Annotated in this window: 77 protein-coding genes and 2 tRNA genes; 35 read left to right on the top strand and 44 right to left on the bottom strand. The window is 66.3% G+C overall.

The window, feature by feature from the left end; genetic code table 11:
* Positions 1–34: 34 nt before the first annotated feature.
* Together metF and ASE88_RS06845 are read right to left on the bottom strand one after the other, a co-directional pair.
* Positions 35–979 (bottom strand): methylenetetrahydrofolate reductase, encoded by a 945-nt coding sequence (gene metF, locus ASE88_RS06840; protein WP_055879202.1) that lies wholly within the window; start codon positions 977–979, stop codon positions 35–37.
* Positions 976–1929: an ArsR/SmtB family transcription factor gene (locus ASE88_RS06845; protein WP_055879198.1), complete on the bottom strand. Its 954-nt coding sequence runs from the start codon at positions 1927–1929 to the stop codon at positions 976–978. Before ASE88_RS06845 ends, metF begins: the two co-directional genes overlap by 4 nt.
* Positions 1930–2136: 207 nt before the next feature.
* Between ASE88_RS06845 and ASE88_RS06850 the strand changes: the two genes are divergently transcribed.
* Genes ASE88_RS06850 through ASE88_RS06860 form a run of 3 tightly spaced genes read left to right on the top strand, consistent with a single transcriptional unit; the run spans position 2137 to position 3780 of the window.
* Positions 2137–2508, top strand: coding sequence for a hypothetical protein (locus ASE88_RS06850; RefSeq protein ID WP_055879195.1), 372 nt, complete (start codon positions 2137–2139; stop codon positions 2506–2508).
* 7 nt (positions 2509–2515) lie between these two features.
* Complete coding sequence (locus ASE88_RS19435) at positions 2516–2836, top strand: hypothetical protein (protein WP_235527859.1); 321 nt, start codon at positions 2516–2518, stop codon at positions 2834–2836.
* Positions 2833–3780 carry an aldo/keto reductase gene (locus tag ASE88_RS06860; protein WP_056476923.1) on the top strand — a complete coding sequence of 316 codons (948 nt, stop codon included), beginning with the start codon at positions 2833–2835 and terminating at the stop codon, positions 3778–3780. Before ASE88_RS19435 ends, ASE88_RS06860 begins: the two co-directional genes overlap by 4 nt.
* 145 nt (positions 3781–3925) lie before the next feature.
* Here the strand turns inward: ASE88_RS06860 and ASE88_RS06865 are convergent, their stop codons facing one another.
* From ASE88_RS06865 to ASE88_RS06880, 4 genes are read right to left on the bottom strand one after another with little or no spacing between them, the layout of a single operon-like run.
* Complete coding sequence (locus ASE88_RS06865) at positions 3926–4240, bottom strand: hypothetical protein (RefSeq protein ID WP_156356968.1); 315 nt, start codon at positions 4238–4240, stop codon at positions 3926–3928.
* 46 nt (positions 4241–4286) lie between these two features.
* Positions 4287–6395 (bottom strand): S9 family peptidase, encoded by a 2109-nt coding sequence (locus tag ASE88_RS06870; RefSeq protein ID WP_235527860.1) that lies wholly within the window; start codon positions 6393–6395, stop codon positions 4287–4289.
* Positions 6392–8455 carry an alpha/beta hydrolase family protein gene (locus ASE88_RS06875; protein ID WP_056476932.1) on the bottom strand — a complete coding sequence of 688 codons (2064 nt, stop codon included), beginning with the start codon at positions 8453–8455 and terminating at the stop codon, positions 6392–6394. Before ASE88_RS06875 ends, ASE88_RS06870 begins: the two co-directional genes overlap by 4 nt.
* Positions 8456–8497: 42 nt before the next feature.
* Positions 8498–9868: a cytochrome P450 gene (locus ASE88_RS06880; RefSeq protein WP_055879183.1), complete on the bottom strand. Its 1371-nt coding sequence runs from the start codon at positions 9866–9868 to the stop codon at positions 8498–8500.
* Between the two features lie 104 nt (positions 9869–9972).
* Here ASE88_RS06880 and ASE88_RS06885 point away from each other — a divergent pair, with 104 nt between their 5' ends.
* Positions 9973–10752, top strand: coding sequence for an SDR family NAD(P)-dependent oxidoreductase (locus ASE88_RS06885; protein WP_056476934.1), 780 nt, complete (start codon positions 9973–9975; stop codon positions 10750–10752).
* A gap of 289 nt (positions 10753–11041) precedes the next feature.
* Here the strand turns inward: ASE88_RS06885 and ASE88_RS06890 are convergent, their stop codons facing one another.
* Positions 11042–12661, bottom strand: a complete 1620-nt coding sequence (locus ASE88_RS06890) for a choline dehydrogenase (RefSeq protein WP_055879176.1) — start codon at positions 12659–12661, stop codon at positions 11042–11044.
* A gap of 57 nt (positions 12662–12718) precedes the next feature.
* Positions 12719–13291, bottom strand: coding sequence for a TetR/AcrR family transcriptional regulator (locus tag ASE88_RS06895; RefSeq protein WP_162233403.1), 573 nt, complete (start codon positions 13289–13291; stop codon positions 12719–12721).
* 101 nt (positions 13292–13392) lie between these two features.
* Here ASE88_RS06895 and ASE88_RS06900 point away from each other — a divergent pair, with 101 nt between their 5' ends.
* The 6 genes from ASE88_RS06900 to ASE88_RS06925 are packed head-to-tail and all read left to right on the top strand — an operon-like array spanning position 13393 to position 20887.
* A complete protein-coding gene (locus tag ASE88_RS06900; protein ID WP_055879170.1) occupies positions 13393–14646 on the top strand; it encodes an acetyl-CoA C-acetyltransferase in 1254 nt (417 codons plus the stop codon).
* Positions 14646–16184 (top strand): acyl-CoA synthetase, encoded by a 1539-nt coding sequence (locus ASE88_RS06905; RefSeq protein ID WP_056476942.1) that lies wholly within the window; start codon positions 14646–14648, stop codon positions 16182–16184. Before ASE88_RS06900 ends, ASE88_RS06905 begins: the two co-directional genes overlap by 1 nt.
* Positions 16181–17278 carry an acyl-CoA dehydrogenase family protein gene (locus ASE88_RS06910; RefSeq protein WP_056476948.1) on the top strand — a complete coding sequence of 366 codons (1098 nt, stop codon included), beginning with the start codon at positions 16181–16183 and terminating at the stop codon, positions 17276–17278. Before ASE88_RS06905 ends, ASE88_RS06910 begins: the two co-directional genes overlap by 4 nt.
* Before the next feature lie 12 nt (positions 17279–17290).
* Positions 17291–18496: an acyl-CoA dehydrogenase family protein gene (locus ASE88_RS06915; RefSeq protein WP_056476951.1), complete on the top strand. Its 1206-nt coding sequence runs from the start codon at positions 17291–17293 to the stop codon at positions 18494–18496.
* On the top strand, positions 18493–19461 hold the full coding sequence (locus ASE88_RS06920) for an NADPH:quinone oxidoreductase family protein (protein ID WP_056476953.1): 969 nt from the start codon (positions 18493–18495) through the stop codon (positions 19459–19461). Before ASE88_RS06915 ends, ASE88_RS06920 begins: the two co-directional genes overlap by 4 nt.
* Positions 19462–19480: 19 nt before the next feature.
* On the top strand, positions 19481–20887 hold the full coding sequence (locus ASE88_RS06925) for a coniferyl aldehyde dehydrogenase (RefSeq protein WP_414893511.1): 1407 nt from the start codon (positions 19481–19483) through the stop codon (positions 20885–20887).
* Positions 20888–20890: 3 nt separating this feature from the next.
* On the opposite strand, the gene ASE88_RS06930 is transcribed toward ASE88_RS06925, so the two are convergent.
* From ASE88_RS06930 to ASE88_RS06940, 3 genes are all read right to left on the bottom strand, one after another.
* Entirely contained in the window at positions 20891–22870 is a 1980-nt protein-coding gene (locus ASE88_RS06930; protein ID WP_055879147.1) for a hybrid sensor histidine kinase/response regulator, read from the bottom strand.
* 1 nt (position 22871) lies between these two features.
* Complete coding sequence (locus ASE88_RS06935) at positions 22872–24383, bottom strand: ATPase domain-containing protein (RefSeq protein WP_056477189.1); 1512 nt, start codon at positions 24381–24383, stop codon at positions 22872–22874.
* A 114-nt stretch (positions 24384–24497) separates the two neighbouring features.
* The gene (locus tag ASE88_RS06940; protein ID WP_056476960.1) at positions 24498–25610 is read right to left on the bottom strand and encodes a lactonase family protein; all 1113 of its coding nucleotides are present in this window, start codon (positions 25608–25610) and stop codon (positions 24498–24500) included.
* Between the two features lie 439 nt (positions 25611–26049).
* Between ASE88_RS06940 and ASE88_RS06945 the strand changes: the two genes are divergently transcribed.
* Entirely contained in the window at positions 26050–27312 is a 1263-nt protein-coding gene (locus ASE88_RS06945) for an MFS transporter (RefSeq protein ID WP_268795099.1), read from the top strand.
* Positions 27313–27404: 92 nt separating this feature from the next.
* On the top strand, positions 27405–28316 hold the full coding sequence (locus ASE88_RS06950) for a helix-turn-helix domain-containing protein (protein WP_162233404.1): 912 nt from the start codon (positions 27405–27407) through the stop codon (positions 28314–28316).
* 15 nt (positions 28317–28331) lie between these two features.
* Here ASE88_RS06950 and ASE88_RS06955 read toward each other — a convergent pair whose 3' ends face one another.
* The 7 genes from ASE88_RS06955 to radA all read right to left on the bottom strand — a co-directional run bounded on the left by ASE88_RS06955 (position 28332) and on the right by radA (position 34009).
* Positions 28332–28658 carry a DUF423 domain-containing protein gene (locus ASE88_RS06955; RefSeq protein ID WP_055879133.1) on the bottom strand — a complete coding sequence of 109 codons (327 nt, stop codon included), beginning with the start codon at positions 28656–28658 and terminating at the stop codon, positions 28332–28334.
* Positions 28655–30415 (bottom strand): cation:proton antiporter, encoded by a 1761-nt coding sequence (locus ASE88_RS06960; protein ID WP_056476963.1) that lies wholly within the window; start codon positions 30413–30415, stop codon positions 28655–28657. The genes ASE88_RS06955 and ASE88_RS06960 overlap by 4 nt, the downstream gene beginning before the upstream one ends.
* On the bottom strand, positions 30415–30846 hold the full coding sequence (locus ASE88_RS06965) for an iron-sulfur cluster assembly scaffold protein (protein ID WP_055879126.1): 432 nt from the start codon (positions 30844–30846) through the stop codon (positions 30415–30417). Before ASE88_RS06965 ends, ASE88_RS06960 begins: the two co-directional genes overlap by 1 nt.
* Positions 30843–31409 carry a CvpA family protein gene (locus tag ASE88_RS06970; protein WP_056476966.1) on the bottom strand — a complete coding sequence of 189 codons (567 nt, stop codon included), beginning with the start codon at positions 31407–31409 and terminating at the stop codon, positions 30843–30845. The genes ASE88_RS06965 and ASE88_RS06970 overlap by 4 nt, the downstream gene beginning before the upstream one ends.
* 95 nt (positions 31410–31504) lie before the next feature.
* Entirely contained in the window at positions 31505–32035 is a 531-nt protein-coding gene (locus ASE88_RS06975; protein WP_056477192.1) for a YkgJ family cysteine cluster protein, read from the bottom strand.
* Positions 32036–32122: 87 nt separating this feature from the next.
* Positions 32123–32443 carry a hypothetical protein gene (locus tag ASE88_RS06980; RefSeq protein ID WP_056477195.1) on the bottom strand — a complete coding sequence of 107 codons (321 nt, stop codon included), beginning with the start codon at positions 32441–32443 and terminating at the stop codon, positions 32123–32125.
* A gap of 195 nt (positions 32444–32638) precedes the next feature.
* On the bottom strand, positions 32639–34009 hold the full coding sequence (gene radA, locus ASE88_RS06985) for a DNA repair protein RadA (RefSeq protein WP_055879116.1): 1371 nt from the start codon (positions 34007–34009) through the stop codon (positions 32639–32641).
* 103 nt (positions 34010–34112) lie between these two features.
* Here radA and ASE88_RS06990 point away from each other — a divergent pair, with 103 nt between their 5' ends.
* On the top strand, positions 34113–35264 hold the full coding sequence (locus ASE88_RS06990) for a glycosyltransferase family 4 protein (RefSeq protein WP_056477198.1): 1152 nt from the start codon (positions 34113–34115) through the stop codon (positions 35262–35264).
* Positions 35265–35380: 116 nt separating this feature from the next.
* Here the strand turns inward: ASE88_RS06990 and ASE88_RS06995 are convergent, their stop codons facing one another.
* Together ASE88_RS06995 and ASE88_RS07000 are read right to left on the bottom strand one after the other, a co-directional pair.
* Complete coding sequence (locus ASE88_RS06995) at positions 35381–35683, bottom strand: DUF2218 domain-containing protein (RefSeq protein WP_056476969.1); 303 nt, start codon at positions 35681–35683, stop codon at positions 35381–35383.
* Positions 35680–36276: a PadR family transcriptional regulator gene (locus ASE88_RS07000; RefSeq protein WP_056476972.1), complete on the bottom strand. Its 597-nt coding sequence runs from the start codon at positions 36274–36276 to the stop codon at positions 35680–35682. The genes ASE88_RS06995 and ASE88_RS07000 overlap by 4 nt, the downstream gene beginning before the upstream one ends.
* Positions 36277–36526: 250 nt before the next feature.
* Here ASE88_RS07000 and ASE88_RS07010 point away from each other — a divergent pair, with 250 nt between their 5' ends.
* From ASE88_RS07010 to ASE88_RS07030, 5 genes are all read left to right on the top strand, one after another.
* Entirely contained in the window at positions 36527–37846 is a 1320-nt protein-coding gene (locus ASE88_RS07010; RefSeq protein ID WP_056476980.1) for a replication-associated recombination protein A, read from the top strand.
* Positions 37843–38184, top strand: coding sequence for an MmcQ/YjbR family DNA-binding protein (locus ASE88_RS07015; RefSeq protein ID WP_056476982.1), 342 nt, complete (start codon positions 37843–37845; stop codon positions 38182–38184). The genes ASE88_RS07010 and ASE88_RS07015 overlap by 4 nt, the downstream gene beginning before the upstream one ends.
* On the top strand, positions 38168–39043 hold the full coding sequence (locus ASE88_RS07020; RefSeq protein ID WP_056476985.1) for a hypothetical protein: 876 nt from the start codon (positions 38168–38170) through the stop codon (positions 39041–39043). Before ASE88_RS07015 ends, ASE88_RS07020 begins: the two co-directional genes overlap by 17 nt.
* Positions 39044–39075: 32 nt before the next feature.
* Positions 39076–39151 (top strand) — tRNA-Thr (locus ASE88_RS07025).
* 138 nt (positions 39152–39289) lie between these two features.
* A complete protein-coding gene (locus ASE88_RS07030) occupies positions 39290–39910 on the top strand; it encodes a YceI family protein (protein WP_055879095.1) in 621 nt (206 codons plus the stop codon).
* Positions 39911–39922: 12 nt separating this feature from the next.
* Here the strand turns inward: ASE88_RS07030 and ASE88_RS07035 are convergent, their stop codons facing one another.
* The gene (locus tag ASE88_RS07035; RefSeq protein WP_055879092.1) at positions 39923–40255 is read right to left on the bottom strand and encodes a hypothetical protein; all 333 of its coding nucleotides are present in this window, start codon (positions 40253–40255) and stop codon (positions 39923–39925) included.
* Positions 40256–40517: 262 nt separating this feature from the next.
* On the opposite strand from ASE88_RS07035, the gene leuA reads away from it, so the two are divergent.
* A complete protein-coding gene (gene leuA / locus ASE88_RS07040; protein WP_056476988.1) occupies positions 40518–42176 on the top strand; it encodes a 2-isopropylmalate synthase in 1659 nt (552 codons plus the stop codon).
* Positions 42177–42218: 42 nt separating this feature from the next.
* Here leuA and ASE88_RS07045 read toward each other — a convergent pair whose 3' ends face one another.
* The 4 genes from ASE88_RS07045 to folE form a co-directional block, all read right to left on the bottom strand.
* Complete coding sequence (locus ASE88_RS07045) at positions 42219–42896, bottom strand: type 1 glutamine amidotransferase domain-containing protein (protein WP_056477201.1); 678 nt, start codon at positions 42894–42896, stop codon at positions 42219–42221.
* A gap of 104 nt (positions 42897–43000) precedes the next feature.
* Positions 43001–43357 (bottom strand): dihydroneopterin aldolase, encoded by a 357-nt coding sequence (locus ASE88_RS07050; protein WP_056476991.1) that lies wholly within the window; start codon positions 43355–43357, stop codon positions 43001–43003.
* Positions 43350–44111 (bottom strand): SDR family NAD(P)-dependent oxidoreductase, encoded by a 762-nt coding sequence (locus ASE88_RS07055; protein WP_056476994.1) that lies wholly within the window; start codon positions 44109–44111, stop codon positions 43350–43352. The genes ASE88_RS07050 and ASE88_RS07055 overlap by 8 nt, the downstream gene beginning before the upstream one ends.
* Positions 44108–44746: a GTP cyclohydrolase I FolE gene (gene folE, locus ASE88_RS07060; protein WP_055880423.1), complete on the bottom strand. Its 639-nt coding sequence runs from the start codon at positions 44744–44746 to the stop codon at positions 44108–44110. Before folE ends, ASE88_RS07055 begins: the two co-directional genes overlap by 4 nt.
* A 203-nt stretch (positions 44747–44949) precedes the next feature.
* On the opposite strand from folE, the gene ASE88_RS07065 reads away from it, so the two are divergent.
* A complete protein-coding gene (locus ASE88_RS07065) occupies positions 44950–47955 on the top strand; it encodes a TonB-dependent receptor (RefSeq protein ID WP_056476997.1) in 3006 nt (1001 codons plus the stop codon).
* 302 nt (positions 47956–48257) lie between these two features.
* Here ASE88_RS07065 and fghA read toward each other — a convergent pair whose 3' ends face one another.
* From fghA to ASE88_RS07080, 3 genes are read right to left on the bottom strand one after another with little or no spacing between them, the layout of a single operon-like run.
* Complete coding sequence (fghA, locus tag ASE88_RS07070) at positions 48258–49106, bottom strand: S-formylglutathione hydrolase (protein WP_056477000.1); 849 nt, start codon at positions 49104–49106, stop codon at positions 48258–48260.
* Positions 49106–49489, bottom strand: a complete 384-nt coding sequence (locus ASE88_RS07075; protein WP_056477003.1) for a VOC family protein — start codon at positions 49487–49489, stop codon at positions 49106–49108. The genes fghA and ASE88_RS07075 overlap by 1 nt, the downstream gene beginning before the upstream one ends.
* Before the next feature lie 9 nt (positions 49490–49498).
* The gene (locus ASE88_RS07080) at positions 49499–50605 is read right to left on the bottom strand and encodes an S-(hydroxymethyl)glutathione dehydrogenase/class III alcohol dehydrogenase (RefSeq protein ID WP_056477006.1); all 1107 of its coding nucleotides are present in this window, start codon (positions 50603–50605) and stop codon (positions 49499–49501) included.
* Positions 50606–50724: 119 nt separating this feature from the next.
* Here ASE88_RS07080 and ASE88_RS07085 point away from each other — a divergent pair, with 119 nt between their 5' ends.
* From ASE88_RS07085 to ASE88_RS07095, 3 genes are all read left to right on the top strand, one after another.
* A complete protein-coding gene (locus tag ASE88_RS07085) occupies positions 50725–50928 on the top strand; it encodes a DUF2945 domain-containing protein (protein WP_056411381.1) in 204 nt (67 codons plus the stop codon).
* Positions 50929–50975: 47 nt separating this feature from the next.
* Positions 50976–51236: an SWIB/MDM2 domain-containing protein gene (locus ASE88_RS07090; RefSeq protein ID WP_031394799.1), complete on the top strand. Its 261-nt coding sequence runs from the start codon at positions 50976–50978 to the stop codon at positions 51234–51236.
* A 164-nt stretch (positions 51237–51400) separates the two neighbouring features.
* Positions 51401–51477: transfer RNA gene (locus ASE88_RS07095), tRNA-Arg, on the top strand.
* Positions 51478–51523: 46 nt separating this feature from the next.
* On the opposite strand, the gene ASE88_RS07100 is transcribed toward ASE88_RS07095, so the two are convergent.
* From ASE88_RS07100 to ASE88_RS07115, 4 genes are read right to left on the bottom strand one after another with little or no spacing between them, the layout of a single operon-like run.
* Entirely contained in the window at positions 51524–51955 is a 432-nt protein-coding gene (locus tag ASE88_RS07100) for a DUF1178 family protein (RefSeq protein WP_056477009.1), read from the bottom strand.
* Positions 51952–52779, bottom strand: coding sequence for a carbon-nitrogen hydrolase family protein (locus tag ASE88_RS07105; protein WP_056477012.1), 828 nt, complete (start codon positions 52777–52779; stop codon positions 51952–51954). Before ASE88_RS07105 ends, ASE88_RS07100 begins: the two co-directional genes overlap by 4 nt.
* Entirely contained in the window at positions 52779–53033 is a 255-nt protein-coding gene (grxC, locus tag ASE88_RS07110) for a glutaredoxin 3 (protein WP_056477015.1), read from the bottom strand. The genes ASE88_RS07105 and grxC overlap by 1 nt, the downstream gene beginning before the upstream one ends.
* A gap of 32 nt (positions 53034–53065) precedes the next feature.
* Entirely contained in the window at positions 53066–53791 is a 726-nt protein-coding gene (locus ASE88_RS07115) for a ComF family protein (protein ID WP_056477204.1), read from the bottom strand.
* Between the two features lie 72 nt (positions 53792–53863).
* Between ASE88_RS07115 and ASE88_RS07120 the strand changes: the two genes are divergently transcribed.
* Positions 53864–54715, top strand: coding sequence for a class I SAM-dependent methyltransferase (locus ASE88_RS07120; RefSeq protein ID WP_056477018.1), 852 nt, complete (start codon positions 53864–53866; stop codon positions 54713–54715).
* Between the two features lie 26 nt (positions 54716–54741).
* Here the strand turns inward: ASE88_RS07120 and ASE88_RS07125 are convergent, their stop codons facing one another.
* The 4 genes from ASE88_RS07125 to ASE88_RS07140 all read right to left on the bottom strand — a co-directional run bounded on the left by ASE88_RS07125 (position 54742) and on the right by ASE88_RS07140 (position 60873).
* A complete protein-coding gene (locus ASE88_RS07125; RefSeq protein WP_055880418.1) occupies positions 54742–55134 on the bottom strand; it encodes a response regulator in 393 nt (130 codons plus the stop codon).
* A 64-nt stretch (positions 55135–55198) separates the two neighbouring features.
* A complete protein-coding gene (locus ASE88_RS07130) occupies positions 55199–57589 on the bottom strand; it encodes an ATP-binding protein (RefSeq protein WP_162233405.1) in 2391 nt (796 codons plus the stop codon).
* A gap of 89 nt (positions 57590–57678) precedes the next feature.
* Positions 57679–59037 carry an EAL domain-containing protein gene (locus ASE88_RS07135; protein ID WP_082466347.1) on the bottom strand — a complete coding sequence of 453 codons (1359 nt, stop codon included), beginning with the start codon at positions 59035–59037 and terminating at the stop codon, positions 57679–57681.
* A gap of 642 nt (positions 59038–59679) precedes the next feature.
* The gene (locus tag ASE88_RS07140) at positions 59680–60873 is read right to left on the bottom strand and encodes an acetyl-CoA C-acyltransferase (protein ID WP_268795209.1); all 1194 of its coding nucleotides are present in this window, start codon (positions 60871–60873) and stop codon (positions 59680–59682) included.
* Between the two features lie 87 nt (positions 60874–60960).
* Between ASE88_RS07140 and ASE88_RS07145 the strand changes: the two genes are divergently transcribed.
* The 6 genes from ASE88_RS07145 to ASE88_RS07170 all read left to right on the top strand — a co-directional run bounded on the left by ASE88_RS07145 (position 60961) and on the right by ASE88_RS07170 (position 70434).
* Positions 60961–61212 (top strand): hypothetical protein, encoded by a 252-nt coding sequence (locus ASE88_RS07145; protein ID WP_056477026.1) that lies wholly within the window; start codon positions 60961–60963, stop codon positions 61210–61212.
* Positions 61213–61240: 28 nt separating this feature from the next.
* Positions 61241–61960 carry a prepilin peptidase gene (locus ASE88_RS07150; protein ID WP_056477210.1) on the top strand — a complete coding sequence of 240 codons (720 nt, stop codon included), beginning with the start codon at positions 61241–61243 and terminating at the stop codon, positions 61958–61960.
* Positions 61957–62376, top strand: coding sequence for a hypothetical protein (locus ASE88_RS07155; RefSeq protein ID WP_055879038.1), 420 nt, complete (start codon positions 61957–61959; stop codon positions 62374–62376). The genes ASE88_RS07150 and ASE88_RS07155 overlap by 4 nt, the downstream gene beginning before the upstream one ends.
* A gap of 181 nt (positions 62377–62557) precedes the next feature.
* A complete protein-coding gene (locus ASE88_RS07160; RefSeq protein ID WP_235527863.1) occupies positions 62558–64657 on the top strand; it encodes an autotransporter assembly complex protein TamA in 2100 nt (699 codons plus the stop codon).
* Complete coding sequence (locus ASE88_RS07165; RefSeq protein ID WP_056477032.1) at positions 64657–68889, top strand: translocation/assembly module TamB domain-containing protein; 4233 nt, start codon at positions 64657–64659, stop codon at positions 68887–68889. Before ASE88_RS07160 ends, ASE88_RS07165 begins: the two co-directional genes overlap by 1 nt.
* Before the next feature lie 69 nt (positions 68890–68958).
* A complete protein-coding gene (locus ASE88_RS07170; RefSeq protein WP_056477035.1) occupies positions 68959–70434 on the top strand; it encodes a flavin-containing monooxygenase in 1476 nt (491 codons plus the stop codon).
* 87 nt (positions 70435–70521) lie between these two features.
* On the opposite strand, the gene ASE88_RS07175 is transcribed toward ASE88_RS07170, so the two are convergent.
* Complete coding sequence (locus ASE88_RS07175) at positions 70522–71016, bottom strand: SH3 domain-containing protein (RefSeq protein ID WP_056477213.1); 495 nt, start codon at positions 71014–71016, stop codon at positions 70522–70524.
* Positions 71017–71126: 110 nt separating this feature from the next.
* On the opposite strand from ASE88_RS07175, the gene ASE88_RS07180 reads away from it, so the two are divergent.
* The gene (locus tag ASE88_RS07180) at positions 71127–72125 is read left to right on the top strand and encodes a 2-hydroxyacid dehydrogenase (RefSeq protein ID WP_056477038.1); all 999 of its coding nucleotides are present in this window, start codon (positions 71127–71129) and stop codon (positions 72123–72125) included.
* A gap of 80 nt (positions 72126–72205) precedes the next feature.
* Positions 72206–72397, top strand: a complete 192-nt coding sequence (locus tag ASE88_RS07185; protein WP_055879018.1) for a hypothetical protein — start codon at positions 72206–72208, stop codon at positions 72395–72397.
* 80 nt (positions 72398–72477) lie between these two features.
* On the opposite strand, the gene ASE88_RS07190 is transcribed toward ASE88_RS07185, so the two are convergent.
* The 4 genes from ASE88_RS07190 to ASE88_RS07205 all read right to left on the bottom strand — a co-directional run bounded on the left by ASE88_RS07190 (position 72478) and on the right by ASE88_RS07205 (position 76216).
* The gene (locus ASE88_RS07190; protein WP_156356971.1) at positions 72478–72723 is read right to left on the bottom strand and encodes a hypothetical protein; all 246 of its coding nucleotides are present in this window, start codon (positions 72721–72723) and stop codon (positions 72478–72480) included.
* A 163-nt stretch (positions 72724–72886) separates the two neighbouring features.
* Positions 72887–73525 (bottom strand): LysE family translocator, encoded by a 639-nt coding sequence (locus ASE88_RS07195; RefSeq protein WP_056477041.1) that lies wholly within the window; start codon positions 73523–73525, stop codon positions 72887–72889.
* A gap of 82 nt (positions 73526–73607) precedes the next feature.
* Positions 73608–75011, bottom strand: coding sequence for an NAD(P)H-dependent flavin oxidoreductase (locus tag ASE88_RS07200; RefSeq protein ID WP_055879014.1), 1404 nt, complete (start codon positions 75009–75011; stop codon positions 73608–73610).
* A 68-nt stretch (positions 75012–75079) separates the two neighbouring features.
* On the bottom strand, positions 75080–76216 hold the full coding sequence (locus ASE88_RS07205) for a glycosyltransferase (protein WP_056477045.1): 1137 nt from the start codon (positions 76214–76216) through the stop codon (positions 75080–75082).
* 200 nt (positions 76217–76416) lie between these two features.
* On the opposite strand from ASE88_RS07205, the gene ASE88_RS07210 reads away from it, so the two are divergent.
* Positions 76417–77319: a hypothetical protein gene (locus tag ASE88_RS07210; protein ID WP_156356972.1), complete on the top strand. Its 903-nt coding sequence runs from the start codon at positions 76417–76419 to the stop codon at positions 77317–77319.
* Between the two features lie 30 nt (positions 77320–77349).
* On the opposite strand, the gene ASE88_RS07215 is transcribed toward ASE88_RS07210, so the two are convergent.
* The 3 genes from ASE88_RS07215 to ASE88_RS07225 form a co-directional block, all read right to left on the bottom strand.
* The gene (locus tag ASE88_RS07215) at positions 77350–78456 is read right to left on the bottom strand and encodes a glycosidase (RefSeq protein ID WP_055879005.1); all 1107 of its coding nucleotides are present in this window, start codon (positions 78454–78456) and stop codon (positions 77350–77352) included.
* A gap of 170 nt (positions 78457–78626) precedes the next feature.
* Positions 78627–79385, bottom strand: coding sequence for an SDR family oxidoreductase (locus tag ASE88_RS07220; RefSeq protein ID WP_056477051.1), 759 nt, complete (start codon positions 79383–79385; stop codon positions 78627–78629).
* A 44-nt stretch (positions 79386–79429) separates the two neighbouring features.
* Entirely contained in the window at positions 79430–80311 is an 882-nt protein-coding gene (locus ASE88_RS07225) for an alpha/beta fold hydrolase (RefSeq protein ID WP_056477215.1), read from the bottom strand.
* A 37-nt stretch (positions 80312–80348) separates the two neighbouring features.
* On the opposite strand from ASE88_RS07225, the gene ASE88_RS07230 reads away from it, so the two are divergent.
* Together ASE88_RS07230 and astD are read left to right on the top strand one after the other, a co-directional pair.
* Positions 80349–81725, top strand: coding sequence for a protein adenylyltransferase SelO family protein (locus ASE88_RS07230; RefSeq protein ID WP_056477054.1), 1377 nt, complete (start codon positions 80349–80351; stop codon positions 81723–81725).
* Positions 81726–81760: 35 nt separating this feature from the next.
* Complete coding sequence (gene astD / locus ASE88_RS07235) at positions 81761–83173, top strand: succinylglutamate-semialdehyde dehydrogenase (RefSeq protein ID WP_056477057.1); 1413 nt, start codon at positions 81761–81763, stop codon at positions 83171–83173.
* Positions 83174–83301: the final 128 nt, after the last annotated feature.

Below are 83301 nucleotides of genomic sequence, written 5' to 3' on the forward strand. Positions count from 1 at the left end.
CCTCCCCCAACCCCTCCCGCAAGCGGAAGGGGAGTTACGCCGCAGCCACCGTCACATCGCTCTTCGCGCGCACGCCGAGCATATGACAGATAGCATAGGCGAGTTCGGCGCGGTTGAGCGTGTAGAAGTGGAAATCCTTCACGCCGCCCGCATAAAGCCGCCGGCACATCTCGGCCGCGATCGTCGCCGCGACGAGCTGTCGCGCGGCGGGATGATCGTCGAGCCCTTCGAACAGCCGGTCCATCCAGGCCGGGATCTCCGCGCCGCAAAGCCCCGCGAACTTGCGCGTCTGCGCGACGTTCGACACCGGCAGGATGCCCGGCAGGATCTGCGCGGTGATCCCCGCCGCGGCAACCCGGTCGCGAAACCGGAAATAGGCTTCCGGCGAGAAGAAGAACTGCGTGATCGCACGGCTCGCGCCCGCATCGAGCTTGCGCTTCAGATTGTCGATATCCGCATTGGGATCACCCGATTCCGGATGGCATTCGGGATAGGCCGCGACCGAGATTTCGAACGGGTGCAGCTTGCGCAGACCCGCGACCAGCGCCGCCGCATTCTCATACCCGCCCGGATGCGCCTGATAGGGCTGGCCGAGCGTCGGCATGTCGCCGCGCAACGCGACGATATGGCGCACGCCCGCCGCCCAATATTCCTCGGCGACCTGGTCGATTTCGGCCTTGGTCGCTTCGACGCAAGTAAGATGCGCCGCCGCGTTCATCGACGTCTCGCGCTGGATCCGCGCGACGGTGGCGTGCGTCCGCTCGCGCGTCGATCCGCCCGCACCGTAGGTGACCGACACGAAATCGGGCGCGAGCGGCTCCAGCGTGCGGATCGCCTCCCAGAGCTGCGTGTCCATCTTCTCGGTCTTGGGCGGGAAGAATTCGAAGCTGATGCCGACGTCGCCCGCCAGATCCGCGAACAACGGTTCCTCGAGTGCGCGTCGCGCTTCCGCCAATTGGGGGATCGAAATGTTCGTCATGCCGCCTTCACCTCACGCAGGCTCGCGCCGATCTTGCGACCGAGCCATAATTTCACCGTCAACTCGCCGCCCTCGAGCGTCTCGACGCGCGCCGTCTGCAAGCCCGCCGCGTCAAACCACGCCGCCATCTGTTCGTCCGCGAACCCGAGCCGGGTATGCGCGTCGCGCAGTCGTAATTCCTCGCGGTCGTGGCTTGCAAAATCAGCGATCAGCAACCGCCCGCCGGGCGCAAGCACGCGCGCCGCCTCGCTGACCGCGGCGCCGGGCTGCTGTGCGAAATGCAGGACATGGTGCAAGATCGCGACATCGGCCGCGGCATCTTCGAGCGGCAACGCGTACAGGTCTGCCTGGCGAAGTTCGGCATGCGCCATGTCGTGCAGCTTGGCACGCGCGAGCCGCAGCATCTCCGAGCTCCGATCGATCCCGAGCGCGACCTTGGCACGCCCGCCGAACAGCTCGAGCATCCGACCAGTGCCGGTGCCGATATCGATCAGCGTCTCCATCGGCGCCGCGCCGAGCACCGCTGCCATCGCCGCCTCGATCTCGCTTTCGGCGACGTGGAGCGAGCGGATCGCATCCCATTCGTCGGCATGCCCCTCGAACCACGCCGCCGCACTCGCCGCGCGGTCCGCGCGCACCGCCGCCAGCCGCGCCGCATCCGCGACCGCCCAGTGATCGGGCTCTGCCTTGGCCCACGCATCGAGCGCCGCCGCGATCGGCTCGACCGCGCTTGGCGTGCCCAGCGCGACGAAGACCCAGCTGCCCTCCTTGCGCCGCTCGGCAAGCCCGGCGTCGCACAGGATCTTCACATGCCGCGAGACGCGCGGCTGGCTCTGCCCGAGCACCTGTGCGAGCTCGCCGACCGACAGCTCCATGCGCCGCAACAGCGCGAGAATCCGCAACCGCGTCGCGTCCGCCAATGCACGGAAGATTTCGAGCGCCATCGTCATGCCAGCTCATATAAAGATTTCTTTATATGAGGTCAACGCAGCCGTAAGCCTCTGCGACTTATCGCATCGCGTCCGATCGTGACGGATCGGAAACGCTTCATCCGCGTTCGATTGCGCTATGGACCCGGCATTTGCTGGTCCACATAGGGCCACGTCCCCGGGGATACCCGAGGGAGGGACGCCAGATCGTCAACGGGAGTAGTTTATATGAAGAAGTTTCTGATCCCCGCGCTGGCCCTGACGGCCGGTCTCGCAGCCTGCAGCAACAACGCGCAGGACCAGACGGCACAGGCCGCCAACGCAATCGCCGCCGATGCCAGCGCGACCACCGCCAACGCGGTCGACGACGTCAGCGCCGCCAGCGATCGTGCGCTGGGTTCGGCCGAGCGTTCGCTCGACAATGCCGGTGCGCGCCTGGACAACGCCACCGACAATCTCGACGTGAAGGCCGACCGCGCCGGGGACCGTATCGAAGCCGGTGCAGACCGCGCAGGCGCCTCGATCAGCAACGGTGCCGACCGCGCTGCCGATGCCACGGGCAACGCGCTGACCCGCGCCGGCAATGCGATCAAGGACTAATCCCTGAATGGATCGCCGCCTGCCTCCCCTCGTCATCCCGCCGAACGCCGGGATCTCTTGGTTCGGGTCTCGTCGACCCAAGCGGAAAGATACCAGCGTTCGCTGGTATGACGGATGGGGCGCGGCGGTCCTTCTACCCGTGGCGCTGGCAGCCTGCTCGCCCGCCAGCGAACCCGGGGCCGTTACCGCCGACGAGGCGCATCAGTTGAACGAGGCGGCCGCGATGCTCGATGCGAACAGCGTCGATCTCAACGCGGTCGTCGCCGCTCCTGACGAAACGGCGCCCGAGACAGACATACCCTCAAATCAAAGTGATCAGACGCGATGACGCTGCGCCGCCTCGGTTCGACCGATCTCAAGATCGCCCCCCTCGTCCTCGGCGGCAACGTCTTCGGGTGGACGGCTGACCGCGCCGCCAGCTTTGCGGTGCTCGACGCATTCGTCGCGGGCGGCGGCACGATGATCGATACCGCCGACATCTATTCAGCCTGGGTCGACGGCCACAAGGGCGGCGAATCCGAGAGCATGATCGGCGAATGGCTGAAGGCCAGCGGCAAGCGCGACGACGTGCTGATCGCGACCAAGGTCGGCATGCTGCCCGGCGAAGGCGGCGAGAAGCTCGCGCCGGCGCGCATCGCCGCAGCAGCCGAAGCCTCGCTCAAGCGCCTCGGCACCGATCGGATCGATCTCTATTACGCGCATCAGGACGATGAGGATGTCGCGCAGGAGGACGTCCTCGAAGCGTTCGGCAGGCTCGTCGATGCCGGCAAGGTCCGCGTCATCGGCGCGTCCAATTTCCACGCCGCTCGCCTGAAGTCCGCGGTCGACGCGGCCAAGACGGCGGACCTGCCGCGCTATCACGTGCTCCAGCCCGAATATAACCTCGTCAGCCGAACCAAGTTCGAGGGCGAGTTGCAGGATTACTGCGTCACCGAGAATATCGGCGTGCTGCCCTATTACGGCCTCGCCTCGGGCTTCCTGACCGGCAAATACCGCACCAAGGACGATCTCGGCCAGAGCGTCCGCGGTGGGCGGATGGGCGAATTGCTCGACGGCAAGGGCAAGGCCGTGCTCGACGCGATGGACTCGGTGGTCGAGGCGACCGGCGCCACGCATGCGCAGGTGGCGCTGGCATGGCTGATCGCGCAGCCCGGCGTCACTGCGCCGATCGCCAGCGCCACCAGCGTGAGGCAGATCGAAGACCTGCTGCCTGCGATGACGCTCGAACTGACCGAGGATCAGCTGGGACCCCTCACCGACGCCGGCGTCTGATCGCTTGATCCTCCCCCGTAAGCGGGAGGTGACGCGAGGCGACGGAGGGGGCGGCAAGACCCGCGCCCGTTCCGTGTCCTCTCCCTCCGTCATCTTCGATGACACCTCCCCCCGCGGGGGTGAATTGGTCGGCGTTCCGCTTCGTTTACGCCCCCCAGGGGCCAGTCGTTTTGGGGACCGATACGCCCGATGGCTTGGCAGATACGCCGTCAAGTCCGGCGAGCGGCAACGCGTCCGAGGCCTCTCCGCTCTGCACCGGCACCGATACGAGAATCGCAATATCCGCCGCCGTCTCCGGGTCGGTCAGCCGATGGACGATGTCGCGCACCGTCGCGACCTCCCAGCCATCCTCAGACGCAATCGCGAGCTTGTGGCCGACCGCCGGCAGCGCGTCGAATTCGTAATCCTCCTGCCGATCGGCGCCGACCCAATTCGCGCCCATGAAAATCCGAACCAGCATTCGCGAACCTCTTTATCGTTTCAGTCTTCGCCCACCGCGCGGTGCGCTACTTCGCCAGCCCTAGCTGTTGCAGCATGAAGGCCTGCCACTCGGCATTCTGGCGATACCGCTCGAACCGGCCCGACTTTCCGCCATGCCCCGCCTCCATGTTGACACGGAACAGCAGCGGGTTCGTATCGGTCTTCCTCTCGCGCAGCTTGGCGACCCATTTGGCCGGCTCGTAATATTGCACCTGGCTGTCCCATAGCCCCGTTCCGACATAGAGCGACGGATACGCCTTCGCCTCGACGTTGTCGTAGGGCGAATAGCTCAGTATATAATCGTAGGACGCCTTCTTCGCGGGGTTCCCCCACTCGTCGTACTCGAACGTCGTCAGCGGGATCGACGCGTCGAGCATCGTCGTGACGACATCGACGAACGGCACCTGCGCGATGATCAGCTTGTAGTCCGCCGGCGCCATGTTCGCGATGCCGCCCATCAGCAGCCCGCCCGCGCTGCCGCCCATCGCGGCCACCCGGTCCTTGGCGGCATATTTCTGCGCAACGAGATAGCGGGTGACGTCGATGAAGTCGGTGAAGCTGTTCTTCTTGTTGAGCAGATGCCCGTCGTCATACCAGCCGCGCCCCATCTCCTGCCCGCCGCGGATATGCGCGATCGCGTAGACGACGCCGCGGTCGAGCAGGCCGATCCGGCCCGGATCGACGGCCGGATCGCTCGAAATGCCGTAGCTGCCATAGGCATATTGGAAGAGCGGCGCGGTGCCGTCGCGCTTCACACCCTTGGCATAGACCAGCGAGACCGGCACGCGCGTACCGTCGCGCGCGGGTGCCCAGACGCGTTCGGTGACGTACTTCGCGGGATCATAGCCCGGCACCGGGGCGACCTTCAGCACGCGCCGCTCGCCGGTCTGCGCGTTGACCTCGTAGGTCGTCGTCGGGGTCACGAGCGAGCCATAGGTGTAGCGCACCCACGGCGTCGCGGTTTGGTCGTTGACGTCGAGCGACATGCGATAGGCGGGTTCGTCGGCGGTGACGGGCGTGGACTTGCCCGCGTCGCTCAGCACGCGGATCATGCGGTTGCCGCCTTCGCGCTGGTCGATCGCGACGAAGCCGTCGAACGGCTTGAAGCCTTCGATGAAGACGGTGTCGCTGGCCGGCGTCAGGTCACGCCACGCCGCCGTACCCTTGGCCAGGTCCGCGTCGGCGACGGTGACGAGCTTGTAGTTCTTCGCAGCGCGGTTGGTGCGGATGATCCAGCGATTGCCGATATGATCCGCGCCGTAGCGGAACTCGCGCGCGCGCGGCGCGACGATCGTGAAGCGGGTCGGCGCGGCGGCGGGGGCACAGCGTTGCTCGTCGCTGACCGTGCTGCCGACGCCGATGCAGACAAACCTGTCGTCGGCGGTGCGCGAGACCTCCATCGAATAGGTGTCGTCCTTCTCCTCGTACAGCAACCGATCGCTGGTGACGGGGGTGCCGAGGACATGTGCCTTCACGCGGTAGCCGCGCAGCGTCACCGGGTCCTTCTCGACGTACAGGATGGTCTTGTTGTCGTCCGCCCAGACGACGTTGGGCTCGATGTTCGAGACGGTATCGGCGAGGAGCGCGCCGGTCGCGAGATCCTTCACCTTGAGCACATATTGGCGGCGCCCCACCGTGTCCTCGGCCCAGGCGACGCGGCGGTTGTCGGGGCTGACCGCCCAGTCGCTCAGCGCGAAGAAGCTGTGGCCCTTGGCCATCGCCGGCTGGTCGAACAGCGTTTCGGCCGGCGCGGTGCGGCTGCCCTTGCGGCGTTCGAGGATCGGATAATCCGCGCCGGTCTGGAACCGGGAACCGTAATAATAGCCGTTCTTCGCATAGGGGACCGAGCTGTCGTCCTGCTTGATATGCGCGACGGTGTCTTCGTAGAGTTTGGCCTCGAGCGGTTTGAGCGACGCCAGCTGCGCATCGGCATAGGCGTTCTCCGCGGCGAGATAGGCGAGCATCTCGGGGTTCTTGCGCGTGTCGTCGCGCAGCCAGTAATAATCGTCTTCGCGCGCGCCGTTGGGCGAGGTCACCAGAAACGGTTTCTTGGCCACGCGCGGCGGCTGCACCTGCGCGACCGCCGCCGTCGAGACCAGCGCTACGCCTGCCAGCATCATGTATCGCATCGTCATTGTGCTGCTCCCGTCACTGCTGCCGGCTTCCGATATCGATCGAACCAGGCGATGATCGCCGACGCCTTGGCCGCGGATTGCGACGGGCGGGCCGCGAGGCCGCCATGGCTCGCGGCCGGCACCTTCACCAGCGCGGTCGGCACGCCGCGGATCTGCAGCGCGGCGTAATATTGCTCGGATTCGCTGACCGGCGTCCGGTAATCGTCGCCACCGACCACCACCAAAGTCGGCGTCTTGACGTTGCCGACGATGCTCAGCGGCGAGCGGTTCCAATAGCTCATCGGATCCTCCCACGGCAGCTTGGTGAACCAGTAGCGTGAGGTGAACAGCGTGTTGTCCATCGTCAGCGCCTCGCTGATCCAGTTGATCACCGGCTTCTGCGTCGCGGCGGCCTTGAACCGGTCGGTCTTGCCGACGATCCACGCGGTCAGCAGCCCGCCGCCCGATCCGCCAGTGACGAACAGATTGTCCGGATCGGCGGTGCCGTCGGCGATCGCCGCGTCGACCGAGGCGATCAGGTCGTCATAATCGGCGGCGGGATAGGTCTTGTCGATCAGGTTCGCGAACTCGGCGCCGTACGAGGTCGAGCCGCGCGGGTTGGTCCAGAGCACCGCATAGCCGGCGGCGGCGTAAAGCTGCATGTCGGTCGCGAAGCCGGGGCCATAGGCGGCGTTCGGCCCGCCATGGATCTCCAGGATCAACGGCACGCGCTGGCCAGCGACGCGGCCCGGCGGGGTGGCGAGCCAGGCGTCGATTGGCCGACCGTCGGGCGCGGTCACCGCGATCTTGCGCACTGGAGCAAGCGCCTTCGATCCGGTCAGCACCGCGTTGAGCGTCGTCAGGCGGCGCGGCTTGCCGCCCGCCAGCACCCAGACGTCTGCCGGGGCGCTCGCGTCGCCACCGGTATAGGCGATCGTGCCGCCCTTCGAGACGGAGAAGTCGCCGCCGGTATAGGGGCGATCGAGCCCGCCGCCCGCGACATTGTCGATCAGCGGCGTGACCCGGCCGTCGACGCCGATGCGTGCGACCTTGCGCTGGCCGTGATCGTCATAGCTCGCATACAGGCTGCGGCCGTCGGCGGCCCACACCGCGTCCTCGATTCCGCGGTCGAGCGTGGCGGTCAGCGAGCGCGGCGATGCCGCATCACGGTCGCCGACGTAGAGTTGCGTGTTCTCATAGCTGCGGCGCTTGTCGTCGAAGCCGAGCCACGCGATCTTCGCACCGTCGGGCGAGACGCGAGGCTGGGCGTCGGGGCCGTCGCGCGTCGTCAGCGTCCGCATCGTGCCGCTCGCCGCATCGACCGCGATCACGTCGGAATTCATCACCTGGCGATCCGCCGCGGGCCCACGGATCGCAGCGAAAACGATGCTGCGGCCATCGGGCGTCCACGACAGCGGGCCGCCATCGTCGAACTTGCCATAGGTCAGTTGCCGCGCCGCGCCCCCGTCCGCGCCGACCACGAACAGATGGTCGTAGCCCGGCTTCACATAGCCCGGCCCGTCGTTGCGATAGTTGACGCGGTCGATGATCGTCAGCGGTTCGGCCCATTTCGCACCCTCGGGCTTGGCCGGGGCGGCGCCGAGCTTGGTGCCCTCGCCCGCCACCGTCGCGATATAGGCGAGCCTTGTCCCTTCGGGCGACCAGGCGAGCGCCTGCGGATCGCCGGGGAAGCTCGTGATCCGCGCGCTCTGCGCCGCACCGATCCCGCGCACGAACAGCTGCGATCCCTCGCCATCGCGCGCGGCATAGGCGATGCGCGATCCATCGGGCGACCAGCGCGGGCTGCTGCCGTCGGTGGCGAACGGCGTCTGCCGGCCGCTCGCGACGTCGATCAGCCAGAGCGAGGACTGCATCTTGTCGGTCATCACGTCGCCGGTGCGGCGGACATAGACGATCGTCTTGCCGTCCGGGCTGATCTGCGGGTCCGCCGCGATCGTCAGACCAAACAGGTCGCTGCCGGTTAAGCTGCGCGTCGGACCTTCGGATAGCGGTGCGGTCGGCTGGTGTTGCGCGAACGCCGGCGTCGCCGCTAGCAGGAGAAAGGCAAGGGTCAAGCGCAACGGGCGGCTCCTTCGAATGAACCGCGCGAAGATGACATAATATTACGTGGTGGCAAGCGGTACGAACGTCACCGGCAGTCCGTCCTTCGGGCGCGGAATCGGGAAGACCTGCCACGCATCGCCGCTCCCCGCCGCCGCCTCAATCCGGTAGCGCGTCAGCAGATGCGCGATCAGCAGCCGCATCTGCATCGTCGCGAAGTGCAGCCCGATGCACATATGCGCGCCGCCGCCGAACGGCACCCACGCGAACCGGTGCCGCCCCTTCGACGCCTCGGGCGTAAAGCGCAGCGGATCGAACCGATCGGGATCGGGCCAGAATTCCGCCATGTGGTGCGTATAGGTGATGCCGACGCCGACGCTCGTCCCCGCCGGGATATCGAACCCGCCGAAGCGGAACGGCTTGAGCGCGCGGCGCGGGATCGACGGGACCGGCGGCATCATCCGCAGCGATTCCTTGAACGCATATTCGGTAAGGACGAGGCGATCGAGCTGCTCGGTCAGCGGCAGCGCCGTATCCAGCGCGGCGACCTCGGCGCGCAACCGCTCCTGCCACTCCGGGTTGCGCGCGAGCAGCATGACGAGGCTCGTCGCGGACGAGGTGATCGTGTCGTGCGCGGCCATCATCAGGAAGTTCATGTGATCGGCGATGGCGAGTGCGGTCAGCGGCGCGCCGTCGTCATCGGTCGCACGACAGAATTGCGAGAAGAAATCCTGCCCGTCGCCGCTGCGTCGCGCGGGGATCTCGCGCTCGAAAAAGTCGACGAGATAGGCGCGCGCCTTCACGCCCTTGCGCATCTGCGTGCCCGGCCAGGGTTTGCGGATCGGCGAGACGCTCGCCTGCACCTCGTCGACGAACGCCTGGTTGATCCGGTCCGCCTCCGCCCCCAGCGGCACGCCGAGGAAGCTGGTCGCGGCGAGATCGAGCGTGAGTTTCTTTACGACGTCGTAGAAGCGTACCGTGCGGCCGGCCCAGCCGCCGATCGCGGCCGCGATCCCGGTATCGAGTTCGGTAGCATAATGCCGCATCGGCTCGGGCTTGAACGCGACCGACAGCGTTTTCCGGTCGGTGCGGTGCTTCTCGAAATCCATCAGCATCAGACCGCGCGGGAACAGCAGGTTGAGGAGCGGGCCCCAGCCCTGCTCGGACGAAAATATCTTGTCGCGATCGAACAGGATCAGCTCGTTCGCGTCGGGCCCGAGCAGCATCAGCCCCGTCCCGCCGAGCGCGGTGTTGCGATAGACCGGCCCGAATCGCGCGACCATGCTGCGCGGAAATCCGATCGGATCGGCCAGCAATTTGAACGTGTTCCCGAACAGCGGGAGGCCGTCGTCACCCGGGATGTGATCGAGTGCGCCTTTACGCTGGCGCGGGAGCCAGTGCGGGCTGGCATTCTGCAACATGGCGTGGCTCATCGTCGGATCCTCAGCGACATGCCGGCTTGGCAAGCCTCGAATACGAGCATAACTATTGTTCTGCAACCGGGACGCGGATCTTGGGGCTTTGACAGGAGAGATGCATGGACCTCGCAAATTGTGCTGCCGTCGTGACCGGCGGCGCGTCGGGCCTGGGCGCCGCCACCGCGCGCGCGCTGGCCGCCAAGGGCGTGAAGGTGGCGATCTTCGATCTCCAGGTGGACAAGGGCGAGGCGCTGGCCGACGAGATTGGCGGCGTCTTCTGCAAGGTCGACGTGACGTCGGATGACAGCGTCGATGCGGGGTTCGCGGCAGCACGCGCGGCGCATGGGCAGGAGCGGATCCTCGTCAATTGCGCGGGCACTGGGAATGCCGCGAAGACCGCAGGGCGATCGAAGCAGGACGGCTCGATCAAGCATTTCCCACTCGATGCGTTCGACCGGATCATCCAGATCAACCTGGTCGGCACGTTCCGCTGCCTCGCCAAGTCGGCGGCGGGTATGCTGACGCTGGAGCCCGGCGACGACGGTGAGCGTGGGGCGATCGTGAATACCGCGAGCGCTGCGGCGGAAGACGGCCAGATGGGGCAGGCCGCCTATTCCGCGTCGAAGGCGGGCGTGGTCGGCATGACGCTGCCGATCGCGCGCGACCTGATGAGCGAGGGGATCCGGGTGAATACGATCCTGCCGGGAATCTTCGATACGCCGCTACTGGCCGCGGCACCGCAGCCGGTTCGCGATGCGCTGGCGGCGTCGGTGCCGTTTCCCAAGCGGTTGGGGCGGCCGGAGGAGTTCGCGGCGCTGGCGCTGACGATGATCGAATGCGGGTATTTCAACGGCGAGGACGTGCGGCTGGACGGCGCGATCCGGATGGCGCCGCGGTAAAGCGGGCCGAGCCGCCCATCCTCGTTCCACCGTCATCCTGACGAAAGTCAGGATCCAGTGCCACGAACGCCGTCGCTTGTGATCCTGGATCCTGACTTTCGTCAGGATGACGGGAAATAGGGGCTGGCGGAGGTCCCCATCGCGCGGCGCCCCCACCACTCCGGCGAAGGCCGGAGCCCAGTTGGAAAGGTCGGCGTAAACGAAGCGCGGTTCTTCGTTAACAACGTTCCCAAACTGGGCCCCGGCCTCCGCCGGGGAGGGGCATCTCGGTGGTTAAGCGGCCGCGCCCTCAGGCCGCCCTAGCCAGGTGCCGCCCGCGTATCATGTCCGCGGCCTTCTCGGCGATCATGATCGTCGGCGCGTTGGTGTTCGATCCGATCAGCGTCGGCATCACCGATGCATCCACGACCCGGAGTCCTCGCAGCCCGCGCACCGCTAACGTCGCATCGACCACTGCCAGCGCGTCGTCCGCCGTCCCCATCTTGCACGTCCCCACCGGGTGGTAGATCGTCTCCGCGGTCCGGCGCACCCAGGCGTCGATCTCGTCGTCGGTCCGCACGTCCTCGCCTGGGGACACTTCTGCGACACGGTACGGATCGAGCGCCGCCTGCCGTGCGACATCGCGACCGATGCCGATACAGGCGCGCATCACCCGGCGATCCTCCGCGGTCGCCAGATAGTTGGCGGCGATCACCGGATCGGCGAACGGATCCGCCGAGGCGACACCGATCCGCCCTCGGCTTTCAGGGCGCAACTGGCAGAGATGCAGCGTGAAGCCGTCTGCGGTCGCCTTGACCTTGCCGTGATCCTGCATGATCGCGAGCACCGCGTGAATCTGCACGTCGGGGCGCGACAGCCCCTCGCGCGACGACACGAACGCGCCCGCCTCGAGGAATTGCTGCCGCCCTGCCCCCTTGCCGCGGAGCATGTAGTTGAGCCCCACGCCGAGCATCGAGATACCCTTGGTGATCGCATAGCCGGTGCGCAGCCCGCGCGACGTCCAGTTCATCACGACGTCGAGATGATCCTGCAGATTCTCGCCCACACCGGGCAGCGCGTGGACCACACCGATCCCCGCCGCGGTCAGCCGGTCGGGATCGCCGATCCCCGACAGCTGGAGGATGTGCGGCGACTGCACCGCGCCCGCACACAATAGCACCTCGCGCGCAGCTGTAACGCTCTCCGTCCGCCCGCCCTTGTCGAGCACGTAGTCGACACCGACCGCGCGTCCCTTGTCGATCCGTATCCGAGTCGTCCGCGCGCCCGTCACGCAGGTTAGGTTGCGCCGCGACAACACCGGCCGCAGATACGCCGCGGCCGTGCTCCACCGCTTACCGTCCGCAACGGTTAGATCGTAGCGCCCGAACCCCTCCTGGCTCGCGCCATTGAAATCCTCGGTGACGGGATAGCCCGCCTGCCGCCCCGCTTCGACGAGCGCGTCGTAGAATGGGCTGTCGGACTCGCCGCTTGAGATCGTCAGCGGCCCGCCGCCACCGTGCAGGTCGCAATCCCCGCGATGATGCCCTTCGAGCCGCTTGAAATAGGGCAGCACGTCGTCGAACGACCAGCCCGGCAACCCCATCTGCCGCCACTCGTCATAATCCTGCGGATGACCCCGCGTGTAGATCATGCCGTTGATCGACGAGCTGCCGCCCAACCCCTTGCCGCGCGGCCACCACAGCCGGCGGTTGTCGAGATGCGGCTCGGGTTCGGTTGAAAAGCCCCAGTTGCTCGCATTCTTGCTCTTGATAAGTTCGCCGACCCCCGCGGGCATCCGCACCAGCACGCCATCGTTGCGCCCGCCCGCCTCGAGCAGCAGCACCGTCACATGGGGGTCTTCGGTCAATCGCGCGGCGAGCACGCAGCCGGCCGAACCGGCGCCGATAATCACATAGTCATACGTCTGCATGCCCGCATCCTCCTGTTCGCGCTCCACTTTTTTACGGAGTCGCGGTTTGGCATCAGGCTAGCGCTCGCATAGCAGCGTTAGCAACCCGCGGCGGAGCACGTCGCGGTCGATCGCCTCGTCCGGATGCACTTCGCTGAGACCGATCGCGAGCAGCGCATAGGCACGAACCCCGGCTTCGACCGAATCGAACCCGTGCGCGGTCAACTGCTCGACGAGAAACGCCATCACCTTGTCGTCATGCTCGCGGATCGCTGCCGCCGCGCGCGCGTCGCTTCTCGCCCAGGCGCGCATCGCGAGCGCGAGGTGCGCCATGTCGTGATCGCGGACATGATCGGCGAACGCGCGGATCCGTTCGACCGGCGGCAAGTCCGACGCGGTAAGCGTGGCCACCAGTGGATCGATATGCGCCTCGACGAAATACCCAGCGAGCGCCGCATGATAGCCGTCGAAATCCTTGAAATGATGGTAGAAGCTTCCGGTCGACGCACCCAGCGCCAGCGCCAGGCTGCGCAGTTTCAGCGCGCGCAGCCCGCCGGTCTTGAGCGACGACAGCCCAATCTCCAGCCAGTCGCGCGGCGCCAGATCGCCACGCGGCGGCGCCATCTCTTCCACCAATACCGTGCTTGACAAGCCAATCCCCATAACGAATGTTACGTCGTAACGAAGCCGGACGCAATCCGGCAACAGGCACTACGATCGGAGCAGACCGGCGGGTGCAACAGGAGAGCGATGTGGCCGAGGCACTGATCATCGACGCCGTCCGTACCCCGCGCGGGATCGGCAAGACCGGCAAGGGCGCGCTGGCCCATATGCACCCGCAGCATCTCGCGGCAACCGTCCTGAAGGCTATCGCCGAGCGCAACCATCTCGACACCGGCGACATCGACGACATCATCTGGTCGACCTCGACTCAGCGCGGCGAACAGAGCGGCGATCTGGGGCGGATGGCGGCGCTCGACGCGGGCTATGACGTCAAGGCGAGCGGGACGACGCTCGACCGGTTCTGCGGCGGCGGGATCACCGCGGTGAACTTCGCCGCGGCGCAGATCATGAGCGGGATGGAAGACCTCGTCATCGCCGGTGGCACCGAGATGATGTCGCTGACCACGACGATGATGCAGGATGACATGGCGGCGGGCAAACGGCCGCTCGGGATCGGCTCGGGCAACGCGCGGCTCGACGCGGCGCATCCGCAATCCAACCAGGGCATCTGCGCCGATGCGATCGCGAGCATCGAGGGGATCGACCGCGCAACGCTCGAAGCGCTCGGGCTGGAGAGCCAGCGTCGCGCCGCGGTGGCGATCGCCGAAGGGCGGTTCGATCGCAGCCTCGTCCCCGTCACCGACGCCACCGGCGCGCTGGTGCTGGAGAAGGACGAATATCCCCGCCCCGACACAACCGCCGAGGGCCTCGCCGCGCTGCGTCCGTCATTCGCGGGGATCGCCGACATACCGCTCGACGACAAGGGCACGACCTTCCGTAAACAGATCAACCGCCGCTATCCCGATCTCGAAATCGCGCACGTTCATCATGCCGGCAATTCCTCCGGTGTGGTCGACGGCGCGGCCGCCGTGCTGCTCGCCAGCGCCGACTATGCCGCCAAGCACGGCCTCAAACCGCGCGCGCGGATCGTCGCGATGGCGAACATGGGCGACGACCCGACGCTGATGCTCAACGCCCCCGTCCCCGCCGCGCGGAAAGTGCTGGCGAAGGCCGGGCTCACGGTCGACGACATCGACCTGTGGGAGATCAACGAGGCGTTTGCGGTGGTCGCCGAAAAGTTCATCCGCGACCTCAAGCTCGATCGCGACAAGGTGAACGTCAATGGCGGCTCGATCGCGCTCGGCCATCCGATCGGCGCGACCGGCGCGATCCTGATCGGGACGATCCTCGACGAGCTCGAACGCCGCGACCTGAAGCGCGGGCTCGTGACGATGTGCGCGGGCGGCGGGATGGCGCCGGCGATCATCATCGAGCGCGTCTGATGCATCCCGTCGCGCATGCGCTGACGACGCCCGACAAACCCGCCTACATCATGGCGGCGACGGGCGAGACGGTGACGTATCGCGACCTCGACGCACGCGCGAACCAGGGGGCGCATCTGCTCCGCTCGCTCGGGCTGAAACGCGGCGACGGCATCGCGGTGCTAATGGACAATTCGCCGCGCTATCTTGAGGTGATGTGGGCCGCCGAGCGCACCGGCGTCTATTGCACGTGCCTGTCGTCGAAGCTGACCGCGGGCGAGGCCGCGTACATCATCGACGACGGCGATTGCCGCGTGCTGATCGCGAGCAAGGGATGCGCCGGGGTCTCGGCGGGTCTCGTCCCCCTGCTCCCGGACGTCCGGCGCTACATGGTCGACGGTGCGATCGACGGCTATGACTCGTACGAGGCCGCGCGCGACGCGATGCCCGCGACGCCGATCGCCGATCCGTCGCCCGGCGGCATCCTGCTCTATTCGTCGGGAACCACGGGCAAGCCGAAGGGCGTCAAGCACGCGCTGTCGGACGAGCCGTTCGGGACCAATGTCTCGCCGCTCGTGATGCTCGGGAAGGGGCTGTACGGCTTCACGCCAGAGATGGTCTATCTCTCCCCCGCGCCACTCTATCACGCCGCGCCGCTGCGCTGGTCGATGGCGGTGCAGCAGGTCGGCGGCACCGTCGTCGTGATGGAGCATTTCGATCCCGAAGCCGCACTCCTCGCCATCGAACGCTACCGGGTCAGCCACGCGCAATGGGTGCCGACGCATTTCATCCGGCTGCTGAAGCTCCCGCCAGAGGTTCGCGCGCGCTACGACGTGTCGTCGCTGAAGGCCGTCTGGCACGCCGCCGCCCCCTGCCCGATCCCGGTCAAGCAGGCGATGATCGACTGGTGGGGCCCGATCATCGGCGAATATTATGCCGGCACCGAGGGCAACGGGTTCTGCGCGATCTCCAGCGCGGAATGGCTGGCGCACAAGGGCTCGGTCGGCCGCAACCTGACCGCGCAGACGATGATCTGCGACGAGGACGGCACCGCGCTGCCGCCGCGCACCGAAGGCGACGTGTATTTCGCGGGCGGCGGCGCGTTCGAATATCACAAGGATCCCGAAAGGACCGCGGAGGCCGCCAACGCGCAGGGCTGGACGACGCTTGGCGATGTCGGCTGGCTCGACGAGGAGGGCTATCTCTACCTCACCGACCGCAAGAGCTTCATGATCATCTCGGGCGGCGTGAACATCTATCCGACTGAGATCGAGAATCTGCTCGTCACGCATCCCAAGGTCGCCGACGTCGCAGTGATCGGCGCGCCCGACGACGAGATGGGCGAACAGGTGGTGGCGATCGTCTGTCCCGCCGATCCGTCCGAAGACCGCGAGCAGCTCGCCGCCGAACTCAGCGCGTTTGCGCGCGCGAACCTCAGCCACGTCAAGGCGCCGCGCCGCATCGACTTCCGCGACGCGTTGCCGCGGCACGAGACGGGCAAGCTCTACAAGCGCCTGCTCCGCGACGAATATTGGGCGCATGCGAAGGACCCTGCATGAACTTCGATTATTCCGACGACCAGAAATTCCTGAAGGACGAGGCGCGCAAGTTCCTCGCCGCGCAGTGCGGCAGCGACCGCGTCCGCGCGGTGCTCGACGATCCCGGCACCGCCTATGACTCGGCATTGTGGAAGGCGGTCGGCGCACAGGGCTGGCTCGGCGCGGCGATCCCCGAGGAATTTGGCGGGCTCGGGCTCGGCCATATCGAACTCTGCGCGATCGCCGAGGAGCTCGGTCGGGCCTGCGCGCCGATCCCGTTCGCCTCGACCGTGTATTTCGTCGCCGAGGCGCTGATGCTCTACGGCAGCGACACGCAGAAGGTGAAGTGGCTGCCCCGGATCGCGGCGGGCGACGTCATCGGCGCGTTCGCGACGTCCGAAGGCGCGGGCCCCGTCACCGCGCGGTCGATCCGCACGACCGTTTCCGGCGGCACGCTGACGGGCGAAAAGATTCCCGTCACCGACGGCGACGTCGCCGACCTGATCGTCGTCCTCGCGCGCGACGGGCTCTACCTCGTCGAGAAGGGTGCAGGCGTGGTCATCGAAATCCTCGAAACGCTCGACCCGACGCGCAGCGCCGCGCGCCTCACCTTCACCGACGCACGCTGCGAACGGCTCGGCACCGACGACGGCATCGCTGCGATGCAAGCGGTGTTCGACCGCGCGGCGGTACTGCTCGCGTTCGAACAGCTCGGTGGCGCGGATCGCTGTCTCGAGATGGCGAAGGGCTATGCGCTCGATCGCTACGCGTTCGGGCGACAGATCGGCGGGTACCAGGCGATCAAGCACAAGCTCGCCGACATGTATGTGAAGTCCGAACTCGCGCGATCGAACGCCTATTACGGCGCCTGGGCGCTGAACGCAGGCGCCGCCGAACTGCCGCTCGCCGCCGCGACCGCGCGCGTCGCCGCGTCCGACGCATACTGGTTCGCGTCGAAGGAGAATATCCAGACGCATGGCGGGATGGGCTTCACCTGGGAGTCCGACTGCCACCTTTATTACCGCCGCTCGCGCCAGCTCGCACTCGTCGCGGGCGCCCCAGCGGCCTGGCGCGAACGCCTCGTCGGCCAACTCGAAATGCGCAACGCGGCCTGATCGGAGCAGACCATGGACTTCAAGGACAGCGACGACGAAGCCACCTACCGCGCCGAAGCCCGCGCGTGGCTCGACGCGAACATTGCCGAGCACGACGCCGGCCACTATCCCGACGACATGGCCAAGGCGAAGGCCTGGCAGGCGCGGAAAGCGGCGGGCGGCTATGCCTGCATCACCTGGCCGAGCGAATGGGGCGGCGGCGGCGGCACGCCGATCGAGAGCGTCATCTTCGGGCAGGAAGAGGCGCGCCACGCGGTCGACGGCAGCTATTTCACGATCGGGCTTGGCATGTGCGTGCCGACCGTGATGGCCTATGCCGACGATGCGACCAAGACGCGGTTCGTCGGCCCCGCGGTCCGCGGCGACGAGATTTGGTCGCAGCTCTTCTCCGAACCCGCCGGCGGCTCCGACGTCGCTGCGATCCGCACGCGCGCGGTGCGTGACGGCGACGACTGGGTGGTCAACGGCCAGAAGGTGTGGACCTCGGGCGCGCATTACAGCGATTACGGGATCGTCCTGGTCCGCACCAACCCGGACGTACCCAAGCATCAGGGCCTGACGATGTTCTGGCTCGACCTGAAGGCACCCGGAATCGAGATCTGGCCGATCCACCAGATGTCGGGCGGCTCGAACTTCAACGAGGTCTGGTTCACCGGCGTCCGCATCCCCGACGCGCAGCGGCTGGGCCCGATCGACGGCGGCTGGAAGGTCGCGCTGTTCACGCTGATGAACGAGCGTCTGGCGATCGGAACGGGCGGCGGCGTCGGCCCCGAAGACATCCTCGCCTTTGCCGCCCAGGCGAGCGGCGCGGACGGCCCGCTGCTCAAGGACGCCGCGTTCCGCCAGCAGCTCGCCGACTGGTGGGTCCAGTCCGAGGGCCTGCGCAACACGCGGATGCGGACGATCACCGCTCTGTCGAAGGGCCAGGTGCCCGGCCCCGAAAGCTCGATCGGCAAGATCGTCGCGGCCAACCAGCTGCAGGCGATCGGCAACACCGCGGTCGAGGCGGGCGATCAATACGGCATCATCGCCGACCCCGCGCTGACCCCGCTGAAGGGCGCGTTCCACGCCGCGACGATGTGGGCGCCCGGCCTGCGCATCGCCGGCGGCACCGACGAGATCCTCAAGAACATCATCGCCGAACGCGTCCTCGGCCTCCCCGGCGAAATCCGCGTCGACAAGGATCAGGCGTTCCGGGATCTGCCGGTCGGCGCGTGAAAGCGGTTCGCGTCTCGGCGCTGTCGTCTGACCTGTCGGGGGTGGCGCTCGACGACATCGCCGAGCCGACGCGGTCGCCCGGACAGTTGCTGGTGCGGATGCGCGCGGCGTCGCTCAACTATCCCGATCTGCTGATGACGCGAGGCGAGTATCAGCTCAAACCGCCGCTGCCGTTCGTGCCCGGGATGGAGGCCGCGGGTGAGGTGATCGAGGCGGATCCGACAAGCGGCTTCGCCTCCGGCGACCGGGTCGTTTGCGGAACCCGCCTCGACGCGTTCGCGGAGATCCTAGCCTGCGATGCGAGCGCTGCACGTGCCATCCCCGCCCGTCTCGACTATGCGCAGGCCGCGTCGATCGGCGTCGCCTACCTCACCGCCTATGTCGGGCTCGTCCGGCTCGGCGCGCTGGCGACCGACGACTGGGTGCTGGTTCACGGCGCGACGGGCGGGGTCGGGCTCGCGGCGGTCGATCTGGCGCAGTCGCTCGGCGCGCGCGTGATCGCCACGTCGCGCTCGCCGGAGAAGTTGCAGATCGTCGCGGACGCCTATTCGCCCGCCGCGACCCTGCCGGCACCCGGCTTTCGCGCTGCGGTACGTGATCTCACCGGCGGGGGCGCGGACATCGTGGTCGATCCCGTCGGCGGCGACGTCTTCGACGAATCGACCCGCTGCACCGCGTTCGGGGGAAGACTGCTGGTCGTCGGCTTCGCGTCGGGCCGGATCGCGACGCTGCCGACCAACATCGCGCTGATCAAGGGCTTCTCCGTGATTGGCGTCCGTGCCGGGGAATATGCACGCCGCTTTCCCCGGCTGGGTGCGGAAAACCTCGATTCGGTATGGGCGATGGCGGGAGAAGGTCGCCTTCGGCCCCGCGTCCATGCCATATACCGCCTTGCCGAATGGCGGGACGCATTCGCCGCGATGGCCGCCGCCACGCATGTCGGCAAGATCGTGCTCGTGCCTTGAAGGACCTCCAATGACCGATATGCACACCATCCTCGCCGCCCAGCGTGACGCGTTCATGGCCGAGATGCCCGTCACCCGCGCCGTCCGCCTCGATCGGCTGAAGCGCGCGGCGGCGATGGTGAAGGACAATGCTGCGCGGTTCTGCGACGCGGTGTCGGAGGATTTCGGGCATCGCAGTCGCGAACAGACGATGATGACCGATATCGGCGCATCGCTCGCGCCGATCGCGCACGCCGCCAAGCATCTCGACCGCTGGATGCAGCGCGACCGCCGACCGGTGCAGTTCCCGCTCGGGCTGCTCGGCGCGAAGGCGTGGGTCGAATATCAGCCCAAGGGCGTGGTCGGCATCATCGCGCCGTGGAATTTCCCCGTGAACCTGCTGATGGCGCCGCTCGCAGGCGTGCTCGCCGCGGGCAATCGCGCGATGGCCAAGACGAGCGAATACACGCCCACCACCGCCGCGCTTTTCGAAGAGATCGTCGGCCGCTATTTCGCGCCGGAGGAAGTCGCGATCGTCTCGGGCGGGCCGGACGTCGGCAAGGCGTTCTCCGCGCTGCCGTTCGATCATCTCATCTTCACCGGCGCGACCGCGATCGGCCGCCACATCCTCCACGCCGCCGCCGACAATCTGACGCCCGTTACGCTCGAACTCGGCGGCAAGTCGCCCGTGATACTCGGCGCATCGGCGGATATCACGCGCGCGACCGAACGCGTAACGCTCGGCAAGATGATGAACGCCGGGCAGATCTGCCTCGCGCCCGACTACATGCTCGTCCCCGCGGCGGACGAGGCGAAGGTAGTCGACAGCATAAAGGCGGCGGCCAGCGCGATGTATCCGACGTTGCTTGCCAATGCCGACTACACCTCGGTCGTGAACGATCGCCACCACCAGCGCCTCACCGACTGGATCGCAGACGCGCGTGCGAAGGGCGCGACGGTCGAGGTGGTGAACCCGGCGAACGAGGATTTCGCCAGCGCGAACTCGCGGAAGATGCCGCTGCACATCGTCCTTGACGCGACCGACGACATGATCGTGATGCAGGAGGAGATCTTCGGCCCCGTCCTGCCGATCCGTCGCTATGATGGGATCGACGACGCGATCGCACAGGTGAACCGCCGCGACCGGCCGCTCGGCCTGTATTATTTCGGCAGCGACGAGGGCGAACGCCGCCGCGTGCTCGATCGGACGATCTCGGGCGGGGTGACGCTCGACGACGTGGTCTTCCACGTCTCGATGGAAGACCTTCCCTTCGGCGGCAGCGGCCCGTCGGGGATGGGCGCCTATCACGGCATCGACGGCTTCCGAACCTTCAGCCACGCACGCGCGGTCTTCAAGCAATCGCGGCTCGACGTCGCTAAGCTCGCCGGGCTCAAGCCGCCCTATGGCGCGGCCGCGGCGAAGACGATCGCGCGGATGATGCGCTGAGGCCTAGTCGACCGCGCGCAGTTTCGGCCGGCCCGCGGGCGATTGCCGCAGCAGTTCGTCGACGCGCGCGGCCAGATCGATCTGGCGGAACGGCTTGGCGAGGCGGGTGATGTCGTCGGGGACGTCCTCGCCCGCCGCCGCGTAGCCGGTGACGAGCAACGCCGGCATCCGGTTGCCAGACGATCGCAATTCGCTGATCAATTGCCCCCCGGTCATGCCGGGCATCAGATAGTCGCTGACCAGGATATCGGCATCGACGCCCGATCGGATCGCCGACAGCGCCTGGCTCGCCGATGCCATCTCGACCACGACATAACCGATGTCGCGCAGCATGTCGGCGGTCGCGGCGCGTACCAGATCCTCGTCGTCGACCAGCAACACTTTCGCGCCGCGCCGCGCCTGGACCGGTTCCGATGCGGTCTCGACCGTGTCGACAGGCGCTTCTGCGGTCGCGGGAAGCCAGAGCTCGACCGCGGTCCCCGCCCCCGGCTCACTCGTCAGGCGAAGCGTGCCGCCCGACTGCGCGGCCAGCCCGTGGACCATCGACAGGCCCAGCCCAGTGCCCTTGCCGACGCCCTTGGTCGAGAAGAACGGCTCGGTCGCGCGTGCGAGCGTCGCGCGGTCCATGCCGATCCCGGTATCGGCCGAGGTCAGCCGAACATAGCTGCCCGCCGCAAGCCCCACGGTGTTGCGGTCGTCGACCACGGTTTCGCTGACCGACAGCGTTAGCCGCCCGCCCCCCGGCATCGCATCGCGCGCGTTGATCGCGAGATTGAGCAGCGCAAGTTCGAGCTGGTTGGGATCGACGCGCGCTGACGACAGGTGCCGCGGCACTTCGAGCACGACGGTGATCGACGGCCCGAGCGAACGGCGGATCAGGTCGACCAGCCCGTCGATCAACGCACCGATATCGACCGCGCGCGGCTGAAGAGCCTGCCGCCGCGCGAACGCCAGCAGGCGCTGCGTCAGCGTCGCCGCGCGTTCGGCCGCCTGGAGCGCGCCGCCGATCATCCGCTGCGTCCGCTCGTCGTCCTTGTGCCGCCGCCGCATCAGATCGAGGCTGCCGACGATCGGGGTCAGCAGATTGTTGAAGTCATGCGCGACGCCACCGGTCAGCTGGCCGATCGCATCCATCTTCTGCGCCTGCGCGAGCTGCGCATCGGCTTCCTTGCGATCGGTGACGTCGGAAACCACGCCGGTCATCCGCACCGCATTACCGGCATCGTCGTAGCGCACGCGGCCCTTGGCGACGATCCAGCGCTGCACCCCGTCCGCCGCATCGATGCTGCATTCCAGATCGAGCGTTCCCGAGCGCAACGCATCGTCGAACGCCTGCTTCACCGCGGACCGCTGCTTGGGATCGACATGTTTGAGGAAGGTGTCGACGTTCCAATGGGCAAGGCCTGCCGGATAGCCGAAGATCTCGTCATGCCGCTGCGTCCGGCGCGCTTCTCCGGTCAGCAGGTCTATATCCCAGCTGCCCATCCCGGCCGCCTCGAGCGCGATCTCGAGACTTTCGCGCGCCGATCGCAGTTCGGCGGTACGATCCTCGACCGCGCGCTCGAGCGTCACCGCGACGTCGCGCAGTTCATATTGCCGGCCGCGCGCGGTCAGCGCGGAACGGATTGCGCCGAGCATCGCTTCGGCATGCAGCGGCCGTTCGAGCAGCACGACGTTGCCGAGCTCGCGCAGCCGCTCGGTCGCGCGCAACGTCCGCGGTGTCTTGGTCCCGTTGGCGAGTACGACGAACGGGATGTCCGCCCATTTCGGTTGCGCCGCGACCCACTCCGCCAGCCGCGCGGGATCGCCGGTCGTCAGCGCTTCCTCGGTCAGCAATACCACGCCCGCCGCATCGTCAAGCGCCGCAAGCAACGCCGCCTGATCATCGCAGATCGTCGCGACGATGCCGTCGCGAGCGAGCAGATCCGCTGCGATCACGGCGTCCCGTCCGCGCGGTGCCAGGATGAGGACGCGGTTTTCCATGCTAGCGCTGCGTGTCCGCGAGTCCGATCCGACTTCCCATAAGCGTCTCCCCTTCACCGGAATAGGTCGGGACGCCGGTCAATACGCCCTGGAAATGTCGCAGGGGTTCGCCGACGTGAAGCCCGCTGCTACCGATCTGAAACTCCCGGATCGTCCGTTCGTGCCGTGCGGTCCGGGTCTTGATCACGGAAATCGCCTGACGGACCTCCCCCTGCGCCTCGAAATACCGCAGCTGGACGATCGTATCGGACAGATAGCTTAGGTCGACATCCGAACGAATGTCGCCGGTGATGCCGTGCAATCCGAGGATCAGCAGGCTGACGATCCCCTTCTGGCCTAGATAGGTCAGCATTTCGTGCATCTGCAGAATAAGGAACTGCTCGTTCGGCATCGCCTGGAGATACGCGTTCAAGCTGTCGATCACGACCACCTTGGCACGATGAACCTCGACGGCCGCACGCACCGCCCCCGAAAATTCGCCAGGCGACATCTCGGCAGGATCGATCGCACGCAGTTCGAGCTGACCGCTGTCGACGAACGGCGCCAGATCCATGCCCAGCGCAGCGCTCCGCTTGAGCAAGGTCGGCAGGCGTTCGTCGAACAGGAAATACGCAGCGCGGTCGCCCCGTTTGAGCGCGGCGATCATGCTCTGGACCGAAGCCGTGGTCTTGCCGACGCCCGCGGGCCCGGTCAGTAACGTCGCGGTGCCGGGAATAAGTCCGCCACCCAGCAACGCATCGAGTTCGCTCGACCCGGTCGACATCGCCTCATCCGAATAGGGTTCGCCGTGTTCGGACGCGACCAGACGCGGGTAGACGCAAAGTCCCCCGCGCTCGATCTCGAAGTCGTGATAGCCACCGCGGTAGCGGACACCGCGCATCTTGACGACGTGCAGCCGACGGCGTTGCGCGCCGAACCCCGACAGCGTCTGTTCGAGCGAGATCACGCCGTGCGCAATGCTGTGGAGTTGCAGGTCGCCGCTGCTGCCGCTCTTGTCATCGAGGAACAGGACGGTGCACGCACGCGTCGAGAAGAAATGCTTGAGCGCGAGAATCTGGCGGCGATACCGCACCGGGCTCTGTGCGAGCAGGCGGAGTTCGGACAGACTGTCGATCACGACGCGCGCCGGGTGGATCTCGTCGACTTTCGCCATCACGTCGCGAATCGTCTCGCCGAGTTCGACTTCGCTCGGATGCAGCAACGTCTGCTCGTGATCCTCGCCCAGACCATCGGCGGGCACCATCTCGAACAACGTCAGCGGATCGAGCGACCAGCCGTGCGTTCGCGCGACGGCGCGCAATTCGACCTCGGTCTCGGCCAGGGTGATATACAAACCGACCTCGCCGACCGCGGCACCCGCGAGCAGGAACCCCAGCCCCAACGTAGTCTTGCCGGTGCCCGGCGTGCCCTCCACCAGATACATCCGGTCGGGGGTCAGCCCGCCGTTGAGAATGTCGTCGAGCCCTGCGATGCCCGTCCGGGCAAGCGCCGGTAACTGTTCGTCGTGTGGCAACGGGTATCCTTCCCCAAGGCCGGCATCTGCAGCGTCGCGTGCCAAGCTATGACGAATATAGGATATTACGACACAAACCGCAAAACAGGCGGCTCACGCGGGGAACGTGCCCGGTCAGCCGAACTGCCCCAGGAACACGATTCCAGGTACCCCGAGCACCTCGCCCGTCGCGGTCAGACGACCGTCGGTCGCGACGCGGAACACCGTCAGCGTCCCCGACCGCTCGTTGCCGACCACCAGCCGCTGATCAGCGTCGAGCAACAGGAACATGCGCGGCCAATGCCCGCCAGTCGCAACATGCTGGAGCAGGGTCGGCGCGCCGGCAGCGTCGAGCGCGAAGACCGCGATGCTGTCGTCGCCGCGATTGGATACGTAGAGCCGCCGCCCGGCGCGATCGATCGCGATATGCGCAGCCTGCGACGCGCCGGTGTGCCCGGCGGGCAAGGTCGAGACGGCGTGACGCGTGTCGAAACCGCCGTCTGCGCGCGCGTCGAGCGCCATCACCGCATTGGCGAGTTCGCAGACGACATAGGCGATCGGCAGCCGTGGATGCCGCACGATATGGCGCGGACCGGCACCTGCGGGGGCCTGCCAAGCGACTGTCGGGGACTGCAACGTTCGCGCGCGCGGATCGAAGCGATAGGCGAAGATCGCGTCGGCCCCGAGATCGACCGCATGGAGCCAGCGTCGATCGGGACTGAACCCGACCCAGTGCGCATGCGGCGCCTCCTGCCGGCTGTGGTCGGGACCGCTCCCGCTGTGACGGAACAGCGTCGGCGCGCCGGGCAGGCCGGTACGCGGATCGAGCCGGTAGAATGCGATGCTGCCACTCGAATAGTTTGCCGCGACCAGGCAGGCGGACGCCCGATCGAGCGCGAGATGGCAGGGATCGGCGCCCCCCGTCGACACCGCCCCACGCTGAGCCAAGCCGGGGGCATAGACAGAGACATCGCCCTGCGTCCGTTCGCGGACCAGATAGCATGTACCGCTGGGGCCACCGCCGATCCCGAACGACGCATCTTCGATGCCGGTGATCGGCGTCCCGACCCGCCAGCGCGATCCATCATAGGCGATCGGATACATGCCCTTGCCGCCTTCGCGCGCGTACGTACCCGCGACCAGACGCACGCCCGAACGGCTCGCAGCGCCCGCAGCAGGCAGGGCGAGCGTCGCGCCTACCGCCCCCATCGCGCCCAGCACTCCGCGTCGCGTCGTTCCGTCGTTCATGCTCGTTCCCTCACCTATCCGGCCCCCTCATGCGGCACGGCGCCGGTAGAGGAAAGGATCACGGCATTTTGCGACGAAACAGCTTTCGCAGGCCCCGGCGCACCACGCTGCCCCCCGGTCGAAGGAGGACGTGTCCAAGGCAGCGGCAGAACTACCCCCGCATTCGCCACCGCCACGCCTCAGATTGATCGAAACCCGACGTTATTCTCCGCAACAGATCGTTTGCGGATCAAGCCTCATCGATTTCTCTTATCCCACACCCTGCGGGATCCCCCGATCCGGCCGGCGTGATGCCAATTATAATTGCCGGACGATGCGAATTTCCCCGTCAACGCGACCACGTGTCTTCGTGCCACCGGTTGACCATCGCAACCTTCGAAGCCACATCGACTAGGATATTGGAACTTTCGTACGCCTGGAGGCGAGTGTCATCAGGCCTGTGATCGTCGTTCTTGCTGTCCTCCATTGTCTGGCATTCATCGACCGAACAATGATCGGTGGCGCATTGCCGTTGATGCGCCTGAACATCGCGATGAGCGATGCGCAGGCCGGATGGATCATCGGTACCGCCTTCGCGCTCCCGTACGGTGTGACTGCGCTTGCGCTGGCGGCGATACTGCGCGGGCGGCGGGCGTCGCTCTGGTGGCTGGTCGCCGGGCTCGTCCTGTGGACCGCGGCAAGCCTCGCGACCGGGACGGCGCACAGCATCGGTGCATTGACGCTGGCGCGCGCGGCGCTTGGCGTGGGCCAGGCGATGTTCGTTCCGGTCGCGATTTCCTGGCTCATCGACGATACGAGCCCAAAGGATCGCGCACGCGCGCTCTCGTTGTTCACCAGCGGATCGACAATCGGGCGGAGCGTTGCGTTATTGACGGTCGGTGCACTGCTATCCGTCCTTGCCATGGTCGCACGCGGCGGTGACGGTGCATCGGGCAACGGCAGCACGGATTGGCGATGGCTGTACGCGATCACCGCGTTGCCGAATTTGCTCACCCTGCCGTTTCTCGTGCGGGTCGGACTCCGCCCCCCCCGATCGGAAAGCGCGACCGGGACGATCTCCGACATGCCGCCTTGCTCGGAGGCGGTACAAATCGACTGGGTCACGCTCGCGCTCTTCTTTGCAGTTGCGATCATGCCTGTCCTGGTGATCCAGGCGATAGGCGGGTGGCTGCCGAGCCTCTTCGTCCGCGATCGCGGACTCACCCCCGCGCATGCGGCGATGCTGCTCGGCGCGGTCACGCTGGTTGCCGCACCGGCCGGGCAGATCACCGGTGGCTGGCTGATGACACGGTACACCGCGTGGCACGATCGCATCCCGGTGATCGTGTTGGCTGGGCTCGCCGCGACGTTGCTGCCGCTCGCCGCAGTAATCTGGGCACCGGGACTGGGAGGCGCGATCGCCGGCGTCGCGATTGCCAATATCTCGCTAGGGATCGCCTCGTTCGCTGGATTGTTTGGTGTTCAGATGCTCACTCCTCAATCTCATCGTGTCACCGTCAATGCCGTGTTCCTCGCACTCGTCACGCTCATCGGCGTCGGCGTTGGGCCCTTGCTGACCGGCGTGCTGGCGACATCACATGCCGGCGCGATCGAAGACACATCGCTCGGCGTCGCCCTGTTCCTCACCGCCGCGATCGCATGCGGGCTCTGCGCGATCGCGGTCGGCGGCGTGGATCGCCGCTATCGGCTTGCCCTGCGCTGATGTCAGGCACGGAATCACCAGAACGAGTCAGTTTCGACAGCGAGGCGATACCCCCGGACGCGCGCATCGAGCGCTACAGGGCGCTGTACGCGATGGGCGCCGACATCACGCAGATCGGACCATTCCCGCGCGCGACGTTCGAAGCCTGGCGACTGGATCGGGCATTGCTCTACGATCGGCACCTCAACGACATCGGTCACGGTCGCGGCGAACTGCGCGCTGGCCGTGACGGCTTTACGCACTGGACGGTGACGTTGCTGATCGACGGCTTGCTTCAGGTCGATCTCGGCGACGGCATACGCGACCTGAAGCCTGGCGAGATCATCCTGGTGGATGTCTCCCGCACGGGGCGCAACATGATGCGCGACGCCCACATCGCGACGCTGGCAATCGCGCAGGACCGGATCGAAGAGACCATCGGGCCGCTCTCGGGATTCCACGGCCTGGTGCTCGATGCCGACGATTGCCGGCTCTATGCCGATTTCGTCCGGTCGCTACTGACCAACCTGCCGACGATGAAGACGTCGTCATTGCCCGGGGCGACATCGGCGCTGTGCACGCTGCTCAAGGTCGCGCTGGAGTCGCATGGCCTGCGCGATCCGGTCGTCGACGCAAGCCGCGACGGCAGGCGGCTGGGCCAGTTCCGCATACTCGTCGACGGTCGGCTGGGGGACCCCGGTTTCGATGCCGAAACGGCGATCGCAGAAAGCGGCGTGTCGCGTGCGACGCTCTACCGTCTGTTGCGGCCGCACCAGGGGCTTGCCGCCTTCATCCAGACGCGACGGCTCGAACAGATCCGGCGGGCGCTGTCCAATCCGGCGGAACAGCGGCCATTCGCGGAAATCGCGATCGATGCCGGGTTTCTCACCGAAAGCCATGCGAGCCGCGCGTTCCTGGCGCGCTATGGCCTGCGTCCCGGCGGCTATCGTGCAGCGGTCGCGACCGCCGTCGCAGAGGTCGATCCGATCGAACAGATCCGGCTCTGGCAACAGGAACTGCGCTGAGCGGCTCGCGCGGGATTAGCTGCGCGCGCTCCATGCCAGCCACAACCAGCCGGCGATCAACAGCGCCCCGCCGATCGGCGTAATCGCGCCGAACCAGCGCGGCGCCCCCAACGCCATCGCGTACAGCGTCAGCGCAAAGATCGCAGCGCCGACCACGAACAGCCATGCGGGCCCCCGCGCCTCCATCCGGATCGCGACCAGCGCCGCGACCACGTGCACCAGCTGATACTGTGCGCCGGTCTTGAGCCATTCGGCCGCGGCGCCGCTTGCGCCGTGCGCGCCGAACGCCCCCGCCGCGACCGCGATCGCGCCGGAAAACGCCGCAAGAATGGCGATGATCATTGGCCGTCTGTCCCCCAGGGAAAACGTCTGGCGGTTTCGGCGCGCGCCGCGCGCATATCGCCCGAGTCGATCTGAAGCTGCAATCGCTCCTTATCGCGCGACCGGTATTTCTCCTCGGCACGGTCGATGTCGGCGGGCGCGATATCGAGCCCGCGCATCGCCAGCCGCGCCATCTTCACCGCGGATTCGAGCACTTCGCGGACGACCGCATTCGCCGAGCTGTTCTTCAGCTTGACCAGCGCGCGGCGATCATAGGCGCGGACATAGATCGCGGCGTCGGGGAACGCCTCGTGCACACCCTCGATCGTCGCAGGATCGAGCTGGTCGCCGTCGATGCAGAAGCAGATGATCTCCGCTTCCGCCGCGCCTGCCTGGCGCAGCAGGTCGAGCCGCGTGCCGTCGCCATAATAGACCTTCGCGCCGAATTCGCCGGCGATGTCGATCATCTCGATGTCGGTGTCGATCAGCGTCACCGGGATGTCCTGCGCAAGCAGCATCTGGCCGACCGTCTGGCCGAACCGCCCATAGCCGACGATGATCGCATTGGCGCCGTCGGTCTTTGGCCCATCGCGCTCCTGGTCCTTGGCAACGGGCTCGGTCCGGAAGCGCCGCGTGATCCCCATCAGGAACGGCGTGGTCGCCATCGACAGCGTGATGATCGCACCGAACAGGCTCGCCGCCTGCGGCTCGATCAGCAGCCCGGCCTGCGCCTGCGCGAACAGCACGAACCCGAACTCGCCGCCCTGGCTGAGCAGCAGGCCGAGCGCGAACGCCTGTCGCCACGTCATCTTGAACGCCATGCCGATCAGCATGATGACGCTGGTCTTGGTCGCGATCAGCGCCGCCGCCATCGCCAGCACGAACAGTGGTCGCTCGGCGATCGCATTCAAATCCAGCACCATGCCGACGGCGAGGAAGAACAGGCCGAGCAGGATCGAGCGGAACGGCTCGACATCGGCCTCAAGCTCATGCCGATACGGGCTGTCCGCGAGCATCACGCCGGCGATGAACGCGCCGAGCGCCGTCGACAGGCCGAGCCATTCCATGATCGCCGCGCTGGCGATGACCGTGAACAGGCCCGCGAACACGAACATCTCGCGCTCGCCGAGATTGCCGATCAGGCGGAAGAACGGGCGCAACAGGAACCGTCCGGCAATAACCAGTCCGACCACCGCCAGCACGGTATAGACCGCGAGCAGCCAGCCCGGCGGCGCGTTGGCATCGGCCGGGTTCCGGCTCATCGCCGCAACGATCGTGATGAGCGGCACGATCGAAAGGTCCTGGAACAGCAGGATCGAGAACGCGCGCTCACCGAACGGGGTGCGCATCCGGCCCGACGAGCGGAGCATCGGCAACACCTGCGCGGTCGACGACAGCGCGAGCGGGAGGCCGAGCGCGAGCGCCGCGGGCAGCGAGAACTTTGCACCGATCCAGACGATCGCCGTGATCGCAAGCCCACAGATCGCCACCTGCAACAGGCCGAGCCCGAAGATTTCCTCCTTCATCCGCCACAATCGTGTCGGATTGAGCTCGAGCCCGACGATGAACAGCAGCAACGTGATACCGAGTTCGGCGAACCCAAGCTTCGATTCCGCATCGCCGACCAGCCCGAGCACATGCGGTCCGACGACCGCGCCCGCAACCAGATAGCCCAGCGTCGCGCCGAGCCCAAGCCGCCGGAACAACAGCACGAACATCAGCCCGAACCCGAGCAGCACGACGCCGTCCCGCAGCAACGACGGCGAAGCCTCGGCCATCAGACCTTCGCCTTTACAGCGGTGTCGGCAGCCTCGGCCGCGGCTTCGAACGCGAGCCGGATCGAAGCGTGGCGCGCGGTATAGTCGAGCGCGGGGCTGAAGATATCCATACCCGGCCAACCGGGCGCATCGCCCTCGCGCGCAAGCCATGCCGTCACCGCGTCGCGCGCGGCGGCGAGTTCGGCCGGCGTGCGCCCGAGAATATTGGCGGCGAGCAGGGAGGACGACGCCTGCCCCAGTGCGCAGGCGCGAACCAACAGACCGACCGCGCTGACTTTGCCTTCGCCGTCGACCGTTACGTCGATCGTCACGCGACTACCACAGATCGGCGAGCGTTTTTCGACGGTCGCCATAGGCTCGGGAAGGCGTTCGTGATGCGGGATCGTCGCGGCAAGGCGAAGGATCTCGGCATTGTAGAGTGGCGCGCTCATGACTTGGGTTCGCTTGCGTTGTCGGAGTGAGAGGGCGGCGTCCGTGCGCCGAAGACCGGCTGACCGCGGCGGCGGCGGTCGACGAAATCGGCGATCCCCGCGCTGGTTGCGTTGAGCAGCGGATAGGTGCGCGACCGCGTCATCCATTCGGGCCGCCGCGAAGGGCCGCCGCTCATCGTATCGATGACGAGCGTCGCGAGCAGGAAGACAAGGCTGGCGAGAATCAGGCCTTTGAGCGCACCGAACCCGAAGCCGAGCGCGCGGTCGACGGGGCCGAGGATCGACGTCCGCGTTCGCGCGCCGATCGCCTTCGCGACAAGCCGCCCGCCGATATAAGTCACGCCGGTGATGATCGCGAACGCGAGCACCGCGGCGCCACCGACCGTGCCGATCATCGGCGACAGCGCGGCGGCGAGCGGGATGTGGAACAGCTTCAGCATCGCGACCATCGCCACCCACGCGAACATCGACAGCACTTCGGTGACGAACCCGCGGATCAACCCTAGCACCGCGGAGCCGGCGACGGCGAGCAGGACGACGATGTCTAGGGCGGTAAGGTTCATGGCCTCTGGAATAGGGACGCGCGGCGCGAACCGCTAGTGTGCGCTGCACGCTACCCGCGCAGACTCGGCGTTCCGCCGACCGCGCACACCAGACCCTATCGGCGCGAACCGAACGCGGCGTAGCGTTCGCGCCACGCCGCGACCTCGTCTTGCAAGGACGCGGGCGCCGTCTCTCCCGACAGAACGAAGCGGGCGACGTCGTTGTCGGGATGCATCAGCATTTTCTGCGCCCCGTCGCTGAACCAGACCGGGACCAGCTGGTCGCACACGCTGTCCAATACGGCCGCCGCCATGCCATTCGCGATCGCGTCGCTGCCGGCGAGCATGCGAACATGGATCGAGACGGCTTCGAGGCAATTCTGCGGTGCGCTGACGAAATTGAGCGACACGAGCAAGCCGGACCGATCGGGTCGGGCGTCGTCCGGAAGGCGCGCAATCCTTCGCCACGCGCAAAACCACGTCCGGCAGATGCGCGGGCGGACCGCGTGGATACCGCACCCCCGATCACAGAGGTGGATGCACGGCGTCCCCGCGGGCTTGGCGAACTCTGGTGTGTCCACCGTCAATTCGGTGCAGCACGCGGTGCAATCGCCACACGCGCGATCGGCCACGAGCGGCCCCAGCAGCGCCGTTTCAAGATCGGCGTCGGTCTGTCTCGGGAGACGCGGCGCCTCTGCCGGGGTCGGTGTCGCGGTCTCACGCCGATCCACGGCTCAATTGCCCTCGGCGTCCACCGTGAAGACCATCGGCTTGCCGCGCGACCTCGGCTCCCATCCCGCGAGCAATGCAGCTCGTACGCCGCGCGAGATCGTCGCATCGTCGATCTGCAGCCGCCCGCGCGGCAACCCTTTCAAGAGCCGCTTGGGCGCGGGGAACTCGAGTAGGGCTTCGCGTTTGGCATCGTCCTGCAACAGCGAGATCGTCATGCCCTTCCAACCATCGGCATCCGTACACTGCGGCTCGCGCTGCAGGTGCCAGTCGTATCTGGTACCGTCGACCTCGACGGTACCGGTATTGCTTCGCGTGTTCGCCATGCCGGCGCCATAGCATAGCTGGCGCGAGAGACCATGCATTGGGCGCGCGACGCTTGGCCGGGCGTGCATGCGACGATGCCGTTGTGCACGGTTCGATCGACGCGTGTTCGACCGGAGAACGTCACGGAGGTGTCCGTCTTCGGGTATGGGAACGACCATTTCGTGATGGCGCGGTACGTCGCCTTGGAACGGCGCCTATCCCCGCCCCATCATGTGATCGACGAACGCTGCGAGCGTCTTGAAGCCCGAGAGGTTCATCCCGCTTTTCTCGCCCGTCATCGAAGCCGGTACAAGCGCGCGCTCGAACCCGAGCTTGCTCGCCTCCTTCAGCCGCAACGGACCATGCGCGACCGGGCGGATCTCACCCGACAGCGCGACCTCGCCGAACGCCACCGCGTCGACCGGGACCGGGCGTTCCGACATCGCCGATATGAGCGCGGCCGCCACTGCGAGGTCTGCCGCCGGATCCTGCACGCGGTAGCCGCCGGCGATGTTGAGATAGACCTCGGCGTTGGAGAAACTCAGACCGCAGCGCGCTTCCAGCACCGCGAGGATCATCGCGAGACGGCCTGAATCCCAGCCGACGACTGCACGCCGCGGCGTCGCCCCCGATGCCAGCCGCACGGTAAGCGCCTGGATCTCGACGAGCACCGGCCTTGTCCCCTCGAGCGCCGGGAACACCGTCGCGCCGGTCATAGCGTCGTCGCGGTGCGTCAGGAACAGCGACGACGGATTGCCGACCTCCGCCAACCCCTCGGTCTGCATCGAAAAGACACCGATCTCGTCGGTCCCGCCGAAGCGGTTCTTGATCGCGCGCAGGATGCGGTATTGGTGGCTGCGCTCGCCTTCGAATGACAGCACCGTGTCGACCATGTGCTCCAACACGCGGGGCCCTGCGATTGAGCCGTCCTTCGTCACATGCCCGACCAGCACCACCGCCGTCCCACGCTCCTTGGCGAACCGGATCAGCTCCTGCGCAGACGCACGGACCTGACTGACGGTGCCCGGCGCCCCCTCGATCAGATCGGAGTGCATCGTCTGGATCGAATCGATCACGAGCATAGCGGGCGGCCGCGTCTGCAACGTCGTCAGGATGTCACGCGTCGACGTCGCCGCCGCCAGTTGCACCGGTGCATTGCCGAGCCCGAGCCGTCGCGCGCGCAGACGGACCTGGTCGGCCGCCTCTTCGCCCGACACATACGCGACCGACTGCCCGGCCAGGGCCATCTTGGCCGCCGCCTGCAACAGCAGCGTCGACTTGCCGATGCCGGGATCGCCGCCGATCAGCGTCGCCGATCCCTCGACGAAACCGCCGCCCAGCGCGCGGTCGAGTTCGGCGATACCGGTCGCCATCCGGTCGGGCAGCTTGATCTCGGCATCGAGCCCGACGAGCTGGATCGCGCGGCCGCCGGTCTGCAGATTGTGCTTGGAATGGAACGGCGTGGCAGCGGTGTTCGCCTCCTCGACCAGCGTGTTCCATTCGTTGCAATCGGCGCATTGCCCCGCCCAGCGGTGCGACACCGATCCGCAGGCCTGACACACGTAACGCTTCTGGGGTTTCGCCATGCAACCGATGTACGAGAACGATACGGGAACATCAATGGGCGGCGCGCGCGGCAAGTTGCGGATTTAGTGGCGCTTGACCGCGCACGGCGTTATCCGCGCGATGATGCACGCCACCGACCTGCGCATCGCCCTGTTCAGCGGCAACTATAATTACGTTCGCGACGGCGCGAACCAGGCGTTGAATTTGCTCGTCGGCCATCTGTTGTCGAAGGGCGTAACAGTGCGTGTCTATTCCCCGACCAACGCCAAGCCGGCGTTTCCGCCGACGGGTGATCTGGTCGCGGTGCCGTCGCTACCGCTTCCCGCAGGACGTGGCGAATACAAGATGGCGCGCGGGCTGCCCGCGGCGATCCGCCGTGATCTCGAGGCGTTCGCGCCGAACATCATCCACGTCTCGGCACCCGATTTCCTCGGCCATCGCGCGATCAGCTATGGTCGCCGCGGCGGCATCGCGACAGTCGCGTCGCTGCACACCCGGTTCGAGACGTATTTCCGCTATTACAAGATGGCGTTCTTCGAGCCCGTCATGGTGAAGATCCTGACGCGCTTCTACAACCGCGTCGACGAAGTGCTGGTGCCGGGGCGCGGCATGGCCGAGATCGTCCGCGATTGGGGCGTGACGACGCCGACCGCGATCTGGTCTCGCGGCGTGAACCACGATCGCTTCACGCCGACGCGTCGTGACCTGGCGTGGCGGCGCGCGCGCGGCATCGCCGACGGCGAGGTCGCGGTCGGGTTTCTCGGGCGGTTGGTAAAGGAAAAGGGGCTCGACGTCTTCGCCGACGTGATCCGGTCGCTGGAGCAGCGCGGCATGCCGCACAAGGTGCTGGTGATCGGCGAGGGTCCGGCGCGCGACTGGTTCGCCGAGCGCGTGCCGGAGGCGGTGTTCGCGGGGTTCCAGTCGGGTGACGATCTCGGCCGTGCGGTCGCGTCGATGGACGTGTTCTTCAACCCGAGCGTGACCGAGACGTTCGGCAATGTGACGCTCGAAGCGATGGCAGCGGGTGTTCCCGTCGTAGCTGCGCGCGCGTCGGGCGCGGTCGGGTTGATCGATGACGGCGTGACGGGGTTCCTGGTGCCGCCCACGGATATCTCGGGTTATGCGGATGCGATCGGGCGGATCGTATCGGAGCCAGGCCTGCGCGAGACGATGGGTTGGGCCGGACACGACAAGGCCGCCGGGTATCTTTGGGACACGATCAACCAGACGGTGCTGGACACATATCTCGAGGTGATGGCACGGCGGGGCAGCTAGTACGGGCTGCGCGTCGTCCTCCATGGCTCGGTCCAGCATGACGGCGCGACGGACGCCGGCACCCGTAACGCCGGGTCCCGGCTTTCGTCGGATGACGAAGTCGCGACGAGACGCTCTCAGACAGTCGACCAATCGAACGTCAGCGGCGCCTCGCGAAAGGCGAACCGGTCGAGGTGGCTTGACACGACCCCGCGCATCCGCTCGACGTCCTCGCCTTCCGGCACGGTCAGCGCGACGTCGAGCGTTTCGCTGTCCGCACGCATCTCCAGCAGCGCGCCGTTCGGAAAGGCGATGCGGCCCTCCTCCTCGGAAGAGCTGACCTCCATCTTGTGGCTCCAATGCTTGGCCAACTGCTGGAGGTACTTGCTGGCCGAATGGGTCGGTACCCGCGCGACCGAGACCTTTGGTGCGGCGCTCACTTCAAGCGCTCGATCTTCTGCGCCGCCTCGTCGAGCAATGCCGCGACCTCATGCAGCGTGTCCTCGTTGACGTCCTCGCGCATCAGCCTGTGCTGGAGCACCTGGCGCAGATTGCCCATCGCCCGCCGGATCGGCGCGCCATCGGTCCGCTCCGACTCCGCACCCACGGCTGCAAGCCGCGCGAACAGGCCATCCACGACGGCCATGTTTTCCGTCAGGATCGCCTGCCCCTCAGCGGTCACCGCAAAGCGCTTCTTCGCGCCTTCCGATTTCTGCTCCTCGATAAGACCCATGTCGTCGAGCGTGCTCAGCGTCGGGTATACGACCCCCGGACTAGGCGCATAGGCGCCGCCAGACCGTCCCTCGACTTCGCGGATCAGATCATAGCCATGACGCGGTGAGTCAGCGATCAGCTTGAGCAGGACAAGCTTCATCTCGCCGCCGTCGAACAGTCGCCGACCCCGACCGCGCGGACCACCGCCGCGCTTCCACGTCATATGCTCGTCGCCGTGATCGCGAGGGCCATGACCGTGGCCGTGGTCGCCGGCTCGTGGACCACCCGTCCATGCTCCATATCCCATACCAAACCGCATTTGACTGTTCTCCGATATATCTTTTCTCATGAGATAAGATATATCTTGGACTTTTCCTGGTTCAAGGGGAGGGTTGAGAAAGCTCTGCGTTTCTCGTCCGTCACTCCTGGGAGGCAGGACCCCAGCCCCTTGGACAGCGCGACCACGCAGGGCCACCAGCCGGTATCGATCCCCACCTCCGCGCGGACGGCGTGCGTCTGACAAGCGGTGCTGGATGGGCAAACCAGCCCCACGCCCCTATCTTCCGCTCATGGCCGACCTCTTTGCGGGCTTCGAACCCGCCGCTCCTACCGAACTGCATCCCGAGAACGCGCCGCTCGCCGATCGCCTGCGCCCGCGCACGCTCGCCCAAGTGGTCGGGCAGGATCACATCACCGGTGCCGAAGGCGCGATTGGCCGGATGGTGTCGGCGGGACGACTGTCGTCGATCATCCTGTGGGGCCCGCCCGGCACCGGCAAGACGACGATCGCGCGGTTGCTCGCGGACGCCGTCGACCTGCGGTTCGTCGCGATCTCGGCGGTGTTCTCCGGCGTCGCGGATCTCAAGAAATCCTTCGCCGAGGCGCGAGAGCATGCCAAGATCGGCAAACGTACCTTGTTGTTCGTGGACGAGATCCACCGCTTCAACCGCGCGCAGCAGGACGGCTTCCTGCCGTATGTGGAGGACGGCACGGTAACGCTGGTCGGCGCCACGACCGAGAACCCCTCGTTCGAACTCAATGCCGCGTTGCTCAGCCGGGCGCAGGTGCTAATCCTCGAACGGCTCGGCCGTGGCGCGCTCGAACAACTTCTCGAGCGCGCAGAAGCGGAGATGGAGCGCCCCCTTCCCCTGACCCCGCCCGCCATGGGCGCCCTGATCGCCAGCGCCGATGGCGATGGCCGCTTCCTGCTCAATCAGGCGGAGACGTTGTTCTCGGTAAACCTGCCTGAACCGCTCGATCCCGCCGGGCTGTCGAATTTCCTGCAACGCCGCGTCGCGGTGTACGACAAGGATCGCGAGGGGCATTACAACCTCATCTCCGCGCTCCACAAATCGATCCGTGGCTCAGACCCGCAGGCGGCCCTTTATTATCTGGCGCGGATGCTCACCGCCGGCGAGGAGCCGCTGTTCCTGCTCCGTCGCCTGACCCGTGCCGCGGTCGAGGATATCGGTCTCGCCGACCCGCAGGCGCTGGTCCAGTGCATCGCCGCCAAGGACACCTACGACTTGCTCGGCAGCCCCGAGGGCGAGCTCGCGATCGCGCAGGCCTGCGTCTACCTCGCTACCGCGCCCAAATCGAACGCAGTCTACAAGGCGCAGAAGGCGGCGTGGAAATCGGCGCGCGAGACCGGTTCGCTGATGCCCCCCGCCGCGATCCGCAACGCCCCGACCAAGCTCATGCGCGATATCGGTTACGGCAAGGGCTACGCGTACGACCATGATGCGGAGGATGCGTTCTCGGGCTCGGATTACTGGCCTGACGAGATGGGACCGCAGACATTCTATACGCCGACCGAACGCGGCTTCGAGAAGCGCCTGTCGGAACGCCTGGCGTATTGGGACAGCTTGCGCGCGACAAAACGATCATGAACGATTGGCAGGCCGTCGCCAGCTACGCGCTGTCGCTCCCTGATACCGAACCATCGACCTGCTACGGCCAGCCCGCGATCAAGACGCGCGGCAAAATGTTCGTCAGCGCCGGGCACGTCGACGGCAGCTTCCACGTCCGCAGCCCGCACGAGGAAAAGGCCGTCTTGATCGCGACCGATCCCGACATTTTCTGGCAGACACCGCATTACGAGACATGGCCCGGATTGCTGGTTCGGTATGGCGCGAGCGATACGACGCGGGTCGCCTGCGTGATCGCCCGTGCATGGTGGGATCAGGCATCGACTAGGCAGCGCAAGGCTTATGGCGATCGCCCCTGACCGCTTCGGCCATTTCGCCGCGATCGACTGGTCTGGCGCGGTGGGTCCTCGCCAGTCGGGGATTGCCGTCGCGATCTGCACGCAGGGATCCGCAGCGCCGACGCTGATCACGGTCGAGGGCGGGTGGTCGCGCGCCGCCGCGCGCGACTGGCTCGCGGACACGATGCCGCGGGATACGCTGGTCGGGCTCGATCTCGGGCCGTCGCTCCCCTTCGTCGATCGCGGTGAGTTCTTCCCCGGCTGGTCGGACAGCCCGGCGGATGCGCGATCGCTCTGGGCGCTCGTCGAGCGGATCTGTGCCGACGATCCGCACCTCGGCGCAAGCAGCTTCGTCGATCACGACGAGGTCGCACGGCATCTGCGGCGCCACGGTGGTCGCAAGGGCGAATTCTTTGACGGCCGCGGCCGGCTCCGCGTGACCGAGGAGGCACAGCGACGCCAAGGGTTGAGCCCGACCAGCAACCTGAACCTCGTCGGCGCGGCGCAGGTCGGCAAATCGAGTCTGACCGGAATGCGCGTGCTGCACCGCCTCGCCGATCGCATACCCGTCTGGCCGTTCGACCCGCTCCCGCCGCACGGCCCGACAATCGTCGAGATATACACCACGATCGCGGCGCGCGCCGCCGGTATGCGCAAGGGGCTCAGCAAGATCCGCGACGGCGCGTCGCTCGATACAGCGCTGGCGGCACTCGGCAGCGCGCCGCATGTTCCTCTTGCCCGCTACGACGATCACGCCACCGACGCGATCCTGACCGCCGCATGGCTACGCAGCAACGCCTATCGCCCCGAATTGTGGAGCCCGACCGCGATGACACCGCATATCGCGCAAACCGAGGGCTGGACCTTCGGCGTGTCTTGAAGCATGGGGCGATTACGCCTGACGCGCACCGGGCCGGTTTAGCTCAGTTGGTAGAGCGCCAGTTTTGTAAACTGGATGTCGCGGGTTCGATTCCTGCAACCGGCACCACCTCAGGCCCTTATGCGACAGGCGCGCGACTGCGGCTCACGCACCGACGGCGCCATTTCGAAACACAGCGTTGGCATAACGTCGTTTGACGCGGATCCTCCCCTCGGCCAGCATCGCGCGATCAACAGGAGACTTTCCATGCGCCTCGCCCTTGCCACCGTCCTTGCCCTCACCGCCGCGCCGCTCATCACGCAAAGCGTGCTCGCGCAGACCGCGGGCGTTCCCGGCGCCCCCGTCAAGGCACGAGTCGCCGCCGGCACTTACGCGGTCGATCCGAACCACACGCAGGTCACGTGGCAGGTGAACCATATGGGCTTCTCGATGCTCGAAGGGCAGTTCGGCGCATCGGGTGGCAGCATCACGATCGATCCCGCCAAACCCAACGCGACCAAGGTCGCGGTCGACTTCGCGATCGACCAGCTCTCGGTCACCGCGGCGCCGTTCGCGGGCCATCTGAAGTCGAAGGACTTCTTCGACGCCGCGACCTACCCGACCGCGAAGTTCGTCTCGACCAAGGTCGTCGCAACCGGCGACAAGGCGACGATCACTGGCGACCTCACGCTCAAGGGCGTCACCAAGCCGGTCGTGCTGCAGGCGACCTTCGTCGGCGCGGGCGCGAACCCGATGAACAAGAAGCTCAACTTCGGCTTCCGCGCGACGACCTCGATCAAGCGCAGCGACTTCAACCTCGGTGCCTATGCCCCCGTCGTGTCGGACAAGGTGGACCTGACGATCAACGCTGCGTTCGCGGCCAACTGATCGCGCCTGTCGCTAGGGCACGGTCACGGATACCGCCAGGGTGACCGTGACCGTGTTCGTAGCGGAATGGATCGCGACCGCGGTCACCCAGTCCTCCTGACGATCGGTATAGGTCGTCTTCACCGGTGTGAGGACTTGGATCACCATGCCGTCGGGCTCATCGGCGACGAAATCATATCCCTGCACACCATCTTCGGGGGGCGTGATATAGATATGTTTCGACAAGGTCGGGTTCGTCCACCCGCCGCTTTCGACGATGCCATCGGCGGTGATCGTCAGTGTTGGCGGGAGGCTCTTTCCGGTTTCGACGTGGACACATCCGATGCTGTAGATCGTCTTGGTCATGGCTTTTCTCCAAACCGGCCGATCACGTGGCCACTGACAGGCTATCAGCCATAGGATCCGGCGTACGCTCCAGGCTGATCCATTTTGACTGGACAATCGGCGCCGGTCGGCGATAGCGTGAGCGCAATGACGCCGGTCCTTCGCCTTTCGCTGCTTCGACTTACGCGCCCTTAGGCGCGCCGATCGTTTGCGTGGTGGCCAGCCCCCGCGCCTCGCGCCTAAGGGCTGACCCGAACGCTCCCGATCACGAGAGACACGAGCCATGCTGCGCGACCCATCGACCAAGTACCGACCCTTCCCGCAAATAGACCTGCCCGACCGCCAATGGCCGTCGAAGACGATCGTCAAGCCGCCGCGCTGGCTGTCGACCGATCTGCGCGACGGCAACCAGGCGCTGATCGACCCGATGGATGCCGAGAAGAAGACCCGCTTCTTCGACCTGCTCTGCAAGGTCGGGCTGAAGGAGATCGAGGTCGGCTTCCCGAGCGCCGGCGCCACCGAGTTCGACTTCATTTCCGGCCTGGTGAAGACCGGCCGCATTCCCGACGACGTCGCGATCCAGGTGCTGACCCAGTCGCGCCGCGACCTCATCGAGACGAGTTTCGCCAGCCTCGTCGGCGCGAAGACCGCGATCGTCCACCTCTACAACGCGGTCAGCCCGGCATGGCGCAAGATCGTGTTCGGGATGGACCGCGCACAGGTGAAGCAGATCGCGATCGACGGCGCCAAGGTGCTGCGCGACGAGGCCGCAAAACAGCCCAATGTTCGATGGCAGTTCGAATACAGCCCAGAGACCTTCTCAACCGCCGAGCTCGATTTCAGCCTTGAGGTCTGCGAGGCGGTGATGGACGTCTTGATGCCGACGCCCGACAATCCGATCATCTTCAACCTGCCCGCCACCGTCGAGTGCGCGACGCCGAACATCTATGCCGACCAGATCGAATGGTTCGGCCGCCACATCCGCAACCGTGACTCGGTGGCGATCTCGCTGCACACGCACAACGACCGCGGCACCGGCGTCGCCGCGGCCGAGCTCGGCATGATGGCGGGCGCGGACCGGGTCGAGGGCTGCCTGCTCGGCAATGGCGAGCGCACCGGCAATTGCGATCTCGTGACCGTCGCGCTCAACATGTACACGCAAGGCGTCGATCCGAAGCTCGACCTGTCGGACATTGACGGCGTCGTGAACACGGTCAATTACTGCACCAATATTCCCGTCCACCCGCGCACGCCCTACGCGGGCGACCTCGTCTTCACCGCGTTTTCGGGGTCGCATCAGGACGCGATCAAGAAGGGATTTGCCGCGCAGGAGGCAAAGAACGACACGCTGTGGGAAGTCCCCTATCTGCCGATCGACCCCGCCGATCTCGGCCGCAGCTACGAGGCAGTGATCCGCGTCAATTCGCAGTCGGGCAAGGGCGGCGTCGCCTGGGTGATCGAGCAGGACAAGGGGCTCAAGCTCCCCAAGCGTCTCCAGGCCGATTTCAGCCGCCACGTCCAGGCCTATGCCGACGAGACCAGCCGTGAATTGAACGCCGCAGATATCTGGAGCCTGTTTGAGCGGACCTACATGCCGCAGGCGGACGACCGCGTCGAACTGCGCGACTATGAGGAAAGCGGCACGGCGGGCCAACGCGTTTTCATCGGCCGCGTCGCGATCGATGGCGAGGAGCGGTCGATCTCAGGCCGCGGCAACGGGCTGATCTCGGGCGTGATCGCAGCGATTGCTGAGTCGACCGGCCCGACGCTCGACGTCGTCGACTATAACGAGCACGCTATCGGCCACGGCGCGGATGCGCAGGCCGCCGCCTATGTCGAATGCCGGACCGCGGCGGGCAAGACGGTGTTCGGCGTCGGCATGGACACCGACATCGCGACCGCCTCGGTCCGCGCCGTCCTCAGCGCCGCCAACCGCGCTTGACCTCTCTAAAGGCGGCCACCGGTCAAGCCGGTGGCCGTTCTCTCAGGCGAGCTTCGCCAGTAGCGTCTGTGCTGCCTTTTCCGACGAGGCCGGGTTCTGCCCAGTGATCAGCAAGCCGTCCTCGACGACATGCACACCCCAATCGGCGGTCTTCGAATAATCGCCACCCTGCTGGGTGAGCATATCCTCGACGAGGAACGGCACGATATCGCTGAGCCCGACCGCCGCCTCTTCGCCATTGGTGAAGCCGGTGACCGCCTTCCCCTTGACGAGCGGCGAGCCATCGGCGGCCTTCACGTCGCGCAGCACGCCAGGCGCGTGACAGACCAGCGCGACGGGCTTGCCCGCGGCGATGGTCGTCTCGATCAGCGCGGTCGATGTCGTGTCGTTGGCGAGATCCCAAAGCGGGCCGTGTCCACCCGGATAGAACACCGCGTCGAAATCGGCGATCTTCATCTCGGACAGTTTCCGCGTATCCGCGAGCGCCGCACTGGCCTCTGCATCCGCCTCGAACCGGCGGGTCGCGTCGGTCTGCGCGTCGGGCTTCGCGCTGCTCGGATCGAGCGGCGGCTGCCCCCCCGCCGGCGAGGCGAGCGTGATGGACGCGCCAGCATCCTTGAACACGTAATAGGGCGCGGCAAGTTCCTCGAGCCAGAAGCCGGTCTTGCGGCCGGTATCGCCGAGATCGGCATGCGAGGTGAGGACGACGAGAATGTTCACCATAAGTCTCCGGATTGGGGGTTATGGGGAGGGAACGAACCGGCTCCAGGATCGGCGCCGATCCCGGGAAGCAAACGCGCCCGGTCGTGAAACTATCGCCTCCACTAGATCGCGCGGTCCCGGACGATCCGGCACCCGATCGCGGCGTCGGGGTAGACGTCGGTCTTCATCGTCTCGACCTCGACCCGCCTCACCCGCTCGTCACTCAGACAAAGCGCGGCGATGGCCTCGCACAGCGTCTCTTGCAACGCGAACGGGCGCTCCGCCGCCATCGCCAGAATCTCCGCGCGGACGAAATCATAATCGAGCACCTCGCCGATCGCATCCTCGCCGAGCGGCCCGGGATACACGACCGTCATCTCGACCGAGACGACCACGCGTTGCGGCGCCACCTCGTGCGGATGGATCCCGAGCCGCATCATCACCTCGAGCCCATCGAGGATCGTCGTGAACTCAGCCATTGCGCCCCTCGAACATAACGTCGCCATCGCGCGCCAGAAAACGCTGCCCGCAATCGACGAACAGGTTCTGCCCCGTCACGCCCTGCGCAGTGAGCAACCACGCGACCGCGTCCGCGACCGCCTCCGCGCCGACCGGCCGATTGAGCAGATTGTCGCTCGCGACCGCCGCAAACTCTTCTTCGCTCTGGTCGCCGCTCGGCAGCGTCAAACCGGGCGACACCGCGTTCACCACGACCCGCGGGCCCAGCGCCTGCGCGAGCATCGTCGTCGCCCCCTCGAGCGCGATCTTTCCGCAGCTATAGGAGAAGAAGTCCGGGTTGAGATTGGCCACCTTCTGGTCGAGCACGTTGACGACGGCACCGTCCGTCACATCGTCCTGCGATGCCAGCGCGGAGGCCAGCAACACCGGCGCCCCGCAATTGATCGCGCCAAGCTCGGCGAACAGCACCGGATCGACGCCCGGCGGCCGGTCGAACTCGAACCGCGAGGCGCAGTTCACTAGCCCGTCGATCGGCCCGCCGATTGCGGCCCGCGCGGCCGAAAACAGTTTGCCAATCGCGCCGAGATCGCTCAGATCCCCCCCGACCGCCGCTGCCCGCCCGTCCGTCGCGGCGATCTCGTCGACCAGTGCCGCCGCCTCCGCGGGCGAGTGCCCCTGGTGGACGACCACCGCATGCCCGTCCGCCGCCAGCCGCCGGACGATCGCCGCGCCCAGCCGCTTCGCACCGCCCGTCACCAGGACGGTTCGGCTCATGCGCGCGCGCCCATCAACGACAGCACTTCCTTGCGGCTGCGCTCGTCGTCGCGGAACACCCCCATCATCCGGCTGGTGACCATCGTCACCCCCGGCGTCCGCACGCCGCGCGCGGTCATGCAGGCATGGCTCGCCTCGATCACCACCGCGACACCTTGCGGCTTGAGGTTGTCCCAGATGCAATCGGCCACCTCCGCGGTCAGCCGCTCCTGCACCTGCAACCGCCGCGCGAAGCCGTGCAGCACGCGCGCGAGCTTCGAAATGCCGACGACATGGTTGCGCGGCAGGTACGCGATATGCGCCTTGCCGATGATCGGCGCCATGTGATGCTCGCAGTGCGACTGGAACGGGATGTCCTTGAGCAGCACGATCTCGTCATAACCGCCCACTTCCTCGAACACGCGTTCGAGGTGCTTGGCCGGATCATCGCCATAGCCCGCGCAATATTCCTTCCACGCACGTGCAACACGACGCGGCGTATCGAGCAGCCCCTCGCGCGTCGGATCGTCGCCAGCCCAGCGGATCAGGGTGCGGATCGCCGACGCTACGTCATCGGGCACAATCACCTTGCCATCCGGACCCAGCACATCCTCCGCAACCGACCGCCCCTTGGGCTCGCCCAGTTCATCCCGCATCGCAACACCCTTTGTCAGCATACCCAAACATCGGAATATGGGTCCTTTTTTGCAACTGTTTCATTTCGGCCACGCGCAGTAAATCCCGGTTTTCCGGGGAAGAAAAAGCGTTGACGGCTGATTTTTTTGGTCGTTACTTCGCCATACCTGAAAAACGAAATCGTGAATCGGCATAGACCGGCACGATCGGGGAGAGGACTGCAATGGCAAAGTTCGAATTGCTCGCCGCATCGGCGATGATACTCCTGTCGATTGCGCCGGCAATGGCGCAGACCGCGACCACAACGTCCGCTGAAAATACCGCACCCACCAACGGTCCGGGGCAGGAAGCCCCGTCAACGCCAACGACGTCAACGCCAACGACGTCGACGCAAACGACGTCGACGCAGACCGCTCCGGCAGACACGTCATCGAGCGCCTACGCATCGCAGGATATCGTGATTACCGCGCAACGCCAATCGCAGCGTTTGCAGGACGTTCCGATTGCTGTGAGTGCCTTTACCGCGGACAACATCGCCAAGCAGCAGATCGTCAACCCGAGCGCGCTCCAGCAAACGCTGCCCAACGTCACCTTCACCAAGACCAACTTCACCACGTCGAGCTTCACGATCCGCGGGATCGGCGATCTGTGCACCGGCGCGACTTGCGACACGGCGACCGCGATCCACGTCAACGACATGCCGCTGGTCACGACCCGCCTGTTCGAGAGCGAGTTCTTCGATCTCGAGCGGATCGAGGTCCTGCGCGGACCGCAGGGTACTTTGTTCGGCCGTAATGCGACCTCGGGCGTGGTCAACTTCATCTCCGCCAAGCCCGATCTGTCCGCGATCCATTCCGCCGCCGAGTTCGAATACGGCAACTACGACTCGAAGCGCGTGAAGGCGATGTTCAACCTGCCCTTCACCGACACGCTCGGCATTCGCGTGGCCGGAACCTATCTCAACCGCGACGGCTATACCAAGAACCTCTATGACGGTCGCAAGATCGACGGGCGCGATCTCTATTCGGTTCGCGGCACGCTGTCGTGGGAGCCGACCAGTGCCACGCGGATCGACCTGATCGGCTATTATTTCCGCGAGAAGGACGATCGCTCGCGACTGCAGAAACAGCTGTGCCACCGTGACCCGACGGGCGTGCTCGGGTGCCTGCCCGACCGGCTCGCCAACGAAACCGCGAACGGCAATTCGACGCTTGCCGCGGTACTCAGCTCGAACGAGTTCTTCGCGGTCAACAACCCCGCGCTGGCGCGGTTCGGTCTGCAGAGCCTGTACGGGCAGGACAGCTATGCCGGCGTCGTCAATCCGCGTGATGTCCGCACCGTATCGCTCGACTATAGCCCGACCTATTTCGCCAAGGAGGAACAATATACCGCGAAGATCTTCCATGATTTTGGCCCCGTCAGCCTGAACTTCACCGGCGGCTATACGCGCAACGTCGTCGACAGCGGCACCGACTACAACCTCGCGGTCGAAAACTCGCTGACCAACAACGCCGGGCTCGCCACGCTTAACGCGCTGGCGCGCACCGGATCGCCGTTCGCCTTCCTCAACGGCGTGCGGCAGACGCTGATCCCCAACGGCCCGGCCGGGGGTGCATGCCAGTCGGCAGCCGATCCGAACAATGTCGGCATCTATGGCGGCAATTCGATCGGCTGTTATCCGCAGAGCCTCGACTTCGACCGCTCGCGCCAGAAGAATCGCCAATATTCGGCCGAGGCGCATCTCGACAGCAATTTCGACGGAATGTTCAACTTCCTGCTCGGCGGCATCTATGTCGACAGCAAATCCACCAACACCGATTATTTCGTCAACGCGTTCGGGCTCGATTACGCCTCGGGCATCCTCGGCTCGGCGAACGCGGCGGGGCTCGGGCTGCCCGCGGGCAACGGCTATTTCCTGGCGACGCCCTTCTATCGCAACAGCGACACCGAGTTCCGCCTAAAATCCTACGGCATCTTCGGCGAGACCTATTTCAAGTTCACCGACGCGCTCAAGCTGACTGTCGGCCTGCGCTACAATCGCGACAAGAAGACCGACCAGGCGCGCAACCTCGCGCTCAATGTGCTGACTCCGATCGGCGCGACGGGCATCGAGCAGGGGCTGAACTATGGCACGGTCGATTTCGACCCCAATCTACCCGGCCGGCAGGAATTCGCCAATGCGCAGGTCAGCTTCTCGCGGCTTACCGGGCGCGCGGTGCTCGACTACCGGATCACCGAGAACAACCTGCTCTACGCTTCCTATTCGCGCGGGTATAAGTCGGGCGGGATCAACCCGCCGCTGCTGCCGCTGTTCAACGTCAGCAGCACGTTCGAGCCGGAACAGGTCAACGCATACGAGATCGGCTCGAAAAACACCTTTGGCGGCGGCCAGTTCAGGCTGAACCTCACCGGCTTCTATTACCAGTACAAGAACCTGCAGCTGAGCCGGATCGTCGCGCGCACCTCGGTCAACGACAACGTCAACGCCGATATCTATGGCGTGGAGGCCGAGGCGATCATGAGCCCGATCCCAGCGTTCGTCGTCAACATGAATGCGAGCTATTTGCATTCGAAGGTGTCGAGCGACAAGTTCCTGGTCAATCCGCGCGACGTGTCGGGCGGGCGGGCCGACGCGGTGATCATCAAGGACATCACCAACGCATCGAACTGCGTCGTCGTACCCAACGCGGCGGGGAATGCCGCGCTGTCGAACGGCTATGTCACGGTGGTCAATCGCGCGGTCGGCCTGCGAGGCCCCACCGCAATCCCGACGGTCGCGGCGACCGGCGCATTCGGTATCTGCTCGGCACTGGGCGCGAATGCGGCGGCGAGCGGCGTATCGGTGCTCGACGGCGTGACGACCAACATCCGCGGCAACCGCCTGCCGCAGGCGCCGACGTACAAATGGTCGGTCGGTGCGCAGTACACGATCGACTTCGCCAACGGCATGAACCTCGTGCCGCGTGCGGATCTCAACTATACAGGCGGGTTCGCGGCCAGCATCTTCAACACCATCGTCGACCGCATCCCGGGCTATGCGGTGGTCAACATGCAGGTCCAGCTCAACGCGCGCGAAGACCGGTTCTACGTCCGCGGCTTCGTGCAGAACCTGGCGAACAACAACGCGATCACCGGGCAATATGTCACCGATCAGTCGGCCGGGCTGTTCACCAACATCTTCACGATCGAACCGCGACGGTATGGCGTAGCGGCGGGGTTCAAGTTCTGAGGTTGCGCAAAGTCTGCATGCTGCCCCGCTAACGATCCTCCCCCGCCAGGGGGAAGTGGCGCGAAGCGACGGAGGGGGAGGACACGCAACGCAGGTTTCCCTGCCCTCCCCCTCCGTTCGGCAAGCGCCAGCCGCCTCCCCCTGGCGGGGGAGGATTTACGCGGCAGCCGCCCCCTTCGTCATCCTGACGAAAGTCAGGACCCGGAGCCAAGCAGCGTCACGTCTGTAACCCCGGGTCCTGACGTTCGTCAGGATGACGGAGGGGGGTAACCGTAAACAGGCCAACGGCTACCCCAAGCTCCTTACCCGACCCGACGGTACGCCAGCCGCTCGGCATGCCAGGCGACATGCTCGCCCATGAACGTCGAGATGAAGTTGTAGCTGTGATCATACCCCGGCTGCATTCGAAGCGTCAGCCCGATCCCCGCCGCCGCGCACGCCTCCGCGAGCAATTCCGGCTTCAGCTGCTCGGCAAGGAACCCATCCGCATCGCCCTGATCGACGAGGATCTCCGCCACCCGCGCCCCATCCGCGATCAGCGCACACGCGTCGTACGATCGCCACGCCATCCGATCGGGCCCGAGATACCCGCCAAGCGCCTTCTCGCCCCAGGCACACTGCAACGGCGCCACGATCGGCGCGAACGCCGAGACGCTCCTGAACCGATCCGGATTGCGTAGCGCGATCGTCAGCGCGCCGTGCCCGCCCATCGAATGCCCCATGATTCCCTGCCGGCCCATATCCGCCATCGGAAACCGCGCCGCGATCAGTGCCGGCAGTTCGTCCTCGACATAGGAGCGCATCCGGAAATTGGCCGCCCAGGGCTCCTGCGTCGCATCGACGTAGAAGCCAGCCCCCTTGCCGAAATCATACGCGTCGTCGTCGGGCACGTCGTCGCCGCGCGGCGAGGTATCGGGCGCGACCAGGATCACGCCGAGCTCGGCGCAGGCGCGGCGATACTCGCCCTTGTCCATGACGTTGGCATGCGTGCAAGTCAGTCCAGACAGGAACCACAGCACCGGCAACCGCGCGCCATCATCATGCGGCGGGACGTAGACGGCGAAGCTCATGTCGGTGCCGGTCGCGGTCGAGGCGTGGCGGTACACGCCCTGGGTACCGCCATAGGCCTTGCTGGTGGAGATGGTCTCCATCACGCGACCCGGTGCAGCGCGCAGATCTTGTTACCCGACGGATCGCGCAGATACGCCAGATACAGTTTCCGCCCCCCGGTCGCCTCGCGCACGCCGGGGGGATCCTCGCAGGCGGTACCGCCATGCGCGAGGCCGGCCGCGTGCCACGCATCCGCCGCATCGGTCGAGGCCGCGGCGAACCCCATCGTGCTGCCATTGCCGTGGCTGGCCGGCTGGCCATCGATCGGCTTGGTCAGCAGGAAGCGGCCACCGGCATGCGCGTAGACCACCCGGCCCCAGTCATCGACGACGCCCTCGGGCACGCCCAGCGCGCCCAGCGCCGCGTCGTAGAACGCCTTCGATGCCGCGATATCGTCGGCACCCAGCATGATGTGCGTGAACATGGCCGCTCCTCAGTAGATCACGACGGAGCGGATGCTCTCGCCGGCGTGCATCAGGTCGAAGCCCTTGTTGATCTCGTCGAGCGTCAGGCGGTGCGTGATCATCGGGTCGATCTGGATCATGCCGTTCATGTACCAGTCGACGATCTTCGGCGTATCGGTCCGCCCGCGCGCGCCGCCGAACGCGGTCCCGCGCCAGTTGCGCCCGGTGACGAGCTGGAACGGCCGCGTCGAGATTTCCTTGCCCGCCTCGGCCACGCCGATCACGATCGACGTGCCCCAGCCGCGATGGCACGCCTCGAGCGCCTGGCGCATGACGGTGGTGTTGCCGGTCGCATCGAAGGTGAAGTCCGCGCCGCCGTCGGTGAGCGCGACGATATGCGGCACGATGTCGCCCACATCCTTGGGGTTGGCGAAGTGCGTCATGCCGAAGCGGCGGCCCCATTCCTCGCGGTCGGGGTTGATGTCGACGCCGACGATCATGCCGGCGCCTGCGAGCTTGGCGCCCTGGATCACGTTCAGCCCGATCCCGCCGAGCCCGAACACGACGACGGTGTCGCCCGGCTGGACCTTGGCCGTGTGCACGACCGCGCCGACGCCCGTCGTCACGCCGCAGCCGATATAGCAACTGGTATCGAACGGCGCGTCCTCCCGGATCTTGGCGACCGCGATCTCGGGCAGCACGGTGAAGTTCGAGAAGGTCGAGCAGCCCATGTAATGGAAGATCGGCTGGCCCTTGTAGCTGAACCGCGTCGTCCCGTCGGGCATCAGCCCCTTGCCTTGCGTCGCGCGGATCGCGGTGCACAGGTTGGTCTTGCCGCTGAGGCACGACTTACACTGGCGGCATTCGGGCGTGTAGAGCGGGATCACGTGATCGCCGACGGCGACGCTGGTCACGCCCGCGCCGATCTCGCGAACGATGCCGGCGCCTTCATGACCCAGCACGCTCGGAAACAACCCTTCCGAATCAAGCCCGTCGAGCGTGTACGCGTCGGTGTGGCAGATGCCCGTCGCCATGATTTCGACGAGCACTTCGCCGGATTTCGGTCCCTCGAGGTCGAGTTCGACGATCTCGAGCGGTTTTTTTGCCTCGAACGCTACGGCGGCGCGGGTCTTCATCGGTCGGTCTCCTTGATTGCCGCCCTGATGCCTCGCGGGCCGCCCGTCTGCAACCCGCGCGACATGCAACCAAACCCGCCTTCCGGCGCTTGATCGTTGCAAATCAAGGAGATGCGACGATGAAGGATCCAAAGAAGGGCGACGAGGTCACCTGGAAATCGCATGGCGGCGAGGCGCACGGCACCGTCGAAAAGAAACAGACCAGCGACACGACGATCAAGGGCCACACCGTCAAGGCCTCCAAGGAGGAGCCCCAGTTCATCGTAAAGAGTGACAAGGGCGGCAAGGCAGCGCACAAGGCGGACGCGCTCACCAAGGCGTGACCACGCGCGCAGTGCCAAACGCACGCGCGCAACAGGAAGGAATGCTTATGGCTACAGCTCCCAAGACCGGCGGCATCCACGCCCCCGTTCAGCCCTCTCCCGAGCTCGGCGAGATCGTCGGCAACGACAAGCTGCCGCGCAGCGAAGTGATCAGCAAGGTGTGGGTCTACATCAAGGCGCACAACCTCCAGAACCCTGAGAACAAGCGCGAGATCCTCGCGGACGAGAAGCTGAAGAAGGTCTTCGGGCGTGACAAGTGCACGATGTTCGAGATGAACAAGTACATCTCGCAGCACGTTAAGGCTTAACCGCCAGCACTGCACGGCAAGCGGCGGCGGGGATTCACGCGATACCCGCCGCCCTTGATACTCGTTCGATCCGGCCCTGTTGAGCAGATCATATCCGGCCGGACGTCTGCGCGAACGCCGCGCGCTTGATCGTCGTCAACGACCGCGGTATTGCGCTACCCGATGCCCCCGTAGCTCAGCCGGATAGAGCGACGGTTTCCTAAACCGTAGGCCGCGTGTTCAAATCTCGCCGGGGGCACCAGCTTCTACCGCGCAGCCGCGGATGCCTCGCGCTACGGTGCGATATCTCAGTTCAGCTTTTCGGGCGGTGTCATGGGCATTAGGAGCGGTGCGACCGGTACGCCCTCTGCGACCAGCGCCTTGGCCTCCGCAAGACTGGTCTGGCCGTGAATGGTGGCATGTCGCTCCTCGCCGAGATGCATCGCACGGGCGCGATCGGCGAATGCGGTGCCGACCCACTCGGACACTTTCAACGCCTCGGCCTGCTGATGCGCAAGTTCGGTCATCAGCGACTTGATCGCATCCGGCGTCGGTGCATCGGGCTTGCGGTTGCCCTTGCCGGCAATGGCGGGCGCCATCACCGCCTTGCCGATTTCGCAATCGTCGCACACTGGGCATCGAACCTGCCCCGCCCGGCGCTGATCCTCATAGGCGCCGCTGGACGCGAACCATGCCTCGAACACATGACCGCCGCCGCATTTAAGGTCGAAGACGATCATCGGACGATCGTAACGGGTGGGATCGCGCGGCGATGCTGGAGTACCGGCATACGCGACCGGACCGCCGCGACGCGCGCCGGGTCGATCTCTGCGAATGCTAGCCCGGCCGGCTCGCCCATGTCGAGGATCACCTCGCCCCAGGGATCGATCACCAGCGAATGGCCATAGGTCGCGCGACCGTCGGCATGGACGCCGGTCTGTGCCGCCGCGACGACATAAGCGCCGGCCTCGATCGCACGCGCACGCAACAGGATGTGCCAGTGTGCGGCGCCGGTCGGCCGCGTGAACGCCGCCGGCACCGAGAGGAGCGTCGCGCCCGCATCGCTCAGCGCGCGGTACAGATCGGCAAAGCGCAGATCATAGCAGATCGAGGCACCCAGCATGCCGACGGGGGTATCGACCACGCTTGCCGTATCGCCAGCGACATACGCCGCGGATTCACGCCAGCTTTCGCCGGTCGGTAGGTCCACATCGAACAGATGCAGCTTGTCGTAGCGCGCGCAAATTGCCCCCGTTCCGTCGATCACGAAGCCCCGATTGGCGAACTTCCCGTCGGAACGGCGCACCGCGAGCGAGCCGAGATGTACCCATAGCCCGGTCCTCGCCGCCGCGCTGCAGACTGCGGCCAGCACTGGATCGTCGTCCTCGAGGACGATCGACGCAGCACCACGCGTACGGTCACGATCGATCAATCCTGCCATCTCTGGCGTAAAGACCATCTCCGCACCGCCGTCGCGTGCGAAGTGGATCGCTTCGACGATGGTCTGCGCATTGGCGGCAGGATCAATCCCGCTCGTCATCTGGAGGAGCGCGATCGTCGGCATCAGCCGAGCAAGGGGTCGAGACCGCCCTTTGCGTCGAGCGCCGCCAGATCGTCGGACCCGCCGATATGCCGACCGTCGATAAAGACCTGCGGCATCGTCATGCGGCCACCCGATCGTTCGACCATCTCGGCCTTTTTCGGGCCGCCCATGGTGACGTCGAACGTCTCCGGTTCGACCCCCTTGCTGGCAAGGAGTCTCAATGCCCGCGAGCAATAGGGGCAGAATTGCTTGATGTAGATTTCGACTTTAGCCATGCCTCCGGAGGTGTGGTCTCACCCCACGATTGTCAATCGTCGCGGGTTTCGGACAGCACACGGGCCCAACACAAAATTGTTACGGATCGGGCGCCTGCGCGCATCAGGGCTCGCGTGCACGCTTCGGCCGTCGCCCCACTGGTATAGACGTCGTCGACGAGCACGACCGCCTTGCCCGCAATCCGGCTGGGTGCGGCGATCGCAAAGGCGCCGGCGACCGCTTGTGCGCGCTCGCGCCCGCCGAGACCGCGCAACACGGCCGTCTGGCGCCGTCGTATCAGGACCGTTCGGTCGTGCGGCGTACCCGATAGCTTGGCGAGCGCGTCGCCGATCAGCGCCGCCTGGTTGAACCCGCGCGACCAGATCCGCCAGCGATGCAACGGCACGGGTACCAGCAGGTCGGTCGCCAGCGGGAGCAAGCGGCGCATCCGCAGCGCCATCGTCTCGGCAAAAGCGATCCGCCCGCCATATTTGAGGCGCAGCGCCAGTCCGCGCGCGACCGGACCGTAGGCGACCGCGGCACGAACGCCCGCATGCCGCGGCGGATCGCGTAGACAGGCCGCACACCGCGCGCCCTCGCCGCGATCAAACGCGAACGGCACATTGCATCCCTCACACCATGGTGGCCCGAGAAACCGCAGGCTGCTCCAGCATGTCTCACAAAACCTGTGATCCTCGGCGACCGGCATGCCGCAGCCTGCACAGCGCGCCGGCAGCGCGAAGTCGACGGCGTGACGGAGTACGGTCGGGAGTCTCACATCGGACCTCTTTTCGCCGCTGCGGGTGAGGTGACACTTGTCGGGGAGGACGCTGCGCGGCACAAGCGTCGGGTGTCCGACCAAGCCCCCGAAATCTTCGCCCCGGAAATTTTCGACCGCGGGGCGCGCCGCCGCCGCCGTGATCGCGCCGCGCCGCTGTATCGCGAACATGATTTTCTGCGCGGGACGATGCTCGACGGGATTGCCGAGCGGCTCGACGCGGTGACGCGGTCGTTTACCGACGTCCTCGATCTCGGCTGTTTCGACGCGGCCTTCCCGGCCCCGGCCGGCGCGCGCGTCGCCCGTTGCGATCCGGGATTTGCCTTTTCCGCCGCCGCTGGTGGTGTGCAGGCCGACGAGGACCGGCTGCCGTTCGCCGACGGCAGTTTCGATCTGGTGGTGAGTGCCGGCGTGCTCGACCAGGTCGACGATCTACCGGGTGCGTTGTCGCTGATCCGGCGCGTGCTGCGGCCCGACGGATTGTTCCTCGGCGTGTTCGTCGGCGCAGGCAGCCTGCCCGCGCTCCGTGCCGCGCTCCGCGTTGCCGAAGCCGACCGGCCCGCCGCGCGGCTGCATCCGCAGATCGACGTCCGCTCCGCCGGCGACCTGTTGATGCGGGCAGGATTTGCGCTGCCGGTCGCCGACGTCGAGACGCTCGATGTCGGCTACCGTGACCTTGGTCGACTGCTCGGCGATCTGCGCGGGATGGCGGCGACCAATGCGCTCAAGCAACGCCAGTCGATGACGCGCGCGGTCTTCGGGCGAACGCTGGCAGCATTCGCGGATGCCGCTGACGATCGCGGGCGCACGCACGAGAAATTCCAGATCGTGTTCCTGACCGGCTGGTCGCCCGATCCGTCGCAGCCCAAGCCGGCGCGCCGCGGCAGCGCAACCGCCTCGCTGACCGACGCGCTCAAGCGGTAGGACCGCTTGGTCAACGCCAGACCAGCCTAGCCGATCATCCCTTCGCCCGCGGCATCGCGGGCGAGGATACGGCCCATCGCGTCGAACAGCGCATCCATCGCCACCGGCTTGAAGATGACGTCGTCGGCGCCTGCGGCCAGGCAGCGTTCGCGCAGATCGGGGGCGATATCCGCGGTAACGACGATGATCGGCACGCGTCCCTTCGCATCGCGGCGCGCGCGGATATGTTCGATCGCGGTCACGCCGTCCATGCCGGGCATCCGCAGATCGACCAGGATCATCGCGAAGTCCTGCTCCTCGATGATGCCCAGACCCCGCTCGGCGCTTTCAGCCTCGATCATCGTGACGCCGGCGACGTCGAGCATATCCTTGACGACGCGTCGATTCATCCGATCGTCCTCGATAAAGAGGACCTTCACCACCGCCCCATCGATAGAGGGACATATGCGAGAAATGCTGCCGACATGATCCTACACCTACGCGCTATGCCGCGTCCGACACAAGGACGGGATGCGGCGCGTTTCGCGGCATCGGTTCGCCGTAGATCGCCTGGATCAGCGCTGCGCCACTGACCGGTTTCGCCACCACGCGGGTGATGCCGGTGGCGAGCAATTCGTCGCGTTCCTGCACTGCCGCTACCGGCCACAACAGGGTCGTTTCGGTACGGGCGATCCCCGCCGCGTCGACGATGCGGACTAGGCCGGCATGCGCATCCCCGTCGACACGGATCGTCGCGTCGTCGATCAGGACCTGCGCGACGTTGCCCTCACGCAGCAACAGGATTGCCTCGTCGACCGAGCCGGCAAACGCGACCGTGCCGGCATGTGGCGCTAGCAAGGCTTTGAACATGCTCCGCGTGATCGGATTGCGATCGACGACCAGCGTGATCGCGCTCGCCGTGCCTGGCGGATGTGCGGTGACGATGAGCGGCGTGGCGCGGACGAACGGCAGAGTAAGCGTGAAGGTCGCCCCCTGTCCTTCGACGCTGGCAACGGTGACATCGCCGCCCATTGCCCGCGCCAGATTGCGGCAGATCGCCAACCCCAGCCCGGTCCCGCCGAATTGACGCGTCGTGCCGGCATCCGCCTGCGCGAAGGATTCGAAGATCTGTTCGAACTTGTCGGCGGCGATGCCGATTCCGGAATCGGTCACCGCGACCCGAAGCCGTTCGTCATCGCCGACGTCGATCGCGAGCGTGACCCGGCCCTGCTTGGTGAACTTCAGTGCGTTGGCCAGCAGGTTGAACACGATCTGGCGGATCCGCGCCGCGTCGCCGACGATCATCGCGGGGCAGCCGGTCAGATCGACGCCGAACGTCAGCCCCTTGTCGCGTGCCTGCTCCTCCCACAACCGGGTCGCATCCTTCACCGTCGCGCAGAGATCGAACGGAACCGCCTCGATCGTCAGATTGCCGGTTTCCATCTTTGCTACGTCGAGAATGTCGTCGACCAGCGCGCGCATCGTCAGCCCCGCACCATGGACGACGCCGACCCGGTCGCGCAGCAGCGGCGCGAGGTGCGTATCGGCCAGCATCACCTGGGTCATGCCGAGGATGCCGTTGAGCGGCGTACGGATCTCATGACTGGTGGTCGCCAGGAATTCGGTCTTCGCCGCCAGCGCCTTGCCGAGCGCGCTGTTGGTGAGGGCGAGGTCGTCGTTGGCCGCGCGCACCTGATCGCGGCTGCGGCGGATCGTGACCAGCCCGATCCCGAGCAACGCGATGACGATCGCGACCGCGCCGGCGACCCCGAGGAAGACATAGCGCTGGGTCAGTGCGCGTGCCCGCTCGAACGCGATACTGCGCCGCAGTTCGTCGGCCTTGAGTTGGCTGATCTTCAATTCCTGGTTCGCGAAATTGAACCGCGCCGCCATCAGCGCCGTCTTGGTGCTCGTCGCCAGCTTGGTCGCATCGTCATCAATCCGCTTCAGCGCCTGAAGATGCACCAGCGCGGACTTCGGATCGTTCGCGGCACGAAAGACATCATAGGCGGTCTGGTGGATGTCCCGCTGCGAGATGCTCGTGCCCTTCGGCCCGAGTTCGGCCAGTGCGGTCGTGATCAGCGCTACAGCGCGCGATACCTGCCCTCGCTGCAACGCCAACTGTGCCGATATTGCGATGATCCCGGCCTTCGACCCCGATGTTTCACGGTCGGCGGTCAGCCACATGCCAGCCTGGATGGCGCGGTCAGCATCGGACAGATTCCCAGCCAGTAGCTGCAGCAGCGCGATATTGGCATAGACCTGCGCCATCAAAGGCGCGCTTTTGAGGCTTTTCGCCAGCAGCAACGCCGTGTTGAACTCGACGAGCGCCTGCTTGTAGTTTTTCAACTCGCTGAACGCAGTTGCCCGATTGTTATGGATCGATATCGAAAGACTTGGCTCGGTACCGTATATCTCGATTGCCTGATCATAATATTTCAACGCGGTGGTTTGATCCATCGCCTCTGTATACAACCACGCTATGAAGATCAGCGCCATCGCCTGTCCGCGGCGGTCGCCGATCCGGCGATATCGGATGAATGCTGATTGATAATCGGCCAATGCTGCGCCGGCGCGGCCCTGACCGCTATCTGCCCCTCCGCGCGACAACAAGATGTCGGCGTGCAGTTTCGAGTGTGGCGCAAGCATTACCACCGCACGCAGCGCGGTGCCGATCAGGACACTGGCCTTTTGGGGATTGCCGGTGCGCACATACGCCTCGCCCTGTAACCATTGCGCCGTGGCGATCGATATCCCCCGCACCGCGGGATCAGCGATCGACCTTGCCACCTGCTCTGCGCCGACCGCCTTGGCACGCGCCGAAACGGGGTCGATCAGCATCGTCGCCTTGGCATCGCCAATCGTCTGATCGAACCCGCTGATGGTCGGCGCCACGGGACGCTGGGCTAGGCATGACTGGGCCCAGCCAAGTCCGATGAGCATGGCACAAGCGGTCACCACGCGCATGCGCGCGACCGCGTAGATCAACCGCGTTTCCATACCGTCGCAAGCCGGTTGAACGGCGCCCGGGCATCGGCTGCGATCGCAAGGTGCTTCTCGTCCGCCAGGAAGTGGATCAGTGCATCGAGGTTGATCGGCCGGCTGATCAGGAAGCCCTGGATCATGTCGCACCCCATCACCGACAACAAGGCCATCGCCGCCTGCGTCTCGACGCCTTCGGCAACCACCTCCATCTCGAGCGCATGCGCCAGATCGATCGTCGAGCGCACGATGAGCGGGTCGCGGTTCGAGCTTGTGAGTTGCGTGACGAACAGCTTGTCGATCTTCAGTTCACGCGCGGGCAACTGCTTCAGATAGGCGAGCGAGGACAGGCCGGCACCATAATCGTCGATCGCAATGACGATGCCGATGTCCGCGAAGACATTCAGGTTCGCGATCGCGCTTTCCGGATCACGGATCACCGACGTCTCGGTAATTTCGAACCCCAGACGCGCGCCACTCGTCTGCACCAGCGCGCAGACTTTCCGAACGAACCGCGTGTCGGCAAGCAAGACCCCGGCGATATTGATGAAGATCCTCAGGTCATGACCATGCTCGAGAAGAGTTTTCTGGTCGCGAATCGATCGCTCGATCGTCCATAGGGTCAGCGCGACGATATCGCGCGATTCCTCCGCGATCGGGATGAAATCGCTGGGCAGGACCAGACCGCGCGTCCCATGCTTCCAACGGACCAGCGCCTCGACGCTGGTAATCTCCTGCCGCCGGAGATGGACCTTCGGCTGGTATTGAAGGAACAACTCCTCGGTCTCGATCGCGATCGTCAAGTCGCGCGCCAGTTGCGCGCGATCGACCGATGCTGCGCCGAGGACGACGTCACGCGCGACCGCGACACGTTCGCTCCGAGCATCGATCAGCGCGCGCTCGGCTTCCTCGATCAGATGCACTTCGTCGCGCTCGCCGATCGCTCCCGCCGCGGCAGCGCCGAACTGGACGTGGATCCCGTGCCACTCGCCATCGATATCGAACGGCAGATCGAACGCCGCTTCCAGCGCAGTGATCGCAACGTCGAGCGCCAGCCGCGCCTCGCTTTCGAAGGCGATCTCGACCACGTCTCGCCCGGCGACGATGACCCGTGCGTCGGGCAGCACGGCACTGACGCGCGCCGCGACATCGATGATCAGCATGTCCGCGCGACACCGACCCAGATGCCGCCGCAGGACACTAAAATTTTCGATCTCCGCGAGGATCAGGAACTGCCAACCGATCGCGCACCGCAGATGTGGGCCGACCCGGACCAGATCGGCCTGGACGGCGGAAACGGCTGGTTTGGCAGCAACCTGGGAGACGCTGCGGCTGCTGTGCGAGTGCGAGAACTCTCTCATGGGTCCGGGATATCTGCAACGCATAAACATAGTCTTAAGTACAGCGGCGACGACTCGTCGCAGAACATGGTTAACAATTCACAAAAATTATTGTTTAACGTTTTGTTATACACTATGCCGATCTTGCACCCGCTAGGGTGTCAATAAGGGAGCATAAACATGCTGAAGCTGATCCTCGCGTTGATCTACACGCCCATTCGCCCCTGGTGAATGACGACGTCGGCTCGATCGACACTGCTTGGCCACCAACGGGCGGGCATGTTGGTCGGGCCGACACTTCGATTCGCTCACTAGGGAATCGATAATGGCGCGCAGTTCCCAACAGTTGGCGCTCGGCACTGCGGCAATTCTGTAACGTCATTGTAATGTTGATTCTGGAGCGCGTGTCGCCGAGCCCAACGCTCATGGCGCAGCCAGTCTAGGCGCTGATCAGGCGTTTTTTGACGGTTTCAATGTAAAATCGGAGTGCGCGGCACGCGTGGCGCCCGGATGCGTCGGTCGCGTCAATCTCGAGTAGCGTCTCACCGGTAGCCGAACCGCAATGCACAAGAAATACGCCTCACTCGCTCAGTGCGCGAGACGGATGTCAGGCGGGGTCCACACGATGTCAGACCCCTGCCCTCTGTCAGATGAGGGTAACGCTTAGCGCATCAGCTCCACCGCCATCGCGGTCGCCTCGCCACCGCCGATGCACAGCGAGGCCAGCCCGCGCGTCTGGCCGGTCGTCTCCAATGCCGACAGCAGCGTCGCGAGGATCCGCGCGCCGCTCGCACCGATCGGATGGCCCAGCGCGCACGCCCCGCCGTGGATGTTCACCTTGTCGTGCGGCAGGCCAAGGTCACGCATCGCGATCATCGCAACCACCGCAAACGCCTCGTTGACCTCGAACAGATCGACATCCGCCGCGGACCAGCCAGCCTTCTCCATCGCCTTTCGCATCGCGAACACCGGCGCGGTCGTGAACAGTGCCGGCGCATGGGCATGCGCGGCGTGCGCCACGACCCGCGCGATCGGCGTGATGCCCAGCCGCTCGGCGACGCTCGCGCGCGTCATCACCAGCGCGGCCGCGCCGTCGGAGATCGACGACGCATTGGCGGCAGTGATCGTGCCATCCTTCGAAAAGGCAGGCTTGAGCGTCGGGATCTTGGCGACGTCGCCCTTCGCCGGCTGTTCGTCGAGCGCGACCGTCGTTATCCCCTTGCGGCCGGCAATCTCGACCGGGACGATCTCGCGATCGAATGCGCCCGATGTCTGCGCGCGCTGAGCCCGGTGCAGCGATTCGATCGCGTAATCATCCATCTGCGCGCGCGTGAATTGATACTCGTGCGCGGTATCCTCGGCGAAATTGCCCATCAGCTTGCCGGGTTCGTACGCATCCTCGAGCCCGTCGAGATACATGTGATCATACATCCGGTCATGGCCGATCCGCGCGCCGCCGCGGTGGCTCTTCGACAGATACGGCGCGTTGGTCATGCTCTCCATGCCGCCCGCGACGAGCAGGTCGACCGACCCCGCCGCCAGCGCATCGGCCGCCAGGATCGCGGCCTGCATCCCCGATCCGCACATCTTGTTGACCGTCGTCGCCTCGACATGGTCGCCAAGCCCGGCGTTGATCGCCGCCTGCCGCGCGGGCGCCTGGCCGAGCCCGGCGGGCAGCACGCAGCCCATGTAGATCCGCTCGATGCCCGCCGCCGACACGCCCGACCGACCGACCGCACCGCGGACCGCATCGGCGCCAAGCTGCGTCGCGGTCGCGCCCGCGAGCGCCCCCTGGAACGATCCCATCGGCGTACGCGCGTAGGACAGGATGACGACAGGATCTCGATCGACGGCCACTTTGCTCTCCACTTAGTCTTATGCCCAATATCTGGGGTTGATCCGCGGCAATACAAAGCGACGCGGGATGCGCCTAGACCCGCCGGCATGGAAACACTCATCACGACGCTCAAATGGTGTGCCGCAGCGTCGGGGGTGATCGCCGCGTTCATGGTATCGCTCGATTTCGGGCGCCGCGTGACCGGGTGGGGGTTCGTGCTGTTCGTCGGCTCGTCGATCACCTGGCTGAGCGGTGCGGCCTTGACCGGCGACTGGGCGCTCGGCACGCAGAATATCGTGTTGTTCGGAATCAACCTCCTCGGCGTGTATCGCTATCTGGTGCGCAAGACGGGTGTATGAGACCCCAATCTGGCCGCTGCTGCTGGGCATGCTCGGCGCGATCCTCGGCAGCTTCGTCGCTGCGCTGGTGACGCGCTGGCCGGACGGGCGATCGGTGATGGCCGGCCGTTCGGCGTGCGATGGCTGCGGGCGGACGCTCCGCGCGATCGAACTTGTGCCGCTGCTGAGTGCGCTTGTCCTTCGCGGACGGTGCCGCGGCTGCGGCGGCGCCATCAGCCCGGTGCACTGGCGGATCGAGCTGGCCGGAGTCGCGATCGGCGTGGCCGCGGGACTCGTCGCGCCCGGGCTGGTCGGCGTGGCCGGCGCGGTGTTCGGCTGGCTGTTGCTGGCGCTGGCGAGCCTAGATCTCGTCGCGTTCTGGCTGCCCGACCGGCTGACCCTCCTGCTCGCCGGTACCGGCGTTCTGAGCGGGGCGGTCGGGATCGATCCACCGATCGTCGCGCGGGCGATCGGCGGCATCGCCGGGTTCGGCACGCTGTGGCTGATCGCGTTCGGCTATCGGCGTCTGCGCGGGCGCGACGGGATGGGCGGCGGCGATCCCAAGCTGTTCGGAGCGATCGGGCTGTGGCTCGGTTGGGCGATGTTGCCAGCGGTCCTGCTGATCGCCAGCATGATCGGACTCGGCGTCGTGCTCGCGGCACACCTCAAGGGACGCAGCATGGCGGCGGACACCGCGCTTCCGTTCGGCGCGTTGCTGGCATTGGCGGCTTATCCCGCATGGCTCTTCATGATAGGCCTGACGCCATGATATCGCTCGCCCTTCTCCTCGCGCTACAGGCTGCGGCCAACCCAGGTCCCGGCCCGCTCGGCGCGATCGGCAAGCAGCAGCTCCCCGCAAAGGGGTGCGCTGCCTATCTGTGGAGCATGGACGCCGCGCGCCAGCTCGTCGCGATGGCCACCGCCGACCCCGCGCAGATCCGTCTGGCGATCGACGGCAAGACCACCGACTACGCGATGGCGACGCAATCGCCCGCCATCGGTTTCGGCTTCGGCGGCGTCACCCAATATCGCGGCGGCGACGTCACCGCGACGCTCGACATGGCGGTTTCGGTGCGCGCGGATATCTCGGCAGGCGCGACCGTGACGTCCGCGACGTTACGGATCGATCGCCCGGGACGCGACACCGTCGTCATGCCGGTCGGTGGCCTGGTCGGCTGCGTCTGACTCAATTTTCGTGAAACCAAGCCGTCCTCCGTGCGTTACGTGGACGAAGATGGGGGTGAATCGTACACGATCGCTGCCTTTAAAAGGGAATCGTGTGACAGCTTCGAACAGCCGCCATCATTGGCTCGCTCTTGCGTTGGTAGCGGCTAATACGGGTTTCGCGGGCGTTTGTTCCGCGCAATTGGCAAAGCCCGGCACCGCCCCTGCAAAGGGTCCGGATGCGCCGAAGCCCAGCGATCAACCGCAATCGGCCGATCCGCGGTCCGACGCGCCGATCGTCCCCGACGCCGAGTTCGACAGCGCACTGCCGCCGCTGAGCAACGACCTGAACGCGCCGCTCGAACCGATGTCCGCAGCCCCCCCCGTCGTCGCAACCCCCGCGACCGCGACGACGTCTGCAACCACGGTGTCGGGCGACGTCCTGCCACCGACCGGCCCCGCCGACCCACAACTCGCGCAATCGCTGATCCCGCTGTCGAGCTTCGACACGACCCCGCTCCAGACCGCGGCGGACATCAAGGACAAGGACGCGCCCGAGATCCGGTACGAGACCGCGACCAAGGGGCTCGACACGGCAGGCTCCGGGCTTGAGGCCGAATACAAGGCGCTGTCCGCGCTTGCCGAGGGCAAGGGCAAGGCGGCGAACGCCACGCAGGTCGCAGCGCGCGGCCGTGAGGACGAGGCGCTGGCGGTGCGCTTGCTGAAGTCGCTCGGCTATTATGACGCCACCGCGATCTCGACCATCGAGACGATCCCCGACGCCGACAAGACCAAGCCCGCGCGGCTCAAAGCGACCGTCAGCGCGCAGCCCGGGCGGCTCTATTCGCTGTCGTCGATCACCGTGCAGGCGAACGCGACGACGCCCCCCGATCTGGTCCGCCAGCAATTGCCGCTCAAGGTCGGCGATCCGATCGAGGCCGCGCGGATCCAGGGTGCGGAGGCGAATGTCAGCCTGACGCTGCCACAACAGGGCTATCCCTTCGTCAAGGTCGGCGAGCGCGACATCCTGCTCGACGACCAGACTCCGACGGGGGCATACACGCTGCCGGTCGATACGGGGCCCCGCGCGTCGTTCGGTCAGCTTCGCACCGAAGGCGATCCGGTGTTCAACCTGGAGCATCTCGGCCTCTTCCCGCGGTTCAAGTCGGGCGGACTCTACGACAACCGGATGACCGACGACCTGCGCGACGCGCTGGTCGCGACGTCGCAATTCTCGACCGTATCGGTCGAGCCGGTCCGCACCGGCACGGTCAACCCCGACGGTACCGAGCAGGTCGACCTGCTGGTCCGCCAGAGCGCGGGCAAGCCCCGCTCGCTCGGCGGCAATGTCGGCTATTCGACCGGCCAGGGGTTCCGCGCCGAGGGCACGTGGCAGCACCGCAACCTGTTCCCCTATGAAGGCGCGGTCATCGCGTCGGTCATTGCCGGCACGCAGGAACAAGGCCTGTCGGGCACGTTCCGCCGCGCGAACGCCGGCCGTCGCGACAAGACGTTCAGCCTGACCGCGGGCGCGAACCATTCGAATTACGACGCCTATGACGCGTTCACGACCAGCGTCGGCGTTCGCTGGAGCTACGATTCGACGCCGATCTGGCAGAAGCCGCTCACCTATTACTATGGCGGCGAACTCGTCGGCACGAACGAAAGCGTCTACGACTTCACGCAAGGCAAGGACGTTCGCCGGACCTACGGCATCGTCGCACTGCCGGGCCAGGTACGGTTCGATCGCTCGGACAGCCTGCTCAATCCGACCAAGGGCTATCGCCTGACGCTGAACCTCAGCCCCGAAACATCGGTGCAGGGGTCGGTAAAGCCGTACATCCGGACGATGATCGAGGGGACGTTCTACTACCCCGTCTCGAGCAGCATCGTCATCGCCGGGCGCGCCAAGGCCGGCTCGATCCAGGGCGTCGACCGCGACGACCTGGCACCGTCGCGGCGCTATTACGGCGGCGGCGGCGGATCGGTGCGCGGCTATGGCTATCAGCGGCTCGGGCCGTTCGATCCCAACGGCAACCCGGTCGGCGGGCGGTCGCTCAACGAATTCGCGCTCGAAGCGCGCTACCGGTTCGGCGATTTCGGCATCGTGCCGTTCATCGATGCGGGTAACAGCTATGAGAGCAGCACACCGAACCTGTCGTCCCTGCGCTATGGCGCGGGTATCGGCGGGCGCTTCTACACCAGCTTCGGCCCGATGCGTTTCGATGTCGCGACGCCGCTGAACCCACGCAAGGGCGACGGCAAGATCGCGCTCTACATCTCGATCGGGCAGGCATTCTGATGGCCGAAAACGGCACCCCTGCGGTCGAGCAGACCGTCATCGTCGAGCGTCGCCCGTTGTGGCAGCGTGTCCTGAAATGGCTGGCGATCCTGGTCCTCGGCCTGGTCGCGCTCGTCCTGATCGTGCTGTTCGGCATCAATACCGATCCGGGCCGGCGGCTCGTCGCGGATCAGATCGGCGGCTACACCACCGCGTCGGGGCTGAACATCAAGGTCGGCCGGATCGACGGCTCGATCTACGGCGCGATGACCCTCAGCGACGTCCGGGTGTCGGACCCCAAGGGCGTGTTCCTGACCAGCCCGAAGCTCGCCGTCGACTGGCGCCCGTTCGCGTTCGCCAAGAACCATGTCGACGTGCGCTCGCTGACGACCCCGCTCGTCACGCTGCAGCGCCGCCCGGTGCTCAACGCGACCCCGACCGATCCGAACGCGCCGTTGCTCCCCGATCTCGACATCGACGTGGACCGTCTGGTGATCGACCGCTTCGTGATCGCCAAGCCCGTGACGGGCCAGACGCACATCGTGAAGATCGATGGCGCCGTCCACATCGCCGATCGCCGCGCGCAACTGACGACCAACGCGGCCGCGCTCACCGGCCCCGGCATCGCCGGCGGCGATCGCCTCGTGCTCAAGCTCGACGCGGTGCCCGACCAGAACAAGTTCGACGTCAACGTGAAGCTGACCGCGCCGGTCGGCGGCGTGGTCGCGACGATGGGATCGTTCAAGGCGCCACTGACCGCGACCGTCGATGGACGCGGCAGCTGGGCCGCGTGGCAGGGCCGCGCGGTCGCGACGCTCGGCGGCGGGCAGCTCGCCAACCTCGCACTGACCTCGAAGAACGGCCATATCGAAGTCCGCGGTTCGACGCGTCCCGGCTTGTATCTCGAGGGGCCGGTCGAGCGGCTGACCGCGCCACAGCTCGACGTCGCGATCGACACCACGCTCAACGACCGCAAGGCCGACACGCGGATGACGCTGAAGTCGGACGCGCTCGCGGTCGACGCGGGCGGCCTGATCGATCTCGCCAACAGCCGGTTCGGCAATTTCGCGGTGAACGCCAAGCTGCTCACCCCCGGCGCGATCCTCCCCAACCTGCGCGGTCGTGACGTCACGGCGCGCGTCGTCCTCGACGGTGCGTTCGCGAAGCCGACGGTCGATTACAAGGTTCGCGCCGCGACGATCGCGTTCGGCGACGTGGGCGTCGAGAATCTCTATGCCGAGGGTCTCGCCCGGGTGAACTCGGACCGCATCCTGGTGCCGGTCAAGGCGCGCGCACGCCGCGTGACCGGGCTGAATGCCGCGGTCGGCGGCCTCGCCACCAACGTCGCGATCGACGGCGACTTCGCGATTTCGGGCGTCAACGTCCTGTCCGACAATCTCAAGATCCGCTCGGACAAGATCGACGCGACCGCAGTCGTCGTCGCGAACATGGCGACCGGGCGCTACACCGGCGCACTCAAGGGGCGGATCAACAATTACCGCGTCGACGGGATCGGCATCGTCAACCTGACGACCGACGCCAAGCTGGTGCCGGGGCCGAACGGCGGCTTTGGGATCACCGGCCGGGTCGTCGCGCAGACCGCGCAGATCTTCAACGAAGGCGCGCGCAGCTTCCTCGGCGGCAACGCGATCGTCCGCTCGGACATCGGCTACAGCCCCGAAGGCATCGTCACCTTCCGCAACCTGCGGATGAACGCGCCGCAGTTCCGCGTCACGCGCGGCGAAGGCCGGTTCGATCCGGCGACCGGCGCGGTGCTGGTGAATGCCGATGCCTATTCGACCGTCTACGGCCCGTTATCCGCGCGCGTGACAGGCAGCGCCACCGCCCCTGTCGTCGTGCTGCGCGCACCGCGGCCGGGCGTCGGCGTCGGGCTCGTCAACCTCAACGCCCGCATCGTCGGCCGCGGCGGCGCCTATGCCGTCACCGCGAGCGGCGGCACCAATTACGGCCCGTTCACCGCCGACGTGCTCGTCACGCCGGGGACGCAGCTCGCGGTCGACGTGCGCCGCGTGGTGTTCGCGGGGATCGTCGGCAGCGGGCGAATCGTCCAGACCGCCGCAGGTCCGTTCGCCGGCGCGCTCCAGTTCGCGGGCCAGGGACTGTCGGGCAATGTCCGTCTCGCCAACCAGCGCGGCTATCAGCGTGCCGACGTCGCCGCGCGCGCTAACGGCGCCAGGATCCCCGGGATGGTCGATTTCACGATCGGCCGCGCGATCATCAACGCGACCGCGGTCCTGACGCCGACGCCGCAGATCGTCGCCGACGCACAGGTCGCCGACATGCGCTACGGCGCGATCGTCCTGTCGGCCGCGCGCGCCAAGGTGAACTATGTCGGCGGCAACGGCACCGCGCAGGCGTTGCTCACAGGCTCGAACGGCGTCCCCTTCCGCCTTGCGGTCAACGCCAAGCTCAGCCCTAACAACTACCTCGTCGCGGCACAGGGCCAGGCCAACGGCATCGACTTCCGCACCGTCAATCCGGCGCGCATCCAGGCAATGAAGGGCGAATACCGCCTGTCGCCGACCCGGATCGACTTCGGTGGCGCAGGCGGCGGCTCGGCGCGTCTCGCGGGCGTTTACGGCCGCGGCACGACCGCGCAGGTCCGGCTTGATCGCCTCGACCTGTCGACGCTGTCCGCGCTCGTCCCCAATCTCGGGATCGGCGGCAAGGCGACCGGTAGCCTCGACTTCACGCAGGCGAATTCGGCCGCGTTGCCGAACGCCGACGCGCGCATGACCGTCACCAACTTCACCCGCTCGGGCCTCGCCGCGGTCTCCGACCCCGTCGACATCGTGTTCGCAGGGACGCTCGGCGGCGAAGGCGGCACCGGCCGTGCGCTGGTCCGTCGCGGGACGTCGGTGATCGGCCGGATGGTCGCGAACCTGCGCCCGCTCCCGGCTGGTACCGGCTCGTGGAGCACGCGCCTGATGGCCGCGCCGCTGTCGGGCGGGATCCGCTATAACGGCCCGTCCGCGGTGCTGTTCAGCTTCGCCGCGATCCCGAACCAGCAATTGTCGGGGCCGATCGCGGTCGCCGCCGACTTCTCCGGGCGCCTTCAGGCACCGCAGCTCAACGGCGTCGTCCGTGCCGACAACCTGACCTACGACAACGAGACCTATGGGACTCGCCTGTCGCAGATGCGGATCGCCGGCCGGTTCTCGAACACCGACCTGCAACTCACCCAGCTCAGCGCGAAGGCCGGCGACGGCACCGTGCAGGCGCAGGGCTCGATCGGGTTCGCGGCCGACAGCGGCTTCCCGATCGATCTGCGCGCGACGCTGAACAATGCGCAGCTCGCCAAGAGCGATGCGATCAGCGCCACCACGACGGGCACGATCCACCTGACCAACGGGCGTGACGGCGGGCTTATCCAGGGCGATCTGCGGATCCCCGAGGCGCGCTACCAGATCATCCGCCAGGGTCAGGCCGAAGTGCCCGAACTGACCGGCGTCCGCCGCAAGAGCGACATCCGCACCCCGGTCTCGACCGACCGGTCGCAGGTGCCCGCGGTCGGCAAGTTCAAGCTCGACCTGCGCGTGCGTGCGCCGAACCAGCTGTTCGTATCGGGCATGGGCCTCGAATCCGAATGGGAGATGGATATGCGGATCGGCGGCACGTCCGCCGCGCCGATCATCACCGGCGGGATGGATATCGTCCGCGGCACCTATTCCTTCTCGGGCAAACGGTTCGAAGTGACCAAGGGGCAGATTCGCTTCCGCGGCGGTGCGCTGACCGATCCGGACATCAACATCGTGGCGAGCACGACGACCAGCGACATCACCGTGACGATCAACGTCACGGGCACTGGCCAGCGTCCCCAGATCGCGTTCACCTCGACGCCGACACTGCCGCAGGACGAGGTGCTCAGCCGCCTGTTGTTCGGGGCCAGCCCGACCAACCTGTCGGCGACCGAGGCGATCCAGCTGGCCTCCGCGCTGAATTCGCTGCGCGGGTCGGGCGGGGGTGGGCTCAACCCGCTCGGCAAGCTGCGCTCGGCGACCGGGTTCGATCGCCTCCGCGTCCTCGGCGCCGACGAGGCGACCGGGCGTGGCACCAGCCTCGCGGCGGGCAAGTACATCACGAAGAACATCTATGTGGAGATCGTGACCGACGCGAAGGGCTATACGTCGACCCAGCTCGAGATCGCGCTGACCAAGGCGCTCAGCCTGTTATCGGCGGCGGGATCGAGCGGCGGGCAAAGCGCCAGCGTCAAATATACGAAGGACTATTGAGTAAAGATCACAACAGGATAGGTTCGGTTATGAAACCTAAGGCGTAACGCCGGGGCGAGAGGATGCAGCATGACCGAGCATGTCGACGTGATCGTTGTGGGCGCCGGGATTTCCGGGATCGGGACGGGCTACCATCTCCAGACCCGCTGTCCCGACCGCAGCTACATGATCCTCGAGGGGCGCGCGGCGATGGGCGGGACGTGGGACCTGTTCCGCTACCCCGGCATCCGCTCCGACTCGGACATGCACACGCTGGGCTTCGCCTTCCACCCCTGGACCGCGGCCAAGTCGATCGCCGACGGCCCCTCGATCCGTTCCTATGTGGAGGAAACTGCCCGGGAATACGGGATCGACCGCAAGATCCGCTATGGCCATCACGTCAAGTCGGCGGCGTGGTCGACCGAGGATGCGCGGTGGACGGTCGAGGCGACGGGCCCCGATGGCGCGCCGGTGACGCTCACCTGCAATTTCCTGTCGATGTGCGCGGGCTATTATAATTACGCCAAGGCCTATTCGCCCGAGTTCGAGGGGGCGGAGAGCTTCGCCGGGCAGATCGTCCACCCGCAATTCTGGCCCGAGGATCTCGATTACAGCGGCAAGCGAGTCGTCGTGATCGGCAGCGGCGCGACCGCGGTGACCTTGGTGCCGACGATGGCGCAAACCGCAGCGCATGTGACGATGCTCCAGCGCTCGCCGACCTACATCGTCGCGCGCCCCGGCGAGGATGGCGTCGCGAACTGGCTGCGGGGGAAGCTGCCGGCCAAGGCGGCGTATGGCATCACGCGGTGGAAGAACGTGCTGATGGGAATGGTGTTCTTCCGCCTTGCGCGCAAACGGCCGGCCAAGGTGAAGGAACGGATGATCGGCATGGTCCGCGATCATCTCGGTCCCGACTACGACGTCGCGACGCATTTCACGCCGCGCTACAATCCCTGGGACCAGCGCGTCTGCCTCGTGCCCGACGGCGACCTGTTCACCGCGATCAACGCGGGCAAGGCCTCGATCGTCACCGACACGATCGCGCGGATCACGCCCGAGGGCATCCGCCTCGATTCGGGCAACGACTTGCCCGCCGACGTCATCGTCACCGCCACTGGGCTCGAACTGCAGTTGATGAGCGGCGTCGCGTTCAGCCTCGACGGGCAACCGATCGAGCTCGCCGGGCGGCTCCAGTATAAGGGAATGATGTTCGACGGCATCCCGAACCTGTCCTCGACCTTCGGCTATACCAACGCGTCCTGGACGCTCAAGGCGGACCTGACCGCGGTCTATGTCTGCCGCCTGCTCAACACGATGACCAAGCGCGGGCTTCGCCAGGCGACGCCGCACAATGACGACCCGACGATGAAGAGCGAGGCGTTCCTCGATTTCTCGTCGGGCTATGTCCAGCGCGCCGCCGCCGCGCTCCCCGCACAGGGCGAACGCAAGCCGTGGAAGCTCAACCAGAATTACGCGCTGGATCTGATGGCGTTGAAGTTCGGCTCGGTCGACGACGCGATGCGCTTCTCGAACCCTGCCCCGGCGAAGGTGCGATTGCCCGCCTAAGCGAGCAGGGGTGCGATTGCCCGCCTAAGCGAGCAGCGGTGCGATTGCCAGCCTAGGCGAGCAGGGTACGACGGCCCGCCTAGGCGGTCAGGGCAGCGTCTCGCCCGCCTCGACGCCCCACAGCGCGCCGATGTCGACAAAGCCCGCCTGCCCCTTCACGTCGAACCGGCACCAGCCATTGGCGCACTGTGCCAGCCGCCCGACCACGCCGGGCGCCGCGCGGTACAGCACGCGGCCCGACGTGGCGGGCTTGTCGCGCAGTTCGACCGGGGTGGCCCCACGGACGATCGCGGTGCGCGTGCCGCTCAGCAGATTGGCCTGCATCCAGCCCTCGGTCCCGTCGGGATCGGCGACCTTGCGCCATTCCTTGAAGATCGCGACGACCTTGATCGGCAGGTCCTGTCGCTGATACAGCCAGCTCGCCGGATAGGTCCGCGCCGGCCCCGTACGCATCCGCGCGCGCGACGCCGTAATAGAGGCGTAATAGGGGACGGCCCGCTTCGTCGCGTCGGCGGCAGCCGCCGGCTCGGACACCAGCGCGGTAAGGACAACGGCGGAAAGCGTTGCGGCGAGAATGCGCATGGTCATGTCCTAACTGGCGAGCCGCCGTCCTATCGCGATGAATCGCTTTCCTCAACCGAAGTTAGAGTCTCGATGTTGACGACCGCACGGGCCTTCGCCAAGCCGTCACCATGACCGACACACGCCGCTGTCCGAACCCCAAGGTCGTCGTCACGCGCGAGCTTGCGGATACGCTGATGGACCGGATGGAGGCGCTGTTCGATACGCGTAACAACCGCGCCGACGCGAAGCTCAGCCGGGCAGATCTCGCGGCCGCGATGGCCGACTGCGACGTGCTCGTCCCCACCGTCACCGACGACATCGACGCAGAGCTGATCGCGGGCGCGGGCAACCGGCTCAAGCTGATCGCCAACTACGGCGCGGGCGTGAACCATATCGACCTGAAGGCGGCACGCGCGCGCGGGATCATCGTCACCAACACGCCGGGCGTCCTCACCGAAGATACCGCAGACATGACGATGGCGCTGATCCTGTCGGTCCCACGGCGGCTCGCGGAGGGCGAGAAGCTGGTGCGCTCGGGCCAGTGGAAGGGCTGGAGCCCGGGCGGCATGCTCGGCCACCGGATCGGCGGCAAGGCGCTCGGAATCGTCGGGATGGGACGGATCGGCCAGGCGGTCGCGCTCCGGGCGCGCGCGTTCGGGCTCACCATCCATTACCATAATCGCCAGCGGCTTCCCGCGGTGCGCGAGTCACAACTGGCCGCGACGTTCCACGACTCGCTCGACGCGATGCTCGCCGCGGTCGACATCGTGACGATCCACACCCCGCTCAATCGCGACAGCCGCAACCTGATCGACGCACGCCGGATCGCGCTGATGCGGCCGCACGTCTATCTCATCAACGCGGCGCGCGGCGGGATCGTCGACGAGGCGGCGCTGGTCGAGGCGCTCGAGGCCGGCCGCCTCGCCGGCGCCGGCCTGGACGTCTGGGCGCACGAACCCGCGATCGACCCGCGCCTGCTCGCGCTCCCCAACGTCGTGATGCTGCCGCACATGGGTTCCGCCACGCTCGAAGGCCGGATGGCGTCGGGCGAGCGGGTCATCCAGAACATCCGCATGTGGGCGGACGGCCATCGCCCGCCGGATCAGGTACTCGACGGCTGGATCTGAGCGATCCGCAGCACGATGTCGGAACCGTTACCGCGATGCAGCATTTGTTGGATACCCCCGGAGAGACAGGAGTATCTAAGATGAAGAAGTTTGCCGTTTCCGCCCTGCTGCTCGCGTCCGCCGTCTCGATGAGCGCATGCTCGACGCTCAAGGGCGCAGGCATCGGCGCAGCGGGTGGCGCAGGTGTCGCTGCCGCAACGGGCGGCAGTGTCGAGAAGGGCGCAGCCGTTGGCGGCGCAGGGGGTGCCGTCGTCGGCACCGTGGCCGACTGACCTGGCCCAGACCCCGGGCAGCGTGTCGAACGCGCCCGGGGCCTATCCTCTCCACAACAGAGGGGATATCAGCGACCGTCTCAGACTGCCCGCATCCAGTGCGTCCGCGCGACGTTCCCCGTCAGCACCTTCGACCCGAACGCCTTGATGATCCTGGCGGCGTCGGCGCTGTTCATCAGCACGACACGCGTGCCCCCCGACGGCAGGCTCTCGATCGCGCTGATGATTGCATTGTGCTTCTTGCACATCGCCACGACCTGCGGCTGTTCGACGCTGACGTTCACCGCGCGCGAGATCGGTACGACCGTGTCCACCTCGGTCGTCACGAAATGCGTCCTGTAGTCACGATGGAAGAAGAGATCGTCATGCGGCATTCCCGGCTCGGAGCGGGAGCGCAAAGCATCTCTCAGTCGCAGCCTGCCCGTATGAAGCGCCGCGATGTGCCGGGTATGCGCGCTATCGCCCCGATCGGCAATGGCGACCGGCGCGTTACGGCCGCACCCGCAACAACGCGAGCCCGAAACCGACGAAGATCGCCCCCGTCAGCCGGTCGAACGCACGCCGCATCGCCGGGCGGGTCAGATACCGCGCGAGCGTCCGCCCACCCGCCGCATACACGCCGTACCAGAAGCTTTCGACCACCGCGAAAGTGGCGACGAGGATCGCGAACTGCGGTCCCTGCGGTGCGGCCCGATCGACGAATTGCGGGAGAAACGCCGCCGCGAACAGCAACAGCTTCGGGTTGCTGATCCCGATCACGAACCCGCCGCGATACAGCCGCCCCGCCGACGCGGCCGGCATGCGCGTGACCGGCGACGTATCGTCCCCGACGTCGATCGGCGATCCCGCCCCGCGCCAGGCCTTGATCCCGAGGAAGATCAGATAGGCGACACCGGCATAGCGCAGCGCGTCGAACACGCGCGGCCAGGCCGCCAGCAACGCCGACACCCCCGCCGCCGACGCCGCCAGCACGAGCACCAGCGCGGTCAGGCACCCCGCCATCGCGGCGATGCTGCGTCGCGCACCGAACGCAATGCTGCGCGTCATGACGTGCAGCATGTTGGGCCCCGGCGTCCCGCACAGCAGGAACACCGCACCCAGGAACAGCCACCAGGCGTGTAGCGTCATCCTTGCCCCCTGCCCTCAAGATCCGCGGTCACCGACCGGCATGGCGACCCCGGGCGCGCCGGGGTTGCCATTGTCAGCAGCGTCAGTCGCCCGTGAGGATCCGGTCCACGAGCTGCCCGACGCTGGGCACGAACCCGTTCGAATAGAACGGATCCTTCTTGAAGTTGTACGCGGCGTGGCCGGCGAACATCAGGTTCTGGTCGATATCGCCACCATGCGCGATGTCCTGCAACGTCTTCTGGATGCAGAAGCTGCGCGGATCGGCGAGGCGTCCGGTCGAGTTGGTCTCGGTATCCGCCCAGCTCGAGAACGAGCATTGCGACAGGCAGCCCATGCAATCGGCCTGGTCCTTGCGGATCATGCCCTTCTCGTTCGGGCTGACGAACACCAACGTGTTGTCGGGCGTCTTGAGCGCATCGGTAAAGCCCTCGCCGAACCACTGGCGCGCGCGCAGCAGGTCGTTGCGCGTGACCCAGAAATTCTTGCCCTTCACGCCCACGTCGAGCTGGAAGATATGGTCGCCCGCCTCCTGCGTCGAGAAGGCGATCTGGCGTTCCGAGCGCGCCTCGAGGCTGCGCAGGAACGGGTTGCGCACCGCGGACGAATAGAAGCCGGTCGGCGAGAATTTGTGCAGCAGCACGTCGCCTTCCTCGATCTGCGTCAGCGCGTTCTTCCAGTCCGCGGGGATCGGGCTTTCGCGAGTCAGCAAGGGCCGCGTGCCGAACTGGAACGCGATCGTGCCGAGCTCGGGATTGTCGATCCAGTCGTTCCAGTCGCGCAGATACCAGACGCCGCCCGCCATCACGATCGGCACGTCGTCGCTGATGCCGCCTTCGCGCATCACGTCGCGCAGTTCCTTGACGCGCGGATAGGGATCTTGCGGCTTCAAGGGGTCCTCGGCGTTCGACAGACCGTTATGCCCGCCCGCGAGCCACGGATCCTCGTACACCACCGCGGCCAGCCACTCGGCCGCCTTCGAATAGGCGCGCTTCCACAGCGCGCGGAACGCCCGGCCCGAACTGACGATCGGCAAATAGCTGACGCCGTAGGACGCGGTGATCTCGCTCAGCTTGTAGGGCATGCCCGCGCCGCAGGTGACGCCGGCCACCTTGCCGCGCGTGCGTTCCAGCACACCGTGCAGGATTCGCTGCGCGCCGCCCATTTCCCACAGCACGTTGATGTTGATCGCGCCCTTGCCGTCGGCGATCTCGTACGCGCGCTCGACCTGCTGGACCGCGCCCTCGATCGCGTACTGGACGAGTTCCTCGTGCCGGTCGCGCCGCGTGAGCGCAGCATAGACCTGCGGGATGATCTTGCCTTCGGGATCATAGCTGTCGGCGTTGACCGCCGACACCGTGCCGATGCCGCCGGCCGCAGCCCAGGCGCCGGCCGACGCGTGGTTGGTCGCAGCGACACCCTTGCCGCCCTCAACCAGAGGCCAGACTTCCCGACCGTTATAGACGATAGGCTTCAGGCCCTTGAACACGACGTCACCTCTCCCGGAAAATACGGCCCCCTATATCGCAAGGACGCAGGGCGCGAGCAAATTAAGACCTAGGTCAGCGCCCCGGCTCGTCCGAGTGCGCTCTCATACAGGCTGCGATAGCGCGCGATCATCGTTGCTTCGTCGAATTCCGCGCATGCCTTGGCTTGGTTCGCAAGCCCGACCGAGGCGCGCAGCGCCGGATCCGCCACCAGCGCCTGCAGCGCGTCGCGCAGCCGCACCTCGTTGGCGATATCGGTCACGAACGGCAGATTCTCGGGCGAAACCATCCGCTTTATGTCGCCGACCGGATAGCTCGCGATCGGCAGGCCCGCGGCCATCGCCTCGACCACCGAGATCGGAAACTGCTCGCTGCGCGACGACACCGCGAGCATGTCGAAATGGCCGATATAGCGATAGGGCCGATCGAGGAATCCGGGCACCACCAGCTTGTCCGCCATCCCCATCGCCGCCGCCGCCTGCAGGATGTTGGCGCGTTCGGGCCCCTCGCCGACGATCACCAACCGCACCCGCCCCGAGACGCCACCCACCGCACGCACCAGCGCGGTGAGGTCCTTGACCTCGCGCAGGCCCGCCAGCGCACCGATCACGACCTCCTTGGCGTTCGGCACGAAGCCGGGGATCGCCTTGGGCTCGGGCTTCTGCGCGTAATAGGCGGTGCCGATCCCGTTGATGATCCGGTGGACGCGCGCGCGCGGCTGCTTCCAGGTGTGCAGCGCGATGGCCTCGAGCGCCTCCGACGGCACCGCCAGCGCATGCGCGGCGCCCAGCGCGAGCCGCCGATAGATGTTGCGCTCGATCTTGAGCCCGCCCGCCTCGTCCGCGTTGAACCCGTCCTCATGATGGACGAGCGGCGGCGCCCCCTTGCTGAACGCGCGGCGCGCCATCGCCCCGTCGATCGCGCCCCAATTATAGGTGAGCACGAGGTCGAACCGGCGCATGTACTGCGCGATCGCCTCGTAGCGCTTGACCGAGGGCTTGCCGGTCAGCGGCGGCGGGTTTTGCGCGATCTCGTAGCGGATGCCCTTGGCGATCGAATCGCGCGCATCCAGCGCATCGGGCACGCCCGAGACGATCGTGTGTTTCGCCCGGTCGCCGAACGCATTCATCAACCGGACCGCCCGCGCCTCCTTGCCGCCCAGGCTGAACGAGGAGTGGAGATGCAGGATGTTCACGGGTGCGGGCATGTCGCCTCATTAACCGCCTGTGCCGCGTTCGTCATGATCAAGATTTATCACCCAACAGCATGTCCATCGCCAGCCATTGCTCCGATTCGGAGCAGGTCCAAACACGCTAACGCTCCCGCAATGATAGGCTCACGATCGCGTTCCGATGAACTGCGCTCGGCGATGAAGCCCGGTCTTTCTCGGAGCGATAAGGGGGGATCATGCCTCGTTTCATATTGTTGGCCTGGGCTTTGTGGTGCGTTGCGGGTCCTGTCGCTGCCCAACAGCCGGCGCGAGACGCGACCGCGCCGGCGACACCTGCCAACGAGTTCGTGGTTGGCCCCGTCGAGCTCCTTCAGGACGTCAACGGCACGCCTGTCAGGATCGTGGCGAACAACTACTTCCAGGTGCTCGGACAGTCCGATGGGCTTCATCTCGCATCGCGCATGGAGATAGATCTGTCCGATTTGCAGCAGAAATTTCCGTCAATCCTTGGGGCGATACCGTTGCCGAGCGACAATTGCGCGAGCTATAAACCGAACAATCTCGTCGCCAGTTTGCCAGCTCGCGAATTACGCGCCGAAAACGATCACGCGACGATGGCAATCGCAGGCAGAGTGGAGGTCTGGAGCTGTTTCGAAAATCCGGTTCCGAAGACCAAGCTGAGTTGGAAAATGAAATGCGTTTTGGGCATCTGCACGAAGCTTCCTGTCATTGAAACCTCCCCAGGAGATCCGTTCAAGACCCGCGCCGCTTCGCAATCTTTCAACGCAACGCTGCCGGTCTATTTTCGACGGATCAACGACACGTCGCTCGGGATTGTCATGGGCACGCCCAATGTCTCGCTCACGGGACAATATGTCTTCGTTACCAAAGGGATTTTGAGCATTGCGAACATCGACGTGAACGAGGAGGCGCGGAAGGCACTGAGCAAGGCCATCGCGCCGAACGATCTCATCAAGACAATACCCGAAGAATTCCTCGTCATGAAGCCGTCGATCTCCGACGCGAGCTTTTACCTCAATAACGGACAGCTGTTTGCCCGAGTATCGGCCAACGCGCTGATCCCGCCGGAAAAAATCACGGAGTGGATCAAGCTCATGATGAAAAAGCCGACCCCTTGACCGACGTGGCTTGGGCGTGCGGTCTGCGTTTCAAGTAAACACGTCCTTCGTGATATGCGTGATCCGGCAGGCCAGGTCCGCCTCGCCGCTTGCCACGACATAGAAATCGCCCGCGTCGGCGATGCCGGTCGTGAAGACGACATTGTCGAGATAAAGGCTGTCCTTCAGCGGTTCGGTCAGCGCGGGGTTCGGCTCGAGCAGCGGCGCGTGCTCCGTCGCGACGGTGATCGACGGATCTTGCCTGTCGAGGATCGACCAATAGGTGCGGTAGATTCCCACCACGCCCGACGGCTCGACGCCGTGCCACAAGGTCAGCCAGCCGCGATCGGTCAGGATCGGCGGCGCACCGCCGCCCATCCGCGCGGTCGAGACGGTGGCGGCGTGCGGCCGGATGCCGGGCTTGTCATGCGGCTTCCAGTGCAGCGCATCGGGCGAGCGCGACAGGTTGATCGACGGTCCCGCGCGCCATTCGCTGCCCGGCGGATAGGCGAAATACAAGTCGCCGAGCGGCCGCGTCTGCGCCCAATATTGCCCGTCGATCAGCCCCTCGAAGATCAGCATGTCCTTGTTCTGGTGATCGAGCACGATCCCCTCGAGCTGCCAGTCGAGCGCATCGGCGGACGAATACAGCGTCGTCGAATGCCGCTCCGGGCTGACCGAACAGGTCGTCATCAAATAGCGGTCGCCGACCTTCGAGATACGCGCATCCTCGACGCCGTAGCACTGGTACGAGGCGCGCGGCGCGATCGCCTTCTCGTAATGCACCGCGACCACCGAGCGGCCTTCCGCGTCGAGTTCGACCGGCAGCAGCCATGACAGCGAGGTCAGCGCCATCACCTTCCAGCCGCCGCCGGGGATGAGGAATTTGCGCGGATCCTTGGTGTCGACCATCTGCAACGGCCATGCATCGCGCAGATACGCGCCATCCTGCCAGCGGATCGCGTGGACCTTGCCGCCCTTGATCGGCTCGCGCAGCGCCTCGGCCACGCGCACCATGAGCAGCAGGTTGCCGTTCGCCAGCCGCGTCATCCCCGGATTGAACGCGCCAAGCACATAGGTCTCGGCACCGACCTTGCCCGCCAGCGGCGAGCGCGAGAGGTCGATGTCCGCGGGGGTGAAGACGAGCTGATCGAACATGCTATTCTCCTTGGTGATGAATGGCGACGCGACCATTCATAGCGTTCGTCATCCTGACGAACGTCAGGATTCAGAGCCATGCAGGACGCCTTACCGTAACTCTGGATCCTGACTTTCGTCAGGATGACAGGAGGGATTGCGCCTGATGGCATACCGCCAACCGGTCTGCGTTACTCCCCCTCCAACGCCCGCGGGACGATGACGATCTGCTGGATCACCGACCGGGTCGGCTGCGTCAGCAGAAATTCGACCCCCGCAGCGATATCCTCGCCGCGCAGCATCTGCTCCGCCGCGATCATCGCGCGCTGCTTCTCGTCGGGCACGTCCGGATATTGCATGTTCGAGCCGACCTTGCCCGGCTCGATCAGCGACACCCGGATGCCCTTGGGACCCAGCTCGCGCCGCAACGCCTCCGAAAAGCCGGCGATGCCCGACTTGATGCCGGCATAGACAGTCGAGCTCGGCCCGAGGATGTGCGCGCTGAGCGAGCCGATCAGGACCATGTCGCCGATCGGCGTCATCCGGTGCGCGGCGTGGTGTGCGCTGAGCAGATAGGCGGTGAAATTGACCGCGATCGCATACCGCAGCGCGTCCTCGTCGATCTGCGTCAGCCCGCCCGCGGCCACCGCCGCGTTGATCACGGTGATGTCGAACCCGCCAAGATAGGCCTCGCCCGCATCGAAGAAGGCGCGCACCTTGTCGGGGTCACCCAGTTCGGTGACCATGCCGTCGCCCGTGCCGACCGCCCGGATCTGCGCCAGCGCGTCCTCCAGATGGCCCGCGTCGTGGCCGCAGATATAGACGCTGACCCCCTGCCCCGCGAGCATCACCGCGATCGCCCGCCCGATCCCGGTCGTCCCCCCGGTGATGATCGCCCGGCGACCCTTCAGGGGACGGGCATTGGTATGAAGATCGGCTTGGTCGGTCATTAAATATCCCGGGGCATCAGCGGAGTGCGTCGCATCCGGCGGGCTTAGGCGCGGAGCGGCGCCCCCTCAAGCGCGCGCACCAGCAACCGGTCGATCGGAGCCTGCACGATCGTCTCGGTCAGCATGGGGGCATGGCCGACGCCCGGCACCGTCACCAGTTCCGCCCGGTCGAGCGATGCCACCATCCGCTCCGCCGTCGCCGCCGACAACAGGTCCGATCGCCCGCCGCGCACGATCAGCGTCGGTACGTCCCGCAGCGACGCGAGCGCCTGCCACATGTCCGGCCCCGCTTCGTTGCCCGGCACGCGGAACGGCTCGGCGATCTTCAGGTCGTAGTCGAGCACGATCCGCCCCGAACTGTTCAGCCGGTACAGACGCTTGGCCATCGCCAGCCAGTCCTCGATCTGGCAGTCGGGATAGACGTCGCCGTTATTCTCCGCGACGCAGCGTGCGGCGTGCATCCAGGTCGGGAAGACGCTCGCCTTGCCGACATACCCCCGGATCCGCGACAGGCCCTGCGCGTCGACCTCCGGCCCGACATCGTTGAGCAGCGCCGCCACCATCCGCCCGCGCGACGGCCCCGCCATCAGCATCGCGACGATCCCGCCGAGCGACGTGCCGAACGCAACATAGCGATCCACCCTCTGCTCGGTCAGCAGCGCCTCGACGTCCTGGACATAGGTCAGCGGGACATAGGACATCGGATCCTTCGCATAGGCGCTTTCGCCGCGGCCGCGGAAATCCACCGCGATCAGCCGCCACCGCCCCGCCAGCCGCGCCGCCAGCGCATCGAAATCGCGCGCGTTCCGCGTCAGCCCAGGCATGCACAGGATCGGCGGCTGGCCTTGTTCGCCACCCGGATAGTCCCGCGCGTGCAATCTCAGCCCGTCGTTGGACCACCAATAGAGGTTTTCGTAAGCGGCCATGGTTGCGTCCTTCGGGTAGCGGCCACCATATCGCCGCATGCCCATCGACCCGCAAGCCTTCCGCTCCGCCCGCTATCGCCCGGAGACTCGCCTTATGACGCTGGGAGAGGGCTTCTTCGATCCGGTCGTCCCCGCCGACTTTCCCGAGACGCGACTCCGCTTCCGCAACGATCGCGCCGCCCGGCAGATCGGGCTCGAAGCGCTGGGCGACGCGGCGTGGACCAGCCATTTTGGCCGGTTCGTGCCGTTGCCCCGCACGCTCCCGCAGCCGCTCGCGCTGCGCTATCACGGCCATCAATTCCGCCAGTACAATCCCGAGATCGGCGACGGGCGCGGCTTCACCTTTGCGCAGATGCGCGACGATCGCGACCGGTTGATGGATCTCGGCACCAAGGGATCGGGGCAGACGCCGTGGAGCCGGTTCGGCGATGGTCGCTTGACGCTGAAGGGCGGCGTGCGCGAGTTCCTCGCGACCGAGATGCTCGAAGCGCTCAACGTGCCGACCTCGCGCACGCTGTCGCTGATCGAGACGGGCGAAGAGCTGCAGCGCGGCGACGAGCCCAGCCCGACACGGTCCGCGGTGCTCGTCCGCCTCAATCACAGCCATGTCCGCATCGGCAGTTTCCAGCGCCTCGCCTATGAGCGCGACGAGGCCGGCCTGCGCGCGCTCGTCGGCTACACGCTGCGCAACCTGTACGACGAGGACAGCGACGACCCTGTCCGCCTGCTCGACCTCGTGGTCCGTCGTACCGCGCGTCTCGCCGCACGCTACATGGCGGCGGGATTCGTCCACGGCGTGCTCAATTCGGACAATATCAACGTCACCGGCGAGAGCTTCGATTACGGCCCGTGGCGCTTCGCCCCGACCTGGGATCCCGCCTTCACCGCGGCCTATTTCGATCATCAGGGGCTTTATGCATTCGGCCGTCAGCCCGAGGCGATCCACTGGGACGTGATGCAGCTCGCGATCGCGCTCCGCCAGATCGCCGAGAGCGAGCCCTTGGTGGCCACGCTCGACCAGTTCGGCCCGCGCTATCAACCCGAAGTCACGCAGGCGATCCTGTGGCGGCTGGGCGTCCGCCCGCGCGATCCAGACACCGACCGCGACCTCGTACAGGCCACGGAACGCGCGCTGCGTACCTCGGGCGTCGGCATCGACCGCCTCTTCTTCGATGCGTTCGGCGGCGACCTGCCCGAGACCTACGCGGAACCCTGGGCCGAAGTCCGCACGGCGCTCGCGTCCTATGAACCACGCAAGGATCGATCGCACGCCTATTGGTCGGGCGAACCGTGCAGCATGCTTATCGACGAGGTCGAGGCGATCTGGGCCCCGATCGCCGAGCGCGACGACTGGACGCTGTTGAACGCAAAAGTCGCCGCGATCCGCGCCATGGGCGAAGCGCTCGCCGAATAATTGGAATCACGTCTGATTTGAGGCAAGAGCAGCGCATGTCCGACGAGATCATCTCTTACGAACCGGCAACCGGCGCGATTCTCTGGCGCCATCCGATCGGCGACGTCGATGCTGAAGTGGCCTGCGCGCGGGCCGGATGGTCGAGCTGGGCGTCGAAGCCGCTCGCCTTCCGGATCGAGACGATGCGGCGCTTCGCTAATATCGTCCGCCAGCGCAACGACGCGTTTACCGATCTGATCGCGCGCGAAACCGGCAAGCCGATCTGGGAAGCGCGAGGCGAAGTCGAGACCGTCATCGCCAAGGTCGACATCTCGGTCAGCGCCTATGCCGATCGCACCGCACAGCGACGGCTCGAGGCGACGATGGGCTCGCGCATCGCCGTTCGCCACAAGCCGCACGGCGTGCTGGCCGTTCTCGGGCCCTATAATTTTCCCGCGCATCTGCCCAACGGCCACATCGTGCCAGCACTCATCGCCGGCAACGCGGTCGTCTTCAAGCCATCCGAGAAGACCCCCGCGGTCGGCGCGTTCCTGGTCGAATGCTTCCGCGCCGCGGGCGTGCCGGCAGAGTGCATCCGGCTCGTGATCGGCGGCCCGAGCGAAGGCAAGGCGCTCGCCGCGCACCCCGATATCGACGGGCTGCTGTTCACCGGCTCGGCGCATACCGGCCTCGCGCTCAACCGCGCGTTCGCGGACAAGCCCGAGAAGATCCTTGCGCTGGAGATGGGCGGCAACAACCCGATCGTCGTGTGGGACACCCCCGACCTCCACACCGCCGCGATCCTGATCATCCAGTCGGCGTTCACCACCGCGGGCCAGCGCTGCACCGCCGCCCGCCGGCTGATCGTCGATACCAGATTATACGAGCCGCTCATCGCGACGCTCGACAAGATGGTCGGCCGGATCATCGTCGGCGAACCGCACGCCAACCCGGCGCCGTTCATGGGCCCGGTGATCGACAATGACGCGGCCGACCAGCTGTCCGAGAGCTTTCTTGCGCTGCTGATGCGCGGCGGACGCCCGATCCGCCATCTCGAACGCCCGGTTGAGGCCCGGCCGTTCCTCAAGCCCGCGCTGATCGACGTCACCGATGTCGCCGACCGGCCCGATGTCGAACTGTTCGGGCCGATCCTGCAGGTCGTGCGCGTCGACGATTTCGACGCCGCGATCGCCGAGGCCAACGCCACGCGCTACGGCTTGTCCGCCTCGCTGATTAGTCAGACGCCCGCGCTCTACGACCGGTTCTGGGCCAATATCCGCGCGGGCATCGTCAACTGGAACAAGCCGACCAACGGCGCCTCCTCGGGTGCGCCGTTCGGCGGCATCGGCTGGTCGGGCAACCACCGGCCGAGCGCCTATTACGCGGCGGACTACTGCGCCTATCCGGTCGTCAGCAGCGAATCCGAAAGCGCGCGCGCCAGCATCGGCATCGGCCTGGCGGACGGGTGACCGCCGCCGATCCTCCCCCGCCAGGGGGAGGTGGCGCGAAGCGACGGAGGGGGCGGACATGGAGCAGCGGTCATCGCTTACCTCCCCCTCCGTCTGGCAAGAGCCAGCCACCTCCCCCTGGCGGGGGA

The sequence above is a fragment of the Sphingomonas sp. Leaf38 genome (genome assembly GCF_001421825.1).
Classification (GTDB): domain Bacteria; phylum Pseudomonadota; class Alphaproteobacteria; order Sphingomonadales; family Sphingomonadaceae; genus Sphingomonas.

Excerpts from the sequence above, each read along its gene's own strand:
- metF (WP_055879202.1), bottom strand. The coding sequence starts at position 979 with ATGACGAACATTTCGATCCCCCAATTGGCGGAAGCGCGACGCGCACTC.
- ASE88_RS06845 (WP_055879198.1), bottom strand. The coding sequence starts at position 1,929 with ATGACGATGGCGCTCGAAATCTTCCGTGCATTGGCGGACGCGACGCGG.
- ASE88_RS06850 (WP_055879195.1), top strand. The coding sequence starts at position 2,137 with ATGAAGAAGTTTCTGATCCCCGCGCTGGCCCTGACGGCCGGTCTCGCA.
- ASE88_RS19435 (WP_235527859.1), top strand. The coding sequence starts at position 2,516 with ATGGATCGCCGCCTGCCTCCCCTCGTCATCCCGCCGAACGCCGGGATC.
- ASE88_RS06860 (WP_056476923.1), top strand. The coding sequence starts at position 2,833 with ATGACGCTGCGCCGCCTCGGTTCGACCGATCTCAAGATCGCCCCCCTC.
- ASE88_RS06865 (WP_156356968.1), bottom strand. The coding sequence starts at position 4,240 with ATGCTGGTTCGGATTTTCATGGGCGCGAATTGGGTCGGCGCCGATCGG.
- ASE88_RS06870 (WP_235527860.1), bottom strand. The coding sequence starts at position 6,395 with ATGACGATGCGATACATGATGCTGGCAGGCGTAGCGCTGGTCTCGACG.
- ASE88_RS06880 (WP_055879183.1), bottom strand. The coding sequence starts at position 9,868 with ATGAGCCACGCCATGTTGCAGAATGCCAGCCCGCACTGGCTCCCGCGC.
- ASE88_RS06885 (WP_056476934.1), top strand. The coding sequence starts at position 9,973 with ATGGACCTCGCAAATTGTGCTGCCGTCGTGACCGGCGGCGCGTCGGGC.
- ASE88_RS06890 (WP_055879176.1), bottom strand. The coding sequence starts at position 12,661 with ATGCAGACGTATGACTATGTGATTATCGGCGCCGGTTCGGCCGGCTGC.
- ASE88_RS06905 (WP_056476942.1), top strand. The coding sequence starts at position 14,646 with ATGCATCCCGTCGCGCATGCGCTGACGACGCCCGACAAACCCGCCTAC.
- ASE88_RS06910 (WP_056476948.1), top strand. The coding sequence starts at position 16,181 with ATGAACTTCGATTATTCCGACGACCAGAAATTCCTGAAGGACGAGGCG.
- ASE88_RS06915 (WP_056476951.1), top strand. The coding sequence starts at position 17,291 with ATGGACTTCAAGGACAGCGACGACGAAGCCACCTACCGCGCCGAAGCC.
- ASE88_RS06925 (WP_414893511.1), top strand. The coding sequence starts at position 19,481 with ATGCACACCATCCTCGCCGCCCAGCGTGACGCGTTCATGGCCGAGATG.
- ASE88_RS06930 (WP_055879147.1), bottom strand. The coding sequence starts at position 22,870 with ATGGAAAACCGCGTCCTCATCCTGGCACCGCGCGGACGGGACGCCGTG.
- ASE88_RS06940 (WP_056476960.1), bottom strand. The coding sequence starts at position 25,610 with ATGAACGACGGAACGACGCGACGCGGAGTGCTGGGCGCGATGGGGGCG.
- ASE88_RS06950 (WP_162233404.1), top strand. The coding sequence starts at position 27,405 with ATGGGCGCCGACATCACGCAGATCGGACCATTCCCGCGCGCGACGTTC.
- ASE88_RS06955 (WP_055879133.1), bottom strand. The coding sequence starts at position 28,658 with ATGATCATCGCCATTCTTGCGGCGTTTTCCGGCGCGATCGCGGTCGCG.
- ASE88_RS06960 (WP_056476963.1), bottom strand. The coding sequence starts at position 30,415 with ATGGCCGAGGCTTCGCCGTCGTTGCTGCGGGACGGCGTCGTGCTGCTC.
- ASE88_RS06965 (WP_055879126.1), bottom strand. The coding sequence starts at position 30,846 with ATGAGCGCGCCACTCTACAATGCCGAGATCCTTCGCCTTGCCGCGACG.
- ASE88_RS06970 (WP_056476966.1), bottom strand. The coding sequence starts at position 31,409 with ATGAACCTTACCGCCCTAGACATCGTCGTCCTGCTCGCCGTCGCCGGC.
- ASE88_RS06980 (WP_056477195.1), bottom strand. The coding sequence starts at position 32,443 with ATGGCGAACACGCGAAGCAATACCGGTACCGTCGAGGTCGACGGTACC.
- radA (WP_055879116.1), bottom strand. The coding sequence starts at position 34,009 with ATGGCGAAACCCCAGAAGCGTTACGTGTGTCAGGCCTGCGGATCGGTG.
- ASE88_RS06990 (WP_056477198.1), top strand. The coding sequence starts at position 34,113 with ATGCACGCCACCGACCTGCGCATCGCCCTGTTCAGCGGCAACTATAAT.
- ASE88_RS07000 (WP_056476972.1), bottom strand. The coding sequence starts at position 36,276 with ATGCGGTTTGGTATGGGATATGGAGCATGGACGGGTGGTCCACGAGCC.
- ASE88_RS07010 (WP_056476980.1), top strand. The coding sequence starts at position 36,527 with ATGGCCGACCTCTTTGCGGGCTTCGAACCCGCCGCTCCTACCGAACTG.
- ASE88_RS07015 (WP_056476982.1), top strand. The coding sequence starts at position 37,843 with ATGAACGATTGGCAGGCCGTCGCCAGCTACGCGCTGTCGCTCCCTGAT.
- ASE88_RS07020 (WP_056476985.1), top strand. The coding sequence starts at position 38,168 with ATGGCGATCGCCCCTGACCGCTTCGGCCATTTCGCCGCGATCGACTGG.
- ASE88_RS07030 (WP_055879095.1), top strand. The coding sequence starts at position 39,290 with ATGCGCCTCGCCCTTGCCACCGTCCTTGCCCTCACCGCCGCGCCGCTC.
- ASE88_RS07035 (WP_055879092.1), bottom strand. The coding sequence starts at position 40,255 with ATGACCAAGACGATCTACAGCATCGGATGTGTCCACGTCGAAACCGGA.
- leuA (WP_056476988.1), top strand. The coding sequence starts at position 40,518 with ATGCTGCGCGACCCATCGACCAAGTACCGACCCTTCCCGCAAATAGAC.
- ASE88_RS07050 (WP_056476991.1), bottom strand. The coding sequence starts at position 43,357 with ATGGCTGAGTTCACGACGATCCTCGATGGGCTCGAGGTGATGATGCGG.
- ASE88_RS07055 (WP_056476994.1), bottom strand. The coding sequence starts at position 44,111 with ATGAGCCGAACCGTCCTGGTGACGGGCGGTGCGAAGCGGCTGGGCGCG.
- folE (WP_055880423.1), bottom strand. The coding sequence starts at position 44,746 with ATGCGGGATGAACTGGGCGAGCCCAAGGGGCGGTCGGTTGCGGAGGAT.
- ASE88_RS07065 (WP_056476997.1), top strand. The coding sequence starts at position 44,950 with ATGGCAAAGTTCGAATTGCTCGCCGCATCGGCGATGATACTCCTGTCG.
- fghA (WP_056477000.1), bottom strand. The coding sequence starts at position 49,106 with ATGGAGACCATCTCCACCAGCAAGGCCTATGGCGGTACCCAGGGCGTG.
- ASE88_RS07075 (WP_056477003.1), bottom strand. The coding sequence starts at position 49,489 with ATGTTCACGCACATCATGCTGGGTGCCGACGATATCGCGGCATCGAAG.
- ASE88_RS07080 (WP_056477006.1), bottom strand. The coding sequence starts at position 50,605 with ATGAAGACCCGCGCCGCCGTAGCGTTCGAGGCAAAAAAACCGCTCGAG.
- ASE88_RS07085 (WP_056411381.1), top strand. The coding sequence starts at position 50,725 with ATGAAGGATCCAAAGAAGGGCGACGAGGTCACCTGGAAATCGCATGGC.
- ASE88_RS07090 (WP_031394799.1), top strand. The coding sequence starts at position 50,976 with ATGGCTACAGCTCCCAAGACCGGCGGCATCCACGCCCCCGTTCAGCCC.
- ASE88_RS07100 (WP_056477009.1), bottom strand. The coding sequence starts at position 51,955 with ATGATCGTCTTCGACCTTAAATGCGGCGGCGGTCATGTGTTCGAGGCA.
- ASE88_RS07105 (WP_056477012.1), bottom strand. The coding sequence starts at position 52,779 with ATGCCGACGATCGCGCTCCTCCAGATGACGAGCGGGATTGATCCTGCC.
- grxC (WP_056477015.1), bottom strand. The coding sequence starts at position 53,033 with ATGGCTAAAGTCGAAATCTACATCAAGCAATTCTGCCCCTATTGCTCG.
- ASE88_RS07135 (WP_082466347.1), bottom strand. The coding sequence starts at position 59,037 with ATGAGAGAGTTCTCGCACTCGCACAGCAGCCGCAGCGTCTCCCAGGTT.
- ASE88_RS07145 (WP_056477026.1), top strand. The coding sequence starts at position 60,961 with ATGGAAACACTCATCACGACGCTCAAATGGTGTGCCGCAGCGTCGGGG.
- ASE88_RS07150 (WP_056477210.1), top strand. The coding sequence starts at position 61,241 with ATGCTCGGCGCGATCCTCGGCAGCTTCGTCGCTGCGCTGGTGACGCGC.
- ASE88_RS07155 (WP_055879038.1), top strand. The coding sequence starts at position 61,957 with ATGATATCGCTCGCCCTTCTCCTCGCGCTACAGGCTGCGGCCAACCCA.
- ASE88_RS07165 (WP_056477032.1), top strand. The coding sequence starts at position 64,657 with ATGGCCGAAAACGGCACCCCTGCGGTCGAGCAGACCGTCATCGTCGAG.
- ASE88_RS07170 (WP_056477035.1), top strand. The coding sequence starts at position 68,959 with ATGACCGAGCATGTCGACGTGATCGTTGTGGGCGCCGGGATTTCCGGG.
- ASE88_RS07175 (WP_056477213.1), bottom strand. The coding sequence starts at position 71,016 with ATGCGCATTCTCGCCGCAACGCTTTCCGCCGTTGTCCTTACCGCGCTG.
- ASE88_RS07180 (WP_056477038.1), top strand. The coding sequence starts at position 71,127 with ATGACCGACACACGCCGCTGTCCGAACCCCAAGGTCGTCGTCACGCGC.
- ASE88_RS07185 (WP_055879018.1), top strand. The coding sequence starts at position 72,206 with ATGAAGAAGTTTGCCGTTTCCGCCCTGCTGCTCGCGTCCGCCGTCTCG.
- ASE88_RS07195 (WP_056477041.1), bottom strand. The coding sequence starts at position 73,525 with ATGACGCTACACGCCTGGTGGCTGTTCCTGGGTGCGGTGTTCCTGCTG.
- ASE88_RS07205 (WP_056477045.1), bottom strand. The coding sequence starts at position 76,216 with ATGCCCGCACCCGTGAACATCCTGCATCTCCACTCCTCGTTCAGCCTG.
- ASE88_RS07210 (WP_156356972.1), top strand. The coding sequence starts at position 76,417 with ATGCCTCGTTTCATATTGTTGGCCTGGGCTTTGTGGTGCGTTGCGGGT.
- ASE88_RS07215 (WP_055879005.1), bottom strand. The coding sequence starts at position 78,456 with ATGTTCGATCAGCTCGTCTTCACCCCCGCGGACATCGACCTCTCGCGC.
- ASE88_RS07220 (WP_056477051.1), bottom strand. The coding sequence starts at position 79,385 with ATGACCGACCAAGCCGATCTTCATACCAATGCCCGTCCCCTGAAGGGT.
- ASE88_RS07225 (WP_056477215.1), bottom strand. The coding sequence starts at position 80,311 with ATGGCCGCTTACGAAAACCTCTATTGGTGGTCCAACGACGGGCTGAGA.
- ASE88_RS07230 (WP_056477054.1), top strand. The coding sequence starts at position 80,349 with ATGCCCATCGACCCGCAAGCCTTCCGCTCCGCCCGCTATCGCCCGGAG.
- astD (WP_056477057.1), top strand. The coding sequence starts at position 81,761 with ATGTCCGACGAGATCATCTCTTACGAACCGGCAACCGGCGCGATTCTC.